The sequence below is a fragment of the Sedimentibacter sp. B4 genome, assembly GCF_000309315.1.
Lineage (GTDB): Bacteria > Bacillota > Clostridia > Tissierellales > Sedimentibacteraceae > Sedimentibacter > Sedimentibacter saalensis.
Genome location: NZ_CANG01000046.1, coordinates 1 through 115,343, shown reverse-complemented (window position 1 = coordinate 115,343; position 115,343 = coordinate 1). Strand labels below are relative to the sequence as shown.

Below are 115,343 nucleotides of genomic sequence, written 5' to 3'. Positions count from 1 at the left end.
ATCATCTAAAGAATTTGGCCATGAATCTGCAATTTCTTGTCTTATAGGATCAACATCATAGAGTAGCTCAAATTCAGGTATGAATTTTCTTATGGAATCAGCCAATATCTCAGGGTCAAAGCTCATGGCTGTGACATTATAAGCATTGCGGTGCATCAGTCTTTGAGGATTTGCCTCAATTAAATCAATAATAGCACTTAGCGCATCCGGCATATACATCATATCCATATAAGTTCCTTTTCGGATAAAACTGGTGTATTTTTTGTTTTTTAAGGCGTCATAATATATGTGTACTGCATAATCCGTGGTTCCGCCGCCGGGCAGCGTCTTGTATGATATAAGCCCCGGGAAACGGACACCCCTAGTGTCAACACCGAATTTTTTATAGTAATAGTCACATAACAGTTCACCTGCTGCTTTTGTTACTCCATACATGGTGTTGGGTCTTTGAATTGTTTCTTGCGGAGTGTTGTCCTTAGGTGTTGAAGGACCAAATGCAGCAATGGATGAAGGTGTGAATACCATACAATTTTTTTCTCTGGCTGTTTCCAGGACGTTGTACAGTCCGTTCATATTTATATTCCAGCATTGCTGGGGATCTTTTTCTCCTATTGCTGACAGAATGGCAGCAAGGTTTACAATTGTGTTTATTTTGTGTTTATCTACGGCATTTGACAATGTTACAGGGTCATTGATATCAATGATTTCAAATGGCCCGGATTCAATCAGCTCTTCATGACCTTTCTTCATACTTCTGTTACTAGCCACCACATTGCTTGAACCGTAAATTTTACGCATTTCGGCAGTTAATTCGGAACCTATTTGTCCCAATGCCCCTGTTATTAATATTTTTCTCACCATATACCTCCCATATTAATTACATAATATTATGCTATAACTAAATAAATATATTCAGAATAAATCAAATTGACAATTATTAAAATTTCTATCATAGACTAAAGTATTTTTTAATAACTCTCATATTATATATATCCATTATTCTATTAATTTAAACTGATTAAAGAATAAAATAATAATGCGGAGCATATTTGTGTGAGTTTTACTTAAATTAAAATGAAGTTTAATTGATGAACGTAAATTTTTCTATACTATTTTCAAATTATGCTTTTTAATTTTGCGATAAACATTTGATAAATTTAGCTTTAGTATTTGTGCAACCTTTGATGGCGATTTATGCTGTGTCAAAAGGTTGATTAATAACTGTTTTTCACATTCATCCATATAAGAATTTAATGAAAAGGTTTCAGTATCCTGTATAGGTATATCTGTAACTGATGGCAGGTTTGTCTGTGAAACTGTGCTCATGCCTTCATTTTCAATTTGTATCAGAAGTTCTTTCGGAACAGTTGAAATCAGCAATTCTGTATCAGGGGAAGATATAATCAGCCTCTCGACAAAATTTCGCAGCTCTCGCACATTCCCAGGCCATTCATAAGAAAGCATTGAGTTTAATACAATTTCATCCAATGCCTTTACACAGCTGTATTTTTTGCAGAAATACTGCATGTAAAACAAAGATAATGGAATTATATCTTCTTTGCGCTCGCAGAGCGGCGGAATATAGACTGATATTACATTGATACGGTAAAATAAATCCGAACGAAAGAGTTTTTGGCTGACAAGAGTTTGCAGATTCTCATTTGTAGCGCATACCAGACGAAAGTCTATTTCTTTTGGAACAACAGATCCCAGACGTGTTACTTGTTTGGTTTCAAGTACACGCAGCAGTTTTGCCTGAAGCCCAAGGGGCATGGAGTTGATTTCGTCTAAAAATAAGGTGCCACCGTTAGCTGCTTCAATCAACCCTTCTTTTCCGGAAGAAGCTGCTCCACTGAATGCACCTTTTTCGTACCCATATAATTCAGATTCTATGAGGTTTTCTGGAATTGCAGCACAATTCAATACAACAAATGGCCCTTTATTACGGAGGCTGTTCTGATGAATATATTTTGTTAAAACTTCTTTACCAACACCTGAAGGTCCGGAAATTAATATGGAGGCGTCAGTCTTTGACACTTGAAACAGCGTTTCAAGCAGTTGCTTCATTTGAGGACTTTCAGATACAATATCAAATTGCTGAGCCTTGGGATTCACTAAATGGCTTGTAATGACATGTCGATTTAACACGCCGGATTGAATACGTTTGCTTGTTTTTTCAATGGGTTCTTGTGTGAAAAAAATATATTTAATTGAGCCATCAGAATTAAAGGTTGGATTAGCAGTAGTAAGAAAATGATATGTTTTATTAAATATTATATCATTAATTGTGACAATAGTAGTCACAGGTGCATTTTTCTCTATAACCATCTCATAAACGCTATACGTCAGGTATCCCTGCTCTTTAAATTTCGGAATAGACATCCCCTCATAACTATCCCTTGATCTATTAAGAATATTACAATATTCATCGTTAACGTATAGATAATTACCTTGTGCGTCCAACACAAAAATGCCAATATCTATATTTTCCAGCACTGTGGTTAAAAACTCATAATTACTTTCCATAGAAATCTCCTATTATGATAATTTGAATTAATTATATTATTAAATTTGCAATATCGCAAGAATAAAATGCACAAATGCAAAAATTTGCGTTGTTGCGAAATAATTTTGCGATTTAAAAACAAACAATTTTGAATTTACAAATTACTTCCTTAATGATTTCGTTCGAATTACAACATTTTAAAATAAAAAAATACACCTATTAAAAAATAAATCAAATTGGCATTATAGTTGCTATCAATAAGTTGTATTAAAATTTGAATGAAATAAAGGAGGTTAATATTATGAGAATTGCTATTGTAGGTTGTGGAGCTATGGGCACAGTCCTGGGTGCATTTTTGACCAAGAATGGATGTCCTGTAGATTTTATCGATAACTACGAAGATCATGTAAAAGCATTGAATGAAAAGGGTGCTCATATTATTGGAAAGGTTGACTTTACGGTTCCTGTCAAAGCATACACACCTGACAAAATGGAAGGAATTTACGATATTGTCTTTTTGTTTACTAAGCAAACAGCCAATGAAGTTATTCTTCCTCAGTTGATTTCTCATCTTGATGAGAACAGCACTGTTTGTACTCTTCAAAACGGTGTACCGGAACCTTTTGTAGCAAAGTATGTTGGTGAAAACCGAACAATAGGCGGTGCAGTATTATGGAGTGCAACATTTTCTGCTCCAGGCGTCTCAGAATTGACTCAGGATGTGAGCAATCTTGATCACTTTTTTGATATCGGAGAAATCAATGGAAAAGTTACGAATCGTATCAAGAAAATAGCAGAGATTTTGAATCATATGGGTGCAACATCTGTGTCAGATAACCTTATGGCTTCCAGATGGGGCAAGCTGGTTAACAACGCATGCGTGAGCGGCATGTCTGCTGCCTGCGGATGTACATTTGGTGAAGTTATGCAAAATGAAAAAGCAAGAGCTTGTGTGAGCTACTTAGGTCGCGAGGTTATAGTTTGCTGTGAGGCAGAAGGCTATGAATTGCCACAACTGGTTTTGGGTCTGTCTCCTGCTTCTTTATCACTTAAAGATCAAGAGCAATTTAATGAAAATCAGCAGATGTTCATATACATGTATTCTTTCGCTCCAGGCGCTAAGGCAAGTATGCTTCAGGATTTGGAAAAAGGCAAGGTTACGGAAGTTCAAATGATTAACGGCTATGTTTCAGAAATAGGCAAAAAGCACGGAATCCCAACTCCATTTAACGATACTGTCATCGAAATTGTTAAGAAAATCGAAAACAAGGAATTACCTTTGTCTATCGATAATTTGCAATACTTTAAAGATGATTGGTTCACTTACCAGATGTACAAAGTAAAATAGTGTAAATTTACATTTGCAAATATTTTATAGATAAAAATGAATTTAGGAGAATTAATTATGAATGACAAAGTAATAATTTCATGTGCTTTAACAGGTGCACTTACACCAAAAGAAAAGAATCCGGCTGTTCCATATACACCTCAGGAAATAGCTGATGCAGCTTATGCTTGCTGGCAGGCAGGTGCTGCTGTTGTACATCTTCATATGAGAGATGATAATGGCATTGGAACTATGGACAAAGAAAGATTTAAAGAAAGTGTTCGCTTAATAAGAGAACATAAGGATTGTGATGTAGTTATAAACTGCACATCTTCCGGTGGTTTTGTTACAAATGAAGATGACAGGATGACTCATTTTGTCGAAGTTCCTGATATTGAAATGGGTTCATTCGATATTGGTTCCTTTAACTGGGGTGATACTTTTGTATTTGATAATAATCCTTCTTTCTTAAAAAAGCTATGCCATGTTTATAATCAATATGATGTTAAACCGGAAGTAGAGATATTCGATTATGGAATGCTTGGAAATGCTAAACACTACATTGAAAAAGGATATATTAAGAATCCAATGTGGTGTCAATTGGTTCTTGGTGTTTTAGGAGGAATGGATGCTACAGTTGATAATTTATTATACTTAGTCAGACATTTGCCGGAAAATGCTGTATGGTCTGCAACAGGAATCGGAACCGGACATCTTCCAATAATGTATGCAGCTTTAGCATTAGGCGGTCATATACGTGTTGGTCTTGAGGATAATCTATATATGTCTCGCGGAGAGAAAGCAACAAATCCATTGATGGTTGAAAGAGCTGTAAGAATTGTCAAGGAATTTGGAAAGCAACCGGCTACTCCTCAAGAAGCACGTGAAATTCTTGGTGTTAAGACATTTGTTCGATAATTTATCTTATTTACATTTTAGTAAGGTATGTGTATACCTGCTGATAAATTAAAAATTTAGGAGGCAATTATGAATAATAAAAGGGATGCTATGATAGTGGCGTATGGACGTTCACCGCTGGCTAAAGCATTTAAGGGATCTTTCGCAAAGACTCATCCCATAGAATATGGTGCACAGACACTGAAAGGTGTCATAGCAAAACTGCCTGGCTTTGATCCGAAAGTTGTTGATGACGTCATTGTAGGATGCGCTACACCGGAAAAATATACGGGGTATAATATAGGCCGTTTGATAGCTCAGCGTGCAGATTTGCCTGATTCTGTCCCGGGTCAAACAGTGAACAGGTTTTGTTCATCCGGTCTTCAGAGTATAGCCACAGCTGCAAATGCCATTATAGCAAATCAGATGGATGTGATAATAGCCGGCGGCATTGAAATGATGACTGATATGAACATGTTACATCCCCAGGAATATCAGGATGTGCTGTTGGCAGAACAAGTTCCCGGAACTTATATTTCTATGGGTTTAACTGCTGAAAATGTTGCAAAACGGTATGGTATTACAAGACATGATATGGAAGTTATGGCTGTAGAAAGCCATAAGAAGGCAGCTGCTGCTCAAGCGGCAGGAAAGTTTATTGATGAGATTATTCCAATAACAGTAAATACAGAAATTGGACAGATTGTTGTGACTCAAGATGAAGGCATTCGCCCAAATACAAATATAGAAGACCTGGCTGCACTTAAAACACCATTTAAGGAAGACGGAGCAGTAACTGCTGCTACATCATCCCAGATGACTGATGGTACTGGTTTTGTTGTATTGATGGCACGTGAAAAGGCTGAAGAACTTGGCTATACTCCTGTTGCAAAGTTTGTATCATTTGCTGTGGATGGTGTTGCTGCTGACGTCATGGGTGTAGGGCCAATTGTTGCTGTTCCTAAAGTAATGAAGAAAGCAGGGCTCACTTTAGATGATATGGATGTAATTGAAATTAATGAAGCATTTGCATCACAAGCAATTGCTTGCATACGTGAACTTAAGATGCCTTTGGAGAAAGTTAATCCAAATGGTGGGGCTATGGCTCTTGGACATCCGCTTGGTGCTACCGGAGCAATACTTACCTGTAAGGCGCTATCAGAACTTAAACGAATAAATGGCAGATATGCACTTATCACCATGTGTATTGGCGGTGGAATGGGTGCAGCCAGCATTTTTGAAATGGAGAATACTAAATAAAAAGACTTAAATATTCAAACTTGGGATTATGGGCAAAAATTAAGGAGGCATATGATGATATTTTATAACAGAGTTGCAGTTGTAACAGGTTCAACTCAAGGCATTGGACTTGCAATAGCAAAAAGGCTTGCAAAAGAAGGAGTAATAGTTGTAGTAACCAGCAGAAATATAGATAAAGTTAATGAAGCTGTTGATGAGATAAAAAGCGAGGGAGGAGAAGCATTTGGACTTAAATGCAATGTGACAAACAGAGAAGAAGTTAAAGCACTTGGGGAAAAGGTAATGGATAAATACGGACGAATTGATATATTAGTCAACAATGCAGGGATAACCAAAGATTCATCTTTTAAAAAGATGACTGATGAACAATGGGATGAAGTGCTTGATTCTGATTTGAAGTCTGTATTTATAGTTACACAGGAACTAAGCAAATATATGGAGTTAAACAAATATGGCAGAATCATAAACTTAAGTTCAGTTGTTGGTCTTTCAGGGAACTTTGGACAAGCAAATTATTCAGCAGCAAAGGCAGGAATAATTGGATTTACTAAGACATTATCCATGGAGCTAGGGAAAAAGGGAATTACTGTTAATGCCATAGCACCAGGTTTTATTGAAACAGCCATGACACATGAAATTCCTGAAAATATCAGGACAGAAATTATTGCAAGCATTCCAGTTGGCAGGACAGGGGAACCTGAAGATATAGCAGCAGCTATGGCATTCCTTGCATCTGAAGAGGCTGGATTTATAAGCGGGGTTACACTCAGTGTTAATGGAGCAATGTATAGAGCGTAGAAAAAATAGGACATATATTAAGTATTTGTATTTTTGAATTCTTCAACATACTTGAAATAAAAATAAATTCACAGATAAATTATAAATATCAAAATTAGTTTTAATATCAAGTTAATTTAGAGAAATTGAATAGAAGTTCATCCTTCAATTTCTTTAAAAATAAAAAATTAAAGGAGAAAAAACATGAATACACTAGGAATTATTGGTCTTTTATTAGCTGTAATGGTACTTGCTGTTGGCGCATACAAAGGATTTGGTGCCCTTGCATCTACACTGATCGCATCTCTTGTAGTAATACTTACAAATGGAATAGGTATATGGCAGGGATTTTCAGAATTTTATATGAATGGTTACGTAGGTGCTTATTCGGGTTATTTCTTGTTATTATGTTGTTCAAGCATGTACGCTAGTTTTATGAATGAATCTGGCTGTGCAACATCTATTGCGTATCAGTTTATTGACTGGTTCGGAAGGGCAAGAGTGTTACTTGTTTGCTATGCGATTACTGTAGTGCTGACCTATGGCGGTATAAGTTTGTTTGTCGTTATATATGCTTTGGCACCAATTGCGTACACGCTATTTAGAGAAGCAAATTTGCCACGACATTTAATAGTAGCTGCAACAGCGGCTGGCTCGTCGACACTTACAATGACTTCTCTTCCGGGAACGCCAGCGCTTACAAACGTTATTCCTACACAGTTTTTGGGGACGACATTAACTGCAGGTCCTATTTTTGGAATTATTGCTTCAATAGCATTTATTGTAATGACGTTGTTTTATTTTAATTACGCTGAAAAGAAAGCAAGAGCTAATAACGAATGCTGGATAAACCCTGTAGGTTTTGATATTGCAAAGAATGAAGCTGAGAGTCGCAGCATGCTGCCATCATCTTTTATAGCATTTTTACCGATAATAATACTGCTTGCTATACTTGTAGTGGGAAGCAGATTTGGGCTTAATTCCACCATGCTTGCTACGGGAGCTATGTTAGTTGGTACTGCGGTTGTATTTGCTCTAAACTTTGATAAATTCAAAGGGAAAAGTATTAAAAAGATACTATCCTCCGGATTAGAAGGCGGTATAGGAGCTATTGGGGGATTTGCAGCAGTTGTTGCTTTTGGTGCAGTTGTATCAAAATCTCAAGCTTTTGCATCAATAGTTGAATGGGTATTAAGCTTAAAAATGAATCCATATACACAAGGTGTTGTTGCAACGGGCGTAGTATCTGCTATAACAGGATCATCATCAGGTGGATTAAAAATAATGTTTGGTTCATTTACGGATAGCTTTTTAGCTTCAGGTGTGAACCTGGATCTATTACACCGTTTGGTAAGTATTGCTGCCGGTGCATTAGATACCTTACCTCATTCACCAGGAATATTCTTGACACTTGCAGTACTTGGGCTTACTCACAAGGACGCATACAAACATGTATTTGTTACAACTGTAGTAATACCTACTATTATTACATTAGTATCCTTAGTGATATTAATCATGTTTTTCTAAAGGTCAGAAAAATTTAATCATGTATTGCTAAGATAAAATACTGCGATGTGTCAGATACATCGCAGTATTAATAACATTATAAATTTATACTTAATAAAATCAACAAGTTTTTAGGAGGAAAATATGGACTGGTGTAATGAATATAAACAAAAATTAATGAATGCAGAAGAAGCAGTCAGACTTATTAATTCTGGGGAGAGAGTTTATGTCGGTACTAGTTCCAGTGTAGCCTTTGAATTAATGAAGGCGTTGTGGGATATGCGAGAAGAGCTTGAAGACATTGAGATAACAAGCAGTCTGGTACTAAAACCAACGTCATTATATGATGAAGTTGAAGGGAATCCATTTGCATTTGGAACCTTTTTTATGGGAGTTGAAGAAAGAAAGGCTAGAGACAATGGGTTGAAGCTAAACTTCACATCGGTTCATCTCAGTCAAATTGACAGCTGGTGCAATGAAGTTGCACGACCAGATGTATGCTTGTTTGACGTTTCAGAACCGGATGAGAATGGGTATATGTGTTTTGGCCCATCGGGCATTGCACTTCACAAATACCTGAAGGAAAATGCGGATAGGGTGATTGTACAATCTAACAAGCAGACACCATACATATTCGGACAAAATAACCTGATTCACGTTTCTGAGGTAGATGCAATAGTTGAGGTGGATGATACGCCGGCAACTTTAGCAAATCCAGAAATCGACGAAGTAACAAAAATACTTTCAAATATCATTGTTGACCAGGTTCCGGATGGTGCGACTATCCAGCTTGGACTGGGCTCGCTTTCAACTGCAATAGGATTTGGACTTCTTAATAAAAACGATCTTGGAATCCATTCTGAATTGTTGAGCGAACCAATGATGCAATTAATGATTAATGGAAATGTTACAAACAAGTACAAAGGATATATGGATGGAAAAAGTGTTTTTGGATTCGCTCTTGGATCAACTAAATTATACCAATATCTGAACAAGAACGAAAATGTTTATGGTGCAGAATTTCCATTTGTTAATGATCCGAGAAATATTGCAAAAAATAAGAAAATGATTTCAATTAATTCCACAATGGCCTTTGATATATTTGGCCAAGCAGCATCTGATTCATTTGGATGGAAACAACAAAGTGCTACAGGTGGACAACTGGATTTCGTAAGAGGTGCCCAGTGGTCGGAAGGCGGTAAGTCAGTTATTGCAACTACTTCAAGCTTTATAAAAAATGGAAAAAGAATTAGCAAAATAGTAACTTCACTTCCAGCGGGAACAGCAATTTCAACACCTAGGTCTGATGTTCAATATGTTGCTACTGAGTACGGATGTGTCAATTTAAAGATACTGAATATGTCAGACAGGGTAAAGGCAATGATTAGTCTTGCTCATCCGGAATTTAGGGATCAGCTCACGGAGGATGCTAAAAAGTTTAATCTTATATGATTTATAAATATATTCTTTTAAATGTAAGTCACATTGGGGGTATTTAATGATATAAAAAAGTACGTAGCTGTAACAAGAGCTACGTACTTCTATTCTAAAATTGAGCAATATAAAAATTGATAAATCATCATATCAACTGCTTTGTTATTTTAGCTTGGAATTATCGTAATTGTATGGAATGCTGGTGCCAACTGTTACATCTTCGATTTTTTCAATTATAAGCCAATCATCCATGTTGCTCTGATGATCAAAATTTAATGGAGCTATTTCTTCAACATTATCAAATTCAACAAGACAAAGACATTTTTTGTTCCATCGTTCAACTTGTTTTGGAGATAAATTTAATTTGGATTGATTTTTGTTTATTATTTCCAAGGATTCTTCTGGAGTAAGTTTAACGTAATTTTGTACTGAAGTTACTGTTGCTTTAGCAGTTATTAATCCGGTTCCTTTTTTCATGAAATACAACTCTTCGCCTTCAAACACTCTGCTGTGGGGTATTTTTCTTCCTGCAGCACTTCTGATTACCATTTGTTTTGACTTGTTTAATATTTTTTCTAATACTTTTTCCTTATCATCACAATATACTAAATGTACCATAATTCCTCCATGAGCGTTATTAAACAATCATCTGTTTAATACAAAAATACCCGTTATGGCATAAATTGTCAATATAATTATGTTTAGGCAGTTACTTTGTTCACACAATTAGAATTTAATGGTATAATATTTTATATTTATAAAAGCATAATAAGATAATTTAAATATAGAGAATCAAAGAAGAAAGCTGGTAAAAATTTGTCCCTTAAAATAGTTAAAAGGGGTTTTGACCCTGACGATATTAAAAACTTTTCACCGGAAAATATAAAGAAACTTAAAATTGCCCAGGAAGAGGTTCAATGGCTGTTGGACAGGGGGTATAAAATAAAACCAATCATTGAGCTTGTGGGCAATCACTATCAATTTTCTTTAAGAGCAAGAACAGCTCTTCAAAGAACCACATCCTCAACTGTTGAGTGTGAAAAAAGAAAATTTACCATGCTTTCATTGGATCATGCTAAGGAAGGATGCATATTTATTGATGGGTTCAATTTGATTATAACCTTGGAAGTTGCTTTGTCTGGAAGTCCTGTATTGCTTGGCAAGGACGGAGTTTTAAGAGACTTGGCAGGACTTAGGGGTACATATAAATTAATAGATAAAACTGATATTGCATTAGAACTCATAGGAAAAACATTAAAAGAATTATCAGTTCCTAATGTTAAATTTTATTTGGATTCTCCTGTTTCAAATTCAGGAAGACTGAAAAGCAGAATATTAGAGTGCTCAAAATCATGGAGAATACCGGTTGATGTTGAGCTTATATCAAATGTTGACGCTGAATTGTCACATATGGAGAGGGTAGTAACAGGAGATTCAATAATATTGGATGAATGCAAAAGCTGGTTTAATTTATCAAGAAAAATTGTTGATGATTACATACAAGATGCCTGGATTGTAGATTTACACTGATTTAAAATACAAATCTTACATGGCATTTAACCTGTAATATTTTAAAGTATAAAGAGAAAATAAGAGAGGAATTTATGAAATCTTTAATTGTTTATTGTTCTGAATACAAGAGCAATACTGAAAAAATTGCACGAATATTTGCTGAGAAAACAGATTGTGAGCTGATTAATATCAGGAATGTTATGGATGTTAGTGATATTAATACTGAAAACTATAATCTGATTGGGTTTGGTTCTGGAGTATACAGGGAGAGTATTTCACCAAAGTTGATTAAGCTGGTTGACAAATTGAATCTGACAGGAAAAAATGTATTTGTTTTTTCAACTAGCGGAGCTGGGATGAAATATTATAACAATAGTTTGATAAAGCTTTTGGATAAAAAAGCAGCAATAAACAGAGGCAGCTTTGCATGTAAAGGAAGCTTTAATGCAAGGGAATTTACAGATAAAAAGATTTTTGAATTCATGGAAAAATTATCAGAAGGACATCCTAATGATAGAGATTTAAAAAAGGCAGAAAAGTTTATTACAACAGTATTGGATTCGCTTTAAACCATGTTTTTTATACTACACCTTCAAACACAATTATAATATTATAATTGTGTTTTTTATATCCAAACATATATGCCTGTCAAATATCCAATCCATGTAATTTTAAAATTTTATGTACATATACTGTAATACATAAAATTTTAGGGGGATGTTGTGGCAAACAGGGCTTTAGTTATTTCATTATCTTTAATAATGCAGCTTTCAATTTATACCGTCCAGGACGTAGATGCTAACATTAATAATGACACTGCAGATTATAGCATGAATCAAGAGTATAGTGAAAGCTATGATCAGCAGACTGATATATTAGAATTTGAAACTGAGAATTTAATAACAACTGATGAAAGTCTCCAGAATTTGGAAATTGAGAAAATAAAAACTGACGTAAAGCAAGAAAACAAAAGAGAAATTGATCCGAACAAGCCAATGATAGCTTTGACATATGATGATGGTCCATCCAAGTACACTAAAGAAATTCTGGATTTATTGAAGGAAAATAATTCTGCTGCAACTTTTTTTGTTTTAGGGTCGCAGGCAAGCAAGTATGAAGAGACTGTTAAACAAATGATTGAAAATGGAAATCAAATTGGAAATCACAGCTATGACCACAAAAGGTTGACTTTGTTAAATGATGAAGAACTATATGACCAAATAAATAAGACTGACAATTTAATCTATGAGATAGCCATGTACAGACCTTTTGTAATGCGGCCGCCATATGGCTCAACAACCGAGGCTTTAAAAGAAAAAATTCAAAAGCCAATTATAAACTGGTCAATAGATACCCGTGACTGGGAAAGCAGGAATGCAGAAACAATCACACAAATTATTTATGAAAATGTAAAGGATGGAGATATAATTTTGATGCATGATTTATATGAATCATCCTTGGAAGCTTCAAAAACAGTAATTCCAGAGCTCATAAACAGAGGTTACCAGTTAGTTACAATAAGTGAATTGTCAGAAAGCAGAGAAGTTATGTTAAGAGCAGGACAAACATATTACAAAATTTACAAATGAATAGCAGTCTAATTTTCATATATTTTTATAAAAAGCTCCATCTGTTAAAGATGGAGTTTTGTGCATATGGACTATTAGCTAGATATGATGTAGACTAAGCATATGGAACAAATTGTAAAATTAATCGTCATAGATAATGTTAGTTTCAAATGACCTAAATTTATATAAAAGCTGTGAGAACATGAAAGGACTTGTTGGTTTGAGAAATGTTCATGAAACTCTAAGAAACAGCAAATAATATATTTTAAAAATGATAATACATATATTTTATTAATAGACAAAGGGGTATGTTATGAAAAAATTTGTTTATATTGCTATTATTCTTATAATTTCTTCATTTACGATGGTTTTTGCAAATTCAGGACCCGTGTATTGGCAGGGGTATCCATCATCTGATATTATGACCGTCGATAAAGATTCTCCCATTAAGGTTAAAAGTGAAGATCTCATTTTTGATTTTTCTGATGGAAATAATGATTTGCATTCTGTTCAAGCCAATGTAACTGCACAATATGAAATGACTAATCCAACTGATAAAACACAATCTGTTCAAATGGCATTCCCTTATATTGAAAGACTGTATAATATTAATTATGATAATATAAAAATAACTGCAAATGGCAAAGAGCTTCCTTATGAGGTTTATGCAGGCAATGTTGTTAACAGTTATGGAAACAGTTTTGAAGAAGATAAAGAAAAAAACTATGATTTTGATAAAATCGTAAACACAATATCCAACGATATTTATGATGCAAAAAGCTTTTCGGTATATGGAATCGGAAAATTATATTCCATAGAAATAAAACCAACTACCGAAAAGGGAATAGATTTTACTGTTGATTTTACTTATGACCAAGATGAAACAAAAATCCTTACAAAAAATTTCAATGGATTCAGCCTGAATGGCGGGAAAGCAAGGATTACTTCCGGCTGCTTTGACACTCAAATTGCAGAGATTTATGTTTTAGGCGAAGACATAAATATGGACATCAATGGATATGTCATTGGAGCTTCAAATGAAGAAACAGATTTGTTTACTTATGAAATAACTGAAAAAGAAGTTGATGTCAGGACATACTTGTTTGACAGTATGAAAAGTTATTCTTTTATAGATTTTGAACACATCTCAGATATTCAGCTATTTAACCTTTATGCAAGTGCATTGGATAAGTATTTCATAAACAATATGGGATTTTGCACTGTAGATGATATTTTAGCTGAAAGTGGATCTGTGAGAGTTATTACATTGGTCTATAATGTTGAGTTCCTTCCATCTCAAGACCAGACAGTGAGTGTAAGCTACAACACAAATGGAACAATGGACAAAAGAAACACTTCAAGTCCTCAGTATATATTTGATTATATTTTAAACCCTGCAAAAAACTGGAACAGTTTTAATAACCTGAACATTAAAATTATAACTCCACAGGAAGCACCGTTCGTTATTGACAGCAGCATTGAATTAAATAAAGAAAAAGGCAATATTTACACAGCTTCTTTAGAAAAACTACCGGAAGATGATTTGTCATTTACACTTTACTCTAAAGAAAAAGTAACATTGTATGACAAGATTGAAGGACGAATAAACAGAAGTTTTGGTTATTTTGCACCTATTGTTATTGGTATAATTGCATTCTTCATAATAGTCATCAGTTTTATAATTGCAAGGAAATTTAATAAAAGATAATCAATAAAAGCCTATTATTATATGAATAGATAAGGGAGGAAATATGCTAAAGACCTGCGGTATTAAATTTGTTGTATTGTTTATAATTTGTGTTTTCTTATTATCGATGGACACTCTTGCTTTTGGAATGGATTTTAACGATGACATACAAAAAATAACATTGGATTACTATTACTATGATGGATTTGGGCAGGACAAAGTAGTTCAAAGCGTTGAGGATGGAAGCTGGCATATTTTAAAACCAGATGGAAGCTTAATCAATTTAAAGGGAAAATATCTGGCTTTTGCAGGAATGGAAGGAAAAAATCAAATTTTCGATGACGATTATTACCGCTTCGTAATCGGAAATGACAGTTACCATATAGATTATTCAAACAGATTCATATATGTCGATAAAAATGGCCTGGAATGTTTTGTGGATGGATATAAATATGTTGATCCTACAAAAGGAGAAAATTATTTCATATTGAGGAATGTAAAGGGTGATGGATATAAAACTGGCTTGTACCATAAGTACAACAAGGTGTTGGTTATCCCGGCAGTATATGATACGTTGACTTATATCAGCGATGACAGGATTATTGCCTGTAAAAATGACAAATATGGATTCATGAACATCAAACAGGAAGAAATTATTCCATTTATATATAAATATATTGATTACATTAATGACAATTTCATTATTGCCATTAATGATGATGCAAAATATGGAGTAATCAATATAGATAATGAAGTGGTACTTTCATTTGAATATGATGAAATTTATAATATACACGAATATGGTGAATATTTGAGAATTTCTAAAAATAATAAATTTGGCTTGATTAATACTGCTACTGCTGAAATTGTAGTTCCTGTGGAGTATGACGGTATTGAATATTCAAGGAATGAAACTGCTGTAGCTGTAAAAGAAGGGCGTTGTGGAGTAATAGACGTAACAAATAAAATTGTTGTTCCCTTTATATATGATGCCATAATGAATTGTTATGATGGTTTTATAATTTACAAGGATGAAATGACAGGCTTTGTTAATGAAAAAGGAAGTGTAGTACTGCCTGTTGAATGTTATAACATTTCAGAAGTTAAGGACGGATTTATTACAGCAGTCATCGAAGACAAAAACGGTGAACATAAATATGCTGTTTATGATTTGAATGGTGAAGAAATAGTACCGCCCATATATGATTACATAGATTATTATGCCACTGATAAATACATGCTTGTAAATAAGGGCTGGTATGCATATTTAATAAATAAAGAAACCGGAAAAGAGATGCTTGCTGATTCCAAAATGTATTTTACAGATGTGAAATATATAAATGATAAATATTACGCAGGAGGATTAAGCGGCGGTTATGCTGTTGTTAATTTTGCAGGGCAGCGTCTCACACTTCACAATTATAATGATATTTCAATTATAAATATTGATGGAGAAGACATAATTGCAGCAAAATATCATACTGAAAGGTTTAATACATATTTTGATTATTTCAAGCAAACTAAAGGTCCTTCAATATGGGCAAAAGAAGAAGTAGTCAAGGCAATTGAAAGTAATTTGGTTCCATTTGAGTACCAGTCAGCGTTTACTTTTAATATAAAGAGATATGAATTTTGCAGCATAATAGTGGAGTTCCTGGAAGAATATCAAAACACTTCAAGAGAAGAAATACTTAAAAATAATAATATAGACCTTGTAAATCCACCAATAACAGATGGTTTCAGCGATGATATTGCCATATGTCTAAAATTAGGTATTGTTAATGGAAGGGGAAATGGTATATTTGACGGAGAAAGTGAAATTACAAGAGAAGAAGCAGCTGTTATGCTTACTAATCTGTCAAAGTATTTAGGATTGTACAAAGATTCAGATGATGTTTATTTAAATGATAAATCAAGTGTGTCGCCGTGGGCAATGGATGCAGTCAATTTTGTTCTTCAAAACAAAATGATGCAGGGAGTTGGCAATGACATGTTTTCGCCTAAAACAAATATTACTAGAGAACAGACTTACATCATTATGTATAGAATGTTGAATGATATTGATTTTTAAACAGTATTTTATATAGCATGAGTGTTTTTCATTAAGGGAGAGCAATTGCAAAGTTGTAAAAAATGGCTCGTGGAGGTATCATGTTAATTATGGGGACGTACCTTTTAGTTGTAATATTTTAAGTAATGTAACTAATAATATATAAACAAATATTACAATATAAAAAGGAAGGTGCAGAAACATGGCTAATAAATATGAAAAGGAACTAAACAATAGTAGTGACAAATATAACGAAAAACAGGACACATACAGAAATGACAGCGAATTAGCAGATAAAAACAGCTACATGATTTATGAACTGAACAATACATTCCATGACAAAGGCAAAAATGTTCTAAATGAAAATGTAGAACGCATGATTAAAAGCAGCAACAATAGCTTTTCAAGTAAAAACAGCAATAGCAATTTTGAAAGCAAACAAAACAATAAATCTCACAAATAAAATAAAAACATAAGGGACGGACCTTTTAAAATATAAGGTACGTCCCCGCAATATTTTCTAGCAGGGGGAACAAATGAAAAAAAATGAAACAAAAGTACTCTTAATTTTACTATTATTATTACTGCCCATAACATCTGCCTGTATCAATGTGAAAACATCAAATGACAGAATAGACAAAAGTGATTTCAAGGTTGTAGGGTATTATTCCGGAGATCTGTTTAATGAATCTGTTGAAAAGATTCAAACAATTAAATTGACTCATATAATGTATTCTTTTGTAATTCCAAAAACAGATGGAACGTTGCATGAACTGAAAAATTCTGAACAATTAAGAGAACTTGTGGAGAAGGCCCATGGAGACGGAACCAAAGTTTTCATTTCATTGGGGGGATGGTCATATGAAGGCAAAGTGCTTGAGCCTGTATTTAAGGAATTAGCATCAACAGATGTAAAAAGGAAAATCTTCATAGATAATGTCTGTGCGTTAGTTGATGAATACAATCTGGATGGCGTTGAACTTGACTGGGAGCATCCAAATAAGAGCACAGCAGACATTTATGAAAAACTTGTTATAGAATTAAGTGATGCACTAAAATTGAAGGAAAAAGAATTGACTGCAGCCCTTAACGGCTCATGGTACGAAAATTGGGCAGCTGAGGATACAAGCGTTATTACGGAAAGAAGTCTTGAAAGATTCAGTTTTATAAATGTAATGGCTTATGATATGAACAATGCAGATCACAGCCCCATATGGTTTTTCGAAAACTCCATTTCTTATTGGCTCAACAGAGGTCTTCCTCCAGAAAAGATTGTAATGGGAATTCCCCTTTATGCAAAACCAAGCTGGAAGCAATACAGACACATTGTAGCTGAAAATCCAGAATATGCCTTTACAGATTATGCTCCTACAACACCTCTTGAGTCCTATTACAACGGTATAAATACATTAAGAGAAAAAACTGTGATTGCACTTAATCGAGCAGGAGGTTTAATGCTGTTTGATATAAATGAAGATACAAACGATCAATACAGCATTGTGTCAATGATAGATGACATGCTTTCAAGAACAGAACAACTGTCAAAAGAAGAATTAAGCAATTATGTCACTGTAGTGATAAATAACAGAGAACTTGTTTTCTTGGAAGAAGAAGGTTATGGAGTTCCTTACATTGATAATCATGGAAGATTGATGGTCCCGCTCAGGAAATCAATGGAGTCTATTGGAGCAGAAGTAAGCTATGACAGCAAAAATCAAATTATAACAGCAGAAAAGGATGGCATAATCGTTAAGATACCTACCGGTGAAAAATATATAGAAGTAAACGGGCAGAATGTCAAGCTTGATACTATTTCAGTAATAAATGATAACAGGACATTCATTCCCATAAGGGCTATTTTTGAAGCATTTGGTTATGAAATAAAATGGCACGAAAATAGTAATACAGCAATATTAAAAAAATAAAAGCGGTAAAGATACATTATAGTTGATTATTCATCAAATACATAAAATATATGTGAAATCAATAAATAAGAAGATGTCCAAGTAACATTTAAGAATAAGAATAATTTTGCCACGGATTTAAGAAATATGTTATAATGATTAGGATTATGGAGTACCCTGAGCGCTTTGCGTGATAAATAAACGTAACTTCAAGGTCATCCTTTAGAATTAAATAACATATGAGGAGTATTATTATGTATTGTGTTGGTATAGATATTGGTTCTACTGCGGCTAAAGTAATTGTAATTTCAGAAGATAACAAAGAAATTGTGCATCATTTGGTCATGCCTACTGGATGGAGCAGCAAGGAGACTGCATTAAACATACAAAATTGGTTAAAAGAACGAAACATTACATCAGATAATTCCCATATAACAGCTACAGGCTACGGAAGAGTCTCTGTACCATATGCTCATAAGGTAATAACTGAAATAACATGCCATGGTAAAGGTGCCTATTATTTAAATGGAGGAGATTGTACAGTAATAGACATTGGCGGGCAGGACACCAAGATAATTTATGTTAAGAACGGAATGGTTTCAAATTTTATTATGAATGATAAATGTTCTGCTGGGACAGGCCGGTTCTTAGAAATAATGGCTAACACGTTAGGAGTTAATCTTGCAGAAATTTTTGACCTGGCAGAGGGAGGGAAAGAAGTTTCAATAAGCTCTATGTGCACTGTTTTTGCTGAATCTGAGGTCATCAGTCTGATCGGAAACGGCAGACCTAAGGAAGATATAGCATGGGGTGTTGTCAATTCAATTATTAATAAAGTCTATACATTAAGCACTAAATTGAATGCTGAAAACGATAATTTCTTTTTAACCGGAGGATTTTGTGGCAGTTTATATATGTGTGAACAATTGAGTAAAAAACTAAAAAAGAATGTTAGTTCAAATCATATGGCACGTTATGCCGGCGCTATTGGTGCTGCGCTTTCAAAATAAACAGGGATGATTATGAATAATAATTTGGTAAATCAATTAGAAGAATTTAAAAATCTGAGACATGATGCTTTCATTAAAGCTTATGTATTGAAAAATGAAGGAAAAATTATTGCAGGAATATACGGCAAAAATGTACCAAGAGAAATACTCTGGGCACTAGATATCATACCCATAAATATATTTGGAATAGATGGATCAAACATTGAGGCTGCCGAAAAATTAATAGATAAAAAAAGCTGTTCACTGTTAAAAGCTAGCTATGGTTATGTAGTAACAGACAGATGTCCATTTTCGCATTTCGCTGACATAATAATAGGAACAAATTATTGCTTTGATAAAGAATGCATGATTAATAAATTAAAAGGCAATAAACAAATTTACATAATAAATGAACATAAGGACGCAGCTGATCTGGTATCTGAATATAAAGATTTTATATATTTTCTTCAGCAAAAGTTCAATATAGATAAGTTTGATGAAGATAAATTTGTCAAAATAGTTAAGAAATTAAGTAATATAAGTAAATTGGTTCAAGAAATCACAGATATCTATATTAAGCACCCATATGTTATAGGAAGCAATGATTTAATAAACATTATCTATGGTAGTCAGTTTATTTTTGATTTGAATGAACGTATATATAAGCTACAACAGCTGAAGGAAACTCTTGAGAAAGCATTGTCTGAACCGACAGTTTCTTTCAATACTACAGGCAGCATATTAATAACCGGAGTACCCTTGGCAGGCTTTAATGAAGAAATTATAAAACCTCTTTCATCTTTAAATAAGGCTATTTTGACATCATCATGCTGTGAGGGTGAAAACTATAAAATTGTTGATGATTTTGAGGACTTGTACTTAAATTTAGCTCAAAAGTATATTTATGTAAGCAGTAAAGAAAATATTAATAGCATAATTTCTATATATAATATAGAGGCTATAGTGAATTTGAAAACTCAAGGATGTAAAGTTCAATTGGAAGAATATAATGATTTAGGTATTCCTTTTCTTCCTGTAAATATCGATTACAATTGTGATTATGAAGAAGTTACAACAAAGATTAAATCTTTTATAAATAAGCTGTAAATAATCAATACTAAATATAATAAAATATTTTTATTGAAAGACAATTTTGTATAAGTTTATGTTTCTTGTTAATTCAACATATTTCCACTATAATTGAAATTGGAATTGTTAAATAAATAATTATGTGGAGGGCTTACAATGCCAGATTACAGAGAAATGTGGAAAGACTTAGGTATGAATTTAGAGTTACATGACCAATTATGTGAAGTATTACCGGTAGCATTTGGTGATGTATATTTAACTCAGGACAACCGTCCTGAATCAATGGACTATTATAATTTTGTAGTATCAGAAATTCATGGAGTTCGTCCAGCAGAGCTTATTGAGCATCAGAAAAAAGGCGGAAAGGTTTTTGGAACATTTTGTGTTTACGTTCCAGATGAAATTGTCTTTGCAGCAGACGCTATTGCAACTGGATTATGTGGTGGTTCTCAATTTTGGGTTCCAGGAGGAGAAAAGGTTTTACCTACAAGTACATGCCCTCTGATTAAAGCTTCTGTTGGAGCAAGACTTGATAAAACTTGTCCGTTTTTCAGAATTGCAGATATGTATGTTGGCGAAACAACATGTGACGGAAAGAAAAAGGCGTGGGAAATACTTGCAGAAGATGTTCCTGTACATGTTATGGATTTACCTCAAATGAAACGTCCAAAGGATATTGCTGCTTGGGCAGATGAAATAAAAACATTTTTAGGAAAAGTAGAAGAATTTACAGGAAATAAGGTAACATCTGAAAGCTTAGCTAATGCAATTAGACTAATTAATGATAAGAGACGAGCTTTAGCACGACTATATTCATATAGAAAAAATGAAACCCTTCCAATAAGCGGTAAAGATATTTTGTTAATATCTCAGATTGCATTTTATGATGACCCGACACGTTTCACTTCAATGACAAATAAACTTTGCGACGAATTAGAGGAAAGAGTTAAAAATAATGTGAGCGTATTTCCGTCTGGGACAAAGAGAATTATGCTTACAGGTACACCACTGGCTATTCCTAATTGGAAGCTGCACCACATAATAGAAACAAGCGGAGCTGCCGTTGTAGTTGAAGAAATGTGTACCGGAACAAGATATTTCGAAAATTTAGTAGATGAAACAAAGACTACTATTGATGAACAACTAGATGCTTTGTCAAATAGATATATGGGCATCAATTGTGCATGCTTTACACCTAATGAAGGCAGAATAAAGGATATACTTCGTTTAGCTGAAGAATACCAAGTAGATGGTATCATTGATGTTAATTTAAAATTCTGTAATCTGTATGATACCGAGGGCTATAAGGTAGAAAGAGCTATAAAAGAAGCAGGTATTCCTGTTCTTGGAATTGAAACTGATTATACAGACCAGGACGCAGAACAATTGAGAACACGTATTGGTGCTTTTGTGGAAATGCTAGGAACCAAACAATTTGCTTAATAAGGAGATAACCAATGACAGAAAAAGAATATTACATAATTTTCCCCAATGTAGAAAATGGGCTAAGATTGAATGAGCTTCTAAAAGCTGAAAAGATTTCTGTCACAATTGCTCCTACACCGCGAGAAGCGACAAAATGCTGTGGCATATCACTTTTAATAAAAAATGAAAATGATATACCAATAATAAAAAAATGTATTGTTGATAATAAGATAGATATTTTAAATATTTTTGAAACAGTAAATAAAAAGGATCCAATGCGAAATAAGTTTTGCTAGGATAAATTAAAATGGGGACAAGATGGACAGAATTACTGTCACAGCTGAAATAATTTTGTCCCCTTGACTTATAATATTGTCATTGTATATCTAATTAAACATTAATTTTTCAATCATGTCTTTTGTTACGGAATCTAGATAATATGTAAAAAGCACCTGAAAAATGGTGTTTTTTTTATAAGTTACTGCTTTTAGAAATTAAAAGAAGTATAAGGAGGAAAAATGTAGTTTAATGTTTAGACTTGTGTAAATATCGTAGACACAAACCATCCATTTCTTTTAGTATATGGCGAGGATATGTTTCTGTTTAAAAAATTGAAATAAAGTGTATAAAGTAAAAATATGTTTAAAACATACAATAAATGTTATATAATGGGGCGATGGAAAATTTATACATTAAATATTAAACATATAAAAACAAATTCCTTTTGGGCGGAGATAATGAAAAATTACTTAAGGTACATGTACATATTTCTAATAATTGTTTTGATTAGCATTACTATTTTTAGTGTAACCAACAATGATGTTGAACTAAAAACGGTACAATCTGAAAAAGGTAAAATTGACTTAAATGAATGGGATGAATCTACACTGCTAAAATTAACAGGTGAATGGCAATATTATGATGGTTTGATGATAAAGGATATTGAAAAATCAACTTCTGAACAATATGTTGATGTACCCCATATATTTAAAAGAAATGAAAACATGGGCAATAACCCTTATGGAACAGCAACATATAAATTAAAAATTTCCGGATTAAACAAGGACATACATTACAGCATACAAATTTTAAGCATAACAAGCGCATACAGACTTACTGCCAATGGAAATGAAGTTTTAAAAGCCGGTCGGGTGGGATATACCCAAGAGGAACATGAACCTGAAATGAAGAAAAAGCTTGGATATTTTAGGCCTGACGAAGATGGTAATGTTGAACTGTTAATTGAAATATCTAATTATTCATACAACTACGGAGGTTTTTGGAGAATTGCCTTGTTGGGGGACGAAAATATTATGTACAAATATTCTTCTCAACAGGAACGTCAACAAATATTTCTATTTTCTTCTTTGATGACATTAGGTTTGTTTTTCCTGGGACTTTATTCTATAAACGGAAGTTTTAAACCGCTTTTATATTTTTCTTTTATATGTCTTTTGACATCTATCAGAGTGCTGCTGACAAATTATAAACTGTTTTATGATTTTATTTATAATTTATCATGGGAAGCAGGAACAAGATTGGAGTTTCTAACCGGTTATCTTATGCTGCCATTATTCGGCATGTTTTTTAATTCAATGAATTATGCAATGCCAAATAAGTATGTCCATAACGCATGTAAATTCTTTATAGCAATAAGCATATTTATAACCGCGTTTACTGATAATGAAATTTACGCTAATCTCCTCCAACCATACATTTGGTTATGTATAATAAGCTTTCCTTACTTTGGATATGTGCTGTTTGAAGGTTTAAAAAGAAAGATGGCAGGAGTCAAAATCATAATTGTTGGTATTTTATCTGTAATAATATGCATGCTGGCAGATTCGTTTATGAACATAGGTTATGACATATTACCTATAGGAACCTTCTTTTTTTTAATAAGCTATTCTGTTGTTGTAATTGAAAACTTAGTTCAGATAATTCAACAAAATTATTATTTGGAAGAGGTAGTTACAACGGATTCGCTTACAGGTTTATATAATAGATACTATTTAAACAGACTTATAAAAAAAGGATTCAAAGTTGAAGATGGAAAACGTCTTTATGTATTGTTTTTTGATTTGGATAAATTTAAATATATAAATGATGAATACGGACACAGTGTTGGTGATGAAATTTTGAGAGAAAGCTCTAAAAGATTAAGGGGAAGCTTTCATCGTGAGACAGATGTATTGTGCCGCTTTGGAGGAGATGAATTTGTAGCATTTGTCAGCGTAAAGGACAATGACAGAAACATAGAAAGCATAATAAAAAGAATTAAACAAAGTTTTTCAGAGCCATTTTTTGTGGAAAAAAATAATTTTTTTATCACTGTGAGCATTGGCGTTTCAGAATTTCATAACGGGGATGATATGGAAAAAACCATACATAGGAGTGATTATGCCATGTATGCAGAAAAACAAAGCCGTTTAAAGGCAGTTTTTGACAGTAGTTCAATTTAAACAGGAACCAGAATTTCAAAAAAAATATAGGGAATATTTGTTGCTAAAGATGCTGAAGGGGTGAAGTTTAAATTAAACCTCAGCCCCTTATTAATTTATTTGTTCTTCTTTGCCATAGGGTCGGTGATCATCTCATAACCTCCCATGCTGGTTATGGTTATTAAAATAGCATTTAGTATCATCATTATAATATCTTGTGCCTCTTTGCCTGTATTAGCAAAAAAGAAAGTCAGAATTAATGATATTATAAAACTGTAAATTCTTACAAATGAATCTCCTAGTTTATTTTTAATTATAGATTTAGTAAACTGTACGATTAGCATAGTAGCACCAGTGATACCCGCAAAGGTTGTTAGTACATCAGCGGTCATAAAATCATTAAACATTTAATCACTCCCTAATTATAGTATTAATAAATTTTATGCTTGTTTTATGTTTTAAGAATTAAAAATATTTTATCATTCTGCAAACAATACTGCGTCAGGAAAGGTGATGTTAAAAGCAGGAATGAAATTAGAAGGCTTAGCAAAGCAAAAATATAAAAGCAACGTAGGGTTTGAAGATAGTTATATGTATTCAATTTTAAAAGAAGAATTTAGCAGGAGGTTAAAATGAAATTTCAAAGTCCAGTATTGGTTGTAAACGATATGGAAGAATCCAAAAAGTTCTATAAAGATGTGCTGGGATTAAGGGTTATTTTGGATTTTGGAGCTAATGTCACTTTAACTGGTGGTGTTGCTTTGCAGACAAAAGAAAGCTGGAAAGAATTTATTCATAAAGAGGATAATGAAATAAATTTTAGTGGCAATGATGCTGAACTATGTTTTGAAGAAGATGATTTTGACAGCTTTATTGAAAAATTAAATGATGTAAAATTTATTGATTATGTTCATCCTGTTGTTGAGCATTCTTGGGGGCAAAGAGTTGTTCGTTTCTATGATTTAGACAAGCATATCATCGAAGTTGGAGAAAATATGAAGACAGTATGTAAACGGTTTTTACTTAACGGTCTCACTGTAGAAGAAACAGCAAAAAAGATGGATGTTCCCATTAAATATGTACAAAAATGTACTAAATAGAATATGATATATAAAAATCTCAAAGGATGAGAGCCTTTGAGTTTTATTTTTCCTTTTTATTATTTATTTGCTCCTGAGCAGCGGCTGTTAAAATAGTCTGACCAATATTATTAATAAATTTTCCAAGTATAATTTGATCTTTTGCTTCTATGCTGTCAATTAATAAAATACCGATCAAGGATGACAAAAGAATAAATTGCTTGGGAGGCAGTGACGTAATGCATGAAACTAAGGCCTTGTATGTATTGTTAGATACATTATTTTCTCTGACTGTTTCAGAAGTGTTATCAATACCTAAAGTTCTAATTATATCTTCAAAACCCATTCTTTCTTTGTCCATATAACCATTCCTTCTTAAAGTATACTATATTAATATATGCCTTATTTCATTTGTGGTTCTGTTTTTTGTTTTGATTAACTATGAAAAAACATAGGTACTAATAAATTTCATAATGTATTTACTTATATAAATGGCTTTGATACATTTTAGAATATTGCTATGAATCAAAATGAAAAAGCCGTATAATTTAAGAGTTAATATTTTGGTAAGGATGAGGATTCCTTCCATGTTTTTCGCCAATGAGGCAGGTGTTTTGTTAGAAGGATGAAATATGTTTGTCCATAATTCTGACTGTTTCATAAAGTTAAATCTTGCCTGCACAAAATCTGTCCTAGCTGAGGGGCTGAAAAGAATATGTGATGCTGTAAATAAAGATGAATAAAGCGATGTTTTTTCCGGAATATTTTCAAAATGATGTATCTATTGTCAAAGAGATAAAATAGTTGTATTATATAAAAAAGATTTCAAGGAGGTATTTTATGGAAATAAGATTTTCTGATAGGGCAAGTGGTTTAAAGGCTTCTGAAATAAGAGAGCTTCTTAAATTAACAGAAATGCCTGAAATAATTTCATTTGCAGGCGGTCTTCCGGCAAAGGAATTATTTCCAATAGAAAAAATAAAAGAAGTAATGCTGGAAGTTATGGACAAAGATGGTACCGCTGCATTACAGTACGGCCCTACAGAGGGATATAGACCTCTTAGAGAAATAGTTGCAACAGAGAGGATGTCAACTGCACACATGAATCTTACTGCAGATGATGTGATCATAACCACAGGTTCACAGCAGGGCCTTGAGTTTTCGGCAAAACTGTTTCTGAACAAGGGTGATACAGTAATTTGCGAAAGTCCAAGTTATCTGGGAGCCATAAATGCATTCAAGGCTTATGAACCAAGGTTTGTTGAAGTTGAAATGGATGAAAATGGCATGATAATGTCAGAGCTGGAAAAGGCTTTAAAGGATAATCTGGATGCAAAAATGATTTATACAATTCCTGATTTTCAGAATCCAACAGGCATTACAATGTCTGATGACAGAAGAAAAAGAATAGCTGAATTAGCATCTGAGTACAAAATTCCTGTAATCGAAGACAATCCATATGGAGAGCTTATATATGAAGGAGAAGTTCATCCTGCTATTAAGAGTTTTGATAAAGATGGATGGGTAGTGTTCCTTGGCACATTCTCAAAAACCTTTACTCCAGGTTTGAGACTGGGATGGATATGTGCTTCCCCTGAAATCCTCAATAAGTATGTGCTTATAAAACAAGGAGCTGATTTACAGTCAAGCTCACTTGACCAGAGAATTGCTGCAGCATTCATGCAGAAGTACAATCTGAATGAACATATAGAAAAAATCAGAGAAGTTTACGGAAAACGAAGAACTTTAATGCTTGAAAGTATGGATAAGTATTTTCCTGAAGGAGTAAAACATACAAATCCATATGGCGGACTGTTTACATGGGTTGAATTAAGAAAAGATCTGGATGCAGCTTTAATAATGGAAGAATGTATAAAAGAAAATGTTGCTTATGTTCCCGGAGGGAGTTTCTTCCCAAACAGCGCCCGCAAGAATTTTTTCAGGGTTAATTATTCATGCATGCCTGAAGAAAAAATTGTCGAGGGTATAAAAAGGCTGGGAAAAGTTTTAAGCATATACTACTAGATCATATAAAAACGGCTGTGGATTATTGTCCACAGCCGCATATGTTTGAAATCTTTATATCCATTGAAAATTTTGTTACACCGTCCATGTGTTCATAGATTTCTGTAATCAATTTTAAAATCTTGCTTTTCTCACCTCTGACGAAAGTTGAAAGAACTCCAACACTGTTTTCAAGTCCTGAACCGTTTATAATATCCAGAACTTCTTTTACATCGTCCATATAATTATCACTTACTATGGGGGTGAATGTTAATTGACATGAAGCTACTTTTTCCAAAGGGCACATATGTAACCTCCAACAGCAGTACCTGCTAATTCATTTTCTTTTTCGTAATTGTAATCCTCTTCAGGGGAAAGGGGTGATACGAAGAGACATTGACCAGAATCAGCAAGTTTTTCTTTGTTCCAGCTTTTCATATCATCCAGGGTTTTAAATTTAGCATATTCAAATACTGTGTTTTTCCTGAATGATTCATCCTGATACAATTTTCCCCAGCTGCTGTTGCTTGAAATGGTCCCAATCAATACTTGTCCGCCATCTTTTACAACATTTAACATTCCTTCAAGGGCATTTGGAGCATCCTCATCATCAACAAATTCAAAGGCAGCCATGGAAAATACTGCATCAAATTCATTTTCTTTAAATTTCAAATCATTTAAATCCATGTGTAAAAACTTGATATCTAGATTTTCTGCTTCTGCTTTTTTGCGTGCATTTTCTAGCATGTTGTCTGAAATATCAATTCCCATAACATCACAGCCCATTTTTGCAAGCTTTATGCTGAAGTTTCCTGTTCCGCAGCCAACGTCTAAAACTTTCATTCCTTTTTCAACTTGTATCATTTTAAAAGCAAGTTCTGTTTCAACTGTATCTACAAAGCTTCCTTTTTTATCTGTATACCATGCATCATAATCAGATGCAACATTATCAAATATAGCCATAAATTTTACTCCTAATTTTTTTGTTTACTCAAGACTCTTAATAATGTGTTTTTTATAATTCATAAAATTTTCGCTAACAATGAAATCCTTATGTCTAGGTTTTGTTTCTTCAATTATTATTTCCTCTGTAATTTTACCGGGTTTGCCTGCAATAATATAAATCCTGTCAGACAGCAATATTGCTTCATCAATATCGTGAGTAATAAGAAATGTGGAAAGTTTTATTTGCTCCATCACCTGCAGATACCATTGATGCATATTGCCCTTTGTAATGTTGTCCAGTGCACTGAAAGGTTCATCCAGCAATGCAACCTGGTTTGAAAAAAGATATGTCCTGAGCAGAGCTGCTCTTTGCCTCATTCCACCTGAAAGCTGTTTAGGATATTTATTTTCAGTACCTGACAAACCAAACTCTTCAAAATATTTGGCTGTGTATTCCCTTGCTTTTGATTTTTTCTCTCCCCTTATAATCAAGGGGAGAGATACATTGTCAATTATAGTTTTATAAGGAAGAAGCAGATCCTTTTGCAGCATGTAACTTACATTGCCTGTTGTACCTGTAATGTTTTTGCCGTCAAGTTCAACTGTGCCGCCATCAGGCATTACAAGACCCGATATTACATTAAATAATGTTGTTTTCCCAACACCACTAACTCCTAAAATGCTGACAATTTCACCTTGTCTCAATTCTATGGAAATATCATCTATTATTCTAGAACCGTCATAAAAAACGGTTATATTTTTAGTAGTTAGTTTATTCATAATTTTCCTCTAATCCTTTTTATTATTTACTTATTCAGGAAGGTATTCATTAGTAAATCCTGTGCCTTCAGGAATTCCATTTTCAACTAATTTGTTTTCAAACAGCCATCCGTAGAAACTGTCCCATCTGTCCTGATCTATATATCCCCATTTTTCTGCATCTGCAATATATTGATCAGCAAGCCATTTTTGACTTTCAACAACTATTTCAGGATTTAATTCAGGAGCTGCCTCTAACAATATTTGAGCAGCTTCTTCAGGATTTTCTATTGCAAATTCATATCCTTGTTTTATGGCAGTCAATGCTTTTTTAACAGTTTCAGAATTTTCCTGTGCATATTCAGTGTTTGTAATCAAAACTGGGCAGTAGTAATCCAGCTCCTTGCCATAATCTGCAAAATTCAGGTAATTAGTATCCAACCCCTTAACTTTTGTTGCTATACCATCCCATGCATAAAATACCCACACAGTATCAATATCAGTTTGCAATGCAGTAATAACGTCAGTTACTGTGCTTGGCACCATTTCAATTTCATCAAAGTTTCCACCGTCATCTTCAACTATTTTTTTAATGATTGCCTTTTCTATTGGCATATCCCATGTTGCATAGTTGTATCCTGCCATTTTAGCAGGGGAGTCAATTCCGTCTTCTTTCAATGAAATAATACCTGAAGTGTTGTGCTGAATTAATGCAGCAACTGCTGTAACAGGCATTGAGTTTGCAGAAGCAAAGTTTGGCGCCAGACTGTCCTGGAAGCTTACTCCAAATTCGGCTCCGCCTCCGCCAACCAAAGCTACAGCTCCGTCTTCAGGTGGCTGCATGATTTCAACTTCAAGACCTTGTTCTGCAAAATAACCATTTGCTTGAGCAACATATAAACCTGTATGGTTTGTATTAGGTGTCCAGTCCAGTACTATTCTTACTTTTTCATTTGTTTCTTTGTCTGAATTTTGTGGTTCATTTGCACTACATGATGTGAACATAAACAATGAAAGCACCACCATAACAATCAGATAAAAAGATGTTCTTTTTATATTTTTCATTTTTATTTTCCTTTCAAAACTTGTTTCGATTAATTTTAATAATTTTCTTTTTTTGTATTTTCCCATGGCATTGAAGCTTTTTTTAGAAATGATACTGCAAACATCAATATTAAGCTTATTGCTGAAATAAAGAATATTACAGCAAACATTTTATCAAAAGAATAAGATTTTCTTACCCTTGTCATATAAACTCCAAGTCCAGTGAAACCTCCCAGCCATTCAGAAACAACGGCTCCCACAACAGAATAAGAAACTGAAATTCTTAATCCTGAGAAAAACTGATTTAATGCACTGGGCAATTTAATATGTATGAAACATTGAAGTCTGTTTGCTCCCATTGCCTTCAACAAGTTTATTGCATCAGTGTCAGCAGATTTAAATCCTTCCAACAAACTTACAGCTATGGGGAAGAATGTTGTAATAACAATTAATGTAATTTTAGGCAAAATGCCATAACCCAGCCACAACACCAAAAGAGGAGCAATGGCTACAGTAGGAACCGTCTGTGTCATAACCATGATGGGATAGACAGATTTGTAAAAAAAGTTGAACCTGTCCATTAAAACAGCTATAACAAATCCAAGCAAAGTTCCTATGGTTAAACCTAAAAATGCTTCAGTTAATGTTGCCTGTGCATGCTCCATCAGCAATGGAAAATCATTGACAAATGCCATTACTACATCAACAGGAGAAGGAAGCATATACTTTGGCACAACTCCCGTAGAAGACAACAGCTGCCAAACAATCAAAATGACAACTATTGCAAAAAACGGAGATATTTTATTGATGATGTTTTGTAACTTTTTTTTCAATAGTAAGCACACCACCATCCGGAGCAAAACTAATTTTTACATAGGCAGATACCTTTGGAGCTCCTGCTTTTACTGCTACTAATTGACAGTTCTTTATAATTTCCATCAACTGGTCATAATCTCCTTCAATTGCTGTTTCACTTGGTCCCACATAGTAGTTTAATCCCGTGCTCTTAATATAAGCAATTACTTCATCTACAATACGGATAACCTCTTCATCTGAATTTACGTGTGGTAATACTTGAATAGCTACATTTGCTTGCATAAAGCCCTCCTAGAATTTAGTATTGGTAAAATAAAAACCTCTCCCGGTAATGGAAGAGGTTGTAATCCTAAAGGTATACGCCAATATATACAATCCCTACGCCAGCATTACCTGGATCAGGTTCCAAACAGTTTTTACTGTTTTAGGGTTTTGAACATTGGAGTAGTTCTTTTCTCAGCCTAATTCATTAAGCTCCCCTGCAGGATAGATATTATCACATCAGTACATCATTGTCAATGATTCGCTAGAAATTATTAAATATATTATATTACTACAATATATTGCCTTAATACAGTTTTATTTGACATTGTTTTTCTCAACTTTATTAATTTAGTAACGATAAATCCTTATATAAAAGCTTTTCAATAACTTGTCTGACCAAGACAGATGCATTAACTAGAAGCACTTTTTTATAAATCAATATTTATAATGTTATAACTTTATAAATATATGGAAATATTTGCAATATTAGGGTATTATTGTTTTGATAAGCAGAAAATATTATTGTTGCATATTTGTAGAAAAATGTTACATAAAGTTTTAGAGATTTTAACACAACTTTCCAAGAATACCCCCCACCTCTAAATTACCTTGTTCATCTTAGTGAAAATGTAAGGTGGCGGGATGAACGGAGGAGAACCATTAGAAGTGGTGAAAAGATACTAAAACTTAAATCAAAAGAATCACTAAAATGACCAATAAATAAAAAAACAACATATTGCAAATGAAGCAGAAGGAAATCATATGAAAACAACTATAAATAAAATCAATGTACCAAGTGACAGAAGGATTATTGTTACGAGTGATGTTCATGGTCACTACAAGCATCTTAAAAACCTGCTTGAAAAGGTAAATTTTTCGGAGAAAGATATACTCTTCATTATTGGTGATATTATTGAAAAAGGTCCGGAAAGTTTAAAGACACTTAGATATGTTATGGATATTTGTAAAAAATATACGGTGTACATCCTAATGGGTAATGTAGATGCGTGGCGCCTTACTATGTTTGAAGATGACGATGCTGAAAGTAACGAGGAGCTCTTAGACTATATAATATATATGAAAGAACGTTGGGGTGGCTGTTTTTTTTCGGATATGTGCGATGAATTAAATTTTTGTATAAGCTCCCCTTCGGATATACCGGAAGCAAAACTAAGAATTAGCAAAAGCTTCAATGACGAATTTGAATTTCTTCGTTCCCTTCCAACAATAATAGAAACACAAAATTTTATATTTGTCCACGGTGGACTGCCGACTGCCGATATTGATTCTCTCGTTGGTGACGATGCATTTAATGTTCTAAAAAACGATGCCTTTATAAATAAAAACTTATACTTTCCCAAATATGTTATAGTCGGTCATTGGCCGGTCACTTTATATGGGGACAAGATAGCATGCTCAAATCCGATTGTAAATCATAATCAAAAAATCATCAGTATTGATGGTGGTTGCGGATTAAAGCGTGATGGTCAACTCAATGCATTAATTATACCCGACATCAATTCTGCTGATTTTACTTTTTCAAGCTATGATGACTTTCCTATCGACATCGCAATGACATCACAAGAGGAGTCTGCAAATTCAGTAAACATCCGCTATACAGATAATAAAATCAAGATTCTCGAGAAAGGTAATGAATTTTCATATGCACAACATATAACCACGGGGTATTGCTTCTATATACTTAATAGTTATATATACAGCTATAGTGAGAATTCAGCATGCGATGATTATACAGACTATTGTTTACCTGTGAAAGTAGGAGATGAGCTTTCAGTTATTCAAAAAACTTCCAGAGGCTACTTGGTAAAAAAGGATGGTATCAGCGGATGGTATAGAGGCAAGCTAAAGAATGACATATAATAGATAGCATATCACATTTTAAATTATATGTAACATTAGAATAGAGATAAGAGAAGATGAATTATAATATATATATAACAAGAGAAATATTTCATGATATTAGTTTAGCTGTAACAGTCTGAATTTTTAATTTATTGTAATAAAATTGAGTGAGATTAAACTTGATAAGCCATGGAGGTTACAATGAAGAAACTTGTTATATTTGGTATGATGCTAATGTTTTTGATAACATCATGTTCTATTAATACGCCTAAAACCAACAATGATAGTACTGATAACAATGTAGAAGAAAATGTAGTAGAAATAGACAGATCAGAATATTTAACCGGCGAAATAATTACCGATGGTAATTATGAAATTTCATCTGGCGGAATAGGCTGTATTTGTTTTGTTCCTGATAAAGAAAGTAGAGAAATAATTAAAGATAAATACAGCACTAATGACTTGTACTATTTAAATGATGAAAGTTATTTTATATATTATGATAATTTATCAGTCACAGAAAATTTGCCAAAAGATTTAGGAATTTATAAGGTAAAAGTTAAATTTGACTTAAAGAATATTTATAATTACGACAGATTCAATTTAATTGACATAACACTGGTTGATAATATAGGTACAATTTTATATGAGGGCAAAAGTTATGAAACAAATGATTTGGATTTAGATGTTAAAGTTAAAGACAGAGTTTTAGGACTTATTGTTGATTCAGTAGACAAATTTGGAGATGAGGGATTTAGAGTAGGCTTTTGCGGTGAAATAGAGACAGAAGGCTATTATAATATTTTTTACGGTGAACTGCACGGCAGAAATTTAGGAATTATATACTATGATGAAAAATATGAAAAATACGTTCCAATGATGATGGGAGAGAGCAATAATAAACAATTATTTTATTTTGTTGATAATAAAGATTTATTCGGTCAATTAGAGGATTATTCATCCTTTGGCAGAGGAAAATTTAGAATCTCAAATTTTCATATAGTTTATAAACATGGTATGGGAAGAGAGCCTTCAGAAATATTAACGGAAATTGTGTCTTTAGATGAAGGCTATAAAAATATGTTTGAAATAACAGATAAAGCTGAAACAAATGTAAATGGCTATAATGACAACTTTGCAATTGTTTCTATTCCAGCAGAATATGATGAAAATAATTATGCGAAATCTTTTGATTATTATTATATAAATAAAAATATCTCTAAAAAAGTGCATTTGTTAACAACTGAAGACAATTATTTTTTAGGTGATGTTATCAGTGAAACAGAATTTGTTTTAAAATCAGAAGGATATGATGAAAAGGCCGGCGCTTACGGTGTTCTTAATGAAATCAAATGTAAAATTACAGACCAGGGTGCAGTGCTGACTTACCCAACCATAGCTGAAAATGAAAAAATTGATAAATTTAATTTAAGTGCTATTGATGACAATTATAATCGAATAGCTACTGATGGAAATTACATTTATTATATTGATATGAAGACAAATTATATAAATAGAATTAGGTTAGATGGTACCGGCAATGAAACTATATCTAAACAAAAATGTTATGAATTATATTACTATAATGGAAAATTGTATTTTCAAGGATATAAACAGTTAAATTCTTGGATTTCTTGCATTGACACAGATGGAGGAAACTATCAAATCATTTATGGCGATAGGGAGAAGCTGATAAATAATTTCATAATCCATGATGATATAATTTATATGACAGTATTTGTTGAAGAACAAGAAGCAGGCTACGCCTATGGCTTTTATAAATATAACTTATTAAATGGTGAAATGGAAACATTTGATGATAGCATTGCTTTACCTCAATCGCCTGGTTTACGGTTAATTAATGATAAGATATATTATGGAGTAAATAATAAAATCAGAGAATATAACATTAATACAGGTACTATAACAGAGTACAATACTGTTATTTATAATATTCAAGAATATAATAATTGGATTTATACATATTCGTGGTCTTCTATTAGAAAGCATTCAACTGATAATATAAGTGAATATGACGAAATCTTTGAAATTGATGAGGGATTCTTTCTCAGGAAAATCAGTATAATAGATGACTTAATATTCTTTACATATTGCCATGATTATACCAAAGAAGATAAGAGTGGTATTTATGTAGATGTAATGAATATTGATGGAACTAATCGTAAAAATTTGTTCTACTTTGATTATTCAACATTAGGACATTATACCTTTGATACTATTTATGTATTAAATGATAAATTGTTTGTTATTTCAAGGGACAATGAATATCCAATATTTAAAGTGTTTGATTTTGAAGGTAATGAACTTTGGAGTTTATAAAAACAAATTAAGTGTTTTTTAATTAAATTTATTCAGATAGCGCATATAGATTGTTTGCTGTTTGCTTAATTTATTTATAAATTATAAAAAATTTCTATTGGATACAAAAAAGATACATTTATATGTTATTATGTATTCGGGGGTGTAAACATGATATTTAAACTTCTTTTAGTTGAAGATGATCCAGAAATAAGGGAAATCATTACAGATTACTTCATAGTAAAAAGCGATGGTTTATTTGATATAAATAATGCTGAAACTGGAATTGATGGTCAATTAAATTGTATGAACAACGAATATGATTTGGTTCTTTTAGATGTCATGCTGCCAGAAGTTGATGGGTTTACAATTTGCAGAGAGTTAAGAAAAACAAGCGATGTGCCTATTATATTCATTACTGCGAGGCATAGCGAAAATGACAGGCTTTATGGATATCAGCTGGGATGTGACGACTATGTAACCAAACCTTTTTCTCTTGCAGAGCTGTATGCGAAAGTAACTGCATTACTGAGACGTTCAAAAGGCATGGTAAGAAAAGGAATAATGAATGCAGGATGTATAAAATTAGATCCGTATCGATGTACTGCATATGTAAATGAGGATGAAGTGATACTTGCTCCCATAGAATTTGCAATTTTAAAAATTCTAATGGAGAATAGCGGTAAAGTAGTTAGCCGAGATAGTCTTATTATTAGAATCTGGGGATGTGATTTTGATGGTAATGACAGAGTGGTAGATAATCATGTAAAAAAACTGCGTAATGCCTTAGGCAGTGCTTCTGCTCAAATAAAAACTGTATTTAAAAAAGGATACAAACTGGAGGTAGACAATGAATAAGAATAATACAAAGCGCTTAGTCTATTTGCGCATTTTTATTGCATTTTTGGCTACTTACCTGGTGTTGATGATAGGTTTTACAGCATTTCTTGTATCTTTGGAAAAGGAAGCTGCAGGGAAAGAATTCGGAAATAGAGCTCCGCAAATCAGTGATAGAGTAGAGGAAATTTTAAATAATTATATTGACGATGATAAACAAATTATAGATTTAGCCAAAGTAAAAAAGGAATTTGTTAATAGATCACCTGTATATTTACTAGATGATGCTGAAGTTGCAATATTTACAAGTGATTATAAACTTGTTTATAGTACATATAATACGAAGGATTATTGGAAATGTATTTATACAGAATTTGAAGATGGAAAAGAATCATTCAATAATGTTGGGTTATTAAAACTAGATGATTGGTTTAGCGAAGAAGAAACAAAAGAACTTGAAAGTTATTTGTATGCTAAACCTAAGGTAGAAAAGGTTGGAGACCTTTCCGGATATTCAGTACATATAGATGGTTTTTGGATGGATAATGAAATGATTATTCCACATAGTATATCTGTCTCACGTATGCGTGCTAGTGAGTTTGATGAAGAAGGAAATGTAACTGCAAGTAGCGGATCAGTAACAAAAGGGAATTTCTACATCAAAGATTTTAATAATTCTAAGAATTTGCCATATTATGAAATGGGCAATATCATTCCAGAGGATAATGAAAATATAAACATTAAAACTCAAGATGAACTTCGTAAAATGGTAACAGATGAATCAAATATAATTAATTATTTGGAACAGTTGAAAAAGTGGTTGCCTACTTCGCTTAAACCAGTTGAAAGAGTAAATATGCTAACCTATCGCTACTATTTAGTAGTGCCTTATCAAAATTCAATTCGGGTATTGAGTGATCAGAGCTTATACAGTGAATTCTATACTGCTGTCGGTATTGACATTAACATATGGGAGCGCATCTCTTCTACATTAGCATATGTTTGGACTTCATGCTTAGTAATATTTATAATTGCAGCATATATCCTTTCGAGGCAATCTTATAAAATATACTTGAAACAAGAGGAACTTGATAATCAGCGCAAAGAAATGACTAATGCTCTTGCTCATGATTTAAAAACTCCATTGAGCATTATTTCAGGCTATGCTCAGAATTTACAAGAAGACATTCATACTGAAAAAAGAGAGCATTATGCCAGCCACATTCAATCGAATATCTTTCGTATGGATAAAATTATAAAAGAGATGTTGGAAATGTCTAAATTAGATTCTGAACCATTTGAAATTATTTTTGAAAGTGTATCTTTGAATGAGATTAGCAGTGGAATTATTAATCGATACAAAAATATATGTGATGAGAAATCAATAACAACTAATATTGTGGGAGATGCTGTTGTAAAAGCAGACAAAGCTTTGATAGAGAGGGTTATCGATAACTTTTTTGTTAATGCTCTTGATAATATGAATGATGGTGGAAAAATTCAGATATTAATAAATGATGATACATTTGAAATCTATAATAGCGGCAGCTATATACCAGAAGAAATTATTGACGATATTTGGCTTCCTTATAAAAAAGGTAATGCAGAACGAAGCAATACAAAAGGTTCAGGTCTAGGACTTTCAATTGTACGCACAATATTAGAATTGCACAAGTTTACATATGGTGTAAATAACAAAAAAGATGGTGTTACATTTTGGTTTAAATTTAAGTAATATTATTAAACATAATTTTTATGTAGTGAATGGTTGGGAGTAAGTGTTAATTATAAATAAAAAAACATGATCCACATATGACGGTTGGAAGAATATCTTCAATGGATTTACTTGATAACGCATTTGATGATGTAAAAAACTATAAAGATAAATTTAGTACTGTGGTCAAAGAGATATCAGTTGAAATGATCGGCGATCATGAAGAATCAATTATCATAATAGAACATGAGCTAAATGGGTAGTTATATGAAAACTTTAGAAAAAATAGTTGAATCAGAAAAATATATTCCAATTATGTATTTAAATTATCAATTAACTTCATATATCTGCATACACATAACCCAGAAGTAGCAAGTATTTACAGCTAATTAGGATTTTCAGTCGGAATATTTAAGTCATGGTGGGCAATTAAAGGAAAACTACCTGAATGGTGCCAACAATAAATCTAAGATTGGAGTCAACAATATGAAAAATATAACACAAAGGCCATTTATGATTCTTTCAGATTTTATGGCAATATATCAGTTTATGATTGATATTTATGAAAAAGATTGGAGAAATGGAGTTCCAGCTCCATTTTTTGAATATGCGCTTTCTTCTGATTGGTCAGATAAGACAATGAGTCACAGGAATATGATTTGGGAAGCTGATGGCAAGATTGTGGGATTCTGTTTCTATGAAAGTCAACTTGGTAAAGCCTTTTTCAGCTTAAGACCAGGATATGAAGAAATCGCATCTGAGATGATTGAACATGCAGCTAAGGCTCTAATTGATAAGGATGGAAATTTAAAACTTATTATTTTTAAAAATCAGGATGCTGTGGCTGAGGCGGCCATTGATGCAGGCTTTGAAAAAACTGGTGAATATGTTGATATGATTTTTGACTTCAATAAAAAGTTAGATTATAGGTTGCCAAAAGGTTTTAGCTTTGTGGAACCCCATAAATACGACATGGCAAAAGCGTTGATATGCTGCTGGAAAGGTTTTGACCATGAAAAAGAAGGTCCATGGGATGGGAATCTTGATTGCGGATATCATTTGTATTATTCACCTCATGCAACGCCACAGTATGATGTAGCAATTCAGAATGAAGATGGCGATTATGTATGCTGGGCTGGAATGTGGTGGACACCGCAAAATCATTTGGCATATATGGAGCCGCTTTGCACAGTACCAGAGTATCAAAAGAAGGGGCTTGCAGCTGCTGCATTATCAGAACTGTATAGAAGAATGAAGCCACTTGGTGCAACACATATGACTGGTGGAAGTAATTCATTCTATGGCAAAATTGGATTCGAACCAATGATTACATGGACATACTGGAGCAAATAAGAAGTTTATAATAAATATAGTATTGAAGATTAGGTAGTGTTCAAAGATTTTTATAGTGGCAAAAAAGTAGGTAAAATATTCAGTGAGGGTATTTAATCTTAAATTAGTTATACAAAATTATTTGATAATATGCTGAACCGTCCCCACTGGTCTAAAAAACATATGGAATTTTTGGTAATAGTAAGTTATGATTGTTTTAATGAGCTGATAATAATTTTGTTGCACATTTACAGAATAGAACTAACTAAACATTACTTTAGTGATAGGAAATTATATTAAAATAATAATTTTAATGGAGATATCATGGCTTATGATACAAAGAAGATCATAGATATTTTAATAAGTAATATTTCAGAAATGAGTGAAGTACAATCAATAGGAATATGTGGTAGTAAGAGCTCTTTTCCACGTGCAGGAGAAGGGGATATTGATATTTTTATATATTGTGATATGATACCTAATCCTGAAAAAAGACAAGCCATATTAAATCAGTTGGGTAACCATGTACAAGAATGTAAAGTAAATATCTTTGAAGGGGGACATTGGGGAATAGGTGACTTCGTGCTTATAAACGGAATTGAAACTTGGTTAATGTATTTTACAGTAAACGAAACCGTAACAGATGTAGAATCTATACTCAGTGGTAAATACCCAGATAAATTGGATAATTACTACTATCCAATAGGAAGATGCGCCATGTTAAAAAATATCAATATTTTATGCGATAAAAATAATTTCTTAGATGACTTAAAAAAAGGATTATTCGAGTACCCGGATAAATTGGGAAAGATACTTATTCAATACCATTTAGATGAACTTGATGATACCGAAGATTTGGAACGTGCAGTAGTCAGAAAAGATGTACTGTTTTACCACTTTGCTATGGATATTGCAGTTGACCACTTCCTTCAAGCGTTGTTTGCTATTAATAAAGTCTATTTCCCAAGCAGAAAAAGAACACTTGATTTTATTGAAAATTTCAATATTAAACCCGAAAACTGCAATGAAAAGTTATTAGAGGTTATTAGGTTAGGTGGTTTATCAGAAAAAATTGACCATTCTTTTTCAATATGGAGCGATATGGTAAATGAACTAAAGAAATTGAGTAATATTGGAGAGATAAATTCGCCCTCTTCATTTTGATTTATTGGGTAATAGGGTTAGGTACTATATTATGAAAAATATTAATTAGCAATTGAGAGGTAGTGTAATATGGCAAGAGAAGTATGGGATGCTTACGATAAAGATGGTAACAAATTAGGATTTAATCTATTTAGAGATGAACCTATTCCAGAAGGTGTTTATCATATTGTTGTTGAGATTTATACGATAACAGAAAGTCATGAAGTATTGGTAACGCAAAGACATAAGAATAAACTATTTGCTTTAAAGTGGGAAGTGACTGGTGGTTCAGTTTTGAAAGACGAAACACCAGAACAAGGTGCGATTAGAGAACTAAGGGAAGAAACTGGAATAGAAGTAACGAATTCGGATTTGAATTTTGTATACTCTTATAACTATAAGAATTTTCCTTCTATTTATAAATGCTTTATAGTATTCATAAACAAAGAAAAAACAAAAATTCAATTACAAGATGGAGAAACTATTGATTTTCGTTATTTACCATATAATGAATTTAAGCAATTCATTCAAACAGATGATTATGTCAGTTTATTAAGAGAACGTTTTTATTTTCATGAAGAGCAATTTGATACTATTATAATTAGATAAGAGTGAAATTGCGGAGAATTAACATATAAGTAGAATATGGAGTTGTTTTATGGGAAAAGCTAGGGTCATTGTTTTTGATTTATTTGAGACATTGCTTCATGATATTGATTTTAATATTAATTTGGGTTTATCTTATCTACATGAAAATATTTTATCACAAAATACTGATAAAATTGAATTTCTAGATTATGCAGCTACATATTGGAAAGAACTTTATGATAAAAGATGCGAGGATAATTCAGAGCTAGCATTTGAAGAGGAACTTTTAGATTTTAAGAATAAATATGGATTTAAAGTAAATTATTCGCTAGAAGAAATTTTATATAATTGTGCACTTGAAATAAATGCTACGGAATTGTTTGATGACACTATTTCTACTTTAGAACAGCTTAAGTCATTAGGAATTCCAGTTTATTTATTAAGCAATTCCATATTTAAAAAGAATGTAATGAAAAAATTTATAAACCAATATGATCTGGAAAAGTATTTTACTAATATATATTTTAGTGCTGATTATAAGATAAGGAAGCCGCATAAAGATTTATTTAAAATTGTATTTGATGATATTAAAAAGTATGATAATAGCATCGAAATGAGACAAGTTTACTTCGTTGGGGATAATTTTAAAGCTGATGTTTTAGGGGCAGAAAGTTTTGGCTTTACACCAGTTTTTATTAACCGTAAACATGATATTAATATTAATAACAAAAATTTTATTGAGATAAAATCGCTAAATGAAATATTGGAAGTAATTAGTTAAAGATATATGATTCAAGTTTTTTTTTAAGCGTTGTAAAGCAGATTTTATTATCAAATTGATATTCTATAATAAATTTACATGTTTTAACGGAAAGGTGGAGTTCATTATTGGGCAAAAGAGACAGTATGGTTTTGTTTAATTCCATATCACAAATTTATGGAATGTTTTATAAAATTCAGAAAAAACGGTTTAAAGATGTAATAGAAATCGTTAAAAAGGAACTGGATATTAAAGTATTCAAAACAATTTTAGATGTGGGATGCGGAACGGGTGCCTTGTGTTCGGTTCTAAATGATATGGGTCTAAAGGTGACAGGCGTTGATCCTGCTGAAAAAATGCTGAATATTGCAAGAGAAAAGCCTGAAAATAAAATGGTTAACTTTGCTAAGGCTAATATTCTTGAGAGATTGCCTTTTGAGGATAAATTATTTGATGCTTCAATTGCATCCTATGTGGCTCATGGCATGGGGCAGGAAGAAAGAAAATTAATGTATGCAGAAATGAGCAGGGTATCAAAATCTAAGGTCATAATTTATGATTATAATGAAAAAAGGTCTCTCCCGACCACAATAATAGAATGGTTAGAGGGAGGGGACTATTTCAATTTCATAAAAAATGCTGAATCAGAAATGAGAGAGTGTTTTTCTGATGTTAAGACTGTATACGTGGGTGTAAGAGCAACCTGGTATATTTGTACGCCAAAATAGTAAGATTTAAATAAGTTTTACAATAGAATTAAAAGCATTATTTGGAGAAGGGAGGATAAGAATAAAATGGAAATAAATATGAAACCAATTGGGTATATCAGGACTAATTACAATGATGATTCTGATATACCAAGACAATCGATTAATAATATGAAAGAAAAAGGCACAATAGAAATATTGGATGAATTTAAGGATGGAATAAAGGATATTGAAATAGGGTCATATATAGTTGTTTTATTTTATTTTCACAAATCGGAATATCAGCATTTGATTTCTAAAAAACGCAATAATGCCGGTATTTATTCAACAAGATCGCCTCATAGGCCTAATGGCATAGGAATGTCTGTTGTGAAGATAATTAATATAGAAAATAGCAAATTAGAATTTCTTGGTGTAGATATGCTGGATGGCACTCCAGTTTTAGACATTAAACCATATATTGAGGATTTGAATTCCATATAAAACAATGGACTATTGCTTGCGTTGTAAGAAAAGATTAGGAGAAATCAATATGAAAAATGTGAAAATAACAGTGATGAAACAAACAATTTATCAAGATTTGATAGACAAGTATGAAAATCCCATACAGCACGCCTGCGATATGGAGATTGGGCAAGTATTTGTTGCTAATGGGTGGCAAAAGCCTGAAGGATTGTGCGACAGTGCATGGGAAAGCATGTCTGCGTTTGTTATGACACTTGCCCACGGCGGAGAAGACATCTACGAAGGTTGGATGAAAAATAAAAAGTCAGCAATGATTTCTTGTAATGACGGTTTCCGTCCTGTGAGTTTTTTGATTGAAACACTGGATTAACCGTATTAATCAATTTATAGAGAAAAATACTATTGCAATTATTAGATCTGATAATGACATACGGATCGATACCAGGCTATGGTAAAAGCAGAGCCTTTATTTTATATAGGCTCTGTTTTTTGTTTTGAGTTATTCATTTTAACAAGACGGATACCAGCCTATAATCTCATATGGTATTGTAAATTCTACAATGCCTGTAGAATATGGTGCTATGTCATATTGCTGATAATATATGTTCATGCCGTAAGGAGTTAAAAAATAGCTTTCTGGGTTAAAGTTTTCTATTATTAAATTTTTATAATCTTCAAAATAAATACCTGGATTTTGATTTAAATTTTGTTCCGCTTGTTTTGTTATTTCGTTTATTAATAAATTCATGTAATTTGTTCCTCTGTAAAAATAGCAATACATTGGAATATAAGTCCCTTGGCATGTTTCCCACGTATCAGAGCTTCTTATTGTGCTTCCGTGGGCTCCGCCTGTAAATTCATATTTATCTTTATAGAGGCTTAAGAAGCAGTTATCATTATATGTTATGTTGTATTCCATAATTGCTTCATTAACATGAAATGGAAAATTGTTAGTTTGAGAATCATGATAATATTCAATTGCATTATTGTACAGTGTTCTTGAAACATAATTATAATATTCTCTAATCTGCATGGTTATCATGTTGTTAATATTATCTTCAGCTGACTCGTTATGAGGTATATTTATCAATGGATATTTAATAGTAAGCGTTAGAACTACAATGTTGTTGTATCTAAAGTTTCTTTTTAATTCATTCATTTCAATGATTGCAGTACAATATGGTTTTTTCATTTACATCCCTCCTGCATTATATTATGTTATTAATAAAAAAGTGTACTATTAATAAATGTGCAGGAAAAAAGCAAATTTCATTAATTATCATGTTTTGCCTGATTCGTTTTTATTGAACAAAAATCCATGTTATGGAATCTTCACACAGCATGGATTTTGGTTAAACTCAAATACTGTTGGAAAAAGTTCGCCAATTAACATACTACTGGCACCTTATTTACTTTTTATCCATCCTATTCCATTGGTGGCGGAGATAGTTTCATGTATGACTCAATAAATATAACTTAATCAGAAATGTGAGGTGGCTATCAAAGCAATCTCAAAGTGTAAATGGCAGGAAATATTAATAGTTGGTGAAGTAATAGATGATTTAAAATTATGAAGAACCTTATTATCGGGATATACTTAGTGATTAATGAATGTGGTTTTCTGAATATAAAACAAACAAGGGTAGATCCTGTTTCTAGGTTCTACCCTTGTAAATTTTATCAATTTTTAATAACTTAATTTTCTTACCCACATAAGAGCTTTTGTATACAAACTCATAAACTTTTCCTGAGTTATTCCTAAAGCTTTTTTATTAACACCAAAACTATTCCATTTTAATAATTCAAAGTTAATAACCATGTTCAGTACATTCCTTATCTCGTTGTCTGCACCAAGCAATGCATCTTTGACATCATCGGTCAAGCTTATCTCATCTACAATTATATTCATGTCTTTGTTTAACAAAACATCAATGGAGGAAAACATTCCGGTCATAAAATAATCCAATCTCTTATCATCAATTCCTGTCTCTGTTGCCAGTAGCTCCATGAATTTTGCTCTGATAAAACAGGTTTTTATCAGTTCTTTATTTTCTACAATCTGTATATCCTTGAGCATCATTACATAAATCCATTTTCTGATTTCAAGTATACCTAATTGAACCAATGCTTGTTTTATAGACAGTATTTTATTTCTTGATCCAAAGAAAGCAGAATTGGCTAGCTTTAACAATCTATAAGATAAGCCTAAATCTGATTCAATAATCTCAGTAATTTGCTGATAATCCGGTTCATTATTGTTTAATAAACTCATAATTTTAATCAAGTTTATATTTAAGCTGTCTATTTCTTTACCTTTCATGATTACAGGCTTGCTGAAAAAATAACCTTGGAAATAATCGTATCCCATATCAACAGCTAATTGATATTCTTCTCTTGTTTCAACCTTATCTGCTATAAACTTGATTTTATTTTTATATTGTTTTATTAATTGACGTTGTTTTAAGTAATTTACAGCGGAAAACTCGATTTTAACTATATGTGCAATTTCCATGAGAGGCAAATATGATTCTTTGTTGATGACAAAATCACCAAGAGCTATAGTATAACCCTTTTCTCGCAATTTTTTACATGCTTGGATTACATTTTCGTTAATTTCAACATTTTCTAATACTTCCACAACTACTGAGTCAGCTGGTAATAACAAAGGAATTTCTTCTGTGAGAAGTTTCTCAGAAAAATTTATAAAAGCTTTTGTTTCATCAGTTAGTTCGTGAATATCCATAGTTAAAAAGGCATTACTGATTAATTCAGCTGTTGTCTTATTGTCATCAGTTCGTTCATTAAAATTGTTTATACTTCCGCGATAAAGTAATTCATATCCTATTACATTCATATTGTTATCAAATATAGGCTGACGAGCTACATAAACATCCATTTATAAATCCTTCCAATCTTTAGTTTTAATTTGACACTAACTATGTTTAATTAATTGTCAAATATAAAAAATTGCATTACTTTAACATCTAGCAACTAAGATAACTTTTTTATCATTATAACATAATTTTTTCCAATTTAATATAATAATTTACATGAAATGTTAAGCTTTTAGCTATAGTTGATAATTCTGGTGCAAACCCACTTTATCTTTATTTGTTTTGCCGCGAATTTAAAGTGCTGAAGAATCTATTATGATAAAAATATTGTACATATAAATAATTAGTGATATAGTGTTAGAAAACGATATCATTAAACAAGTTATAATATTAGCATTGGTGTAACATCTTCAGAAATTAAATAGAATTGGAGGACTATGGTTACTGAACTCAGTCATGATGTTATTGGTTTTGTAATTTGTCTATATATTTTCCTATTCTATAATTTTTGTAGAAAATTCTATGCAAAGATACATTCAGAGTAGATGGTTTCACAATAATTAATATAACAGCTCCTGCTGAAACTAAGACTGTAATTCTTGAAGTTATGGCTAACGTTGATAATACATCTGTTAATACTACTGTAACTCAAGATTCAAAAATATATGATGCGTCTTATAATGCATTTGTTACGGGTTCAACATTGGCAGTTATGTTAGAGGCACACCTAACAAGCTAATAGTTAATTCTAACTATTAAGAAGAGGCTATTGTACTAAAATAAAAATTAAGTGCGAGGTTAATGTCATTAATTTAAGATAATGACATAAAAGAACAGAGTATATCAAAAACTCTGTTCTTTTTTATGTAATTTTTTAAGAAACAACTTTATGATATAAACAATCGGCTTTATCTAGATTGCATTGTGCAAACTGTTAATGAACAAAACGAATATGAAGCAAAATTATTAAATCTCATTGTTGGAATTTTATATAATTTAACTTAAAGCACTATCAACAGGTGCCAATGTTTTATAAAGGTACATATAATAGAAAAAAGGTAAATTTAGAAGCAGTAGTCTTTGTATGATTAATAATAATTTTATAAAGAGAACAAACAATTATAAACATAAATTATGCCGATCTAAAAATATATTTAACAAAATTATCATGCATCCCATTATTCCAGGTGAAACAGACCATATCCCGGAAAAAGTAATTACTATTCCTTCAAGCCCTATAGATTAATTAAATGTTTAAGGAGATATAAATGTTTTCATTAAATAATAATTATCAAAACAATGAAGACTTAATTATAAACATACCAGGAATTCCCGCAGAATTTGTAACTATTCCTGAATATATAACGGTGCATTTAGGTCGCCCTGATGAAGTTGCTGAAAATGTAACCGTACCATTTATTGATTACATTAAAAACGTAGCATCTTCAGAACTATATCCTACCTGGCCTGAAAACGCATTAAGAGCAAATATACATGCTATAGTTTCTGTTGCATTAAACAGGTATATCTTAGAATGGTACAGGTCGAGAGGATATGAATTTGACATTACAAATACAACACAATTTGATCAGGCGTTTGTTAAAGGCAGGGGTATATATGAAAGTGTTGATAGAATTGTTAATGAAATATTCAATGATTATGTTATCAGAGATGGTCAAGTAATACCTCTTTTTACAACATTTTGTGATGGAAAGGTGACTTATTGCAATGGATTGTATCAGTGGGGAAGTGTAGATTTAGCTGAGCAAGGTTATACTCCCATGGATATTTTAAAATATTATTTTGGAGATGATATTTCTTTAGTTGAAAATGCACCCGTTGGAGGTGTAGGTTTGACATATCCCGGAGAGCCGCTTACGCCTGGCGATTCAAGCATTATTATATTGAGACAACAATTAGGGTTAAACAGGATAGCAATGAATTTTCCTGCCATCCCACAAATAATTCCTGCAAATGGTTACTATGGGGAATCTACAGAAAATACAGTCAGAGAGTTCCAAAGAATCTTTAATTTGCCTGTAACAGGAATAATAGATAAAGCTACATTTTATAAAATAAGACAAATTTATGCAGCGGTTTCCAAGTTATCCGAATTAGTAGTAGAAGGTTCGATATATGAACAAATAATCGAAATATCAAAAGATGCTTTTTTAAAAGGAGACATAAGGCCTGGCGTTGATCTGTTACAATATCTGCTAAGTGTTATGTCAGTTTACTACCAATCTGTACCAAGTGTTGCGATAACAGGAATATTTGATGAACAAACCAGGGTTGCTGTCATTGAATTTCAAAAAGTTATGGGTCTGCCAACAACGGGTATTGCAGATGAAGATACATTAAACCTTTTGATTAGGGCTGCACTTGGAATATTCACCACATTGCCTCCAAAAGAAGTATATATTCCCTATTTAAGGTTTCCAGGTTTACCTTACAGAAAAGGTGAGGGTAGAGAAAGCCCCGGCATATTGATAGCACAAGAAATGTTATCTTATATATCGTTGGCTATTCCATCAATCTCCTATATAAGCGAAGATGGCATATTTGGAGAAGAAACAGAAAGAGCAGTAATAGCTTTTCAACAAATGTTTGGATTAGAGACGACAGGAGTGATAGATGAAGCTACGTGGAATGAATTATCAAGAGTCTATATGCAACAGAGATATGGTGGGCTTCAACCGACATTATAAAAATTTAACAAATAAAAATGACTAAGGTCATAAAACGTGAATTATTTAAGTGCAAAATTAAGATAAAGCAAAACGACAGCTAAAGACATATTACATAATGATAAGTTCTTTATAAATAAACTCCATCACTCTACTGCATATATTAAAGTATAAGTTTTAAGAAAGGAAATGATATAATGTTGTACTCAATTCGTTCATATAATAGATTAAATGCAAGTGAAACAGGTATATTAGACATTAGAGTATTAGATAATAGAAATAGACCTATATCAAAAGCTTTTGTTAGTATTGCTAAAATTTCTTATACAGGTCAATATAATGAAAGTGCAGAAGGTATAGTAATAGCAGAATTATACACAGATAATAATGGTATAGTCCATATAGAATTACCAGTATTAAATGAGTTAATGGATAGTAATGAATTTTATTCTGCGAACGTTTCTGACGAAGGATATTATAACGCTTATATTTACTATATTCAAATATGGCCTAATATGGCCACTTCATATGAGGTGGGCTTAACCCCAAGGATCAATGGAGAAGAAAGATTTAAATTTATTTTTCAACCAAAAAAAGGAACCATTCATGAACATTAATTTTATCTAATTAGATTTTATATACTTTTGCTAAAAGATTCTATCATATTCAATTTTATGGAGTAAAGCAAAAGAATATATATTTTCTGATATTTATTCTTTTAATTAAGTAAGTTTATCATTCAAATATCGCAGCATTTTAAAATATATTTATCACAAAAGCTATTGTCAAATCCGTAAAAAAAGGATTTAGCCAATGCTAAATCCCAGTAAATTCAATGGTCGGGATGAGAAGATTCGAACTTCCGACCCCAAGTCCCCCAGACTTGTACGCTAACCAAGCTGCGCTACATCCCGAATACATATGAGATTATAACCTATTTTGACAATTCTGTAAAGTGTTATTGAACAAAATTTTTAAAAGTGAATAAGAATTTAAATTTAATGTTGCTTTTTAAATTGTATTCTGTTAAAGTTTAAATATCCATGTATGTTGGATAAAATATTATATAAGGATGTACAAAAAATGAGTGAAGATAAAGATTTATTTGGCTGCAACTGCTCTGATGATGAAGGATGCGATTGTGGCGATGAAGGATGCGGATGCGGTTGCGGAGACCACGACGAAGAAATAATGACAATTACGCTTGAAGACGGAACAGAAGTTGAATGTGCAATAATTGCCATTTTCCCAGTAGAAGACAAAGACTACATAGCATTGCTGCCTTTGGAAAATCAGGAAGACGGAGAAGTGTTCCTGTACGGCTTTGAAGAATATGAAGACGGAAGCTTTGAATTATTGAGCATAGAATCTGACGATGAATATGAGCAAGTTACAAAAGCTTTTGATGAAATTCTTGATGAAGCTGAAATTGATGAATTACTTGACGACGAAGAAGAAGACGAAGATAAATAATATAAAACCCGCCAATGCGGGTTTTGTTTTTTGCATAAAAAAACCGGCTTTTTAGCCGGTTATATTTTATTGGTTTTTAAGAATTACGTCGTGAGCTCCGCCTTCTGAAATACTTGTTGAAGATACAAGACAAAGTCTTCCGTCTTTCTGAATATCTTTAATTGTTTTTGCGCCGCAGTTGCAGAATGTTGATTTGATTTTGTGAAGTGTGCTTCCAAGACCATCATCAAGTTTTCCGTTAAATTTGAACACTTTTTATAATCGATTTTAAAAAACAATCGGCAGTTTTTTTATATTTCAATCCACAATTACATTTAGGTAATTTTAACATATGAGCGAAAAATATGCAATAACTCTTTTGTAGCATAGTTTAAAAATACTAGCCAAGTTCATCTTCCTTTGGCATTTCAAATACATTATTTGGATAACCTCTATATGGTAGACAAGATTAAATAAGAAAAAACTAATTGATGTTAAAATTAAAATGTTCATATGATAGTTTTATAAATAAAAATGATAGAAACCCTTTTGCAAAAAAAGATTTAATATTGAAAAAACAATTGAAAAGAATAGGTTTTATAGAAGTCTATATAAATTTAATAACTTGACTATAATAAAAAATAATGTATAAAATTACAAAAAATACTTGACAAATAAGGGAAAGTATGGTATAATAATTATGTAGGGTAGAATAAATTTTAGACCTTGAATCAGCAATTCTTTATTGCTGATATGGCTAAATTCAGGCAAAATTAGGAGAACTTGATTTATATAACTTTGATTATCAGTTGCAAAAATTAGTATCTTTAAGAAATTTAGTAGGGCGTTTGCTTAACGCCTTTTTTGTATGTTTATAAATATTTAATAATAAGGTGGTTGGTAGATTAATGAAAAAACGGTGTTAATATATTTAAAATTTAGAACAAACTAAGTATTTATAATAGGTTTGTATCTTAAAATTAATACTTATAATTCAATGACAACAGAAAGGCAGGTGCAAAAATGATATAAAAATATATCAGTTTTATTTTATGGATGGTTCAATTTAGATATAAAAATGTATCGTTTTTATTAGTTACAGGTGCATGACAGATATAGAAATGTATCGAAACTGAACTGTATAATCTATAACATATATAGTCTATAACATATTATATAAGGGTTTCTTCACTTTCAGTGAAATAAACCTGCAAAGCATATAAAATTTAAATAAATATTTTAAGGAGAGTTTCAATGTCAAGAAGAAAACAAAGTACAATTAGTTTAAGCAATAAAGTGCTTAAAGGTTGGGAAAGAAGTGGTGTAATCAGTAAGTTTAAAGAATTGGGTGAAAAGGGTTTAGCGATATATTTTCTTTTAGCAAGAAGGCAAAATGGAGAAGGCTTAACTTGGATTGCCATTAGAGAAATATTAGACGCCTTAAATCTTCAAGGAAGAGATAAGAAAGAAATTGTTAGGGTTTTAAATTTGCTGAAAGAAGAAGGCTTAATACTCTGCAATGATATAGAAGATAATGTTAGCACGAGTAAAGAATTAAAGTTTTTAATAGAAACAGATTTGAAAGATGATAGTTTTACTACATTCTATCCAAATAATTTTGCGTTTTATAAATTATTAGGCGCTAAAGGGTTTGCGTTATTTTGCATGATAGAAAGCTATATAGGAACTAACAAAAGTGGGTATCCTACAATTAAAACATTGGAGGAAAAGACAGGGTTTAGCAAGAATACTATTTTACAATATATATTTATATTAAATGAATTAGGAATATTTGATGTATCGTATGGAACATATGATAAAGGTATTAGGAAAAATGATAATAATGTTTATTATCCAAATAAAGTAGGTAGAATTAAACTCTTAGAACGTATAAATGAAAACTATGAGGAAGTTGTTTCGGAATTAGAAGATATTAAATTCAAATATGAAGAACACAAAAGCCAAAGAGCAGAGAAAATTGAAAATAGTAAAAATAATAAAGATGAACATAGTATAATACAAATTGGATTTAGCATACCAAAATCAGAAAGTCAAAATAAATATGATATAGGTAATTGGTTTTAACAAGTAAGGCAACTAAAAGTGGTTGGCTTTTTTTATTGCAAAAAACAGGAGGAAATAATGAAAGATACAATCAGTCAAATGGAATTAAGTTTAACAAATTGCAAATTATTAGTTGAGCAGTTACTAATGACTAATTCTCAAATACTATTAAACAACGAAAGAGAACTGAATAAAGTAAAAATAATGAAACTTCAAATCGATGAAATATTAAGGGGTATAAACAGTAATAAATTTTAATTTATTGGAACGGTTTCAAATCTATTGCAAGCATTGGATGTCAACCACCAAAGCATAAAGATTAGGATTAAGTCAATCAATGAATTATAGATAGTTGTAAAGATGAGACTCCGATGGCTTTGTAATGTTTACCTAAATTGACGATGTAATATTAAAATGACATATAATTGATGACTTATGCAATCAATTATATGTTATTTTTTGACGATTAACGACGATAGATTTCTAATGTTATATAACTCCTAAAAATTATAAGTGTCATAACTTTTGAGTATAGATACTGTCTGTGAACTATAATGTTGTCAATATATGAATCAGTGTCGTTACTTGATGCCGAAATTGAAAAAGTGAGAGGTATTGTAAGGGTATTAGTAATAAAGAAGAAAAGCGCATTAATAAGAGAAGAGCAAACATAGGGTAGCAAAGATTTTTATTTTAAAATTAAATTAAAAAATTTTGGTTTAGTTAAAAAATTAAGGGTGTTTTATGAAAAGTAGTAGTTCTTAATAATATTAATAATTTAAAAATTAATTGATAATTCAATAAATGTAATTGTAAATATAAAATTTATAAACATATAAATTAAATTAAAAGTATAAAAATACGAATAATATAAATTGAATTATAATTTAAAAAAATCAAAACACCTTAATAAATAAACGAAAATTTACATTGACAGAACATTGAGTAATGTGTATAATCATGCTTGAAAAGCGCTTTTAGTAAAATTGATTATAATTTCAAATTGTGATTAACGATATCGTATAATAAAAATCTGCAGAAAAAAATTAATAATAGTAATATAAAAAAGTTTATCGGAGTAAAAAATGATATTAAAAGATATAAAATTAACTATTGATGAAATTATGTTAGACCCATCTAATCCAAGATTTAGTGTTTCGCTATCTTCTCAACAAGAAATTATTCAAGGAAAATTAATGGAAGACCATGAGACAAAGAATTTGTTAAATAGTATGCTGACAGGAATAACGTGGGTAAATAAAATTGTGGTAAGAAAACTGACAAGCTATGCATATAGTGATAGAAGTAATTTGGGAAATATTGAAAAATATAAGTATGCTGTAGTTGAAGGTAATACTCGTTTAGCATGTCTAAAAGACGAAAAGATGGATAATAAATTTAATCGAAGTATACCGATTCCTGTAATAGAGGTCGTAAAAGAAGAAAATGAAACACAAGATGATTTTGAACGTGAAATAAGAAGATTACAAGGTATTGCAAATGTTATGGTTGTAAAAGATTGGGGTTTGCTGCCAAAAGCTAAGCATATCTATAGATTATATGAAGATAAGAGACAACTTGAACCAACAAAATCAAATCAACAAATATTTAAAGATATTGGTATGGAAATAGGCATAAAATTTGGAGAAGTTAAGAGTTTTGTTTATAGATATATATTTTATAAAGAAATAATAGAAAACGCATCGAATATTGAGAAAGAGGATTGGAAATTTTTAGAGGTATTTGAACAAAATGAAGCAATTAGAAAGACCTTTGGTTGGGATAACAGTAAAAGTACATTCGAGTGGTATGAAGATGTTGATGAAGATGATACATTACTAAAACAAGAATTACTGTATATGTATCCTGATATAATAAAAAGTGCAAAACGAGAGCAAGTTAGTTCTAAAAAAGTACGTGATATTATTAGGGAAATACATGACAAAAGAAGTATAGAAGAGCTAATTTTTGAATTTAAAGATGTAGTAAATGATGGTGATGATAATTCCTATAGCAATTGGAAAACTAAATTTTTAAATAAACAAATTCAACAAGATAATGAATCTGAATGGAATAATAAGTTAAATGATGTAGTTGATTTATTAAAACAATATCCTATAAATGAAGATTGGCCACTAAAACATAAGGATAAGTTGCTTGAAATTAAGAAAAAGGCTTCACAATTAATAAAATATTTAGATACAATGGAAGCTGTTTAAAATGGCTAATCTAAGCCGCAAAAATTTAATGAAAATTGCTGACTATGTAATAAATAATTATGAAGGTGTAAGACAACAGGTTGACAACTATTTATTTGACTCAGCAGCAAAAATAATATTAAATACAAATATTAATATAAGTGAAGATTATTTTATAGACGAATTATGTGACATAAGCTCATCTAATTTTTCGAATTTTATTAAAACACTTCAAAATCTAATAGTTCAATATGGTGCTAATGCTAAAATTAATTTATTGTATTCACCACCTGCTTATATGATATATAATACTACTTTTGGGATTAACGTTATTAAAGGTAATGCTCCGAAGTTTATACAAATGATAAATTATATATTAGATAATGACTTAAAAGATGGTGTTTTTTATGAAAAATTCTGTTGCTTGTTTTTCAAAGATATTGGAATAAATTCATTTGAGACAAAGCATAGCAGAGATGATGGTATAGATATAATAGCAGAAGCAAATGTAACTTTTAACGGTAGATTAATAAAGCATATTTTTTATTCTAACCTTATGATATTAGCACAAGTAAAGTTCCATAAATGCAAAATGGATGTTTCAATAATCAGACATATTATAGGAGATAGTTTGTTTTATAGATTTAATAATGAGAATATTAGATTTAGGCCTTTGCAATTAATTGTTATAAATCATAATGGATTTACTTCGAGTGCTGAAACTTTTGCAGCGAAGTATGGTGTTATTTTATTAAGTTCAAGTTCATTGATTAATATCATAATGAATACAGAAGATATTAATTGTCTTAAGAGCATAGATTTTCTTAAGAAACATTATTTGAAATTATCTAATAATAAAGAAGACGATGAATGTCAATGTGTTAATAAATGTGAGTGTATAATTGATACGAGTTTTTAAGTACTAATATACATGTTAAATATAAATTGATAGATTAACATAGGCAAGCAATAAAATAAATCATTTAATGAAAACTAAGGCTTAAATATACCTTACAATAAGAAAATTTCTATTTAATATCAAACACAAACTAAGAAGTTCGTATAAATATTTTATACGGACTTTTTTAGTTATTTATGTCTGATTAAGGAAAGTATAATGTGTTTCAATAGAGTGTACTCTAAAAAAACGGTTAATATCTAATCATATTAGTTTCACATGGGTATTATAATTATTTTTAAGACGTTTCATAAATATGGTTGACCTTATTGAAACGAAGTGATATAATTGGTGTATAAAGGAATGGAGGTAAAATAATGTCAATTATATATAAAATATATGGCTACATAAGGGTAAGTTCAAAAGAGCAAAATTTAGATAGACAAAGACAAGCAATGATTGAATATGGAATTAATGAAAGAGATATTATAGAAGACAAACAGAGCGGAAAAGACTTCAATAGAAACGGATATTTGACATTAAAGAATAGTTTGCTAAGAGCAGGCGATACATTAGTTATAAAGGAATTAGACCGTTTAGGTAGAAATATGGATATGATTAAAACAGAATGGCAAGAACTTCAAGCCAAAGGGATTGATATTATAGTTTTAGATACACCAATATTAAATACAGTAAACAAAACAGACCTTGAAAAGAAATTAATATCTAATATTGTATTTGAACTATTAAGTTATATGGCAGAAAAGGAACGTATTAAAATTAGAGCAAGACAGGCAGAAGGAATTGCAATAGCCAAAAATAAAGGTATTTACAAGGGCAGAAAAAAGATAATAAATGATAACTTTGAAACGGTATATAAGGAATGGAAAGATAATAAGATTACAGCTGTCAAAGCTATGGAAAAGTTAGGCATGAAGAAAAATACATTTTATAGAAGGGTTAAGGAATTTGAGGGTATCAATTAGATACTCTCTTTTTTATTTGACATAAGGTGGATGTTTTAAGGATTTGCTAATAAATATTATATTCATTATTGTATAGGTGGTTCTAAAAGATATACAAAAATTTACATATATGCTATAATTTTAAAGCAAATACTCTAATATGAAAAAGGTTAATAAAATGTTTTAAAGGGTAACGTACTTAGGAATTTGTCAAAGGAAGTGATGAAATAAATGTTTTCTGCATTGGAAGATAACAATCATTTAGTTGATATTAATACTGCTGTAAAAAATATATTAGGCAAATATTTTTGTCCTTCATGTCATGAAGAACTTATTATTAGAAATGGTAATGTTAGGATTCCCCACTTTGCACACAAAAACAAAAGCGACTGTGACGATTATGATAATGATATGTCTGAATGGCATAGAAATTGGCAAATGAAATTTCCATTAAGAAACAGAGAAGTTGTTCTGAAATTAGATATCGAAAATGATAACAGCCTTTTTGCTGAAAACTGTAAAAGGATAATTCGAAGAACGGATGCATTGTGCTATGGTTATGCAATAGAATTTCAAAATAGTCCAATCTCAAATGAGGAAGTTGATGAACGAACTTTATTCTATAATCATTTAGGGAAGAAAGTGATTTGGATATTTAATATGATAGATGCATATGAAAGCGGAAAAATAAAATTCTGTGATGAATGGCATAATAAAAAAGACAATGGAGGGAAATACAGTTGGAATTATGCAAGTAAGACATTCATTAATTATGATTCTGATGATAAGGATGTAACTCTGATGTTCCAATTTTCTGAAGTTCGCCATGATGAAGAAGATAGAGAACAAAGTTATTTTGAAAGAGTAACATGGGCGGTAAATAGCACTACTGATTATCAAGAGACAAACTTTAAACATTTCTGCACTTCATATTACCCAAGTAATTTTACAGAGTTAATGGACAAGTTAAAAAGGAAAGCATTATAGAATGATTTCTTTCTAAATAAAGATGTAGACCTTAAGAATATACACCTAAACAAATTGACATGACTTAAGCTTATTAATTGTAAATGGTTAAGGTTATAGCAAGTTTCAGAAATAAATGGAATAAGTAAAAGTACATTGATAAGAGCAAATAGAGGGTAGCAAATATTACGCTATTCTAAATTTTATGTAGAGGTTATATGTAGAGGTTATATATTGAAGTTTAATATATGTTATCGTTTACTTTTTAATAGAATAGTAGTAAAATTATTTTGTCAGAATATGTAAATATTTAAGTTGCATTTTATATGATATAAAATAAGTCATGAACATATGGGGGACGAGAATGAGCGAATTTGTAACTATGAATAACTCATACAGAGTTAATACAGGGATAAAAAAAGGGTTAAGAATATGCGGTAGTCCAAATGAGGTAAAAATAGCACAAGAGCTTTCAAAATTTTTCGGGATAACATTTTCAAAGCAAGGTAAATTTAAAACTACAGACTATACTATAGATTTTCTACAACCTAATCAAGAATTAAGAGAATTGTATAACTTATATAATGAAGTGTTATTATTATTTTCTCCGTATACAACATTTCAAAAAAGAACAATGGATTTTGTTGATAAAACGTTAGAAGAATATGATAATAGGTTAGATAAGGTATGTATTTTTATTGTTAGTAATGATAATGATATTGAAAGTGCCATAAGAAGTATAAATAGTGAAAACAAAGATTCAAGAATTATAGTTCCATTTACATATGATGAAATTTTAAAAGGTAAATTAAATAAGAATTATATATATACCAAACTAAGAAAATATTTTTATAATAGAGATTTGTTTGCTCTTGAGTCTCCTTTGAAAACAGATGCCTATTTTTTTGGACGAAATAAATTAATTCACTATTTATACGATAAGTATATGATTGGGGAACAGAGTGGTTTATTTGGATTACGAAAAATAGGTAAAACATCAGTATTATATGCATTAGAAAGACAATTAGCTATTCGAGGAGGAATTTCAATATATATAGATTGTCAAAATCCAAGTATACATTTTAGCAGATGGAATGAATTATTAGCTAATATAGTTGTAGAAATTAAAAATAAATATGAATTGTCATATGAAATTTTGGATGTTGATGATAGATATGTTGAAAGGCTTGCTGCCAAGTCTTTTGAAGAAGATATAAAAAAGATATACGATTTATTAGGGAAAAAAGAATACTTATCATTTTCGATGAAATTGAGCATATTAGTTTTTCAACATCAGGTACAGAGCATTGGAAGCAAGGTAATGATTTTTTGAATTTTTGGCAAACATTACGTTCGCTATATCAGAAGGAACAAAAATGGTTTGTATTTCTTATTGCAGGTGTAAATCCATTATGTGTTGAAACACCAATTATAAATAGTATTGATAACCCTATTTTTGGAATGATAAATCCAACCTATTTAGAGTTGTTTAGTGTAAAAGATGTACGCGATATGATTGGTAGTATTGGTAAATACATGGGATTACGATTTGACGAAGAAATATATACAAAGTTAACTGAAGATTATGGAGGGCATCCGTTTTTAATAAGGCATATATGCAGTTTAATAAATAAGGATGCTGCATTAGAAAGACCATGTGAGGTTTCAAAATATGATTATTCTATAAAAAAAGAGAAATACGACAAAGATATAGAAAATTATGTTGAACTAATTTTATGTGTTTTAAGAAATTGGTATAAAAATGAATACGATTTATTAGAAATACTTGTTATAGATGGAAATGAGGAATTTAAGAGTAAAATTGATTTTAGTAGTAATGAGATTAATCACTTATTAGGATATGGGATTTTGAAAGAAGTAAAAGGGAATTATTATATAACTATAAATGCAATATCAATATATATTGAAAAATTACATAAAAAGAACAATAAACCAACTAATAAAGAAGAGACATGGCAATTCATATCTTTACGAAGAAATACAATTGAAGATAAATTAAGAAAAGTTATGGTAATGCAAATTGCATGTCAGTATGGTACAAAAAATGTGAAAAAGAAAGTATTGGAAATAATTGAAACGAACAAAAAAACAAATTTATTAGACAAAGAACTTGATGATATTTTAATAAATAACTTTTTTCTTTTAGATATTAAGAAAGTAATTATGAAAAATTGGACATTATTTGAAAAAATATTTGTAGATAAAAATAAATTTGATATTTTTTTAGATATAGTAAATAAATTTAGAGTTGATGCTCATGCAAAAACAATTTCTGATTCTGATATGTTAATGCTTCAATCTGCATTTAATTGGTTTGATGAGGCTTTAAACGGGTTAATGATTTAAATTATTGCATTTATTTATATAAAACTAATATACATTTAAGAACAAATAGAGGGTAGCAATTAGCTACTCTTTTTGATAGGGGGATATTTTACAGTATTTGCTTTTTAAAACTTTAATGTAATACTCATAACACATCTGTTCTCTAACAAAGATGTGTTTTATTAAGTCAATATGTTAATTACAAGTTTTGGTAGAAAGTTGAAAGTGATTGATATATAATGAAATTATAATTATAACATAATTTTATAGAAAGTATTTTTATTATTTATAAAAATATATCAAGAAAGAAGGCATTAAATATGAAAGTTATTTTATGGGATAGTGATTTTACTGAAATAGCTTGGGAAAGAAAATGCGAAGAATTAGATATAGATATAAGGTCAAGAGCAATAATATTCGATGATATAGATGAATATGAAGTTTCAAATAGAATATCAGGTGAAATTTATGGGGCGCCATGGAGTTACGATAATCATTATCGTCAAGTATACTTAGATGAAAAGTGGAATGAGTATATGCATTTTGAAGAAATAAGCGAAAATGATGAAAGAGCTAATAACAAAAAATACAAATGGGAAATTGTTTTTGTAGAAAAAAATAAAAGATGGAGAGGAATGGCCATAAGTACGAATTATAACTTAAGAAGAACATTAAGAGATGATGAAAGTTTTTCTGTATGTATAAAAAGAGAAGTTAAAAAATATGAAGATATAGAACAAATAATGTTCGAACTAAAGGATATAATGAGAAAAAAAACAATTGTTAGTGGCAATGATAAAATGCTTGCTTTAAATAAATTAGAATTTGAAAAAATACTCAATATGTATAAAAATATTATGGGTAATAATAAAATGGTTTCGGATGAATTGTATAGAAAAGAAGAAGCTTTTATTAATATATTATTTAATTAAGTAATTAATAGAAAAATTGGGAACAATGTAAAATCTAATGATTTAAAGTTTAAATGATTCTTGTAAAAAAAATCTACGTATTGAAGGTGAGGTATTTTATGAGTATAACAATAACATTGGAGGAAAAATTAGTAATTCTTATATCAATATATGATTTGGGTGGTTGCGGAACAAAAGAAGAGGTTTTAGATAATATAGATGAGAAATGTTATTTGAATTTAACACAGTCGGAAAAACAATATAAAGAAAATAGACATGAACTTGTTTGGAGAAACACATTAGCTTTTGAAAGAAAACATCTTGTACAAGCAGGATATTTAGATGGTTCTATTAGAAATCAATGGAAAATAACAAGTGATGGAATAGATTATATGGTTGAATTGTGTAATTTATTTTCTCAAAGTAGTCCAAGCTTATTTAAAAAAAGTACAAGTAATTTATTAGTTCGAGCATTAAATATAAAAGATGAATTTTCTAATGACTATTCAGATAGAGAAAAAGAATTCCAAGAAGATTTGATAGACTTAGAAAATGAGATTGAACAAGTTTCTATCAATAGAATTAAGAGATATCAGAAAATTACAAGAGACCTTAAATCTAAATATGGCAATCAATGTCAGATTGAAGGTTGTAATTTTACATTTGTGCAGAAAAATCAGAAACATTATTCAGAGGCTCATCACCTTAATCCGTTAGCAAACAATGGGAGCCAAGATGAAGAAAATGTAGTTATTTTATGTCCTAACCACCATAGGATGATGCATTATGCTATAGTGGAAGTATCTGAGCGCAAAGGTTTTAAAAGAAAATTATTAATTAGTAATGTTGAAAATTACATTGTATATAAATAAGTACGAAGAGCAGTCAAAAAGTTTATCGAAAGCAATGTCTTTTAATGGGTATTTTAAATAATGGTGTAATTATTATTTGGATTACAAATGAAATAAAAAATTTATTTATTAATATAAATAATTTGCAGTTATTAAAATTATCTTAAGGGGGTAGTATGCCAAGTATATTAACCGATTTAAATCCAATCATCCCAATAATAAATTTATTTGTAGCAATAACAAGTTTATGTGTAGCAATAATATTTTTTTTAATACCATTAATTAATAGCATATGTATTATAAGAAAAGAAATTGATAGAAGTCTAAGTGATGGTATCAAATATCATTTGAATAATAAAATTGAAGAAGCAAGAAATGAATATAATAAGGCATTGAAATATCAGAATAAAAAATTTTGTAAAAGATTAATCATTGATGTTAAACTTAATCTTTATGAAACCTATCATCATGAAAAAATAGATAAAGAAAAAAACTTGGATATTGCAAGAATTAACGAAGAAGCTTTATTGAAGGCATTACCTAATTATAAAGATAAGAAGTATCTGAAGTTAACTAAGTATAAGTATAAGTATCAGTATGCAATTTTATGTTGCAATTTGGGTGATATATATAATGAATTAGCTTTAATTCGCAGTGCTAAAAATAACTATGAAAACTCTAAAAAATATTCATCAAAAGCGATTGATGTATTTAGAAATATCAAGAAATTAGATAAAAATTATTTTGGTACAGTTGGTTTAACATATAGTAATTTAGCTATCACATATAGGGGATTAGCTAATCTAAAAAAAGATATTAGCTTATTACAAATATCTTTAAATAATGCAGAAAAATCATTAACTATATATGAAGAAATAAAGGATTATTTTAATATAGCAAGGATACAAAACAATATTGGAAATATATATAGTGATTTAGTAAAATATAAAGAAGATATAAATGAACGAGAAAAAAATTATATTAACAGTGAAAATTATTTGTACAAATCATTAGAGTTCTATAAAATAGAAAACTATCCTTATGAATCTGCAAGGTCATATCAAAATCTTGGCTCGGTAAATTTACATATGATGTACTATTGTGATGATAAAAATAAAGCATATTCATATTTTATCAAGGCTAAAGAAAATTATGAAATATGTAAAAGTGTTATTATAAAGGATAAGTATGAGAATGAATATATTAATCTATATTATAATTTAATGTCTTTAAATTTTCAGGCATTGAAAAAGTTTGGTGACATACAGTTAATACCTAATGTTGTTGATTACGGTAACTTTGTACTTGAAATTTGCACTATAGAAAATAATCCTAAAAGGTATGTTGATACAAATGGAATAATAGCATCTGTTTGTAAAATTGCAATTGAGTGTTGTGAATTTATAGATGAAAATGAAAAAATTGACATGATTGAAGATGCCATTAATAGATTTGAAATTGTATTAAGATTTAAGGAACTTAGTATGCAGAAGAAGGCAAATACAATAATTGACTTGATAAGGTTAAACATGACGCTCTTAGATATGACTAAATCAAAAGTTTATGAAGTAAAATGTAATAGTTATTGCAAAGAATTAGAAGATATAATAAAAGTAAATCCTGAAGTTATGATTGAAATAGAAGATATGTTTTTTAATAATGTAGAATAGAAAAATAGTTAAATCATATGTCATGTATAATGTGATAGTATGGTTTAAAAAGGAGGGAATTACCATGTCAATACCTTTTAGGCATAGCGCAGGATTTGGAAAGAGAATGGAATATTACATAATAGGCTTAATGTTAAAAGAGGGTCTCGATTGCTATGTTCCGCTTGTAGATGATGATGGAATAGATGTTGTTGTTAGAAAAGAAGATGGTAGCTTTATTGAGATACAAATTAAGGCAAGGTCAAAAGATGTAAAAGAGGGTAATGCTGCTCTTTTTGCTGCAATGACTCATAGTGAGCGTGATAACTATTACTTCGTTTTTTATTCTGAAAAAATGGAAACAATGTGGATTTTATCTTCGCAAGAATATTTAAAAGAGTGTACCACAAACAAGACAGGTAAAAATCTAGGAAAAAGAAGTATATTGTTTAATGGAACAAGAACTGATAATACAACAGGTAAAAAGATTGAATATACAAAACCGCAATTTGAGAAATATGTTGCAAAGGACTTCTCAAGGTTCTGTAGTTAATTATTATTATACGGAGGAAAAAGACAAATGAAAGTTAAAAAAGTAATATTAAGTTTTATAATTTGTACATTATTAGTTATCAATATAAAAACTGCATTTGCAAATTCCTTATTACAAAAGATTGATGTGCTTATTAACAGCATAAGTCTTTATGTAAATAATGAACAGGTTACAGTTAGTAATTTCCTATTTAATGGTACAACCTATGTTCCTTTAAGGTCAGTTGCCGAAATGAATGGTATGGAAGTAAAGTGGGATGGAGAAAATAAAAGAGTTGACTTAATAAGTAGTGAAACTTTTAATATGAAAGTAACTGATGGAAAATACAATATAATTGGTGCCAATCCAAAGCCATTTACAGATGGAAATTATTTTAAATGGAATTATTTAATGATAGTTTTCGATGCTAATACAAAGAAAATGAAAGATAATAGCAAAGTTGTTTTAATTGATAATAAAGGAAATCGAATTAATGTAGAAAGTCAGTCAGGAATGACCGCAAAAGATAACTTTTTAATAATTCCTAAGAATCAATTAGAACTAAACACATATTACAGTTTATACATACCAAAAGATAACATAGTAATGGAAAATGGCGACTTATATGGTGAAGAAATATTAATATATTTTAAAACAGCAACTAATGCAATAAGGGGTAGCATATCATCAGAAGGCAATTTGTTCGGAAAATCAGTTGCTATAAGAGATTTAAATGGGAATGAATATATTACTAATGTAGTAGGTAAAAATGAGTTTTATTTTTCTGATATACCTTCGGAAAGATATAATGTTACTATTAGTGGTAATTCATTTGGAAATATATCAGTAGAAGAAAATATTATTAATAATGTGAAAGTAATTGGAGAATAAGTTAAAAAAATAGGGCAATATGAATGCCCTATTTCATTTTAATTATATCTTTTTTGTTTTTACTTAAAATTACATCTAAAGGATTATATTTATCATAATCCTTTTCTAAATCCGAAGTGATTAGATTAACATATACTTGTGTACTTCTAATGCTTTTATGACCAAGCAGTTTTTGCAAGACAAATAAATTTCCACCATTTGTAATAAACATTTTGGCGAATGTATGCCTGTAACTGTGTAAAGATGTTGTGCTAACGCCACGTTGTAGGTTGTACCTTCTAATAGCATCTTTAAGGGCAGCTCTTGTAAGTTGTTCGCCATATGCATTGCAAAATAAATAATCTTCATTATTTCCTTTTCTATAAGTTAAATATTCAGATAATATTACTGATAAATTGAGTGCCATAGGTACGATAAATGGAGTTTTATTTTTAGTTATTGCCAAAGTAATTAAGTTATTATAAAAATCTAAATCTTTAATTTTGATATTTAAAAGAGTAAGACTTCTTACCCCTGTGCCAAGTAGAAAGTTTACTATAACCCAATCTCTGTATTTTCCGAATATACATTTGTCTATATTAGGTTTTTTCAAAAGTTCACATAACTCTTTTTCAGAGTAAGTTTTTCTTATAGACTTTTCTTCTTTTACTAAATTGATTTTAAACTTAGTTAAATATTCTTTATCCATTGCCCAATAAAATATCATTCTTAAATCACTAAGTTTTATATTGATAGTTGTATTTTTATTTCCTTGTTTTCTTAGCCACAAAATATAATTGTCTATAACATCACTTGTAATGTTATTAATTAAAAAATTATCATCATCTAAAAATAGATTAAAATTTTTATAACATCTTTTCACTAAGTCAATAGTGTAGGGAGAAAAAGAATTGAGTATCATATGATTTTCATATTTTTCGAAAACCGTATTAATACTCAATTCTTCTTTAATCTTATTCATTATAATTTTCATTATTACCACCCACAATCATCAAAATTTTGTTTTGAAACTGTGGATTGAAATTTTATTAAAACTGTGTTTATCAGAAGTGTTTATAAACTGATTTTTTCGAACTTATAATTTATTAAAAACTCGAGACTTATTGGTTTTTAAGAATTACGTCGTGAGCTCCGCCTTCTGAAATACTTGTTGAAGATACAAGACAAAGTCTTCCGTCTTTCTGAATATCTTTAATTGTTTTTGCGCCGCAGTTGCAGAATGTTGATTTGATTTTGTGAAGTGTGCTTCCAAGACCATCATCAAGTTTACCTGCATATGGAACGTATGAGTCAACGCCTTCTTCAAACTGAAGTCCTGCTTTGCCGCCTAAGTCATATCTTGCCCAGTTTCTTGCTCTGTTGGAACCTTCGCCCCAATATTCCTTCACATATCCGTTGCCGTACTTTATTTTAGCGGTAGGACTTTCGTCAAATCCTGCAAAATATCTTCCAAGCATTACGAAATCAGCACCCATTGCCAAAGCTAATGTGATGTGATAGTCAAGAACAATTCCGCCGTCTGAACAAATAGGAACATAAATTCCTGTTTCTTCAAAATATTCGTCACGGGCTGCAGCAACATCAAGCACTGCTGAAGCTTGACCTCTGCCTATACCTTTTTGTTCTCTTGTTATGCAGATTGATCCACCGCCGATTCCTATCTTTACGAAATCTGCTCCTGCATCAGCCAGGTATCTGAATCCTTCTCTTTCAACAACGTTTCCGGCTCCAACCTTAACTTTGCTGCCGTAAGTGTCTTTAATCCATTTTATAGTGTCAGACTGCCATTCGCTGAATCCTTCTGAAGAGTCTATGCATACAATGTCAACTCCTGCTTCTACAAGAGCAGGAACTCTTTCCTTGTAATCTCTTGAATTGATTCCGGCACCAACAATATATCTTTTCTGACTGTCAAGAAGTGAACGTGGGTTTTCCTTGTCTTCTGAATAGTCTTTTCTGAAAACCATGTACACCAGATTGTAATTATCATCAACTATAGGCAATGAATTCAATTTGTGTTCCCATATGATGTTATTTGCTTCGGTTAGGGAAATTCCTTCGTGTCCTACAATCAAGGATTTGGCAGGAGTCATGAATTCTTTAACTTTTTTATCAAGAGGGTCCCTTGTGGTCCTGTAATCTCTGCTTGTAACAATTCCCAAAAGCTTGCCTGTAGGAGTTCCATCTTCTGTAATTGCCATTGTTGAGTGGCCTGATCTTTGTTTAAGATCAAGAACATCACTTAAAGTGTTTTCAGGTGTAAGATTTGAATCGCTTATAACAAAACCGGCCTTGTATTTTTTTACTTTGCGAACCATTTCTGCTTCGCTTTCAATTGATTGAGATCCGTAAATAAATGAAATACCGCCGTTTTTTGCTAATGCAATTGCCATGTTGTTGTCAGAAACTGACTGCATTATGGCTGAAGAGAATGGTATGTTAAGTTTTAAATCAGGTTCTTCACCTTTTTTAAATCTGCAAATGGGTGTGCTTAAATCAACATTTTCAACAATGCAATCTTTGGTTGTGAGGTTTGGTAAAAGTAAATATTCTCCAAATGTTCTGGACGGCTCGTTGATAATTCTTGCCATGGTTATCTCCTTTTCGAATGTTATCACTATTATAATTATTCTTGATAGATTACCATATCATAACTTTATTGTCAACTCTATAATTTCATAATAAATTTTAACTTTGACTTATAAATTTCTGTACAGTATTGAATAACAAAATGTAAAAAAAGCCGTCCATTGCACACGAATAAATTGTCCGTATGATAAAATAATTATTATAGATATTATTAAGATTGGTTTAATAATAAGTATATATAATGCAATAATATATATTGAATATAGATATTATGAAATTTAAACATACTTTATCGGAGGACGTATGAAAGAACATAAAAACAACAAAAAACCATTTGTCTATTATTACATGATAGTCATGTTTGTGGTAATACTTTTAAATGCAATGGTGTTTCCATATTTGAACCAGATGCAGTCAAAAATAAGTGAGGTTGACTACGGAACATTTTTATCAATGGTTGAGTCCGGAAATGTGACAAAGGTTGAAATTAATGAAACACAAATAGCTTTTAAAGCAAATTCGAATCCTGAAGGAGTGTATGTCACAGGCAAAATGGAAGACCCAATGCTTGTTGACAGACTTCTTTCCTCAAGAACAAAAATAGAATTTGGCAAGATAGTACCCAAGGAAAATTCAGTGCTGATGGAAGCCATTTTGTCATGGGTTATTCCTGTATTGATATTTATAGCAGTAGGACAAATTTTATCTAGACAGTTGTCTAAAAAAATGGGCTCATTCGGCAATTCCATGCAGTTTGGAAAATCAAATGCAAAAGTCTATGTGGAGGCACAGACAGGAAAAAGGTTTGAAGATGTTGCAGGACAGGATGAAGCAAAGGAAGCGCTCACTGAAATTGTTGACTTCCTTCACAATCCGAAAAAATAATGAAGAAATAGGTGCAACAATGCCGAAGGGCGCACTGCTGGTGGGACCTCCGGGAACAGGAAAGACATTGCTGGCAAAGGCTGTGGCAGGGGAAGCCAAAGTTCCTTTCTTCTCAATTTCCGGTTCTGAATTTGTGGAGATGTTCGTTGGTATGGGAGCTGCAAAGGTAAGAGACTTGTTCAAGCAGGCTCAAGAAAAGGCGCCGTGTATTGTTTTCATAGATGAAATAGACACCATAGGAAAGAAAAGAGACGGGGGAGGCATAGGCGGAAATGATGAAAGAGAGCAGACATTGAATCAGCTCCTTACTGAAATGGATGGATTTGACGGCAAAAAAGGAGTTGTTATTCTTGCAGCCACTAACAGGCCGGAATCTCTGGATAAAGCATTGTTAAGACCGGGCCGTTTTGACAGAAGAATACCAGTAGAACTTCCAGACCTGGCAGGACGTGAGGCAATTTTAAGAGTTCACGCTAAAAATGTGCATTTAGATGAAAATATAGATTTCAATGCAATAGCAAGGGCTACAGCAGGGGCTAGCGGCGCTGAGCTTGCTAACATAATAAATGAAGGAGCCCTGAGGGCTGTTAAAAATAAAAGAGCAACAGCTTCACAGGAAGATCTGGAAGAAGCAGTTGAAGTTGTTATTGCAGGTTATCAAAGAAAAAATGCTGTTATATCTCCTAAGGAAAAGAAAATCGTAGCTTATCATGAAATAGGGCATGCGCTAGTGGCAGCCAAGCAGACTGAATCTGCTCCTGTACACAAAATAACCATTATACCACGTACATCCGGAGCACTTGGATATACTATGCAGGTGGCAGAGGAAGAAACATTCCTTTTGTCCAAGGAAGAAGCATTCAATAAAATTGCCACATTTACAGGTGGGCGTGCTGCTGAAGAAGTTGTTTTCAATACATTTACAACTGGAGCTTCAAATGACATCGCTCAGGCAACAAACCTTGCCAGGGCAATGGTAACACGTTACGGCATGAGCGAAGAATTCGACATGATGGCACTTGAAACAGTGAACAATCCATACCTTGGGGGAGAATCATCTCTTGCTTGCTCATCAAACACTTCAAGTAAAATTGACGATGAAGTGTTAAAAATTATTAAATCCGCTCATGATAAAGCCATACAGATATTGAAGGACAATGAAGAAAAACTTCATGAACTTGCTAATTACCTGCTTGAAAAAGAAACAATAACCGGGGAAGAGTTCATGGAAATATTGAACAAATAATCAAAGAAGGTGCTGTATGCGAAATGAATTGTTGAGAAAAGAGCTGTGGGACATGATCAGATTTACAAATATAAATCTGGAAACAGCCTTTAAGCCTTTTATAGAAATACATGGACTTACAATGATGCAAAGCAGAATACTTGTTGCTGTGAAGGAATGTGAACAGGCCACAGTGGGAACTGTGTCAAAAATAATTGATGTAAAAAGCGGCAATGGTTCAAATATGTGTAAAAAGCTTGAACAAGAAGGGTTTGTAAAAAGAATAAGAAGTTTAGAGGATGAGAGGGTTGTGAGGCTGGTACTGACAGAAAAAGGAGAGAAAACCCTTGAAAAAATAAATGAGGATATTTTGAACAAATATGGACCGGTTCTTGACAACAAGACAGATGAAGAATTTGAACAAATGATAAAAGGAATAAAGTTACTTAATCAGCTGCTGATAGATTTTGACAAAATAGCTCAGTAATAAATAAAAAAATGTAAAAAAATGTTTTTGTACCCCAAAATTATTAGGGCTTGTTCGAATAATATAACAAGTAGGTAATACTTAATAAACAAGCCCCCCTTGTAAAGAGTTATTAATTATGAGTCTTTACTTTAATAAAAGATGATTTCTGCAGAGATCATCTTTTATTTATTTTATAACCTAGCCCCATTGTTACAAAATCTGTCATCTTCATTATCAACAAATCTGTACCTTTAGAAAGTTATAGAATAAGGTTATATTTATTTTATTAAATCAAGAGGGGATATTATTATGAAAAACGTTCCTAAAATTGCAGCAATCCATGATATGTCAGGCGTTGGAAGATGTTCTATGACTGTTCTTATGCCTGTTCTTTCGGCTCTTGGATGTCAGGTTTGTCCTCTTCCCACTGCTCTTTTAAGCAATCATTCAGAGTATAAAAATTTTTATTTTTTTGACTTTACAGAGCACATGGAAGAATACTATTCAAACTGGGAAAAAAACAAAGAAGAATTTGACTGCTTGTACAGCGGATTCATAGGTTCAGAAAAACAAATCAACATCATGCTTGACATTATAAATAAAATAAAAACAAAAAAAAATGTGCTGGTTGTTGTGGATCCTGTAATGGGAGACCATGGCATTACATACAAGACATATACCGATAAAATGGTAGAAAAAATGAGCCAGCTGGTGCACAAGGCAGATATAATCACCCCTAACATGACTGAAGCAAGCATATTGCTTGGAGAAAAATATTTGGACCATAGAATAGATACGGCACTTCTAAAAAGTTATTTACAAAGGCTTTGCAGTCTTGGTCCGGACATTTGTGTCATTACGGGAATAGCAACAATGGATGGTGAAAACATCAATGCATGCTACGATAAAAGAAACAATGAATACTGGAAAATTCCGTTTAGGTTTGTTGACAAAAGGTATCCCGGTACAGGAGATTTGTTTACTTCTCTTTTGGTTGGATATCTCATGAACGATAAAAAACTTCCTGAAGCAATTGAAGAAGCTTCAAGGTTTGTATCCCTGGCTGTTAAGGGAACTTACGAGGCAGGGACACCCAGCCGTGAAGGGGTATTGTTTGAGAAAATAATGAAAGAATTGTACAATGAAATAGAAGTTTATAAATATACAAAATTATAAAATATAATCCTGTAAAGAGCAGCTGTTTATACAGCTGCTTTAATTTTTTTATTTTTGGAATATATTTCGAAAAACTGTAAATAATAATCATAATTTACATAGATTTTACATCTCTAAATGTCTCTCCAGGGCATGAAATGAGCAAGACCCTGATTAAAATGTACAAAAAAAAATAAAAAAAAGCTTGTAAAAAAACAGGAAGTGTTGTACAATATCATTTGTTCAAAAAATGTGGGATTTTGAAAAGGGATTGCCAATAATGCGTAAATTTATACTTATGCAAAAAGTAAATTTTCTTATGAAAATTTATACCTTTAATTGACAACGCCAAGTCAATTACTGAGAAACTATTAAAGGTTGGTGTTAAAATGAAAAAGAACAAAATGTACCCGTTTATAATATTAACAGTACTGATAATGAGCTTTGTTTTAACTTATTATAACCGTGGTAACACGAAGAATATTGCATTTGCAGACACAGAAAATATTGTTGCAACAAATGCAGTAACTCCATTTAAAGAACTGAAATACGATATTGACAGAAGCAGCGTAGAACATGAGACAAAAATAGTATATAACGATCAAAAATATGTTGACTACAAAGAAGTAGTCCAAGAAGGATCAGACGGAATGAAAAAATCCGTCTACCAAGAATCATATGTGGACGGAAAACTAATTTCCAAATCGTTGGAAGAAGAAATCGTCTATATAGAACCTGTAGAAGAAATAATTGAGGTGGGAACAAAGGAATATGTGGTAGCAACATCAAGAGGCGGATTCCGTTTTGATCAGGAACTTGATATGGTTGCTTCAGCCTATGACTTGTCTTATGAAAGTTGCGGCAAGTATCCTGACCACCCCGAATATGGTATAACAGCATCTGGCACAAAAGCTCAGCCAGGTACAGTTGCAGTAGACCCGAGTGTAATACCTCTTGGAACGAAGCTTTACGTAGCTTCCACAGATGGCAGTCCTGACTATGGTTTTGCAACGGCTCTTGATACAGGAGGAGCGATAAATGGTTACAGAATAGACTTGTTCATGGAAGATGGAACAGAAGCACAAAATTATGGAATTAGGCAAGTTAAAGTCTACATACTAGAGTAGCCAGAAAGAAAAAATTGCTTGAAAGAGCAATTTTTTCTTTTTTTGAATATAAATATAGGCAAAATTATAAAAGTAGTGTATATTATTATTAGATTAACATTAGACGAGGAGTAAGATTTTATGAAAAAACCAATATTCATAGGAATATGTGGAGGAACCGGTTCAGGAAAGACTACAATAGTGAACAAAATATATTCTGAGGTTCCGGAAAAAAGTATAGCAATAATGGAACATGACTCATACTATAAAGACCAAAGCTCATTGACATACGAAGAAAGATGCAAGACTAATTACGACCATCCATTTGCATTTGACACAGATTTGTTTGTGGAACACATCAAGGTACTTAAAGAAGGAAAATCCATAAACAAACCAATATATGACTACGGAATTCACAACAGAAAAACAGAGACAGTTGCTGTCGAACCCAGAGAAATAATAATTGTGGAAGGACTTCTTGTATTTTACGAGGAAAGAATAAGAGACCTGCTGGATATAAAAATTTATGTTGATACAGATGCTGATATAAGAATTTTAAGAAGAATAATCAGGGACATCAATGAAAGAGCTAGAAGCCTCGATTCTATAATAAACCAGTATATGAACACCGTACGACCTGCCCATGAGCAGTTTATAGAACCAAGCAAAAAATATGCGGATATAATTGTAACTGAAGGCGGCAACAACCTTGTTGCCATTGACCTTATGGTTACAAAAATAAGATCTCTTTTGAACATTGAACAATTAAAGGAGCAACAGCTTGATTAAGGAAATAATAGTAGTTGAAGGCAAGTCAGACATTTCAGCAGTGAAAAAAGCTGTTGATGCGCAGGTAATTGCAACCAGCGGACTTGGCATAAACGATCAAATAATAAAAACAATAAAAAAGGCCTCAAAGAACAAGGGGATAATAATACTTACTGATCCGGATTATCCAGGCAAGAAAATCAGAAACATTCTTTCTTCTGAAATAGAAAACTGCAAGCATGCTTTCATTCCTAGAAACCTGGCAAACAAGGACGGAGACATAGGAGTTGAAAATGCAAGCCCAGAGGTCATAAGAGAAGCACTTGAAAACGCCAGGGCTGAAATATCAGAAAACATTCAGGAATTTTCAAACAGTGATATGGTATACTATGAGCTCCTTGGGAATGAAGATGCTTCCAAAAGAAGAGGCTTAATTGGAGATGAGCTTGGAATAGGCTACTGCAGTGCCAAGCAATTTTTAAAAAGGCTTAACACTTTTGGAATAACAAGAGAAGAATTGGAAGAAGCTATAATTAAAATTGAAAATTCTAAGATCGATAAGGAAACGGATAAATAATGGATGATAAAAAACTGTATTCACCGAAGGTGATGAAGTACATATTAGACAAGTACGGATTCAAATTCAGCAAAAGTCTTGGTCAGAACTTTCTTATAGACGGCAACATTATAAACAACATTGCTGAAACGGCAGAGCTCGACGAAAATTCAGGAGTAATAGAAATAGGTCCTGGATTTGGAACATTGACTCAAGTTTTATGCAGCAAGGCTAAAAAGGTAGTTGCCATAGAAGTAGACAAAAGCCTTGAGAAAGTTCACAAGGAAACACTTGATTATGATAACATAAAAATCATATACGAAGATTTTATGAAAGTTGATGTTGTAAGACTAATAGACGAAGAATTCCAGGGAATGGACGTCAAGATTGTGGCAAATCTTCCCTACTACATAACAACACCAATTATAATGAAAATACTTGAAGAAAGATACAAAATATCAAAAATAGTTGTAATGGTTCAAAAGGAAGTGGCTGAGAGACTTAATTCCACAGCAGGAAGCAAGGAGTACGGTGCAATCACACTTGCCGTAAATTACAGGGCTGACACAAGAATTGCCATGATAGTTCCAAACACAGTATTCATGCCAAGACCAAAAGTTGATTCAGCAGTAATTTCATTTGACATTCTTGATAAGCCGAGAATCCAGGTTCTCGATGAAAACATGCTTTTTGCAGTAATTAAAGCATCGTTTGGACAAAGAAGGAAGACACTTCTTAACGGCCTCAGCAACAATTTGAAATTGCCAAAGGAACAAATAAAAATGGTTTTAGAAAGAGCAGGAATTGATCCGGGAGTGAGAGGGGAAACATTGAACCTCCAACAATTCGGAGATATTGCTGATGAGATTATAAAACTAAGCAATTAAAATTAGGAGGTATTTATGATTATTTATACTAAGACAGGAGATAAAGGTCAGACATCGCTTTATGACGGAACAAGAGTTGACAAAGATTCGCTGAGGGTTGAATCTTACGGAACAATTGATGAACTCAATTCTTCCATAGGATTTGCAGCAAAGTTTGTTGAAGATGAAGCCATAAAAGACCAGCTTCTTAAAATACAGATAAGGCTGTTTTTTGCAGCCGGTGAACTTGCAACTGTTGAAGAAGGAGTTTACAAGTACAAAATCAGAGAAGAAGACATTAAAGCCCTTGAAGGAATAATTGATGAATATCTGCCGAAAATTTCCGGTGCAGACAAATTTATAGTGCCAGGTTCTTCAACAGCAGCAGCTGCACTTCATGTTTCAAGGACAGTGTGCAGAAGAGCCGAAAGAAGGATACTGTCTCTAAAAAGACACGAGACAGTCAGCGATGTGCTGCTTAAGTTTATAAACAGACTTTCGGATGTTCTATACACATATGCAAGATTTCTTGAAAGCAACCTTACAATAATGGATTTTGACAAATATTACAACGAAGGATTGTAATATTCATTCAATCAATAACACGGGCTGGCACAAGACCAGCCCCTACGCATCGATGAATTGATATTTTGCCATGAATTTGATATCACGGGTTGTAGGGGAGGACCTCGTGTCCTCCCGCATGGTGAGCACAAGACAATCATCTGAGAATCATTAGAGAAAGGCTAGCCTTTCTTTTTTTGTTTATAAAATATTAAGATTTATAATCTTTACAAAAGAAATATTTGTGATAATATATATCAGTGAGTAATGTAATAGTTTTGGAGGAATATAAATTGAAGCATTTTTTTAAAGTGTTCTTCATATCGCTGTTTTGTTTTTCGTTAGTTATAATAGGCGGATTTGTTATGCTCAACGGACTTCACAGCGGAAATGCAGATGCCACTGATATTTTTAACATGATAGGCAGCAACAAGGACGAAAGGGTCAATATCCTTCTTTTAGGACTTGAACATGAACGTTCGGACACAATAATGGTAGCAAGCTACAACACAAAGACTAAGAAAGCAGATGTTATATCAATACCAAGAGATACATATGTGGACAGAGATGGTTTTGTAAACAGCGCAAACAACAAAATAAATTCTGTTTATACAGTAAAAGGTATCGAAGGTTTGGAAGAAATGATTCAAAACATAACAGGAATAGAAATAGACAAATATGTTACTATAGATTATGACGGTGTGAGGGCAGCAGTAGACGCTGTGGGAGGAGTTGAAGTAGACGTTCCTTTCCATATGAGATATACTGATCCATATTCAGATCCGCCACTTGACATAAACATCCCCGCAGGCAAGCAGATTATAAACGGCGATAATGCTATGGAATTCTTAAGGTTCAGAAAGACTAACTATTCAGGTTATTCTGGATATGCTGAAGGAGATTTGGGGAGAATAGAAGCTCAGCAGGGATTTGTGAAATCAGCAATAAAAAAAGCCTTGACTTTCAGGCTTCCAAAGGTTGTTGCTGAAGTATTCCCTTATGTAGATACAGATTTTTCTCTTTCTGAAGCAACATCAATGGCTGCAAGCTGTGTTGGACTTTCCGCAGACACAATCAACTTCCATGTGCTACCGGGAACAACTCAGACTATTAACGGACTTTCATTTTTCGTAATGAATCAGGCAGAAACAAAGGATCTTGTTTACACAATCCTTGATATACAGCAATAAATAAAAAAAACGCCAAAAGGCGTTTTTTTGTTAGTATGCAACATTAAAATATGTCATTGTCAGATGGTTTAGCATTGTTTTGTACCAGCATATTTTCTCCCATGCGCACCATTTCTCTGACACTTAATCCGTTAACAATAGCAGGATACATAGCTGTTGCATTCACATTTAACGTCGGTATTCCAAGTTCATTGGATATTTCCATTTTCAAGCTGTTTATTGCCTGCTGTGCTTCCGGGACAATTAATTTATTTCTGCTGCTCATACTATACAGCTCCTTTCATTTTGAGCTATATTATATTATTGACTTATGCATTAAAATTAAACTGATAAAATTTTCATTAAATATTAAATAATTATTTTTATGTAAAAAATGAGCAGATTAACTGCTCATTATTATGCTATCTTGGAACAGTTGTGGGAGTTTCAAGATCGTTCCACAACCAATTATCATGTCTGCAGCAATGGTGCCTTCTTCCGCCGGTATCCGCTACGTTTTCACATCTTCTTCCGCCAGTGCCCAGAACTTCATCACATCTGTCTCCGCCTGTTCCTAAAACTCCGCAGCATATACGTCTTCCGCCTGTACCAAGAACGCCCTGACAACGTCCTGTTCCATCTATGCAACCTGGTCCTCTAAGAGCAATGCGTTGAATTCCGAAGTCTCCTGCTACATTGTCATTTCTTCTTCTGCACCTGTGTGATCTATTGCGACACATCATAACACCTTATTCATTTAAATTTGAGCCAAGCTCATTAATATCATATTCACAGTGTCCAAATGTGTTACCGTTTTAATGATTAATCAATAATTTTTATATTATATTCTTCCATCCACAAATTGAGCTGAATGAAATATGCTATAAGCTGTGGTCCTGCCATCAGTTGCCCATACCATGGTTTTGTGAATGATTTTCCTCCTGACTGAACTATTTCAGTGACTTTTTGTTTGTCTATTAGATGATAAATTGGCGCTTTCTTGTCTGACAAAATATAATTCATCCATTTCTGGACTGCATTGGTATAGTCAATGTGGTGAGTCTTTGGATATGGGCTTTTCTTTCTGTCAATTATGTCATCAGGAAGTATACCTCGCAGGGACTCCCTTAAAAGACCTTTTTCTCTGCCGTTGTAAAACTTGATGCTGTTAGGAATGTTGAAAGCATATTCTACAATTCTCTGGTCTGCAAAAGGTACCCTCACCTCAAGACTGTTTTCCATGCTCATGCGGTCCTTTCTGTTGAGAAGCGTCATCATGAACCATTTTATGTTCAGGTAAAACAATTCTCTCATTCTTGATTCTTCTTTAGATTCTCCTTTAAGTTTTGGAACCTTGTTTATGGTGTCTGTGTACATTTGATGGACGTATTCTTCCAGGGGAAGGTTAAGAAATTCTTTGCTCAATATTTCCCTTCGCTCCTTTGTAGATTTAGACCAGGGGAATGTGTCTGCATTAATGTCTTCTTGCCTTGTGAACCAAGGGTAGCCCCCGAAAATTTCATCTGCACATTCGCCGGAAAGAGCAACAGTTTCATTTTTCCTTATTTCTCTGCAAAACAACAATAGGGAAGAGTCAATGTCAGCCATTCCGGGGAGGTCATTTGCTCTCACTGCATCTTCCAGAGCCTTTACAAGTTCTGTATTTTCAAGAATAACTGTATGGTGTTTGCTGCCGATGTAATCTGCCATTATTTCAGCAAAAATCTGGTCGGAGGTAGGTTGAAACAAGTTTGCCTGAAAATATTTGTCGTTGTCCCTGTAGTCTATGGAATATGTGGGGAGAATGCCTCTGTCTGTTCTTTTATAATACTCTGCTGCAATAGCAGAAATAGCGCTGGAGTCCAGTCCTCCTGAGAGAAATGTGCATACAGGAACATCAGAAACAAGCTGCCTTTCCACTGCGTCAATTAATAGATTTCTTGTTGTGTTTTTTGTTTGTTCAAAGTCTTCCTCATGGGATTTTGCTTCAAGTTTCCAATATTCCTTAAGAATGACTTTTCCGTCTTGGTATGTCATGCAGTGTGCCGGGGGAATTTCCTGTATATCTTTGAAAACTCCGTTTCCTAATGAGCGAGCAGGGCCAAGGCCGAGTATTTCCATTATTCCTTCTTTATTTATTACAGGCTCAACAATGGGATGGGCGAGAAGTGCCTTTATTTGTGAAGCAAATAAAAGGTTGTTATTTTTAAGAGAGTAAAACAAAGGTTTTACACCAAGAGGATCTCTTGCCAAGAACAATAATTTTTCATCCTGGTTCCAAACACCAAAGGCATAAATTCCGTTGATGTGTTTCAAGGCTTCTTCGCCCCACTCCATGTAGGCAACAAGAAGTACTTCTGTGTCTGAATAGGATTCAAATTTGTAACCAAGTCTAATTAGATCATCTCGTACTTCATCTGTATTGTAAAGTTCGCCATTGTAAACAAGCACATATTTGTGTCCACCCTTGTATCTTGTCATAGGCTGAGCTCCGCCTTCAGCATCCACTATTACAAGTCTTCTGTGGCCTAAAATTGCATTTTCTTCCGTGTAGAAACCTGAGTTGTCAGGCCCTCTTTTTTCAAGCTTATCTGTCATTTTTTCTACTGATGTTATATTGTCACTGATATTTTCCCGGAAGTTAATCCATCCTGCTATTCCGCACATATAATGCCTCCTTTTTTTACATAAAACATTATTATGTTGTATAAAATCTATTGTTCCAAGTTTTGAAATTTTAATTAAAAAAAAGCAAGGATATTATCCTTGCTTCAGGTTGATGATATATTGGTTTCAATTAATATATTGGTAAACTTCTGTAAATTTGAAATCAAAGTTTGTAGGGGAGAGTTTTGTGCTCTCCCGAAGAAAACAATTTTATGTATTAATAACCACGGGCGGACACGAGGTCCGCCCCTACGAATTGATAAATTAGACATTTAATGGGATGCATAATCCTTGTAGGACTCTTTGAATTTTTCGCTTATGCTTTTCTTCCTGCATGATTCGCAAATGTGTTCAGAACTTTCCTCACCAAGCTTTTTATTTATAAAATCTAACGCTTCTTTTGTGGTGTAATATTTTCCGCAGCTTGTGCATTTTATGAGATTAAATTCTTTGTTCCATATGGTCCTGGTGTTGTCTTTGTCCGTAAATTTTATGGCCTTTGTGGGGCATACTTCTGCACATGCTCCGCAGCCTATGCAGTCCTTGGAAGAGTCATCATAAGGAGTGGAAACTTTTTTTGTTGTTCCTCTGTTCACAAGAGAAATTGCAGATGTTCCCATTTTTTCACAGGCCTTGACGCACAAACCGCAGAGAATACAGTCTTCAGTGCTTGTTTTATCCTCATATCTTTCTGGGGGGATGACTTCATATTCTTCAGCCAGTTTTTTAATGTACTGGTTGTTTGGAGTTTTAAGCAAAAGAAGCAAAATTATGTCCTTTCGCATTTTTTTAATTTTATCGGAATTTGTAACTACCTCCAGGCCGTCTTTAATGGGGAATACGCATGATGAAACAACTTTTGTGCGTCTTCCTTCATTTACTTCAACCATGCACAGCCTGCAGCGTCCCTGACCTTCAAATCCTGTCTTGTGACAAAGATTTGGTATGTCCACGTTGTTTCTTTTGGCAAGCTCCATGAGAGTTTCACCGGGAATTCCTTCGTAAAGATTACCGTCTATTTTAATTTTCAACTAAAGCACCTCCGATCACAACAGCTCCTGACGGACATACAGCGAAGCATGATCCGCATTTAATGCATGCATACTTATTAATTATGTGAGGAGATTTAAGCGTTCCTGAAATTGCACCTGTTGGACACTTTTTAGCGCAAAGGCCGCATCCTATACAGATGTCTTTGTCAACTGAATAGGATGTGAGATTCTTGCACACACCTGCGCTGCATTTTTTATTTACAATGTGATCAATATATTCATCCCTGAAATATTTTAATGTTGTCATGACGGGATTTGGGGCAGTCTTTCCAAGGCCGCAAAGAGAAGCTTCTTTGATTGTGCCGCTTAAACTTTCAAGGAGGTCCAAATCTTCCATTTTTCCGTTGCCGCTTGTAATGTTGTTTAAAATTTTAACCATTGTGCTGATGCCTTCTCTGCATGTTGTGCATTTTCCGCAGGATTCTTCAGCAAGAAATTCCATGTAGTATCTTGCAAGTTCAACCATGCATGTGGTGTCGTCCATTACTATGACGCCACCTGAGCCCATCATGGAGCCAATGTTGTTAAGTGAATCAAAGTCCATGGAAACATCCAGGTGTTCCTTGGGGATACATCCTCCGGAAGGACCTCCCGTCTGCACTGCTTTGAACGTCCTGTCCTTGATTATTCCGCCTCCAATGTCGAAAACAAGCTCTCTTAATGTAGTACCCATTGGAATTTCCACGAGACCTGTATTTTTTACTTTTCCTACAAGTGAAAAGACCTTTGTTCCGGAATTTTTTTCAATTCCTATGCTTTTGAACCAATCGGATCCTTTCATTATAATAGGCGGTACATTGGCCCATGTTTCAACATTGTTAAGAACCGTAGGCTGATCCCATAAACCCTTTTCAACACTTCTTATGTACTTGGCCCTTGGCTCGCCGACACTTCCTTCAATTGAAGCCATGAGAGCACTTGATTCACCGCATACAAAGGCACCTCCGCCCCTTACGATTTCAAGGTCAAAGTCAAAACCGCTTCCCATTATGTTTTTTCCTAGAAAACCATGAGCTCTGGCACTTTCAATTGCCAGCTGCATATTTTTTCTCGCCAGCTGGTATTCGTCCCTTATGTATAGGAAACCTTTGTTAGAGCTAATTGCAAATGCACAGATTATCATTCCTTCAATGACGGTGTTGGGGTCGCCTTCCATGACGCTTCTGTCCATGAATGCGCCGGGGTCACCTTCATCACCGTTGCATACTACGTATTTTGGATTGTTTTCGAATTGATAGCATGTTCTCCATTTGCTTCCGGTTGGGAATCCTGCACCGCCTCTTCCTCTTAATCCTGAAGATTCAATTTCTGTGATTACCTGTTCAGGAGTCATTGAAAACAACACTTTTTCAAGGGCTTTGTAGCCACCCCGCTCCTTGTAGTCTTCAATGCTTTGAGGGTCTATTTCACCTATGTTTCGTAGGGCAATTTTGTTTTGATGTTTGTAAAAGGAGGCATCCTTGTGAGACACAATTCTTTTTTTCTCGTTGGTATCAAAGTAGAGGAGCCTTTCAACAACTTCACCATTAAGTATTGTTTTTTCAACTATTTCATCTACATCCGCTTCTTTTACCTTGAAATATGAAATTTCATCAGGTAGAATTTTAACAACCGGCCCTTTTTCGCACAGACCGTTGCAACCGGTAGACTTAACTGAGGGAACAACATCAATTGAGGTTTTTTTTAATTTATCAAGAAACTTTGTATACACATTGTAGCTGTTGTTGGCAAGACAGCCGGTACCGCAGCACACAAGTATTTTTCTTTTTTCGCTGCTCATTTTGCCCTCCTGTATTCTTCAATTACTGACTTCACTTTTTCCTTTGTCATTCCGCCGTAATATTTATCGTCAATAACCATGACAGGGGCCAGGGCACAGGCACCTAGACAGTTAACAATTTCAATTGAAAATAATCCGTCAGACGTTGTTTCTCCAGGAATTATGTCTAGAACTTCAGCAACTTCATCCATCAATGCATTGGAACCTCTTATATGACAGGCAGTTCCATTACAAACCTTTATAATGTATTTTCCTTTTGCCTTTAGGCTTAATGCTTTGTAAAATGTGGCCATGCTGTAAATTTCACTTACAGGCAGTCTTAAATATTCAGCAATTAAATTCATGGTTTCTCTGGGCACAAATCCATATTGTTTTTGTACATCCTGAAGTATTGCAAGCGTAAATCTTTTTTCAGGAGGATATTTATTTAATATTTCATATGATTCCTTTAAGTCGATGCTTGAATCAACCATCATTATCACCTTCATTTAAAATTCAGAACATCCAAAATGAAGTCCAGCTTTATGACAAAGTTAAATCAATATGTAGGGGAGGACCTCGTGTCCTCCCGCGAACGGATACGAGACCCGCCCCTACAATTTGTATAATAAGAATATTGTCAATTACCTGAACATTCATAAAGGATGTTCTGTTTATTTTATTAAAGAATTAATATGCTTCCTGTGCTGATTTCATTACGAGACCAAGTTCTTCAAGTTTCTCGTCTGTAGGAACGCCGTATTCGTCCCAGCCTCTTGCAGCATAATATTCATTGAGCATTACTTCAAGCTCAGTAACCTTTCCTTTTGAAGGACCGCTTGTTACAGGTTCCTTAAGAAGTCTTGGAGGAAGATAATCATCTTCTCTTGTGAGTCCTGCTTCAAGGTTGAATATTTTTTCAAGATTCCAGATTCTTTCTCCTGCTTTAAGAATTTCTTCATCTGTCATATCAATTCCTACAGTTCCTCTAAGAAGATTTGAAACTTCAGGAAGGCCTATTGCAAATGTAGTGAACAGACAAATGTCAGAAGAGTCAACAACTGCAGTAAGATCCTGGAACAATTTAACAAGACCAGCTTTTCCTTCTGTAGTTAGAGGATCCGTCTTCATTGGGATTCCTAGAACTTCAGTACTTGTTACATATCCTCTTACATGGCAGCCGCCGCGGTTGCTTGTAGCGTAGGAAAGTCCCATGCCTTGAATTGCTCTGCCGTCATATGCAGGCATTTCCTGTTTCTTAACAGTCATTGAAAATTCAGGATGACCGTATTTTTCTGCCATTCTGTATGAACCAAGAGCAAGCACATCTCCAAAGCCTTCTCTGTTGCCGGTTTTTTCAGTCCATTTCATTATTGACTGGGCATCTCCAAATAAAAGTTCTTCGCCGCCTAAATCTTCTTTAGGCAAATAACCTTTTTCGTAAAGTTCCATTGCACATGCAATAGTAGCACCCATTGTTATAGGGTCCATTCCCAGCATGTTGCACACATGGTTTGCCTTGTCTATTTCATTGATGTCATTTATTCCGCAGGAAGCACCATATGACCAACCTGCTTCATATTCAGGACCTGCAACTATTCCTTTGTATTTTCCGTCAGGAATTTTTACAACTCTTCCGCAGCCTATTGGACATGCAAAACAAGCTTTGTTTTTAACCAGGTATTTTTCTGTCAGGTATTCGCCGCTTATTTTTTCTGCATCATCAAATCTTGAAGACTGCCAGTTGTTTGTAGGAAGAGCGTGCATTTCATTCAATATGTTTACAAGAACTTCTGTTCCGTAAGTTTGAAGTCCGCCGTTTTTTCCGGTTACTCCGTTTGCCAGAACTTTTTCTCTTGCATCCTGAGCTGCCTTGTTAAATTGCATTGCATTGGCAACACCTATGCCGTTTGTTCCTTTTACAACAACTGCTTTTAAATTCTTGCTTCCCATAACAGCGCCAAGGCCTGATCTTCCCGCAGCTCTGTCGCGATCGTTCATTATAGCTGCAAAAAGAACAAGGTTTTCTCCTGCAGGTCCGATGCATGCAACTTTAGCATCGTCTTCATTTTCAGCAAGAAGCATGTCTGTTGTTTCAAATACATTTTTACCCCAGAGGTGTGAAGCATCTTTAATTTCAACTAAGTCATCGTTTATGTGCAAGTAAACCGGTGTGTTTGATTTTCCTTCAAATATTATTCCGTCATAGCCTGCAAATTTAAGCTCAGGTCCAAAATATCCGCCAGAGTTAGCAGCTCCAATTGTTCCTGTAAGGGGAGCTTTTGCAACAACGTTGAATCTTCCTGCGCATGTAGCATATGTGCCTGTAACAGGGCCGGTCATGAATATAAGCTTATTTTCAGGACTTAAAGCATCTATGGTAGGGTCAACTTCTTCGTACAAATATTTGGAACCAAGTCCTCTTCCGCCGAAATAGTCCTTGGCATAATTCATGTTAAGTTTTTCTGTTTTAAAAGTCTTGTTTGTTAAATCAACTCTTATTAATTTTCCAGTATAACCTTTCATTATTTAGCCCCCTCTCCAAATGCTTCTTTAAATTGGTTGGCAATAATTTTCCTCTTATCCAATGCGCCGTCCAATTCCTTGTACTCAATAGCGCCATAGCCGCACATTTTAACACATTGAGGATCTCCGCCGCACATATCGCATTTTATAACTCTTTTTAATCTAGAACTGTAAGTCATGTTGCCGAATGGGCATGCGCTTACGCACATTTTGCATCCAATGCATTTTTCTTTGTCGTAATTTACCACGCCTGTTTTTTCATCCTTGGTGAGAGCGTTAACAACACATACAGTCATACAGTGCGGCTCATCGCATTGCATGCACATCATAGGAATCTGCAGACCAATTTCGTCATAAAACATTACTGAAACCGCAGAATCTTTTGGATTGAAGTTATCCCCTTTACTGTAGGAACATGCCAGTTCACATGTTCTGCAGCCAGTACATTTTTCTGGCGATACAACTAAACCTTTTGACATTTTACCTTCTGACACCTTGTGTCAGAATCCACCTCCTTCAGTGCAATGTATTTTATAAGAGCAATTATTTTAATCATCGATTAAAATAAAAGGGACACAAATAAACAACAGTTTATTTGTGTCCCTTTGCGCAATGGCAGGTGCAAAAATTGCTTTTCACGCCCTAACGTTCACAGAGGCCCATGAGGTCAACCATGAATCGGAACATTAACCTCCTGCAACAGGAGGAAAAATTGCCAAAATATCTTCATTATTCAATTTTTCATCAACTTCCTTGTAACTTCCGTTAACAAGAACCAGTCCAAGTTCTTCTTTTTTGATGCCCAGATAATCCAGAACATCAATTATTTTAGCCTCATCTTTAAATGACAACCGTTTGTTCATCCATCTGCCAACTCTGAATGTTGCAAACAACCTAACTTCTATTTCCATAGCTATCCTCAACCATTATTTCCACCTTCTATATTTTACCACATAGAAAACGATTTTTCAATACGAAATATGACTAAAGGTAAATTATTTTCAATTTTGTAAACTTATAGTAGAATGTGGTTTTAGAAAATGAAAAGCATACTTTAGTCAGTATGTTTGGGTTGATGATAAGTATATATTTGGACGTTGTCATTCTGAAGCGCAGCTGAAAAATCTCATGTTTTCAACAAAGATGATATCCTTCAATATCGTTCAGGGTAACATCGTCAGGGTTTGTCAATAGTTGAGCACATAAAGTCACAAAGATAGCATGTAAAACTATATAAAATGCAGGGGAGAGATTGTCCGCCGTCACGGGCGGGTGGTACCCGCCCATACGGTGGTTGATAGAGGGATTTCTCTTTGTTAAGAGCAAGTTAAATGTTGCAGATTTATAATTTTATGTTTTTTGAAATAACATCTATTATTTCTTCAGTAGTTACACATTTTTTATTGGATACAGAAGACATTTCAATTAAATCACCGGTCATGATTCCGTTGTTTATAGTGTCATGGCATGCTTTTTCCAGACTGTCAGAAAATTTAACTAGTTCAATGTTATCGTCTAACTCTCCTCGTTTTCTCAGTGCTCCTGTCCATGCAAATATAATTGCTATAGGATTTGTTGAGGTTTTTTCTCCCTTAAGATGTCTGTAATAGTGCATTTTGACTGTTCCGTGGGATGCTTCGTACTCATGAGCGCCATCTGGGGATACAAGCACTGAAGTCATAAGGGCCAGACTTCCGAATCCTGTGGCAATCATGTCGCTCATTACATCTCCGTCGTAATTTTTGCATGCCCAGATTATTCCGCCTTCAGACTTTATAATTCTTGATACTGCATCGTCAATGAGTGTGTAAGTGTACTTGATTCCAATGTTCTCAAATTGCTCTTTATATTTTTCATTGTACAGTTCTTCAAATATGTCCTTGAACTTGCTGTCATATGCCTTAACAACCGTATCCTTTGCTGAAAACATTAGGTTGGCTTTTTCTTTAAGCGCATGTTTAAAGCAAGATTCAGCGAAAAACATGATGGAGGAGTCTAAGTTGTATTCACCTATTAAAATTCCTTTTTCATTAAAGTCATAGACCAATGTTCTTTTTTCATTGTTGTACTTGTCCGTGAGAACTAATTCCGCTTTAGTGAAAGCATTAACCTCCATACTAGTGGAAGCGTATATATCTCCATATGAATGTCTGGCTATGGTGATTGGTTTTTTCCATCTTGGTATTAAAGGAGTTATGGTTTCAATGGTAATAGGCTTTCTGAACACGGTTCCGTCAAGAATGTCTCTGATGGTGCCGTTGGGACTATTTAAAAAGTTCTTCAAGTCATATTCAATTTTTCTGTCGCTGTTTGACGTTATTGTAGCACATTTGACTCCAACGCCATATTTTCTTATGGCATTTGCGGCATCTACTGTAACCTTGTCATTGGTATTATCCCTGTTTTTTAAGTGCAGGTCATAATATTCGCTCTTCAGTTCAACATAGGGGAGTATTAATTTTTCCTTGACTATGTGCCATATTATGCGAGCCATTTCATCCCCGTCAAGTTCAACCAGTGGTGTTGTCATTTTAATTTTTTCCATAGATCTCCTTCAATTTATAATGGTTTAATGGCCTTTAAAATTCCGTGGAATTTAAAGGCCATATTATTTATAAATTTTTCTTGTTGTAATTAATCAGTGAACCGTTTAAGAGTATTTCTCTTTCTTTATCAGTAAGAGCTCCCAATGACAGTGTTATTTTTCTTGGTTCTTCATCTAATACATAAGCTGTAATTTCATCAACTTTGTTTTCTATTGCGCTCTTGATTCCAGGAACAAATACGAAATCATCCTTTTTAATCAAGTTTTCATCTTTGATGAGGAATGGAATTATACCCCAGTTAAGAAGGTTTGATCTGTATCTTTTTGTAGCATATTCTTTTGCAATGTTTGCCCATGCGCCTAAAATTCTCTGGCATGAAGCAGCTTGTTCTCTTGCAGAACCGTCTCCCGGCTTGTTTGCATAAATTGTGCTTCCGATTCCTGTTTCAGCAGTATCAATAATATCAAAACCTTCAATTTTTCTTATTCTTTCAAAAGCCTGCTTAAGTTCAGCAAATTCTTTTGCAGTATCTTTTCCTTGCTCACGGGCTAATTCATATTCATGAACTTTCTTTGAGTTTGCAACATAATCAGGATCTTTTCTGCTCAATGTAAATTCAGCAAGTCTTATAGGATTTGATCTGTATGAAGAAGTTTCTCCAGAAGGAATCAATTCGTCAGTTGTTGTAACAGGGTCTGTAATGTGAGTAACAACTTTTACAACTATATTTTCTGTTACTTCAGGCATTTTAGGCCAAGGTTTTATGTTTGGTCCGTAAATAAGCTCCACAGAATCATCTGCATTGCCCCATCCGTTATAAACTTTCTTTTCATATATTGATTTATCAAAGTGGTATTCTGTTTCTGAATAATCAACATCAATTTCATCTGCGCCTGTTAAAATACCGCCATTTATGGCTGTTGCTGCAATTGATCTTGCATCCATTAGAGCAACCATTGAAACCTGTCCTTCAGTTGGTTTTGAACCATCTCTGTTAGGAAAGTTTCTTGTAGCATGTCTGATGGAGAACTCGTTGTTTGCTGGTGTATCTCCGGCACCGAAGCAAGGTCCGCAGAATGCTGGCTTGATAACAGCTCCTGCTTCCATAAGATCAGCTACAACTCCGTTTCTTACAAGTTCAATATAAGCTGGCTGGCTTCCTGGATATACGCTCAAGGAGAACTTGTCATTGCCTGTTGATTTGCCTTTCATTATGTCTGCTGCAGCAACTATGTTGTCAAAAGTTCCGCCTGAACATCCTGCGATGATTCCCTGATCAACATATATGTTGTCGTCAACTATTTTGCTCATCATGTCAACTTTTACGTCGTTTGACTCAAAAGTTTTCTTGCTTGCTTCTTCTATTTTTGCAAATATTTCCTGAGGATTCTTTTTCACTTCTTCAATTGTATATACGTTGCTTGGATGGAAAGGAAGAGCTATGGAAGGTTTTATTTGTGATAAGTCAACTTCCACAATTCCGTCATACAATGCAATTGCTCCAGGTTTAAGCATGCTGTAATCTTCTTCTCTTCCGTGAACTTCATAGAAATTCTTAACTTTTTCATCTGTTTCCCATATAGAGCTCCAGCATGTTGTTTCAGTAGTCATAACGTCGATTCCGTTTCTGTATTCAACAGACAGATGTTCGATGCCGTCACCAATAAATTCCATAACCTTGTTTTTAACGAAGTTGTTGTTGTAAACTTCCTTAATTATATTAAGAGCAACGTCATGAGGACCAACTCCTTTGTTTGGTTTTCCTTTAAGATAAATTGCTATAACTTCTGGGTAGCTTATGTCATAAGTCTGTTCAAGAAGCTGCTTTGCAAGCTCTCCGCCGCCTTCACCTATTGCCATTGTACCAAGAGCACCATATCTTGTATGGCTGTCAGAACCCAAAATCATGTTTCCGCACTTAGTCATCATTTCTCTGTTGTAGGAGTGGATTACTGCTAAATTTGGCGGAACATAAATTCCGCCGAATTTCTTTGCAGAAGACAATGCAAATTTATGGTCATCTTCGTTAATTGTGCCTCCTACTGCACAAAGACTGTTGTGGCAGTTTGTCATTACATATGGAAGAGGGAACTTCTTCATTCCGCTGGCAATTGCAGTCTGAGTTATGCCAACGTATGTTATGTCATGGGCAGTTATGGAATCAAATTTAAGCTGCAGTTTTTCCATGTTATTTGAATGATTGTGTTTTTCTAGAATTCCATAGGTCATAGTGCCTTTTTTGGCTTCATTTTTATCATATGTCATGTTATTTGATTTTGCTGCTTCACAAAAATCATTTTCCTGAGAAACAATGGTCCTGCCGTTGATAATGAGGACAGGATTGTTAACACTTTTAATCATTTATATCCTCCAAGGTTTTAAATTTTTAATTGTACATTTTACTTACTAAGTGTATAATAATTGTGAAATATAGTCTAATATTGATTTTATTATATTTTATATAGGCAAAACCTATGATTGGAGAAAGTTATGAACGATAGAGAATTAATATATGTAAAAACAATTGCTGAAACAAAGAGCATTTCAAAAGCAGCTCAAAAGCTTTTCATTGCCCAGCCTTCTCTCAGTCAGGCTATACAAAAAATTGAAGATGATCTGGGAACAAAACTTTTCATAAGAAAACATGATGGAATTTCACTTACAATGGCAGGTGAAAAATATTACCTGGCAGCAACTGAAATACTGAACATTTATGATGATTATAAAAATGAGGTAACTTACATCAATGATTTGAAAAGAGGAAGAGTGACCATTGGCATAACAGTCTACATGGGAACATATCTGTTGCCAAAACTATTGCCAATGTTTGCAGAAGAATTCCCCAATATTGAAATATATATAAAGGAACTTAATTCCGTCAATATGGAAAAATCTTTGCTGGATGGGACAATAGATTTTGCTGTCATGCACACTCATCCGCTGAAAAACAGCGAGCCTCTGAACCATGAAGTGTTGTACAAAGATCCCTTCATGATTGTAACACAAAAAAATCATCCTCTGTCTCAATACGCCAAAAAAGTTCCGGACAGCCATCACTCTTCCATTGACTTGAATTTGTTCAAGGATGAAAAGTTCATAATGCTTCGAAAAGATAAAAGAATCAGGCAAGTGTGTGACATAATTTTTCACAGGGCAGGAATAAATCCGGCAACATGCCTGACTCTGCAAAGTTATGAAAGCGCCAGAAGATTGGCTAGCACTGGCTATGGAGTAACCATGATTCCTCTTCAGTACATCAACATATTCGAAGGCCAGTATGATGCAGACTACTTTTTCATAGAGGACAATGAATATGCATTTTGGTATACATGTATTTCTACAAATCCTAATATGTACTTGTCAAAGGCAGCCAAGGTTTTCATGAATATGATTCATGGCTATTTCAGCGACAATCAGCCAATTTAATGTAAAATTCATAAGATAGGGAGGATAATATGTTTAGAGAATCAATAGATGTTTCGTGTTCAATAATAAGAGGAGGCTCAAGCAAAGGTGTTTTTTTTCTGGAAAATTCACTGCCACCTCATGGAGAATTAAGGGATAAAATTTTGCTTGCTGCTTTTGGAAGCCCTGATGCAAGGCAAATAGACGGCTTGGGAGGTGCAAATTCACTTACAAGCAAAGTATGTATCGTAAGCCCTTCACAAAGAGATGATGCGGATGTTGACTATACATATGGTCAGGTAAGTATAGACAAAGCCATGATTGACTGGAAAGGAAACTGCGGAAACATGATTTCTGCAGTTGGAATATTTGCAGTTCAGAACAATTTGTTAAAGGCTGTTGAACCTCTTACAAAAGTTCGAATTTACAACACAAATAGCAACAAGATAATACATGTCACGTATCCGGTGAAAGATGGACGTGTGTTGTCGGAAGGAGATTACAGCATACCGGGAGTTCCCGGCACAGGCGCAAAGCTTAAGGTTGAATTTTTTGATCCATCCGGCTCAGTAACAAAAAAATTGCTGCCTACAGGAAATACAAAGGATACCATAAGTTTAGGAGAAAACAAAATATTTACGGTTTCAATGGTTGATTCAGGAAATCCTGTTATATTTGTGAAAGCTGAAGATTTGGGAATGAATGGAACAGAGCTTCCTGCAGAAATAGAATCTGCACCCGGCATATTAAATACCCTTGAAGGAATAAGAAGCATATGTGCTGAACTTTCAGGAATAGTTCCTGACAGAAAAGATGCTCTTTCTAAAAGTCCCGCGTATCCAAAAATCTGCATTGTTTCTGAATCTAAAGATTATATAAATTCAGAAGGAGTATTGGTTAAAGCTGAAGAAACTGATCTTCTTGCAAGGATGGGAGCCCTTCAGAAAATGCATAAAACTTTTGCTGTTACTGCTGCTGTGGCAACAGGGGCTGCATCAAAAATTAAAGGAACAATAGTTAATGAAATAGTTGGTGATAAAATTTCAGAAACATTAATTATAGGTCAGCCCTATGGACCCATGGAAGTAACAATCCACATGGAAGACGGTAAAATAATTAAAGAAGGGATTTACAGAACTGCACGTAAAATAATGGATGGAAACGTTTATATTCCATATTCCAGACTAAGGGTATAGGCATTGCCTATACTAGGTATAACATAAATATATTTGCTTAAATAAAACTATTAACATATAATTGTATACAAAGATTGTATACAATTATTTTTATGTTGGTGAACACAGTACAGTTAACGAAAAATTCATAATTGGATGTGAATGTATGAATGAGTTAGAACAGCTTTCAGATTTTATTTTCAACTTTGACTTGGAAAAAACTCATTATGATGTTGTAGAAACGGCGAAAATATGCGTATTGGACTCATTTTCTGCAGCAGTGGGCGCTTCAAAGGATAAATTGATAGTTGATATAATCAAAAAATATAAAGAGTTTTATAATTCTGAAAATGAAAACGGTATTTACGTTTGGGGACATAACATAAAACTTCCGGTTGTACAAGCTGCATTTATAAATGCAATGATGGGACACAAACTGGAGCTTGATGATGTCCACACAAATTCAAAGACGCACATTGGAACTGTTGTGGTTCCTACGGCAATATGCCTTGCTCAATATTTAAAGTCTTCGCCAAAGGAATTCCTGGAAGCAGTAATATGCGGCTATGAAGTAATGTCAAGAATAGGAATGGGTTTTGGAGTATCAAGCCACCGCAACAAAGGATGGCACGTAACTTCCACAGCAGGAACTTTTGGAGCTGCAGCTGCTGCAGCAAAGCTTTTAAAGTTAAATGTTAAAGAAACAACACACGCTTTAGGAATGGCTGGTACCCAATCATTCGGATTGTGGGCGTTTCTTGAAGACAGTGCAAGTTCCAAGATTTTGCATCCTGCAAGGGCAGCTTCAAGCGGAATTGAAGCTGCAATGCTGGCTAAAGCAGGAATGACAGGACCTATAAGCATACTTAGCGCAAATGATGGAAACCTGTTTAAAGCCATGTCTGATGAATACGATATGGCAAAGGTAACAAAGGACCTTGGTGTCGTATTTGAAATAAAAAATGTTGACAACAAGCCATATCCGTGCTGCAGGAGCACACATTGTGCAATTGATTCAGCAATACAATTAAAAAAATTATACATCATAGATGTTGATAATATTGAAGAAGTGCAAATAGGCACTTATCTTGTTGGGTATAAACAATGCGGACTCACAGAAGGAAGCAAAAACCCAGGAACTTCAACAGAAGCAAAATTCTCAACACCTTACACATTTGCAACTGCCATGATAAACGGAAATGTATCTCTTGAACATTTTACGGCTGAATCTATAAACAATGAAAATGTACAATCATTGCTTAAAAAAGTTTCTGTTTATTCTGACGATGAATTTACAAAGAGGTACCCAATGCATTGGGGTTGCAAAGCAAAAATAGTCATGAAGGACAAAAATGTATATGAAACTGAAGTCAAAGATGCATCAGGCAGTGTATACAATCCTGTTTCTAAAAATGACATAAAAAATAAAGCAATTCCTCTCTTGAAAGTAGCATATGAGGATAGTGTTATTGAAAAAATACTTAACATTGAAAAGTATTCCGACTTGTTCCTGGAATCTTTCATGAAACAGGAGGCAGAAAATTGAAAAAAATCGTAGTACCCTACGGCAATAGTTTTCAGCAAGCGGAAGTTAATGAAAGTATAATAGTAGAAAACATTGACTTGGCAGGCAATGACAATATAGATTGTGAAGAGAGTCTTTTAAAAAAAGCAATGGATAATCCTATTGGTTCGTCAAAACTTGAAGACATGGTAAAAAGTGATGACAATATTCTTATTGTTGTCAACGACCACACAAGACCGGGACCAAATAAAATAATAGTTAATGAAATAATGGAAAGAATAGCACCTAAAGTAAAAGATGGTAAACAAATTAAGCTTATCATAGCAACAGGCAGCCACAGAAAGCCCACAAGGGAAGAACTGGTCAATATATTAGGTGAAAATATAATAGATAAATATGAAGTTTTAATACATGAGTGCAAAGATGAAGAAAGTTTAAAATATCTTGGAGAATCATTGTACAATGTTCCAATCTATGTGAACAAGGCATTGACTGAATGCACATTTTGTATTGTAACAGGACTTATAGCTCCTCATCACTCAGCTGGATATAGCGGAGGAAGAAAGAGCATAGTGCCTGGTCTGGCTGGATTTAATACACTTAAAATCCACCACTCTTTACCTATAAGGCCTTATGAACCGGCCATGGGAAATATATATGGTAATCCATTCCATGAAGTTGCTTTGGATGTTGCTTTAAAAGCTAATGTAAAGTTTATGGTTAATGCAGTTCAAAACCCACATAAACAAAACATAGCTTTTGTAGCAGGAGATCTAATTGAAGCACACAAACAAGGAGTTGATATATGCAAGGACGCCAGTGAGGTGATAATTTCAGAAAAGGCTGATATTGTAATTGCAAGCCCTGGAGGATATCCCAGAGACAGAAATCTTTATCAGTCACAGAAAGCATTATCAGTGGCAGAAATGCTTGGCAATCCCGATTGTACTTTTATCATATCTGCAGAGTGCAGAGACGGGTATGGGGAAGGAGTACTTAAGGAATGGTTATCTGCCGCAGCTAACCCTCAGGAAGTAGTTGAAAGATTTAAAGCTGAAGGTTATGATGTGGGCAGCAACAAAGCGTTTATGTATGCCAGGGCAATGATTAAAGGAAAAATAATTATTGTTTCTGAATACCTGAACAAAGACGAGCTTGACGAAATGATGTTGGGATGGGCTCCAAATCTTGAGCAAGCTTTAGAAGAAACATTTAAGAAAAAAATACCGAATAAAATTCTGGTATTGCCCAATGCAGTAAATATAATTCCTACAACTTTAAAAGGAGAATAAAAATGAAAAAAAGATTTTTATTAGCTACAATGGCACTAGTTTTATCCCTTTCTATCATGGGATGCAGCAAGAAAGAAGCAGCTCCAGCACCAGCTGACGGAGCTGAAGCAGGCGCTTGGAAATTCGAAAGACCTATTGAAATTGTAATACCTTTCGGACCTGGTAGCGGTACTGATACAACTATTAGAGCATGGGCTCCATTGATGGAAAAAGAACTTGGAACAACTATCAACATTAACAACGTTGCAGGTGCCGGCGGAGTTCAAGGTGCTGAATTCTTCGTTAATCAGCCAGCAGACGGATATACATTTGCAATGTATACACCTTCACACGTAATAGCTGCTGTAGACGGAACAGCATCATTTGACATATTAAATGATACTATGCCTGTAGTAAGACTTGTACAGGACTCTAACATAATATTGGCTGGAAAGCACGTTCCATATAACAACCTAAAAGAATTAATTGAATATGCAAAAGCTAACCCAGACAAGAAACCTACACTTGGTATGATGTCAATTAACGGTATTGACGGTGCTGCTGCTACGCAACTTTTCGATGCTGCAGGAATTGAAGTACAGTTCATACCATATGCAAGTGGTGCTGAAGCAAACGCAGCAATAATGGGTGGACACACAGACATGGTTTTAACAAGCCCATTTGATGGAAATGCTTACCTTGAATCAGGCGACATGAAACCTATCGTATTGCTGGCTGAAGAAAGAGCAACAAACCTTCCAGACGTAGAATGCACAGGTGAACTTGGATATGAAGCATACATCGGACCTTGGAGAGGAATCGTTGCTGCAAAAGGAACTCCACAAGGAGCTATTGATGCATTGGAAGCAGCAGCAGTTATAGTTAATGAAAAACAAGAATGGATTGACTGGAAAGAAACTGTAGGACTTAATGACAGACCAGGTTTTGCTACTCAGGAAGAATTCAAAACAATCTGGATGGAATACTATGAAACTATGAAAGCCCTCAGAGGAAAATAGAAAATAAATAGTATGCATATAACCTTCTTGGAATGTTCAGATAAAAAGTTCAAAGAAGGTTATATTTTTCAAAACGAATTTAGTAATAAAAATGGTAGTAATTTATTTAAAAAATATAAGGAGTGAAAAACAGTATGGCTTTGGAATTATTGTTTAACTTGGGTTTAGCGGTATTCTTCATTTATTGTTTCTTTTTCGTGGGTTCAACTGTACCTGCTGCATTACCCAATACATTGGGAGGAGCTGAGTGGTCAAGAATTTTATTGGTTCTTTTAATAATAAGCTTGATTGCTAATGCTATTAAGATTGCAAGAAGCAACAGTGGAAACATAAACTTTAAATTTAATTTTGATATTAAAAAATTTGTTACAAATAAAATGTTCATAGGCAGCATCATAATGCTGGTATACGCATCTGTACTTGATACAGTTGGTTTCCTTACAAGTTCTTTTATTATGTTCTTGTTCTATTCACGTCTGCTTGGAGAGAAGAGAATCAAGACACTTTTGATTTCAGCTTTTGGATGTGTTGTGCTTTTATACTTGATTTTTGACGTGCTGCTTGGCATCATGCTTCCAAGAGGAACAGGCATATTCAGAACATTTGCATTGTTCATTGAATCGTATATTTAAGGAGGATAAAAATGGAATTAATTAAATTAGGGATTGGAGTAGTCTTTGTTCCACAAACACTTCTTCTTATATTCTTTGGTACAGTAATCGGGGTTATTTTCGGCGCATTGCCTGGAGTAAGTGCTTCAATGGCTGTAGTATTAGGTTTAACATTCACTTATGGACTTGACCCTGTTACTTCAATAGCATTTCTAGTTGCAGTATATTGTGCTGCCATTACCGGAGGCGGTATAACAGCAATTCTGTTTAAAATACCAGGTACACCTTCAAGTGCACCGACTACATTTGACGGTCACCCAATGGCTCAAAGCGGACAACCGATGAGAGCACTTAGTATTGCTTTGATAACTTCAGCTATAGGTGGAATATTTGCTGCAGTTGCAATGTTCATGATAAGCCCTCAGCTTTCAAAGGCTGCACTTAAGTTTGGTCCTTCTGAATTGTTTGCAATTTCATTCATGGGATTGTCAGTACTTACTGCACTTGATGAAGGAAATGTTTTGAAAACTTTGATTTCAGGACTTCTGGGTTTGTGGCTGGCAACTGTGGGAATGGATCCTATAGATGGTTTCGCAAGATTCACATGGGGAAATTCAACTTTATTGTCAGGAATTGAAATGATACCTGTAATGATAGGTATGTTTGCAATCACTCAGATTCTTAAGGAAACAAGAAGCAGAAGCAAGATTGAAAATCTTGATGAATCTAAGTCAGACAAGAAAAATGATAAAATAGTTTCACTTAAGGAATTGTGGGATATTAAAGGAACAATTGCAAGAACCGGAATCATTGGAACAATAGTTGGTATTCTTCCTGGAGCCGGAGCAACTATAGCTTCTTTCTTATGCTACACTTCTGAAGTAAAAATATCTAAACATCCTGAAACATTTGGAAAAGGTGAAATAAGAGGTATTGCTGCTTCTGAAACTGCTAACAACGCAGCTACAGGAGGTTCTATGGTACCGCTATTGTCACTTGGTATACCTGGAGGAAATGCTGCTGCCATCATGATGTCTGCTCTTGTAATGAAGGGTGTACAGATGGGACCGCTTCTTCTTCAAAATCAGCCACAGTACATGGGCAGCGTGTTTGTATCAATGATAATTACAAACATAATAATGGTTTTCGTATCTTTTGCCGTTGCGAAGGTATTTGGTAAGATATTGGGAATTCCATACAGCATACTTGGAACATTGATAATCATGCTTGCTGTTATAGGAAGCTATGCTCTGCAAAACACTACAGGAAATGTTGTTCTTATGGTTATTGCAGGTATTATCGGATATGCATTTGCTGAATTTGGTTTCAACAATGCTGCTTTGATCCTTGGTCTTGTTCTTGGAACAATGGTTGAATCAAACCTGAGAAGAGCAATCATGATTGAACAGGGAAATATAGCAGCTGTATTCTCTAAACCTATTACAGCTACTTTGATGGTTGTAAGTGCTGTTTCATTGTTATGGCCAATTGTTAAACCTATGATAATGAAAAAACGCAAAACTGCCAACTAAATATAATTAAAATAAATCCTTATTTGTGTAAAAGCAAATAAGGGTTTATATCAATATGCCTAAATTACCGCAGAAATTTGCAAAAGGTGGAAGCAATGCTTAACTTTATATGGACAATGTTAGCTGGATATTTGACGGGACGAATATTTTTGAAGGTTAAAATTCCAGGGGGGATGATGATTGGAAGCATCGCAGGAGCCGCTTTTTTGAATATTGCCACCAATATGGCATATATGCCTTATGCAGGCAGACTTGCTGCCCAAATAATTGCAGGAGCCTTTATTGGAGTAGGACTTGAAAAGAGTGATCTCAAAAGGCTTAAAACAATTTGTAAACCGGCAATTACATTAATAACTGGAATGCTGGTGTTAAACATTGTTTCAGGTTTTCTGATTTACCATTTCAGCCGCTTGGATTTAATGACTTCACTAATGAGCGCCATACCTGGAGGAATAAGCGATATTCCTATTATCAGTGATGAAATGGGTGCTGATTCTTCAAAAGTGGCTTTGATGCAATTTGTAAGGCTGATTTTTGGACTTGGTGTCTTTCCATCTATGATAGCTAAAATATCTAAAATGAAATATTTTGAAAACAGCATTAACAAAGATGTTTACAAAAGGACTTCAAGCAGTTTCTACAATTTCAACTGCATGTTATTGACATTGGCTGTAGCAGCTGTCTTTGGAATGATTGGAAAATTATCAGGCATTCCTTCTGCTACGCTGGTTTTTTCAATGATCAGTGTCATCGTATTGAAACTTTCAACCAATAAGGCATGCATGCCAAGATCCATGAGGAAATTTGCGCAGCTTTTGGCAGGATGCTACATAGGAAGCAACTTTACGTTAAACGATGCTGTTGAAATGAGGTTTCTCATAGTACCGTCAATAATTTTGCTTGTGGGATACTTTACAGCATGTTTTGTAATTGGAAACATTATGAACAAAAAATACAGATTGCCTTTGGATGAAGCAATGCTGGCCGCTACACCGGCTGGCGCATCAGATATGGCATTGATTTCAGCAGAAATCGGCATAGAAAGTTCTGATGTTATAGTGCTGCAGATAATTAGAATGATAACTGCAGTATCATTGTTTCCTCAGATAATGAGAGCTATAGCAATGATGGCATCCTGAGATATTATTAAGACTATATAATCTTCGAATGATTGAAGGATTTTAGTATGTATTTATAATGATGAATAACCGGGAGTTGAATAAAATGTTTGGACAAAATGTTGAAATCAGAACAATAAATTTAAATAGTGTCAGGGAAAGAAATGAAGTTGATGTTTTTTTGCAAAAACAAGATTTAATTCTTGAAAGGGATGTTGAATACACCCTGGCTATGTATGAAGAAGACAGGATTGTTGGAACAGGCTCAATTTCAGGCAATGTTTTAAAATGCATAGCAATAGATCCGGAATATCAAGGCGGAGGATTTTCAAATAGAATTGTATCCTTGCTGTTAAATGAACAATATTACAGGGGCAATACACACCTGTTTATTTTTACAAAACCTAAGAACAGGAAATTATTTTTGGATTTAGGTTTTTACGAAATCACATCAGTTGATGATTATGTTACTCTGCTGGAAAACGACCCGAGAGGAATCAAAGATTTCACAGAAAATCTTAAACTGCAAAAACACGAGGGCAAAGTGGTTTCAAGCATTGTTATGAATTGTAATCCGTTTACTCTGGGACATAGGCATCTTGTTGAAACTGCTTCAAAAAACAGCGATGTTGTTCACATTTTCGTTGTATGGGAAGACCGGTCAGTTTTTCCAAATGAAGTAAGGTACAAACTCATAAAAGAAGGTGTCAAGGATTTGAAAAATGTTTTTTTACACAGAGGCAAAGATTATATAATTTCAAATTCAACATTTCCTTCATATTTTTTAAAGGAAAAGAATGCAATTGTAAAAATTCATACTATGCTTGATGTAAAAATTTTCGGAGAATTCATAGCACCTGCATTGGGCATTAACAGAAGGTATGTAGGGGAAGAAAAATCAGACCCTGTTACTAACGAATATAATCTTACAATGAAAGAATTGCTTAAAGATTATGATATAGAAGTTGTTGAAATTCCAAGAGTTAAAAATGACGAAGCAGCCATAAGTGCTTCAAGAGTGCGTGAACTTTTAAAAAATGATGATTTTGATTCATTAAAACATTTAGTTCCGCAAACAACATTTGAGTTTTTAATTTCGGAAGAGGCCAAGATAATAATTGGCAAAATCAAAAATGGAAAAAATAAACTATAAAGGAGGCAGGCAGATGGAAATTAAAAAGGTTGGAGTAGCAGGTACTGTTGAATCCAGTGATATAAATATTGTCATAGAGCCATCTGACAAGAAAGGCATTGAAATTGAACTGCAAAGCACTGTAATGAAGCAATTTGGCAGGCAGATCAAAAATTTAATCGAAGAAACGCTTAAAAGCGAAGGAGTTGAAAGCGCAGTTGTAAGGGCAACAGACAAAGGCGCCATAGATTTTGTTATTAAAGCTAGAGCGCTTACAGCTTTATACAGAGCTGCAGAAATAAATGAATATACTTGGGAGGCTTAATATAAATGGTAAAATTAAGAAGAACTATGATGTATGTTACAGGTAACAATCCTGCAAATATTATGGAAGCCCATTTATATGGTTCAGACTCCATAATGTTTGACTTGGAAGACTCTGTTTCTTTAAAGGAAAAAGATTCAGCAAGATTCCTGGTATACAATGCATTAAAAACAATGGATTATGGTAACGTTGAAACTGTAGTAAGAATAAACGGTCTTGATACTCAGTTTGGAAGAGATGACCTTGAGGCAATGGTAAGGGCACAGCCGGACATAATAAGACTGCCAAAGACTGAAACAAAGCAAGATATTATAGATGTAGACAACATGATAAGTGAAATTGAAAAACAAATAGGACTTGAAGTTGGTTCAACAAAGATTATGGCTGCAGTGGAAAGCCCTCTTGGAGTAATGAATGCTTACGAAATAGCAACAGCTAGCAAGAGACTGGTTGCTATTGCAATCGGAGCAGAAGATTTTGTAACAAACATGAAGACTACAAGATCTCCTGAAGGCATAGAACTATTGGCAGCAAGAAGCAATCTGTTGATGGCTGCCAGAGCAGCAGGAATATATGCTCTTGACACTGTATATACAAATATCAAAGATGACGATGGTTTTATGGATGAAGTGAAGCTTATAAAACAGCTTGGTTTTGATGGAAAATCAGTTATACATCCAAGACAGATAGGCATGGTTCATAAAATTTACACACCTACTGAAAAAGAAATCAGAAATGCAGTTAGAATAGTAGGAGCAATAAAAGAAGCTGAGAGCAAGGGCAGCGGTGTTATAGCATTAGACGGAAAAATGATTGATGGTCCTGTTGTTGACAGAGCATACAGAGTGCTGGAGCTGGCTAAGGCATCAGGAGTTTACAAGGAGGAAGAGCAAAATGACTAAAAACGGAGTAGGAAGAGAAATCCCATCATACATTGAAGGAATAGGCCAGATTAAACCCTACGAAAGTCCATTCAGTGTTATTCCTGAAGGAAATAAGGCAGGAGCAAAATTGAAGAGACCCCTGCCTCATAAAAATAAGCTTATAGATTCCATTGAAGAAGTAGTAATCAAAACCGGACTTAAAGATGGAATGACCATATCGTTCCACCATCATTTCAGAAACGGCGACTACATCGTTAACATGGTAATGGATGCAATTGCGAAATTAGGAATCAAAGACTTACGCATAGCACCAAGTTCATTGGGTACATGCCATGGTCCTCTGATTGATCACATAAAAAACGGAGTAATTACTAGAATTGAAAGCAGCGGTATAAGAGAACCTCTGGGAACTGCTATTTCAGAAGGAATATTGCCAAATCCTGTGATATTAAGATCTCACGGTGGAAGAGCAAGAGCAATAGAATCAGGAGAAGTTAAAATTGATGTAGCATTTTTAGGAGTTCCTGCCTGTGATGACTACGGTAATGCCAACGGATTCTCTGGAAGATCTGCATGCGGTTCTTTGGGATATGCCATGGTTGATGCAAAATATGCAGACCAAGTAGTATTAATTACAGACAATCTTGTAAGCTATCCATGTCTTCCTGCAAGCATCAATCAAACTCAGGTTGATTATGTTGTTAAAGTAGACGAAGTAGGAGATCCAAAGGGAATAGTATCAGGCGCAGTAAGAAACACAAACAACCCTAAGGACCTGCTCATTGCAGAAAATGCAGTAAAGGCAATCGTAGCATCAGGTTATTTCCAGGAAGGATTCTCATATCAGACAGGCGCAGCAGGTTCATCTCTTGCAGTTACAGGATTTTTGAGAGAAAAAATGATTGAACAAAATATTAAAGGAAGTTTTGGACTGGGTGGAATAACATCACAGCTTGTGCAGCTTCTGGACGAAGGTCTCATGGAAGGCTTGTTTGACACACAGTGTTTTGACCTTGTGGCTGCTGAGTCTCTTGGAAAAAATCCAAAGCATTTTGAAGTTGATGCAGGATTCTATGCAAATCCACACAACTCAGGCTGTCTTGTAAACAATCTAGACATATTAATGCTTGGTGCTCTGGAAATAGACACTGATTTCAATGTTAATGTAATTTCTAAATCTGATGGATATATAAGTCAGGCTGTAGGCGGACATCAGGATACAGCTGCAGGTGCAAAGCTGGCAGTGATATTGGCTCCGCTTGTAAGAAGCAGAAATCCAATAATAGTTGACAAGGTTACTACAGTATGTACTCCAGGTGAAACAATAGATGTTGTTGTAACAGATTACGGCATTGCTGTAAACCCTCTGAGACAGGACTTGATCGATAATTTCAAAACAGCCGGTCTTAAAACATATACTATTAATGAACTGAAGGACATTGCTGAAAAACTTACTGGAAAACCAGACAAAATAGAGTTTGACGAGAAGATAGTAGGTATAGTACAATACAGAGATGGATCGGTTATTGATGTAATCCGAAAAGTCAAGTAAGATAAATTATTAGCCGGTAAATCACGACTGGAGAAACTTATGAAAGATATTAATTCTAACATGAAAACATTAATGGAGATTCTTGAATCAAGAGAATTAAGGGCAAAAAAACAAATAGAACTTTTAACAAGATACCCTTACACATTAATATCATTTACTTTAAATACGCCAGGACCAATAAAAAGCTCTGGCCTATACACAAACATTCACAAGGCTGGAATACAGCATTTGATGAAGGTTTTGCAGGATATGGATGTAAATATAGTTCATATGGAAACAATCGAGAAAAATACCGGAAGAGAAGGATTTATATCAGTGGATTTGGACCCTTACCAGGCAAAGAAAATTGCTGCTGAAATAGAAGATACACATGATCTGGGAAGAATATTTGACATTGATGTGTTTGACCAGCTGCACAACCAACTAAACAGGGCTTCTATACAGTTAAAACCAAGAAAGTGTCTGCTATGCGATGAAGAAGCTTTAGTATGCATGAAAATGAAAACTCATACCTATGAAGAATTAATCGAGAAGGTAGAAGAAATCGGAAATTTATACTTCAGTCCAACAAGCAAGGAAAAGAAGGAAAACTTTAAATCAAAAATTTCAATGAGTGAAAGAGTATATCAGAGAATAAAGTCGGATATTTTGGAAAACAAGCTGAAGCCCGGCGAAAAGCTCATAGAAGAAAATCTGGCCAATGAATTCAATGTGAGCAGGACTCCTGTAAGAGAAGCATTGAAGCAGCTTGACCAAGACGGCCTCATAACTTATTATCCAAGAAGAGGTTCTGTTGTAAGCCAGATATCCATGAAGGATGCTCAGGAACTTTACGAGATAAGAGAAGTGCTTGAAGGCCTTGCAATAAGGCGAATTTGCATGGAAATTAACAGCCACAACATTAAAATCCTTGAAACAATTATTACAAACATGGACAAGGCCATTGAAAGCAATGATTACAGCACCATGGAAAAATTTCACAGAGACTGGACTGAAGCAACTCTAGAAATGACAAACAATGAACTCTTAAAAAGTTATCTTCTGTCTGTAACAAAAAATCTTGGAAGACTGAGAAAAATATCTTTGTACAGACCAGTCCAGAGCATTGATGCTTACAAGGAAACAAAAGACATATACAATGCAATTGCGAACAATGACCCGGATGAAAGTGAAAGACTTGCAAAACTGCACGTTAAAAATGCAAGAAAAAGATTTGAAAAGAATTTATTAGAATTGTAAAAACCTGCCTCGGCAGGTTTTTTTATATACTCGAAAGTTCGCGGAGTTGCGGAGTAACTTTTTTAATACAACCTCTCTTCATCAAACTTTAGATTGCGGTATACATCAACCATTACATTCCATGTATACTCATCAACAATGCCGTTGGGTTCAAGTCCGAACTTCTGTTGAAATGTAATGACAGCAGATTCTGTTATAGGTCCAAACACGCCATCAATAAGTTCATAAGGCACATATGTTACATCAGGCAGCACAGAAGAAATGTATGCAAGATATTCTTGAATGACTACTACTCCGGGACCTTCAGAGCCTCTTCTGTAAACTATTCCCGGAAATGCAATTCTTGGAAAAGCCAATTGACCGGGGGGAAGTGTTATTAATATACCTAAAAGTACTTCGTTTATTTTAAACCAGGTTGCATCGTCAATTATTCCTGTAACAGGGAGATTCATTGTTTTTTGAAATTCTATCAGAGATTGGCTCGTGGCAGAATCCAGCACGCCGGTTATCTCAACTTCAGGAATCGTATTGTAATATGATGACAATATATTTAAATAATACTGAACAAGCTGTACTCTTGGCACTACTATGCCGTTGCTTATTCTTGGCAGTTCACTTAGAAGAAGCCCCCTGGAAGTTGTTTCTGCCAGCTTTCTCACAGCTGCATGAATAGATTTGATTTTATACCAAGTACCCTTGTCAATTATCCCTGTAGGCGGCAGGTTGAAAATTGATTGAAATGATTTTACAGCTGCTTCAGTCTGGGGTGTAAATACACCATCAACGGGAAATATTTTAGGAATTGCAGGAAAGTTAATTGAAATATTGTTCAATTGAAGCTGCGCCATATAAACCGGTATGCCTGAATCGCCCAGTTTAAGCGGAGTTTCGGGATAAGATAGTCCTATTTCACCTAAAGGAGCATTATATATGAGTTCTATGTCTTCCCCATAATAATATCTGAGTATTTCAATAGGTGTATAACCTTGGTTAGCCAAATCAACGGATCCCCACTGGTACATGCCGTTGCACTGGGATACACGGCCATCGCAGAAAACAGCGTATAAAGGTTCAAATCTTGTTCCTCTTACTATATAATCATCAAATGTTTCATCAACAATTTTTGATATATTATCAAATATACCTCTATTAGGCACATATGACTGGTCGAACTGGGTTGAATTTGTTATATCAAAGTTATAGCCTCTGCTCGGGTACCATTCTGTGTATATTCTGTTAAGGGCAATGGACACTATGGCGTTAATGTTGGCTCTTAGAGCGTCTTCCGGCCATGTAGGAAACAATTCACTGCTGGCAACGTTCTTTACATAATCAATAAATGGGATTGTAATATTTTCTGCCGGGGAATCCGGCGGTCCTAGATGGACAGTTATTGTTTCAGGTATATAAATATATGATGATCCGGACGGTTGAACACTCATTATAGTCCTCCAAACAAATAAAAAAATATTTATAGAAATAAATATTATATGTTTAATATATGCACCCGCAAACATTTGATTACTTCATAAATTTTATGTCGGTTAATTTCTTATGCGTTATAGTCTAATTGCTAAAATTTATTATTTATATTTATTGAATCATTAAGAAATAATAACTATAAAATCAATATATAAAGGAGAAACAAATGTTAAGATTTACATTACCTAGAGATATGTATTATGGAAAAGGTGCATTGGAGCAACTTAAAAATTTGGAAAGGGAAAAAAGGCAATGCTTGTAATAGGCGGCGGTTCCATGAAAAAATTCGGTTTTGTGGATAAAGTGCTTGGATATTTAAAAGAAGCGGGTATTGAAACTTCGCTGTTTGAAAACGTTGAAGCGGATCCATCTGTTGAAACAGTAATGAAAGGAGCAGCTGCAATGAGAGAGTTTCAGCCGGACTGGATAATATCAATGGGAGGAGGTTCACCTATTGATGCTGCAAAAGCTATGTGGGTGTTTTATGAATATCCCGAAACTACATTTGAAGAAATCATAAAGCCTTTTTCATTTCCTGCCTTAAGAAAAAAAGCAAGGTTTTTAGCAATTCCATCAACTTCCGGAACAGCCACAGAAGTGACTGCATTTTCTGTAATTACTGATTATTCTACAGGAATTAAGTATCCGCTTGCTGATTTTAACATAACCCCAGACATTGCAATTCTGGATCCTTCTCTGGCTGAAACAATGCCTCCCAAACTAACTGCATATACAGGAATGGATGCATTGACTCATGCAATAGAAGCATATGTTTCTACATTGAACAGTCCTTTCACAGATCCTTTGGCACTTAAAGCAATAAACATGATATTTGAGCATTTGATTGACTCCTATAATGGAAATATGGCATCACGAGAGCAAATGCACTATGCCCAGTGTCTGGCCGGTCAGGCATTTACAAATGCCCTGCTTGGAATCACACATTCAATTGCTCATAAAACAGGTGCAGCATTTTCTACAGGACATATACCTCACGGATGTGCAAACGCAATTTATCTGCCGTATATAATAAAATTCAATGCAAAAAATGCAGAGATGCGCTACGCTGACATAGCAAGAAGCATAGGTATTTCAGGAACAGATTCTGAATGCGTAAGCACTTTGTGCGATAAAATCGATGATTACAATTTAAAACTTGATATTCCAAAGAGTCTTAAGGATTATGGAATAAACGAAGAAGAATTTAAAAACAAAGTTGCTAAAATTTCTGAGTTGGCCATTTCAGATGCTTGTACCGGTTCTAATCCAAGAGACATAAGTCCAGAAGAAATGGAAAAGCTGCTTACAAGTATTTATTACGGAACAGAAGTAAATATATAAAAATAAAGCGTCAAACTGACAAGTGTTCGTTTGACGCTTTAATGAATTTATTTATGATAGGCTTCACCTGCATTTATTTTGAAAGCCCTGTAAATTTGCTCTAACAGTATTACTTTGAACAGCTGGTGGGGAAATGTCATTTTTGAAAATGAAAGCTTGAAATTGGCTGCTGTTAAAACTTCGTTTGAAAGCCCGTTGCTTCCTCCAATTATAAATGTTATGTCGGATGTACCGTCTATTCCAAGCTGATTTATTTTTTGAGCCAAATCCTCAGAGCTTATAATTGTACCTTTAACATCAAGAGCAATGACATATGAATTCTTGGGTATCTTTGCAAGTATTTTCAAACCTTCCTTAATCTTAACCTGTTCAATTTCTGAATCAGAGAAGTTTTCATCTGCTCTTTCATCCTGGATTGTTTCTTCGTTTAATTTACAGAACTTGGACAATCTTTTTGCATATTCGTTTATTGCTTCAGTAAAAAATTTCTCTTTAATTTTTCCTACGGATATTACAGTGATTTTCATTTTTGCCACCTTGGTATTAATTTCTATATATTATAATATAATATAATAAGAACATATTCAAGTTATACATCATTAAATATTACAGTAAACGTTTACAAAATTATATTGAAAATGATTACACAGTGTGATATAATTTTAGTACTGCTATACAAATTTAACGGAGGTATGATATGAATACATTTAAAAGAATTTTATGCATTGTTTTATGTTTTTATATGCTTAATTCTCCAGCCTACAGCTTTACAGAAAAAATTGAACCTCTAGATGAATCTGAAATTAAAACAAACATTGAGGAGGAGTATGGATTAAAAATCGTTTACTCTCAAGATGATGAAAATATAGATTACATGGACTGCATGCTTGTTCTTGAAAGAAGTTTAAGAAGATTTCCGGAAGGTGTAATAAAAGAAATCACAGATTATTATTATAAAATGGGCATAGAAACAAATGTTGTTATAAACAAGACTGAAAAGATTGCAGATTTATTTTCCGAATATGTGCTTGGGGACAAGTCAGCAACCATATACATAAACGCTCTTCAAAACAGCATGTACAACGACGAATGTGTTGCTTCTGAAGAAAGCACTGTCCATGAACTCAGTCATTTAATAAGCAATTATATGTATGAAATATATGGACATGATAGGATGGAAAATGATTTTTTAAAATTTAACGATGGTTTTCAGTATGGCAATTGGGAAGAAAAAAGCGATGTTTTCTTAAACAAACATTCTGCCATTAGCTTTGAAGATGAAGTAGCAGATTTAATCTGGTACACAGAAGTTCATCCTGAACTTTTAAGGACTTTGGATTGCGAAGAAAAAGAAATTATCCATAAAAAAATTGAATATCTGGCCGAAGTATTTGATCAGTGTTTTGATTCAGTATCGGAGAATACAAAGTTATGGATGGAAGCTTTTCCACAGGAACCTGACAAGTGGGCAATAGATACAATTACGCAGCTTAAAAACGCCTCTATTATTCCCGAAGAATTTGATGGAATGTATGATGCTTACATTACAAAAGAAAATTTCTACACTTTGGTAATGAATGTTGTTGAAAGCAAGTTGGGAAAAGAAGAGCTAAGCAATAACTTCAATTTGTACATGCAGGAAGAATATGTTTCACTTGACCCGGTTAAAGGTGAAATATTTATGAATGACGGAATGGCTGTTCTTGACAGATCAATGCTCTGCAGCAACAAGGAAGTTATATACAAAGCTTACCAGATGGGATTTTTAGGCCACGAAGGAGCTGGACTTGAGCCTGACAGCTACATTACGAGACTTGAAGCGGCAAAGATGTTTGCATATATTGCAAATAGCCAGGGTATGGATATCTCAGACTATGAAGTGATTAATTACAATGATATAGATGATGTTCAAGACTCAGAAAAACCTTTCATATATTTCGCTGCCACAAAGGGGATTTTAAAAGGATACGGTTACAGTTTTAATCCTAATGGTTATTGCACTTATCAGGAAACATACATAATGTTAATGAGGCTATATAACTTATTGTAGACTAAAATTAAATATTTAATAATTACTTCATATATGGTATAATGGTTAAAATTAAATGAGGGATAGCACTATGTTTGACGTGAGAAGCATTGTAATCGGCATTATATTAATGCTTAAGAAATATACCTGCATCAACATTACCATATACGAAGAGTCAAGCAATGAAGATTATAAAAACGGAATAATGGCATTGCCTTTAATTGGACTGGCCATAGGCTTTTCGACTTTTTTAATAGCGTCACTTGAATTTGTTTATGACGGTTTTTTTGTAAGTGTTCTTGTGCTGGGATTTTACTGCATAGTTACAAGATCCGTGAATTTAACTGACACATACAGGACATTAAATTATATTATAAAACCTAAGAATCAATCAGAACAAATTGTGGGTATCATAGGAACCACAATAATTCTTTTGTTATATTTTTCGCTTTTCAGGATAGTTCCGTCTACTTCCCTTATAATAATGCCTGTTGCAGGCTATTCAAGCCTTATAATTTTAAGCCCTGTAATCAAAAGAAACAAAAAAAATACAGAAATAATGAAGTATTGCGGAAAATATCATACAATTGCTGCTTTTGCCATTTCATTTTTAATTGCAGCTGTGTTTAACTACAAGCTTGTTATCTCATTGTCACTTACATACATGATTTGCGGATTTGTAGTTTCCTATTTGGACAACAAAGTAAGTGTTCTTCCAAATTCGGCGGAAGGACTGATTGTTGAAACAGCACAGATACTATTTTTAATCATAACATATATAATAAGAATATAGGCATATAACATGGATATGGGCTGCTTCTTTTTATAAAAAGCCAAAAAATTTTGACAAATAATTGCTCTTGTAGTATAATCACAAAAACGAGACTTTTAGAGTTTTCGCGTCCTTTGAGGAAGAAAGCTCTTTTTTATTATATATGGAGGATAAATATGGAAAACAAAAAAGTTATATTCAGCGGAATGCAGCCTTCCGGTTCACTGACACTGGGAAATTATCTGGGAGCACTTAAAAACTGGGTACGACTACAAAGCGAATATGATTGCTACTACTGCGTTGTTGACATGCATGCAATTACAGTTCCCAAAGAACCAAAGGATTTGAGAAAAAACACTCTTGAAGTACTGGCAAACTACATAGCTGCAGGTTTGGATCCTGAACAGGTTACATTGTTCATACAATCTCACGTTTCAGCCCATGCAGAGCTGGGATGGCTGTTAAATTGTTTTTCTTATTATGGAGAACTTGGAAGAATGACGCAGTTTAAAGACAAATCCAAGAAACAGGACAGCAATGCTATAACTGCGGGACTTTTCACTTACCCTGTGCTCATGGCTGCTGATATACTTTTATATCAGGCAGATCTTGTACCTGTAGGAGAAGATCAAAGACAGCATCTTGAAATAACAAGAGACATAGCACAGCGTTTCAATAACCGTTTCAGCGAAACGTTCAAAGTACCTGATCCTTTTATATCAAAAGACGGAGCTAAGATTATGAGTCTTCAGGAGCCTGAAAGCAAAATGTCCAAATCAGATTCAAACAATAATTCATATATATTGCTTATGGACGACGCTGATGCCATTAGAAGAAAATTTAAACGAGCTGTAACAGATTCTGAAGGAGTTGTAAGATTTTCAGATGCTCAGCCTGGAGTTAAAAATCTTATTAACATTCATTCAAAAATAACTGACAAATCTCCTGCTGAAATTGTGGCAGAATACGAAGGCAAGGGATATGCTCAGTTTAAAGATGATGTTGCAGAAATAGTTGTTGAGGAACTGAAACCAATTCAGGAAAAAATAGATTATCTTTTGAAGAATAAGGACTACCTAGAGAAAATATATATACATGGAGCAGAAAAAGCAGAGGTAGTTGCTCGCAAGACATTAAGGAAAGCGTATAAAAAAGTAGGCTTCATACCAAGATTTTAACCAAAATATGGAGGAAACATGTTAGCAATTATTAATGGTTTGGTGAAAACCATGAGTGGGGAAGATTTACAAAAGGGACAAATAATAATTGAAGACGGCAAAATAAAGGCCGTGGGCACAAATTTAGAAATACCTGATGATGCACAAATAATAGATGCTGCAGGACTTCTTGTAACACCGGGTCTTGTGGACGGACACTGCCACATAGGAATGTGGGAAGAAGGAATAGGTTTTGAAGGTGAAGATGGCAATGAGGATGTTGAACCCATTACGCCTCAGCTTAGAGCAATAGATGCAATTAATCCTATGGATATGGGATTTCAGGATGCAATTGAAGGCGGAGTGACAACTGCCGTAACAGGGCCCGGAAGTGCCAATGTTATAGGAGGCACATTCCTTGCCATGAAGACATATGGAAAAAGAGTAGACGACATGGTAATAAAAAATCCTGTTGCCATGAAAATTGCTTTTGGAGAAAATCCAAAAAGAGTTTATAACGAGCAGCACAAATCTCCTGTAACAAGGATGGCAATTGCTGCAATGCTTAGAGAAACCCTGTATGAAGCAAAGCAGTATATGGAAGATCTGGAAGCTTCCGCGGAAGATCCGGACAGAAAACCAGATTTTGACTTGAAGCTTGATGCTCTCTTGCCAGTCATGAAAAAACAAATTCCTTTAAAGGCCCATGTCCACAGAGCTGACGACATATTTACTGCTCTTAGGATTGCAAAGGAATTTGACCTTGACATAACACTTGACCACTGCACCGAAGGACACCTGATCCCTGAAGAGCTTGCAGCTGCTGGTAAACCGTGCCTCATAGGTCCAACGTTCGGTTCAAGAACAAAAGTAGAACTTAAAAATAAAAGTTTCGAAACTCCTAAGGTTCTCATGGAAGCCGGACTTAAGGTAGCAATCATAACAGATTCAAACGTCATTCCAATTCAGCACATCAACATGTGCGCAGGCATGGCTGTAAAAGCAGGGCTAGCTGAAGATGAAGCCTGGAAATCAATCACAATTTATCCTGCTGAAATAAATGGAATTAATTCAAGAGTTGGAAGCATTGAAGAAGGCAAGGATGCAGATATTGCGATTTTCAAGGGAAATCCTCTTTTGGACATAGATTACGAAACTATGATGACTATTATAGATGGAAAAATTGTTTATAAAAACAAAAAAGCAAACATGATAAGTTGTTAATTTGCATTTAATGGATGATAAACCAATTGTTCCAAGAATTAAATGCAAAAATAATCAAAAAATAGTATTACAAAGTTTTACAAAGTTTTAGATGGACAAAATTGAATTTATTTAGTTAAAAGGGGACGCTATATGCGTTCCGTTTTAAATTTCGGAAGTTTAAAAAAATATTACAGATATTGATAAAAAAAACTTGCAAATTGTCAATAAAAAGAATACACTAAGCTGTGGAAAAAAAGAGGAAGGTAATTATGAAGAAAAAGATTATAAATATAGCAGTTATAGCGCACGTAGATGCAGGAAAATCAACATTGGTAGATGCATTTCTACAGCAAAGCGGAGTTTTTAGAGAAAACCAGGAAGTAGTAGACCAGGTAATGGATTCAAATGATATTGAGCGTGAAAGAGGAATAACAATTTATTCAAAAAACTGCTCAGTAATGCATAATGATATAAAAATTAATATTGTAGATACACCGGGACATGCTGACTTCTCTTCGGAAGTTGAACGTATAATGAAGACTGTTGACACAGTTATATTGCTAGTGGATTCTGTTGAAGGCCCTATGCCTCAGACACGTTTCGTTCTGCAGAAATCACTTGAAGTAGGATTAAGACCGATTTTATTGATCAATAAGATCGATAAGAAAAACCACAGAGCAGAAGAAGTTGTTAACATGGTATTTGACTTGTTCGTTGAGCTAAATGCCAATGATGAGCAGCTTGACTTCCCAATATTGTATGGTATAGCAAAAGAAGGTATTGTTCAGTACGAACTGGACGAGCCAAGTGAAAATATTGTGCCGTTGTTCGACACCATAATAAAGCATGTTTCTGCATACCCTGACAGAGATTCAGAAGACCTTCAGTGTCAGATATCGTCACTTGCTTATGATGATTATATAGGAAGACTTGGTATTGGAAGAGTAACAGCAGGAACAATCAAAGAAGGTCAGACAGTTTCTGTTGCAAAGCATGATGGTTCTGTTGAAAGACAAAAAATCACGAGCATATTTGTGTATGAAGGATTGAAAAGAACTCAGGTTTCCGAAGCATACAGCGGAGATATAATAGTTGTATCAGGAATTTCAAATATTTCCATAGGAGATACAATTTGTACTGAAGGTAAGGTTGTTCCCATGGATACAATCAAAATAGAAGAACCTACATTATCCATGAACTTCCTTATTAATACATCTCCTTTCGTAGGTATGTCAGGAAAGTTTGTAACAACAAGACACCTTAAGGCAAGACTTGAAAAGGAACTTGAAGTAAACGTAGGTCTTAGAGTTGAACAGCTTGAAGGAGCCTTAGACGGTTACAAGGTATCTGGAAGAGGAGAGCTTCACTTGTCAATACTTCTTGAAAACATGAGAAGAGAAGGCTACGAAGTTGCCGTTTCAAGACCTGAAGTTATTCTTCACAGAGAAGACGGCGTTGTAAAAGAGCCTATTGAAAAAGTAATTATAAATGTTCCGGAAATGTATTCAGGATCTGTTATTTCAAAGTTAAACCTGAGAAAAGGAATGATGAATTCCATGACTCCTGACGGAAATTTCGTTAAAATTGAATTCATGGTTCCAACCAGAGGACTTCTCGGATATCGTACAGAGCTTATAAACGATACAAGAGGAGAAGGAACAATGGTTAGAAGCTTTGACCACTATGAAAAATACAGGGGAGAAATTCCTCAGAGACTTAACGGCGTGCTCATATCAAACGATCAAGGTGATGCAATTGCTTATTCATTGAACAACATTGAAAGCAGAGGAACTTTGTTCATAAATCCAGGAGACAAGGTTTATGAAGGAATGATAATCGGCATGAATGCAAGGGGAGAAGACATTGTCGTAAATCCTTGCAAGGCGAAGAAACAGTCAAATACAAGATCATCTTCAGCAGATGATGCAATAAAATTGGCGCCGCCAAGAGTTATGACCCTTGAAACAGCACTGGAATTCATCAACGATGATGAACTCGTTGAAGTTACACCAGACAGCATTAGAGTAAGAAAAAGATATCTTACTGAAATGGAAAGAAGAAAAAACGCAAACAAGCTAAAAACAAACTAATACAATTAAAAATTAAGAGTGAAGAACATCATTAAATTAAGAATTAAGAGTTAAGAATTAAGAATTGATGAAAGGATTTGTGCCGAGCACAAATCCTATTTTTTTAATAAAAAATCCTTCACTGCGTTCAGGATGACTAGCATTTTGAACGCAGCGAAGAATCTCGTTGATAAACTTATAATTCTTAACTCTTAATTCTTCATTCTTCATTCTTAATTATTTGTCGGGTAGTTCAAATTTGATTCGGTGAGGTTCTGTAAAACTTCGTCATAGTATTTTTTCGCTTCAAACTTTGCCATTGGAAGGTTCATGTCAAGGTAATTGCCGCATGACATGGGGTCAGCGCCCGGAATATCTCCTTCAAAATTCATTATGAATTGAAACATTTCTTTTACTATGCCCACAACGTCCTGTGAAGTCAAGTCTCCTTTGAAGATTACATAAAAACCAGTCCTGCATCCCATGGGCCCGAAATAAACGGTTAAACTGTCATATATGGGATGATTCCTTAAAAATGTTGCTCCTATGTGTTCCATGGCGTGACTTTCGGCTGTATTTATTACAGGCTCTCTGTTTGGTTCCTTCATTCTTATATCAAAGGTTGTAACTATGTTTTCTCCCACCATGTCTTTTCTTGAAACATATATGCCTCTTTTTAAATCAATATGGTTAACCTGAAAGCTTTCTATTTTTTTCATTTTATCTCCTTGCATTATATTTAAAATGCTTAATAATGTTGCTATTAATCTAATAAAAGCAATTAGAAGTTCCTTTTATTAATATTATTTTACACTATAATTGTTAAAAAGTAAACTTCGAACATTGTAAAAAACGTATTATTATGTTATAATTACAATGATTCAATTCCTATTTCGGGAGGATAAGATGAAATCAAAAGAATACTTGTCTATACTGCAAAATATTTTGCGTCTTGTAGATGAAGGCGTTCATGTACTGGATAAAGATGGAAACACTATAATATATAACGATGCTATGTCAAAACTTGAAAAAATGGAGACCAAGGAAGTAATAAAGAAACCATTTGGCGAAGTTTTCAAAAATTTGACCGGAGAAAACAGCACTTTGCTCAAAGCTTTGAAGAGCAGAGAAAGCACAATGAATCAAAAACAAACCTATTTAAATAAAGACGGCAAAGAAATTACAACAATAAATTCCACTCTTCCTGTAATAGTGAAAGACGAAGTCATTGCAGTTGTAGAAGTTGCAAAAAATATTACAAAAATGACAGAGATGTCTCACACCATTCTGAAACTGCACGATGAAATAGGAAAACCTGAAAAAGCTAAATCAAAAAAAATAAGAAAATACAACTTCAACAACATAATCGGCAATAGCCCTAATTTTATTGAAGTTATTGAAAAGGCTAAGAAAGCAAGCAAAAACCCTGCAGCTGTGTTCATTTACGGTGAAACAGGCACAGGAAAAGAACTTATTGCTCAAAGTATACACTATGAAAGCGACAGAAGAGAAAAGCCTTTTATAGCACAAAACTGTGCAGCTCTTCCTGAATCACTGCTGGAGGGACTTTTGTTCGGTACATCAAAAGGAGGCTTTACAGGTGCTGTTGACAGGGCAGGACTTTTTGAACAGGCTAATGGAGGAACACTTCTGCTGGACGAAATAAACTCAATGCCTTATGAACTTCAGGCAAAGCTTCTGAGAGTTCTTCAAGAAAATTATATAAGACGTGTGGGAGGAACAAAGGATATTCCCATTGATGTTAGAATAATTTCAACCAGCAACGAACCACCAGAAAAAATACTGTCAGAGGGAAATATAAGAAAAGATTTGTTCTACAGGCTTAATGTAATTCAAATAAGCATACCTCCGCTTCGCAAAAGAAAAGAAGACATACTTATGCTTGCTAACATGTTTCTGGAAAAGTACAATGAAAGAATGAACAGGGAAATAATTTCAATTTCAGATGAAGCAAAGGAAAATCTGCTGAATTATGAGTACCCTGGAAATGTTCGAGAGCTTGAAAACATAGTAATGTCAGCCATGAGCATGTCAGATGATAATGTGACAGTTCTTGACAGCAGCTGCTTTTCAATTAAGCATTCTATGCATAGAACTGAACAAAATTTTGAAGGAATTGGTGATGAAGGTATAGATGAATATCTTGCAAGGCTTGAAAAAAATATAATAGAGGATATTCTTGAAAATAATGCAAACAACATAACAAAAGCAGCAGAAGAGTTGAAAATTAAGCGTCAGACGCTGCAACACAAAATAAAAAAATATAATATAAGAATATAATATCACAAAAATAGCAAAATATTTTTGCAGTGCGTGCAAAA

Annotated in this window: 105 protein-coding genes, 1 tRNA gene, 4 pseudogenes and 1 riboswitch (1 of these 111 running past the window's edge); of the genes and pseudogenes, 78 read left to right on the top strand and 32 right to left on the bottom strand. The window is 33.5% G+C overall.

Going from position 1 to position 115,343, the window contains the following annotated elements; genetic code table 11:
* Positions 1-858 carry the 5' portion of an L-threonine 3-dehydrogenase gene (locus tag BN358_RS09800; RefSeq protein WP_051011009.1) on the bottom strand. The gene continues 123 nt to the left of window position 1, outside the view, so 858 of the gene's 981 nt are visible here — the first part of the coding sequence; it begins with the start codon at positions 856-858; the stop codon falls past the left edge of the window.
* A 246-nt stretch (positions 859-1,104) separates the two neighbouring features.
* Entirely contained in the window at positions 1,105-2,526 is a 1,422-nt protein-coding gene (locus tag BN358_RS09795; protein ID WP_019229075.1) for a sigma-54-dependent Fis family transcriptional regulator, read from the bottom strand.
* Between the two features lie 281 nt (positions 2,527-2,807).
* Here BN358_RS09795 and BN358_RS09790 point away from each other — a divergent pair, with 281 nt between their 5' ends.
* The 6 genes from BN358_RS09790 (at position 2,808) to BN358_RS09765 (ending at position 9,725) form a co-directional block, all read left to right on the top strand.
* A complete protein-coding gene (locus tag BN358_RS09790; protein ID WP_019229074.1) occupies positions 2,808-3,854 on the top strand; it encodes a ketopantoate reductase family protein in 1,047 nt (348 codons plus the stop codon).
* Positions 3,855-3,911: 57 nt separating this feature from the next.
* Positions 3,912-4,751 carry a 3-keto-5-aminohexanoate cleavage protein gene (locus BN358_RS09785; protein WP_019229073.1) on the top strand — a complete coding sequence of 280 codons (840 nt, stop codon included), beginning with the start codon at positions 3,912-3,914 and terminating at the stop codon, positions 4,749-4,751.
* 69 nt (positions 4,752-4,820) lie between these two features.
* Positions 4,821-5,990, top strand: a complete 1,170-nt coding sequence (locus BN358_RS09780; protein ID WP_019229072.1) for a thiolase family protein — start codon at positions 4,821-4,823, stop codon at positions 5,988-5,990.
* Between the two features lie 54 nt (positions 5,991-6,044).
* The gene (gene fabG, locus BN358_RS09775; RefSeq protein WP_019229071.1) at positions 6,045-6,788 is read left to right on the top strand and encodes a 3-oxoacyl-[acyl-carrier-protein] reductase; all 744 of its coding nucleotides are present in this window, start codon (positions 6,045-6,047) and stop codon (positions 6,786-6,788) included.
* 183 nt (positions 6,789-6,971) lie between these two features.
* The gene (locus BN358_RS09770; protein WP_019229070.1) at positions 6,972-8,294 is read left to right on the top strand and encodes a GntP family permease; all 1,323 of its coding nucleotides are present in this window, start codon (positions 6,972-6,974) and stop codon (positions 8,292-8,294) included.
* Between the two features lie 123 nt (positions 8,295-8,417).
* The gene (locus BN358_RS09765; RefSeq protein ID WP_019229069.1) at positions 8,418-9,725 is read left to right on the top strand and encodes an acetyl-CoA hydrolase/transferase family protein; all 1,308 of its coding nucleotides are present in this window, start codon (positions 8,418-8,420) and stop codon (positions 9,723-9,725) included.
* 144 nt (positions 9,726-9,869) lie between these two features.
* Here BN358_RS09765 and BN358_RS09760 read toward each other — a convergent pair whose 3' ends face one another.
* The gene (locus BN358_RS09760) at positions 9,870-10,325 is read right to left on the bottom strand and encodes a hypothetical protein (RefSeq protein ID WP_019229068.1); all 456 of its coding nucleotides are present in this window, start codon (positions 10,323-10,325) and stop codon (positions 9,870-9,872) included.
* A gap of 198 nt (positions 10,326-10,523) precedes the next feature.
* On the opposite strand from BN358_RS09760, the gene BN358_RS09755 reads away from it, so the two are divergent.
* From BN358_RS09755 to BN358_RS09700, 12 genes are all read left to right on the top strand, one after another.
* Entirely contained in the window at positions 10,524-11,237 is a 714-nt protein-coding gene (locus tag BN358_RS09755; protein WP_019229067.1) for a DUF434 domain-containing protein, read from the top strand.
* Positions 11,238-11,311: 74 nt separating this feature from the next.
* Positions 11,312-11,788, top strand: a complete 477-nt coding sequence (locus tag BN358_RS09750) for a flavodoxin domain-containing protein (RefSeq protein ID WP_019229066.1) — start codon at positions 11,312-11,314, stop codon at positions 11,786-11,788.
* A 153-nt stretch (positions 11,789-11,941) separates the two neighbouring features.
* Positions 11,942-12,808 carry a polysaccharide deacetylase family protein gene (locus tag BN358_RS09745; RefSeq protein ID WP_019229065.1) on the top strand — a complete coding sequence of 289 codons (867 nt, stop codon included), beginning with the start codon at positions 11,942-11,944 and terminating at the stop codon, positions 12,806-12,808.
* Between the two features lie 292 nt (positions 12,809-13,100).
* Positions 13,101-14,495: a hypothetical protein gene (locus tag BN358_RS09740; protein ID WP_019229064.1), complete on the top strand. Its 1,395-nt coding sequence runs from the start codon at positions 13,101-13,103 to the stop codon at positions 14,493-14,495.
* Between the two features lie 43 nt (positions 14,496-14,538).
* The gene (locus BN358_RS09735; RefSeq protein ID WP_019229063.1) at positions 14,539-16,545 is read left to right on the top strand and encodes a WG repeat-containing protein; all 2,007 of its coding nucleotides are present in this window, start codon (positions 14,539-14,541) and stop codon (positions 16,543-16,545) included.
* A 181-nt stretch (positions 16,546-16,726) separates the two neighbouring features.
* The gene (locus BN358_RS09730; RefSeq protein WP_019229062.1) at positions 16,727-16,987 is read left to right on the top strand and encodes a hypothetical protein; all 261 of its coding nucleotides are present in this window, start codon (positions 16,727-16,729) and stop codon (positions 16,985-16,987) included.
* Positions 16,988-17,060: 73 nt separating this feature from the next.
* Positions 17,061-18,449, top strand: a complete 1,389-nt coding sequence (locus tag BN358_RS22355) for a glycosyl hydrolase family 18 protein (RefSeq protein ID WP_019229061.1) — start codon at positions 17,061-17,063, stop codon at positions 18,447-18,449.
* Positions 18,450-18,682: 233 nt separating this feature from the next.
* Positions 18,683-19,438: an acyl-CoA dehydratase activase gene (locus BN358_RS09720; protein ID WP_019229060.1), complete on the top strand. Its 756-nt coding sequence runs from the start codon at positions 18,683-18,685 to the stop codon at positions 19,436-19,438.
* A 12-nt stretch (positions 19,439-19,450) separates the two neighbouring features.
* A complete protein-coding gene (locus BN358_RS09715; protein ID WP_019229059.1) occupies positions 19,451-20,524 on the top strand; it encodes a 2-hydroxyacyl-CoA dehydratase family protein in 1,074 nt (357 codons plus the stop codon).
* Between the two features lie 138 nt (positions 20,525-20,662).
* Positions 20,663-21,949, top strand: a complete 1,287-nt coding sequence (locus BN358_RS09710; RefSeq protein WP_019229058.1) for a double-cubane-cluster-containing anaerobic reductase — start codon at positions 20,663-20,665, stop codon at positions 21,947-21,949.
* A 14-nt stretch (positions 21,950-21,963) separates the two neighbouring features.
* On the top strand, positions 21,964-22,227 hold the full coding sequence (locus tag BN358_RS09705) for a DUF3343 domain-containing protein (protein ID WP_019229057.1): 264 nt from the start codon (positions 21,964-21,966) through the stop codon (positions 22,225-22,227).
* Between the two features lie 441 nt (positions 22,228-22,668).
* On the top strand, positions 22,669-24,393 hold the full coding sequence (locus BN358_RS09700) for a diguanylate cyclase (RefSeq protein WP_019229056.1): 1,725 nt from the start codon (positions 22,669-22,671) through the stop codon (positions 24,391-24,393).
* 95 nt (positions 24,394-24,488) lie between these two features.
* On the opposite strand, the gene BN358_RS09695 is transcribed toward BN358_RS09700, so the two are convergent.
* The gene (locus BN358_RS09695; protein ID WP_019229055.1) at positions 24,489-24,779 is read right to left on the bottom strand and encodes a hypothetical protein; all 291 of its coding nucleotides are present in this window, start codon (positions 24,777-24,779) and stop codon (positions 24,489-24,491) included.
* A gap of 106 nt (positions 24,780-24,885) precedes the next feature.
* Here BN358_RS09695 and BN358_RS26005 point away from each other — a divergent pair, with 106 nt between their 5' ends.
* On the top strand, positions 24,886-25,008 hold the full coding sequence (locus BN358_RS26005; protein ID WP_019229054.1) for a GNAT family protein: 123 nt from the start codon (positions 24,886-24,888) through the stop codon (positions 25,006-25,008).
* Entirely contained in the window at positions 25,005-25,472 is a 468-nt protein-coding gene (locus tag BN358_RS09690) for a VOC family protein (protein WP_019229053.1), read from the top strand. The genes BN358_RS26005 and BN358_RS09690 overlap by 4 nt, the downstream gene beginning before the upstream one ends.
* Before the next feature lie 43 nt (positions 25,473-25,515).
* Here BN358_RS09690 and BN358_RS09685 read toward each other — a convergent pair whose 3' ends face one another.
* Positions 25,516-25,812, bottom strand: coding sequence for a hypothetical protein (locus BN358_RS09685; protein ID WP_019229052.1), 297 nt, complete (start codon positions 25,810-25,812; stop codon positions 25,516-25,518).
* A gap of 217 nt (positions 25,813-26,029) precedes the next feature.
* Between BN358_RS09685 and BN358_RS27515 the strand changes: the two are divergent.
* Positions 26,030-26,194: pseudogene (locus BN358_RS27515) on the top strand (aminotransferase); the annotation flags it as partial.
* Between the two features lie 97 nt (positions 26,195-26,291).
* Positions 26,292-27,476: a PLP-dependent aminotransferase family protein gene (locus BN358_RS09680; protein ID WP_019229050.1), complete on the top strand. Its 1,185-nt coding sequence runs from the start codon at positions 26,292-26,294 to the stop codon at positions 27,474-27,476.
* Positions 27,477-27,498: 22 nt separating this feature from the next.
* Here the strand turns inward: BN358_RS09680 and BN358_RS09675 are convergent, their stop codons facing one another.
* The 6 genes from BN358_RS09675 to BN358_RS09650 are packed head-to-tail and all read right to left on the bottom strand — an operon-like array spanning position 27,499 to position 31,301.
* Positions 27,499-27,762 carry a YkoF family thiamine/hydroxymethylpyrimidine-binding protein gene (locus BN358_RS09675; RefSeq protein WP_019229049.1) on the bottom strand — a complete coding sequence of 88 codons (264 nt, stop codon included), beginning with the start codon at positions 27,760-27,762 and terminating at the stop codon, positions 27,499-27,501.
* The gene (locus BN358_RS09670) at positions 27,741-28,418 is read right to left on the bottom strand and encodes a class I SAM-dependent methyltransferase (protein ID WP_019229048.1); all 678 of its coding nucleotides are present in this window, start codon (positions 28,416-28,418) and stop codon (positions 27,741-27,743) included. The genes BN358_RS09675 and BN358_RS09670 overlap by 22 nt, the downstream gene beginning before the upstream one ends.
* A gap of 24 nt (positions 28,419-28,442) precedes the next feature.
* The gene (locus BN358_RS09665) at positions 28,443-29,180 is read right to left on the bottom strand and encodes an ABC transporter ATP-binding protein (RefSeq protein ID WP_019229047.1); all 738 of its coding nucleotides are present in this window, start codon (positions 29,178-29,180) and stop codon (positions 28,443-28,445) included.
* Between the two features lie 30 nt (positions 29,181-29,210).
* Positions 29,211-30,224 carry an ABC transporter substrate-binding protein gene (locus BN358_RS09660; protein ID WP_040582307.1) on the bottom strand — a complete coding sequence of 338 codons (1,014 nt, stop codon included), beginning with the start codon at positions 30,222-30,224 and terminating at the stop codon, positions 29,211-29,213.
* A gap of 35 nt (positions 30,225-30,259) precedes the next feature.
* Positions 30,260-31,036, bottom strand: a complete 777-nt coding sequence (locus BN358_RS09655; protein WP_019229045.1) for an ABC transporter permease — start codon at positions 31,034-31,036, stop codon at positions 30,260-30,262.
* Positions 31,005-31,301 carry a thiamine-binding protein gene (locus tag BN358_RS09650; protein ID WP_019229044.1) on the bottom strand — a complete coding sequence of 99 codons (297 nt, stop codon included), beginning with the start codon at positions 31,299-31,301 and terminating at the stop codon, positions 31,005-31,007. The genes BN358_RS09655 and BN358_RS09650 overlap by 32 nt, the downstream gene beginning before the upstream one ends.
* Positions 31,302-31,377: 76 nt before the next feature.
* Positions 31,378-31,508: riboswitch (TPP riboswitch) on the bottom strand.
* Positions 31,509-32,045: 537 nt separating this feature from the next.
* Between BN358_RS09650 and BN358_RS09645 the strand changes: the two genes are divergently transcribed.
* The 11 genes from BN358_RS09645 to BN358_RS09595 all read left to right on the top strand — a co-directional run bounded on the left by BN358_RS09645 (position 32,046) and on the right by BN358_RS09595 (position 43,381).
* Positions 32,046-33,164 carry a metallophosphoesterase gene (locus tag BN358_RS09645; RefSeq protein WP_019229043.1) on the top strand — a complete coding sequence of 373 codons (1,119 nt, stop codon included), beginning with the start codon at positions 32,046-32,048 and terminating at the stop codon, positions 33,162-33,164.
* Between the two features lie 183 nt (positions 33,165-33,347).
* Positions 33,348-35,486 carry a DUF5050 domain-containing protein gene (locus tag BN358_RS09640; protein WP_019229042.1) on the top strand — a complete coding sequence of 713 codons (2,139 nt, stop codon included), beginning with the start codon at positions 33,348-33,350 and terminating at the stop codon, positions 35,484-35,486.
* 150 nt (positions 35,487-35,636) lie between these two features.
* Positions 35,637-36,323 carry a response regulator transcription factor gene (locus BN358_RS09635; protein ID WP_019229041.1) on the top strand — a complete coding sequence of 229 codons (687 nt, stop codon included), beginning with the start codon at positions 35,637-35,639 and terminating at the stop codon, positions 36,321-36,323.
* Positions 36,316-38,037 (top strand): sensor histidine kinase KdpD, encoded by a 1,722-nt coding sequence (locus tag BN358_RS09630; protein ID WP_019229040.1) that lies wholly within the window; start codon positions 36,316-36,318, stop codon positions 38,035-38,037. Before BN358_RS09635 ends, BN358_RS09630 begins: the two co-directional genes overlap by 8 nt.
* Before the next feature lie 465 nt (positions 38,038-38,502).
* Complete coding sequence (locus BN358_RS09625; protein WP_019229038.1) at positions 38,503-39,369, top strand: GNAT family N-acetyltransferase; 867 nt, start codon at positions 38,503-38,505, stop codon at positions 39,367-39,369.
* Between the two features lie 303 nt (positions 39,370-39,672).
* On the top strand, positions 39,673-40,512 hold the full coding sequence (locus BN358_RS09620) for a DUF4037 domain-containing protein (protein WP_019229037.1): 840 nt from the start codon (positions 39,673-39,675) through the stop codon (positions 40,510-40,512).
* 69 nt (positions 40,513-40,581) lie between these two features.
* Complete coding sequence (locus tag BN358_RS09615) at positions 40,582-41,100, top strand: NUDIX domain-containing protein (protein ID WP_019229036.1); 519 nt, start codon at positions 40,582-40,584, stop codon at positions 41,098-41,100.
* Between the two features lie 49 nt (positions 41,101-41,149).
* Positions 41,150-41,860, top strand: coding sequence for an HAD family hydrolase (locus tag BN358_RS22350; RefSeq protein ID WP_019229035.1), 711 nt, complete (start codon positions 41,150-41,152; stop codon positions 41,858-41,860).
* A 107-nt stretch (positions 41,861-41,967) separates the two neighbouring features.
* Positions 41,968-42,567 carry a class I SAM-dependent methyltransferase gene (locus BN358_RS09605; RefSeq protein ID WP_019229034.1) on the top strand — a complete coding sequence of 200 codons (600 nt, stop codon included), beginning with the start codon at positions 41,968-41,970 and terminating at the stop codon, positions 42,565-42,567.
* Between the two features lie 66 nt (positions 42,568-42,633).
* Positions 42,634-43,029 carry a tRNA (N6-threonylcarbamoyladenosine(37)-N6)-methyltransferase TrmO gene (gene tsaA / locus BN358_RS09600; protein ID WP_019229033.1) on the top strand — a complete coding sequence of 132 codons (396 nt, stop codon included), beginning with the start codon at positions 42,634-42,636 and terminating at the stop codon, positions 43,027-43,029.
* 49 nt (positions 43,030-43,078) lie between these two features.
* The gene (locus BN358_RS09595) at positions 43,079-43,381 is read left to right on the top strand and encodes a TIGR04076 family protein (RefSeq protein ID WP_019229032.1); all 303 of its coding nucleotides are present in this window, start codon (positions 43,079-43,081) and stop codon (positions 43,379-43,381) included.
* Positions 43,382-43,519: 138 nt separating this feature from the next.
* Here the strand turns inward: BN358_RS09595 and BN358_RS09590 are convergent, their stop codons facing one another.
* A complete protein-coding gene (locus tag BN358_RS09590; RefSeq protein ID WP_019229031.1) occupies positions 43,520-44,203 on the bottom strand; it encodes a DUF3298 and DUF4163 domain-containing protein in 684 nt (227 codons plus the stop codon).
* Positions 44,204-44,698: 495 nt separating this feature from the next.
* Positions 44,699-45,907 carry an EAL and HDOD domain-containing protein gene (locus BN358_RS09585; protein WP_019229030.1) on the bottom strand — a complete coding sequence of 403 codons (1,209 nt, stop codon included), beginning with the start codon at positions 45,905-45,907 and terminating at the stop codon, positions 44,699-44,701.
* Between the two features lie 1,206 nt (positions 45,908-47,113).
* Between BN358_RS09585 and BN358_RS09580 the strand changes: the two genes are divergently transcribed.
* Together BN358_RS09580 and BN358_RS09575 are read left to right on the top strand one after the other, a co-directional pair.
* Entirely contained in the window at positions 47,114-48,553 is a 1,440-nt protein-coding gene (locus BN358_RS09580; RefSeq protein WP_019229029.1) for a peptidoglycan-binding protein, read from the top strand.
* A 176-nt stretch (positions 48,554-48,729) separates the two neighbouring features.
* Positions 48,730-49,149: a hypothetical protein gene (locus BN358_RS09575; protein WP_019229028.1), complete on the top strand. Its 420-nt coding sequence runs from the start codon at positions 48,730-48,732 to the stop codon at positions 49,147-49,149.
* A gap of 219 nt (positions 49,150-49,368) precedes the next feature.
* Here BN358_RS09575 and BN358_RS09570 read toward each other — a convergent pair.
* A tRNA-Pro gene (locus BN358_RS09570) sits at positions 49,369-49,446 on the bottom strand.
* 169 nt (positions 49,447-49,615) lie between these two features.
* Between BN358_RS09570 and BN358_RS09565 the strand changes: the two genes are divergently transcribed.
* Positions 49,616-50,005 (top strand): DUF1292 domain-containing protein, encoded by a 390-nt coding sequence (locus BN358_RS09565; protein WP_019229027.1) that lies wholly within the window; start codon positions 49,616-49,618, stop codon positions 50,003-50,005.
* A gap of 66 nt (positions 50,006-50,071) precedes the next feature.
* Here the strand turns inward: BN358_RS09565 and BN358_RS09560 are convergent.
* Positions 50,072-50,248 (bottom strand): annotated as a pseudogene (locus BN358_RS09560) (IMP dehydrogenase); the annotation flags it as partial.
* 990 nt (positions 50,249-51,238) lie between these two features.
* Between BN358_RS09560 and BN358_RS09555 the strand changes: the two are divergent.
* The 13 genes from BN358_RS09555 to BN358_RS09500 all read left to right on the top strand — a co-directional run bounded on the left by BN358_RS09555 (position 51,239) and on the right by BN358_RS09500 (position 64,255).
* Entirely contained in the window at positions 51,239-52,069 is an 831-nt protein-coding gene (locus BN358_RS09555; protein WP_019229025.1) for a helix-turn-helix domain-containing protein, read from the top strand.
* 57 nt (positions 52,070-52,126) lie between these two features.
* Positions 52,127-52,306: a hypothetical protein gene (locus tag BN358_RS09550; RefSeq protein WP_019229024.1), complete on the top strand. Its 180-nt coding sequence runs from the start codon at positions 52,127-52,129 to the stop codon at positions 52,304-52,306.
* 827 nt (positions 52,307-53,133) lie between these two features.
* On the top strand, positions 53,134-54,267 hold the full coding sequence (locus BN358_RS09545; protein ID WP_019229022.1) for a hypothetical protein: 1,134 nt from the start codon (positions 53,134-53,136) through the stop codon (positions 54,265-54,267).
* Position 54,268: 1 nt separating this feature from the next.
* Entirely contained in the window at positions 54,269-55,165 is an 897-nt protein-coding gene (locus BN358_RS09540) for a restriction endonuclease (protein WP_019229021.1), read from the top strand.
* Positions 55,166-55,521: 356 nt separating this feature from the next.
* Entirely contained in the window at positions 55,522-56,130 is a 609-nt protein-coding gene (locus BN358_RS09535) for a recombinase family protein (protein WP_019229020.1), read from the top strand.
* 210 nt (positions 56,131-56,340) lie between these two features.
* Positions 56,341-57,096 carry a competence protein CoiA gene (locus BN358_RS09530; protein WP_019229019.1) on the top strand — a complete coding sequence of 252 codons (756 nt, stop codon included), beginning with the start codon at positions 56,341-56,343 and terminating at the stop codon, positions 57,094-57,096.
* A 343-nt stretch (positions 57,097-57,439) separates the two neighbouring features.
* Entirely contained in the window at positions 57,440-58,408 is a 969-nt protein-coding gene (locus tag BN358_RS27510; RefSeq protein ID WP_019229018.1) for an ATP-binding protein, read from the top strand.
* Positions 58,405-59,442 carry a hypothetical protein gene (locus BN358_RS27505; RefSeq protein ID WP_019229017.1) on the top strand — a complete coding sequence of 346 codons (1,038 nt, stop codon included), beginning with the start codon at positions 58,405-58,407 and terminating at the stop codon, positions 59,440-59,442. Before BN358_RS27510 ends, BN358_RS27505 begins: the two co-directional genes overlap by 4 nt.
* A 299-nt stretch (positions 59,443-59,741) precedes the next feature.
* Entirely contained in the window at positions 59,742-60,353 is a 612-nt protein-coding gene (locus BN358_RS09520) for a hypothetical protein (protein ID WP_019229016.1), read from the top strand.
* 98 nt (positions 60,354-60,451) lie between these two features.
* Entirely contained in the window at positions 60,452-61,204 is a 753-nt protein-coding gene (locus BN358_RS22335) for a winged helix-turn-helix domain-containing protein (RefSeq protein ID WP_019229015.1), read from the top strand.
* 155 nt (positions 61,205-61,359) lie between these two features.
* On the top strand, positions 61,360-62,853 hold the full coding sequence (locus BN358_RS09510; RefSeq protein WP_019229014.1) for a tetratricopeptide repeat protein: 1,494 nt from the start codon (positions 61,360-61,362) through the stop codon (positions 62,851-62,853).
* Positions 62,854-62,917: 64 nt separating this feature from the next.
* The gene (locus BN358_RS09505) at positions 62,918-63,385 is read left to right on the top strand and encodes a group I intron-associated PD-(D/E)XK endonuclease (protein ID WP_019229013.1); all 468 of its coding nucleotides are present in this window, start codon (positions 62,918-62,920) and stop codon (positions 63,383-63,385) included.
* Positions 63,386-63,412: 27 nt separating this feature from the next.
* Positions 63,413-64,255 carry a stalk domain-containing protein gene (locus BN358_RS09500; RefSeq protein ID WP_019229012.1) on the top strand — a complete coding sequence of 281 codons (843 nt, stop codon included), beginning with the start codon at positions 63,413-63,415 and terminating at the stop codon, positions 64,253-64,255.
* Positions 64,256-64,283: 28 nt separating this feature from the next.
* Here the strand turns inward: BN358_RS09500 and BN358_RS09495 are convergent, their stop codons facing one another.
* Positions 64,284-65,228: a tyrosine-type recombinase/integrase gene (locus BN358_RS09495; protein ID WP_019229011.1), complete on the bottom strand. Its 945-nt coding sequence runs from the start codon at positions 65,226-65,228 to the stop codon at positions 64,284-64,286.
* A 127-nt stretch (positions 65,229-65,355) separates the two neighbouring features.
* The gene (locus tag BN358_RS09490) at positions 65,356-66,846 is read right to left on the bottom strand and encodes an IMP dehydrogenase (protein WP_019229010.1); all 1,491 of its coding nucleotides are present in this window, start codon (positions 66,844-66,846) and stop codon (positions 65,356-65,358) included.
* Positions 66,847-67,147: 301 nt separating this feature from the next.
* On the opposite strand from BN358_RS09490, the pseudogene ftsH reads away from it, so the two are divergent.
* From ftsH to BN358_RS09445, 9 genes and pseudogenes are all read left to right on the top strand, one after another.
* Positions 67,148-68,975, top strand: a pseudogene (ftsH, locus tag BN358_RS09485) (ATP-dependent zinc metalloprotease FtsH).
* Positions 68,976-68,991: 16 nt separating this feature from the next.
* Positions 68,992-69,441 (top strand): MarR family winged helix-turn-helix transcriptional regulator, encoded by a 450-nt coding sequence (locus BN358_RS09480; protein WP_019229009.1) that lies wholly within the window; start codon positions 68,992-68,994, stop codon positions 69,439-69,441.
* Positions 69,442-69,732: 291 nt separating this feature from the next.
* Complete coding sequence (locus BN358_RS09475) at positions 69,733-70,599, top strand: pyridoxamine kinase (RefSeq protein WP_019229008.1); 867 nt, start codon at positions 69,733-69,735, stop codon at positions 70,597-70,599.
* A 368-nt stretch (positions 70,600-70,967) separates the two neighbouring features.
* Positions 70,968-71,705 (top strand): 3D domain-containing protein, encoded by a 738-nt coding sequence (locus BN358_RS09470; RefSeq protein WP_019229007.1) that lies wholly within the window; start codon positions 70,968-70,970, stop codon positions 71,703-71,705.
* Positions 71,706-71,825: 120 nt separating this feature from the next.
* Positions 71,826-72,473 carry a uridine kinase gene (gene udk, locus BN358_RS09465; protein WP_019229006.1) on the top strand — a complete coding sequence of 216 codons (648 nt, stop codon included), beginning with the start codon at positions 71,826-71,828 and terminating at the stop codon, positions 72,471-72,473.
* Positions 72,466-73,029, top strand: coding sequence for a ribonuclease M5 (gene rnmV / locus BN358_RS09460; protein ID WP_019229005.1), 564 nt, complete (start codon positions 72,466-72,468; stop codon positions 73,027-73,029). The genes udk and rnmV overlap by 8 nt, the downstream gene beginning before the upstream one ends.
* A complete protein-coding gene (gene rsmA, locus BN358_RS09455; protein WP_019229004.1) occupies positions 73,029-73,895 on the top strand; it encodes a 16S rRNA (adenine(1518)-N(6)/adenine(1519)-N(6))-dimethyltransferase RsmA in 867 nt (288 codons plus the stop codon). The genes rnmV and rsmA overlap by 1 nt, the downstream gene beginning before the upstream one ends.
* A 15-nt stretch (positions 73,896-73,910) precedes the next feature.
* Positions 73,911-74,459: a cob(I)yrinic acid a,c-diamide adenosyltransferase gene (locus tag BN358_RS09450; RefSeq protein ID WP_019229003.1), complete on the top strand. Its 549-nt coding sequence runs from the start codon at positions 73,911-73,913 to the stop codon at positions 74,457-74,459.
* Between the two features lie 272 nt (positions 74,460-74,731).
* Positions 74,732-75,628, top strand: a complete 897-nt coding sequence (locus tag BN358_RS09445; protein WP_051011007.1) for an LCP family protein — start codon at positions 74,732-74,734, stop codon at positions 75,626-75,628.
* Between the two features lie 43 nt (positions 75,629-75,671).
* Here the strand turns inward: BN358_RS09445 and BN358_RS09440 are convergent, their stop codons facing one another.
* From BN358_RS09440 to BN358_RS09390, 11 genes are all read right to left on the bottom strand, one after another.
* On the bottom strand, positions 75,672-75,893 hold the full coding sequence (locus tag BN358_RS09440) for a small, acid-soluble spore protein, alpha/beta type (RefSeq protein ID WP_019229001.1): 222 nt from the start codon (positions 75,891-75,893) through the stop codon (positions 75,672-75,674).
* 136 nt (positions 75,894-76,029) lie between these two features.
* Entirely contained in the window at positions 76,030-76,350 is a 321-nt protein-coding gene (locus tag BN358_RS09435) for a hypothetical protein (RefSeq protein WP_198018356.1), read from the bottom strand.
* Positions 76,351-76,429: 79 nt separating this feature from the next.
* Positions 76,430-78,274, bottom strand: coding sequence for an asparagine synthase (glutamine-hydrolyzing) (gene asnB / locus BN358_RS09430; protein ID WP_019228999.1), 1,845 nt, complete (start codon positions 78,272-78,274; stop codon positions 76,430-76,432).
* Positions 78,275-78,546: 272 nt separating this feature from the next.
* Positions 78,547-79,305 carry a 2Fe-2S iron-sulfur cluster-binding protein gene (locus BN358_RS09425; RefSeq protein WP_019228998.1) on the bottom strand — a complete coding sequence of 253 codons (759 nt, stop codon included), beginning with the start codon at positions 79,303-79,305 and terminating at the stop codon, positions 78,547-78,549.
* Positions 79,295-81,106 (bottom strand): NADH-quinone oxidoreductase subunit NuoF, encoded by a 1,812-nt coding sequence (locus BN358_RS09420; RefSeq protein WP_019228997.1) that lies wholly within the window; start codon positions 81,104-81,106, stop codon positions 79,295-79,297. Before BN358_RS09420 ends, BN358_RS09425 begins: the two co-directional genes overlap by 11 nt.
* Positions 81,103-81,594 carry an NADH-quinone oxidoreductase subunit NuoE gene (nuoE, locus tag BN358_RS09415; RefSeq protein WP_232233070.1) on the bottom strand — a complete coding sequence of 164 codons (492 nt, stop codon included), beginning with the start codon at positions 81,592-81,594 and terminating at the stop codon, positions 81,103-81,105. The genes BN358_RS09420 and nuoE overlap by 4 nt, the downstream gene beginning before the upstream one ends.
* Positions 81,595-81,775: 181 nt before the next feature.
* Entirely contained in the window at positions 81,776-83,611 is a 1,836-nt protein-coding gene (locus tag BN358_RS09410; protein WP_019228995.1) for an aldehyde ferredoxin oxidoreductase family protein, read from the bottom strand.
* Complete coding sequence (locus BN358_RS09405) at positions 83,611-84,090, bottom strand: 4Fe-4S dicluster domain-containing protein (RefSeq protein WP_019228994.1); 480 nt, start codon at positions 84,088-84,090, stop codon at positions 83,611-83,613. The genes BN358_RS09410 and BN358_RS09405 overlap by 1 nt, the downstream gene beginning before the upstream one ends.
* Positions 84,091-84,297: 207 nt before the next feature.
* A complete protein-coding gene (locus BN358_RS09400; protein WP_019228993.1) occupies positions 84,298-84,522 on the bottom strand; it encodes a MoaD/ThiS family protein in 225 nt (74 codons plus the stop codon).
* Positions 84,523-84,953: 431 nt separating this feature from the next.
* Positions 84,954-86,156 (bottom strand): NADP-dependent isocitrate dehydrogenase, encoded by a 1,203-nt coding sequence (locus BN358_RS09395; protein WP_019228992.1) that lies wholly within the window; start codon positions 86,154-86,156, stop codon positions 84,954-84,956.
* A 67-nt stretch (positions 86,157-86,223) separates the two neighbouring features.
* Positions 86,224-88,518 (bottom strand): hydratase, encoded by a 2,295-nt coding sequence (locus tag BN358_RS09390; RefSeq protein WP_019228991.1) that lies wholly within the window; start codon positions 88,516-88,518, stop codon positions 86,224-86,226.
* 129 nt (positions 88,519-88,647) lie between these two features.
* On the opposite strand from BN358_RS09390, the gene BN358_RS09385 reads away from it, so the two are divergent.
* The 13 genes from BN358_RS09385 to citX all read left to right on the top strand — a co-directional run bounded on the left by BN358_RS09385 (position 88,648) and on the right by citX (position 102,945).
* The gene (locus BN358_RS09385; protein WP_019228990.1) at positions 88,648-89,583 is read left to right on the top strand and encodes a LysR family transcriptional regulator; all 936 of its coding nucleotides are present in this window, start codon (positions 88,648-88,650) and stop codon (positions 89,581-89,583) included.
* A 29-nt stretch (positions 89,584-89,612) separates the two neighbouring features.
* Positions 89,613-90,758, top strand: a complete 1,146-nt coding sequence (locus BN358_RS09380) for a 2-methylaconitate cis-trans isomerase PrpF family protein (RefSeq protein ID WP_019228989.1) — start codon at positions 89,613-89,615, stop codon at positions 90,756-90,758.
* A gap of 145 nt (positions 90,759-90,903) precedes the next feature.
* Positions 90,904-92,283: an MmgE/PrpD family protein gene (locus BN358_RS09375; protein ID WP_019228988.1), complete on the top strand. Its 1,380-nt coding sequence runs from the start codon at positions 90,904-90,906 to the stop codon at positions 92,281-92,283.
* Positions 92,280-93,554 carry a nickel-dependent lactate racemase gene (larA, locus tag BN358_RS09370; protein ID WP_019228987.1) on the top strand — a complete coding sequence of 425 codons (1,275 nt, stop codon included), beginning with the start codon at positions 92,280-92,282 and terminating at the stop codon, positions 93,552-93,554. Before BN358_RS09375 ends, larA begins: the two co-directional genes overlap by 4 nt.
* A gap of 2 nt (positions 93,555-93,556) precedes the next feature.
* On the top strand, positions 93,557-94,552 hold the full coding sequence (locus BN358_RS09365; protein ID WP_019228986.1) for a tripartite tricarboxylate transporter substrate binding protein: 996 nt from the start codon (positions 93,557-93,559) through the stop codon (positions 94,550-94,552).
* 134 nt (positions 94,553-94,686) lie between these two features.
* Positions 94,687-95,184 (top strand): tripartite tricarboxylate transporter TctB family protein, encoded by a 498-nt coding sequence (locus tag BN358_RS09360; RefSeq protein ID WP_019228985.1) that lies wholly within the window; start codon positions 94,687-94,689, stop codon positions 95,182-95,184.
* Between the two features lie 11 nt (positions 95,185-95,195).
* Positions 95,196-96,695, top strand: coding sequence for a tripartite tricarboxylate transporter permease (locus BN358_RS09355; protein ID WP_019228984.1), 1,500 nt, complete (start codon positions 95,196-95,198; stop codon positions 96,693-96,695).
* Positions 96,696-96,790: 95 nt separating this feature from the next.
* Entirely contained in the window at positions 96,791-97,834 is a 1,044-nt protein-coding gene (locus BN358_RS09350) for an AbrB family transcriptional regulator (RefSeq protein ID WP_019228983.1), read from the top strand.
* 85 nt (positions 97,835-97,919) lie between these two features.
* On the top strand, positions 97,920-98,966 hold the full coding sequence (gene citC, locus BN358_RS09345; protein WP_019228982.1) for a [citrate (pro-3S)-lyase] ligase: 1,047 nt from the start codon (positions 97,920-97,922) through the stop codon (positions 98,964-98,966).
* A 13-nt stretch (positions 98,967-98,979) separates the two neighbouring features.
* Positions 98,980-99,270, top strand: a complete 291-nt coding sequence (gene citD, locus BN358_RS09340) for a citrate lyase acyl carrier protein (protein ID WP_040582292.1) — start codon at positions 98,980-98,982, stop codon at positions 99,268-99,270.
* Between the two features lie 5 nt (positions 99,271-99,275).
* Positions 99,276-100,172, top strand: a complete 897-nt coding sequence (citE, locus tag BN358_RS09335) for a citrate (pro-3S)-lyase subunit beta (protein WP_019228980.1) — start codon at positions 99,276-99,278, stop codon at positions 100,170-100,172.
* Positions 100,165-101,706 (top strand): citrate lyase subunit alpha, encoded by a 1,542-nt coding sequence (gene citF, locus BN358_RS09330; RefSeq protein WP_019228979.1) that lies wholly within the window; start codon positions 100,165-100,167, stop codon positions 101,704-101,706. The genes citE and citF overlap by 8 nt, the downstream gene beginning before the upstream one ends.
* Positions 101,707-101,745: 39 nt before the next feature.
* Positions 101,746-102,945, top strand: a complete 1,200-nt coding sequence (citX, locus tag BN358_RS22330; RefSeq protein ID WP_019228978.1) for a citrate lyase holo-[acyl-carrier protein] synthase — start codon at positions 101,746-101,748, stop codon at positions 102,943-102,945.
* 62 nt (positions 102,946-103,007) lie between these two features.
* Here citX and BN358_RS09315 read toward each other — a convergent pair whose 3' ends face one another.
* Complete coding sequence (locus BN358_RS09315) at positions 103,008-104,387, bottom strand: peptidoglycan-binding protein (RefSeq protein ID WP_019228977.1); 1,380 nt, start codon at positions 104,385-104,387, stop codon at positions 103,008-103,010.
* Between the two features lie 206 nt (positions 104,388-104,593).
* Between BN358_RS09315 and BN358_RS09310 the strand changes: the two are divergent.
* Positions 104,594-105,768, top strand: a pseudogene (locus tag BN358_RS09310) (iron-containing alcohol dehydrogenase).
* Positions 105,769-105,815: 47 nt separating this feature from the next.
* On the opposite strand, the gene rlmH reads toward BN358_RS09310, so the two are convergent.
* Positions 105,816-106,295 (bottom strand): 23S rRNA (pseudouridine(1915)-N(3))-methyltransferase RlmH, encoded by a 480-nt coding sequence (gene rlmH, locus BN358_RS09305; RefSeq protein ID WP_019228975.1) that lies wholly within the window; start codon positions 106,293-106,295, stop codon positions 105,816-105,818.
* Positions 106,296-106,465: 170 nt separating this feature from the next.
* Here rlmH and BN358_RS09300 point away from each other — a divergent pair, with 170 nt between their 5' ends.
* The 5 genes from BN358_RS09300 (at position 106,466) to typA (ending at position 113,022) form a co-directional block, all read left to right on the top strand.
* Positions 106,466-107,818: an S-layer homology domain-containing protein gene (locus tag BN358_RS09300; protein WP_019228974.1), complete on the top strand. Its 1,353-nt coding sequence runs from the start codon at positions 106,466-106,468 to the stop codon at positions 107,816-107,818.
* Positions 107,819-107,888: 70 nt separating this feature from the next.
* Positions 107,889-108,590 (top strand): hypothetical protein, encoded by a 702-nt coding sequence (locus BN358_RS09295; RefSeq protein WP_019228973.1) that lies wholly within the window; start codon positions 107,889-107,891, stop codon positions 108,588-108,590.
* 155 nt (positions 108,591-108,745) lie between these two features.
* Positions 108,746-109,747, top strand: a complete 1,002-nt coding sequence (gene trpS, locus BN358_RS09290; protein WP_019228972.1) for a tryptophan--tRNA ligase — start codon at positions 108,746-108,748, stop codon at positions 109,745-109,747.
* Between the two features lie 18 nt (positions 109,748-109,765).
* Positions 109,766-110,950, top strand: coding sequence for an amidohydrolase (locus BN358_RS09285; protein WP_019228971.1), 1,185 nt, complete (start codon positions 109,766-109,768; stop codon positions 110,948-110,950).
* Between the two features lie 251 nt (positions 110,951-111,201).
* On the top strand, positions 111,202-113,022 hold the full coding sequence (typA, locus tag BN358_RS09280; protein ID WP_019228970.1) for a translational GTPase TypA: 1,821 nt from the start codon (positions 111,202-111,204) through the stop codon (positions 113,020-113,022).
* A 57-nt stretch (positions 113,023-113,079) separates the two neighbouring features.
* On the opposite strand, the gene BN358_RS25320 is transcribed toward typA, so the two are convergent.
* A complete protein-coding gene (locus BN358_RS25320; protein WP_157593296.1) occupies positions 113,080-113,232 on the bottom strand; it encodes a hypothetical protein in 153 nt (50 codons plus the stop codon).
* 2 nt (positions 113,233-113,234) lie between these two features.
* A complete protein-coding gene (locus BN358_RS09275; RefSeq protein WP_019228969.1) occupies positions 113,235-113,720 on the bottom strand; it encodes an S-ribosylhomocysteine lyase in 486 nt (161 codons plus the stop codon).
* A 187-nt stretch (positions 113,721-113,907) separates the two neighbouring features.
* On the opposite strand from BN358_RS09275, the gene BN358_RS09270 reads away from it, so the two are divergent.
* A complete protein-coding gene (locus BN358_RS09270) occupies positions 113,908-115,302 on the top strand; it encodes a sigma-54-dependent Fis family transcriptional regulator (protein WP_019228968.1) in 1,395 nt (464 codons plus the stop codon).
* Positions 115,303-115,343 lie beyond the last annotated feature (41 nt).

Bases quoted from the DNA above. Each gene is read 5' to 3' on its own strand.
- BN358_RS22355 (WP_019229061.1), top strand. From the start codon at position 17,061: ATGAAAAAAAATGAAACAAAAGTACTCTTAATTTTACTATTATTATTA.
- BN358_RS09420 (WP_019228997.1), bottom strand. From the start codon at position 81,106: ATGAGCAGCGAAAAAAGAAAAATACTTGTGTGCTGCGGTACCGGCTGT.
- BN358_RS09355 (WP_019228984.1), top strand. From the start codon at position 95,196: ATGGAATTAATTAAATTAGGGATTGGAGTAGTCTTTGTTCCACAAACA.
- BN358_RS09435 (WP_198018356.1), bottom strand. From the start codon at position 76,350: ATGATGTGTCGCAATAGATCACACAGGTGCAGAAGAAGAAATGACAAT.
- BN358_RS09405 (WP_019228994.1), bottom strand. From the start codon at position 84,090: ATGTCAAAAGGTTTAGTTGTATCGCCAGAAAAATGTACTGGCTGCAGA.
- BN358_RS09300 (WP_019228974.1), top strand. From the start codon at position 106,466: ATGAATACATTTAAAAGAATTTTATGCATTGTTTTATGTTTTTATATG.
- BN358_RS09635 (WP_019229041.1), top strand. From the start codon at position 35,637: ATGATATTTAAACTTCTTTTAGTTGAAGATGATCCAGAAATAAGGGAA.
- fabG (WP_019229071.1), top strand. From the start codon at position 6,045: ATGATATTTTATAACAGAGTTGCAGTTGTAACAGGTTCAACTCAAGGC.
- typA (WP_019228970.1), top strand. From the start codon at position 111,202: ATGAAGAAAAAGATTATAAATATAGCAGTTATAGCGCACGTAGATGCA.
- BN358_RS09715 (WP_019229059.1), top strand. From the start codon at position 19,451: ATGAATAATAATTTGGTAAATCAATTAGAAGAATTTAAAAATCTGAGA.
- BN358_RS09735 (WP_019229063.1), top strand. From the start codon at position 14,539: ATGCTAAAGACCTGCGGTATTAAATTTGTTGTATTGTTTATAATTTGT.
- citC (WP_019228982.1), top strand. From the start codon at position 97,920: ATGTTTGGACAAAATGTTGAAATCAGAACAATAAATTTAAATAGTGTC.
- BN358_RS09495 (WP_019229011.1), bottom strand. From the start codon at position 65,228: ATGAAAATTATAATGAATAAGATTAAAGAAGAATTGAGTATTAATACG.
- tsaA (WP_019229033.1), top strand. From the start codon at position 42,634: ATGGAAATAAATATGAAACCAATTGGGTATATCAGGACTAATTACAAT.
- BN358_RS09730 (WP_019229062.1), top strand. From the start codon at position 16,727: ATGGCTAATAAATATGAAAAGGAACTAAACAATAGTAGTGACAAATAT.
- BN358_RS09385 (WP_019228990.1), top strand. From the start codon at position 88,648: ATGAACGATAGAGAATTAATATATGTAAAAACAATTGCTGAAACAAAG.
- BN358_RS22335 (WP_019229015.1), top strand. From the start codon at position 60,452: ATGAGTATAACAATAACATTGGAGGAAAAATTAGTAATTCTTATATCA.
- BN358_RS09760 (WP_019229068.1), bottom strand. From the start codon at position 10,325: ATGGTACATTTAGTATATTGTGATGATAAGGAAAAAGTATTAGAAAAA.
- BN358_RS09275 (WP_019228969.1), bottom strand. From the start codon at position 113,720: ATGAAAAAAATAGAAAGCTTTCAGGTTAACCATATTGATTTAAAAAGA.
- BN358_RS26005 (WP_019229054.1), top strand. From the start codon at position 24,886: ATGTTAAAAGCAGGAATGAAATTAGAAGGCTTAGCAAAGCAAAAATAT.
- BN358_RS22350 (WP_019229035.1), top strand. From the start codon at position 41,150: ATGGGAAAAGCTAGGGTCATTGTTTTTGATTTATTTGAGACATTGCTT.
- udk (WP_019229006.1), top strand. From the start codon at position 71,826: ATGAAAAAACCAATATTCATAGGAATATGTGGAGGAACCGGTTCAGGA.
- nuoE (WP_232233070.1), bottom strand. From the start codon at position 81,594: ATGAAGGTGATAATGATGGTTGATTCAAGCATCGACTTAAAGGAATCA.
- BN358_RS09480 (WP_019229009.1), top strand. From the start codon at position 68,992: ATGCGAAATGAATTGTTGAGAAAAGAGCTGTGGGACATGATCAGATTT.
- BN358_RS09510 (WP_019229014.1), top strand. From the start codon at position 61,360: ATGCCAAGTATATTAACCGATTTAAATCCAATCATCCCAATAATAAAT.
- BN358_RS25320 (WP_157593296.1), bottom strand. From the start codon at position 113,232: ATGAAGAATGAAGAATTAAGAGTTAAGAATTATAAGTTTATCAACGAG.
- BN358_RS09270 (WP_019228968.1), top strand. From the start codon at position 113,908: ATGAAATCAAAAGAATACTTGTCTATACTGCAAAATATTTTGCGTCTT.
- BN358_RS09380 (WP_019228989.1), top strand. From the start codon at position 89,613: ATGTTTAGAGAATCAATAGATGTTTCGTGTTCAATAATAAGAGGAGGC.
- BN358_RS09690 (WP_019229053.1), top strand. From the start codon at position 25,005: ATGAAATTTCAAAGTCCAGTATTGGTTGTAAACGATATGGAAGAATCC.
- BN358_RS09555 (WP_019229025.1), top strand. From the start codon at position 51,239: ATGTCAAGAAGAAAACAAAGTACAATTAGTTTAAGCAATAAAGTGCTT.
- BN358_RS09350 (WP_019228983.1), top strand. From the start codon at position 96,791: ATGCTTAACTTTATATGGACAATGTTAGCTGGATATTTGACGGGACGA.
- BN358_RS09530 (WP_019229019.1), top strand. From the start codon at position 56,341: ATGTTTTCTGCATTGGAAGATAACAATCATTTAGTTGATATTAATACT.
- BN358_RS09565 (WP_019229027.1), top strand. From the start codon at position 49,616: ATGAGTGAAGATAAAGATTTATTTGGCTGCAACTGCTCTGATGATGAA.
- BN358_RS09390 (WP_019228991.1), bottom strand. From the start codon at position 88,518: ATGATTAAAAGTGTTAACAATCCTGTCCTCATTATCAACGGCAGGACC.
- BN358_RS09685 (WP_019229052.1), bottom strand. From the start codon at position 25,812: ATGGACAAAGAAAGAATGGGTTTTGAAGATATAATTAGAACTTTAGGT.
- BN358_RS09505 (WP_019229013.1), top strand. From the start codon at position 62,918: ATGTCAATACCTTTTAGGCATAGCGCAGGATTTGGAAAGAGAATGGAA.
- citX (WP_019228978.1), top strand. From the start codon at position 101,746: ATGAAAGATATTAATTCTAACATGAAAACATTAATGGAGATTCTTGAA.
- BN358_RS09670 (WP_019229048.1), bottom strand. From the start codon at position 28,418: ATGGCTATATTTGATAATGTTGCATCTGATTATGATGCATGGTATACA.
- BN358_RS09640 (WP_019229042.1), top strand. From the start codon at position 33,348: ATGAAGAAACTTGTTATATTTGGTATGATGCTAATGTTTTTGATAACA.
- BN358_RS09695 (WP_019229055.1), bottom strand. From the start codon at position 24,779: ATGTTTAATGATTTTATGACCGCTGATGTACTAACAACCTTTGCGGGT.
- BN358_RS09490 (WP_019229010.1), bottom strand. From the start codon at position 66,846: ATGGCAAGAATTATCAACGAGCCGTCCAGAACATTTGGAGAATATTTA.
- BN358_RS09705 (WP_019229057.1), top strand. From the start codon at position 21,964: ATGACAGAAAAAGAATATTACATAATTTTCCCCAATGTAGAAAATGGG.
- BN358_RS09475 (WP_019229008.1), top strand. From the start codon at position 69,733: ATGAAAAACGTTCCTAAAATTGCAGCAATCCATGATATGTCAGGCGTT.
- BN358_RS09540 (WP_019229021.1), top strand. From the start codon at position 54,269: ATGGCTAATCTAAGCCGCAAAAATTTAATGAAAATTGCTGACTATGTA.
- BN358_RS09750 (WP_019229066.1), top strand. From the start codon at position 11,312: ATGAAATCTTTAATTGTTTATTGTTCTGAATACAAGAGCAATACTGAA.
- BN358_RS09650 (WP_019229044.1), bottom strand. From the start codon at position 31,301: ATGCAAGCAAATGTAGCTATTCAAGTATTACCACACGTAAATTCAGAT.
- BN358_RS09765 (WP_019229069.1), top strand. From the start codon at position 8,418: ATGGACTGGTGTAATGAATATAAACAAAAATTAATGAATGCAGAAGAA.
- BN358_RS09665 (WP_019229047.1), bottom strand. From the start codon at position 29,180: ATGAATAAACTAACTACTAAAAATATAACCGTTTTTTATGACGGTTCT.
- BN358_RS09360 (WP_019228985.1), top strand. From the start codon at position 94,687: ATGGCTTTGGAATTATTGTTTAACTTGGGTTTAGCGGTATTCTTCATT.
- rlmH (WP_019228975.1), bottom strand. From the start codon at position 106,295: ATGAAAATCACTGTAATATCCGTAGGAAAAATTAAAGAGAAATTTTTT.
- BN358_RS27510 (WP_019229018.1), top strand. From the start codon at position 57,440: ATGAGCGAATTTGTAACTATGAATAACTCATACAGAGTTAATACAGGG.
- BN358_RS09520 (WP_019229016.1), top strand. From the start codon at position 59,742: ATGAAAGTTATTTTATGGGATAGTGATTTTACTGAAATAGCTTGGGAA.
- BN358_RS09645 (WP_019229043.1), top strand. From the start codon at position 32,046: ATGAAAACAACTATAAATAAAATCAATGTACCAAGTGACAGAAGGATT.
- citD (WP_040582292.1), top strand. From the start codon at position 98,980: ATGGAAATTAAAAAGGTTGGAGTAGCAGGTACTGTTGAATCCAGTGAT.
- BN358_RS09770 (WP_019229070.1), top strand. From the start codon at position 6,972: ATGAATACACTAGGAATTATTGGTCTTTTATTAGCTGTAATGGTACTT.
- BN358_RS09365 (WP_019228986.1), top strand. From the start codon at position 93,557: ATGAAAAAAAGATTTTTATTAGCTACAATGGCACTAGTTTTATCCCTT.
- BN358_RS09440 (WP_019229001.1), bottom strand. From the start codon at position 75,893: ATGAGCAGCAGAAATAAATTAATTGTCCCGGAAGCACAGCAGGCAATA.
- BN358_RS09400 (WP_019228993.1), bottom strand. From the start codon at position 84,522: ATGGAAATAGAAGTTAGGTTGTTTGCAACATTCAGAGTTGGCAGATGG.
- trpS (WP_019228972.1), top strand. From the start codon at position 108,746: ATGGAAAACAAAAAAGTTATATTCAGCGGAATGCAGCCTTCCGGTTCA.
- BN358_RS09660 (WP_040582307.1), bottom strand. From the start codon at position 30,224: ATGAAAAATATAAAAAGAACATCTTTTTATCTGATTGTTATGGTGGTG.
- BN358_RS09740 (WP_019229064.1), top strand. From the start codon at position 13,101: ATGAAAAAATTTGTTTATATTGCTATTATTCTTATAATTTCTTCATTT.
- BN358_RS09585 (WP_019229030.1), bottom strand. From the start codon at position 45,907: ATGGATGTTTATGTAGCTCGTCAGCCTATATTTGATAACAATATGAAT.
- BN358_RS09710 (WP_019229058.1), top strand. From the start codon at position 20,663: ATGCCAGATTACAGAGAAATGTGGAAAGACTTAGGTATGAATTTAGAG.
- BN358_RS09630 (WP_019229040.1), top strand. From the start codon at position 36,316: ATGAATAAGAATAATACAAAGCGCTTAGTCTATTTGCGCATTTTTATT.
- BN358_RS09375 (WP_019228988.1), top strand. From the start codon at position 90,904: ATGAATGAGTTAGAACAGCTTTCAGATTTTATTTTCAACTTTGACTTG.
- BN358_RS09450 (WP_019229003.1), top strand. From the start codon at position 73,911: ATGATTATTTATACTAAGACAGGAGATAAAGGTCAGACATCGCTTTAT.
- BN358_RS09615 (WP_019229036.1), top strand. From the start codon at position 40,582: ATGGCAAGAGAAGTATGGGATGCTTACGATAAAGATGGTAACAAATTA.
- BN358_RS09625 (WP_019229038.1), top strand. From the start codon at position 38,503: ATGAAAAATATAACACAAAGGCCATTTATGATTCTTTCAGATTTTATG.
- BN358_RS09500 (WP_019229012.1), top strand. From the start codon at position 63,413: ATGAAAGTTAAAAAAGTAATATTAAGTTTTATAATTTGTACATTATTA.
- BN358_RS09795 (WP_019229075.1), bottom strand. From the start codon at position 2,526: ATGGAAAGTAATTATGAGTTTTTAACCACAGTGCTGGAAAATATAGAT.
- BN358_RS09790 (WP_019229074.1), top strand. From the start codon at position 2,808: ATGAGAATTGCTATTGTAGGTTGTGGAGCTATGGGCACAGTCCTGGGT.
- BN358_RS09675 (WP_019229049.1), bottom strand. From the start codon at position 27,762: ATGTGCCCTTTGGAAAAAGTAGCTTCATGTCAATTAACATTCACCCCC.
- citF (WP_019228979.1), top strand. From the start codon at position 100,165: ATGACTAAAAACGGAGTAGGAAGAGAAATCCCATCATACATTGAAGGA.
- BN358_RS09580 (WP_019229029.1), top strand. From the start codon at position 47,114: ATGTTTTCATTAAATAATAATTATCAAAACAATGAAGACTTAATTATA.
- BN358_RS09535 (WP_019229020.1), top strand. From the start codon at position 55,522: ATGTCAATTATATATAAAATATATGGCTACATAAGGGTAAGTTCAAAA.
- BN358_RS09700 (WP_019229056.1), top strand. From the start codon at position 22,669: ATGAAAAATTACTTAAGGTACATGTACATATTTCTAATAATTGTTTTG.
- BN358_RS09285 (WP_019228971.1), top strand. From the start codon at position 109,766: ATGTTAGCAATTATTAATGGTTTGGTGAAAACCATGAGTGGGGAAGAT.
- BN358_RS09720 (WP_019229060.1), top strand. From the start codon at position 18,683: ATGTATTGTGTTGGTATAGATATTGGTTCTACTGCGGCTAAAGTAATT.
- BN358_RS09295 (WP_019228973.1), top strand. From the start codon at position 107,889: ATGTTTGACGTGAGAAGCATTGTAATCGGCATTATATTAATGCTTAAG.
- BN358_RS09680 (WP_019229050.1), top strand. From the start codon at position 26,292: ATGGAAATAAGATTTTCTGATAGGGCAAGTGGTTTAAAGGCTTCTGAA.
- BN358_RS09315 (WP_019228977.1), bottom strand. From the start codon at position 104,387: ATGAGTGTTCAACCGTCCGGATCATCATATATTTATATACCTGAAACA.
- BN358_RS09595 (WP_019229032.1), top strand. From the start codon at position 43,079: ATGAAAAATGTGAAAATAACAGTGATGAAACAAACAATTTATCAAGAT.
- BN358_RS09780 (WP_019229072.1), top strand. From the start codon at position 4,821: ATGAATAATAAAAGGGATGCTATGATAGTGGCGTATGGACGTTCACCG.
- asnB (WP_019228999.1), bottom strand. From the start codon at position 78,274: ATGTGCGGAATAGCAGGATGGATTAACTTCCGGGAAAATATCAGTGAC.
- BN358_RS09590 (WP_019229031.1), bottom strand. From the start codon at position 44,203: ATGAAAAAACCATATTGTACTGCAATCATTGAAATGAATGAATTAAAA.
- BN358_RS09395 (WP_019228992.1), bottom strand. From the start codon at position 86,156: ATGGAAAAAATTAAAATGACAACACCACTGGTTGAACTTGACGGGGAT.
- BN358_RS09575 (WP_019229028.1), top strand. From the start codon at position 48,730: ATGTTGTACTCAATTCGTTCATATAATAGATTAAATGCAAGTGAAACA.
- BN358_RS09545 (WP_019229022.1), top strand. From the start codon at position 53,134: ATGATATTAAAAGATATAAAATTAACTATTGATGAAATTATGTTAGAC.
- citE (WP_019228980.1), top strand. From the start codon at position 99,276: ATGGTAAAATTAAGAAGAACTATGATGTATGTTACAGGTAACAATCCT.
- rsmA (WP_019229004.1), top strand. From the start codon at position 73,029: ATGGATGATAAAAAACTGTATTCACCGAAGGTGATGAAGTACATATTA.
- BN358_RS09620 (WP_019229037.1), top strand. From the start codon at position 39,673: ATGGCTTATGATACAAAGAAGATCATAGATATTTTAATAAGTAATATT.
- BN358_RS09550 (WP_019229024.1), top strand. From the start codon at position 52,127: ATGAAAGATACAATCAGTCAAATGGAATTAAGTTTAACAAATTGCAAA.
- BN358_RS09410 (WP_019228995.1), bottom strand. From the start codon at position 83,611: ATGAAAGGTTATACTGGAAAATTAATAAGAGTTGATTTAACAAACAAG.
- BN358_RS09785 (WP_019229073.1), top strand. From the start codon at position 3,912: ATGAATGACAAAGTAATAATTTCATGTGCTTTAACAGGTGCACTTACA.
- BN358_RS09470 (WP_019229007.1), top strand. From the start codon at position 70,968: ATGAAAAAGAACAAAATGTACCCGTTTATAATATTAACAGTACTGATA.